Annotated in this window: 75 protein-coding genes, 3 tRNA genes, 3 rRNA genes and 1 pseudogene (2 of these 82 cut by a window edge); 15 read left to right on the top strand and 67 right to left on the bottom strand. The window is 34.8% G+C overall.

The genetic code is table 11. From position 1 onward, the window contains the following. The 7 genes from AC2DZ0_RS11945 to trhO form a co-directional block, all read right to left on the bottom strand. A protein-coding gene (locus AC2DZ0_RS11945) for an AMP-binding protein (RefSeq protein ID WP_484642001.1) crosses the window boundary here: on the bottom strand, positions 1–609 show its 5' portion. It extends 1,200 nt beyond the left edge of the window; 609 of the gene's 1,809 nt are visible here — the first part of the coding sequence; it begins with the start codon at positions 607–609; its stop codon lies off the left edge, out of view. An 84-nt stretch (positions 610–693) separates the two neighbouring features. Next, complete coding sequence (locus AC2DZ0_RS11940; RefSeq protein ID WP_484641999.1) at positions 694–3,015, bottom strand: penicillin-binding protein 1A; 2,322 nt, start codon at positions 3,013–3,015, stop codon at positions 694–696. Positions 3,016–3,054: 39 nt separating this feature from the next. Continuing rightward, entirely contained in the window at positions 3,055–3,561 is a 507-nt protein-coding gene (locus tag AC2DZ0_RS11935; RefSeq protein WP_484641998.1) for a gliding motility lipoprotein GldH, read from the bottom strand. Then, a complete protein-coding gene (gene ricT / locus AC2DZ0_RS11930) occupies positions 3,542–5,107 on the bottom strand; it encodes a regulatory iron-sulfur-containing complex subunit RicT (protein ID WP_484641997.1) in 1,566 nt (521 codons plus the stop codon). Before ricT ends, AC2DZ0_RS11935 begins: the two co-directional genes overlap by 20 nt. Before the next feature lie 224 nt (positions 5,108–5,331). Further along, positions 5,332–5,562 carry a ferredoxin gene (locus AC2DZ0_RS11925; RefSeq protein WP_484641996.1) on the bottom strand — a complete coding sequence of 77 codons (231 nt, stop codon included), beginning with the start codon at positions 5,560–5,562 and terminating at the stop codon, positions 5,332–5,334. Beyond that, positions 5,562–6,806, bottom strand: a complete 1,245-nt coding sequence (locus tag AC2DZ0_RS11920; RefSeq protein WP_484641994.1) for a peptidase U32 family protein — start codon at positions 6,804–6,806, stop codon at positions 5,562–5,564. Before AC2DZ0_RS11920 ends, AC2DZ0_RS11925 begins: the two co-directional genes overlap by 1 nt. A 4-nt stretch (positions 6,807–6,810) precedes the next feature. Continuing rightward, a complete protein-coding gene (gene trhO / locus AC2DZ0_RS11915) occupies positions 6,811–7,842 on the bottom strand; it encodes an oxygen-dependent tRNA uridine(34) hydroxylase TrhO (RefSeq protein WP_484490281.1) in 1,032 nt (343 codons plus the stop codon). Between the two features lie 158 nt (positions 7,843–8,000). Here trhO and AC2DZ0_RS11910 point away from each other — a divergent pair, with 158 nt between their 5' ends. Further along, positions 8,001–9,137, top strand: a complete 1,137-nt coding sequence (locus tag AC2DZ0_RS11910; RefSeq protein ID WP_484641992.1) for a hypothetical protein — start codon at positions 8,001–8,003, stop codon at positions 9,135–9,137. Here AC2DZ0_RS11910 and AC2DZ0_RS11905 read toward each other — a convergent pair whose 3' ends face one another. After that, positions 9,138–10,565, bottom strand: a complete 1,428-nt coding sequence (locus tag AC2DZ0_RS11905) for a c-type cytochrome (protein ID WP_484641991.1) — start codon at positions 10,563–10,565, stop codon at positions 9,138–9,140. It abuts the gene before it with no gap. A 2-nt stretch (positions 10,566–10,567) separates the two neighbouring features. After that, positions 10,568–11,959: a sulfatase-like hydrolase/transferase gene (locus tag AC2DZ0_RS11900; RefSeq protein WP_484641990.1), complete on the bottom strand. Its 1,392-nt coding sequence runs from the start codon at positions 11,957–11,959 to the stop codon at positions 10,568–10,570. Between the two features lie 188 nt (positions 11,960–12,147). Between AC2DZ0_RS11900 and AC2DZ0_RS11895 the strand changes: the two genes are divergently transcribed. Then, complete coding sequence (locus AC2DZ0_RS11895) at positions 12,148–13,137, top strand: aspartate-semialdehyde dehydrogenase (RefSeq protein ID WP_484641989.1); 990 nt, start codon at positions 12,148–12,150, stop codon at positions 13,135–13,137. Positions 13,138–13,207: 70 nt separating this feature from the next. Here the strand turns inward: AC2DZ0_RS11895 and AC2DZ0_RS11890 are convergent, their stop codons facing one another. From AC2DZ0_RS11890 to AC2DZ0_RS11865, 6 genes are all read right to left on the bottom strand, one after another. Beyond that, a complete protein-coding gene (locus AC2DZ0_RS11890; RefSeq protein ID WP_484641987.1) occupies positions 13,208–14,053 on the bottom strand; it encodes a transporter family protein in 846 nt (281 codons plus the stop codon). Positions 14,054–14,075: 22 nt separating this feature from the next. Beyond that, positions 14,076–15,185, bottom strand: a complete 1,110-nt coding sequence (locus AC2DZ0_RS11885) for a cytochrome-c peroxidase (RefSeq protein WP_484641985.1) — start codon at positions 15,183–15,185, stop codon at positions 14,076–14,078. A gap of 49 nt (positions 15,186–15,234) precedes the next feature. Then, positions 15,235–16,107, bottom strand: a complete 873-nt coding sequence (locus AC2DZ0_RS11880) for an MbnP family protein (protein ID WP_484641984.1) — start codon at positions 16,105–16,107, stop codon at positions 15,235–15,237. 101 nt (positions 16,108–16,208) lie between these two features. Beyond that, positions 16,209–16,601 (bottom strand): hypothetical protein, encoded by a 393-nt coding sequence (locus tag AC2DZ0_RS11875; RefSeq protein ID WP_484641983.1) that lies wholly within the window; start codon positions 16,599–16,601, stop codon positions 16,209–16,211. A gap of 141 nt (positions 16,602–16,742) precedes the next feature. Then, on the bottom strand, positions 16,743–17,138 hold the full coding sequence (locus AC2DZ0_RS11870) for a hypothetical protein (protein WP_484490274.1): 396 nt from the start codon (positions 17,136–17,138) through the stop codon (positions 16,743–16,745). A 249-nt stretch (positions 17,139–17,387) separates the two neighbouring features. Then, positions 17,388–17,469 (bottom strand) — tRNA-Leu (locus AC2DZ0_RS11865). Positions 17,470–17,609: 140 nt separating this feature from the next. Here AC2DZ0_RS11865 and AC2DZ0_RS11860 point away from each other — a divergent pair. The 6 genes from AC2DZ0_RS11860 (at position 17,610) to AC2DZ0_RS11835 (ending at position 23,942) form a co-directional block, all read left to right on the top strand. Further along, positions 17,610–18,551, top strand: coding sequence for a ribose-phosphate pyrophosphokinase (locus AC2DZ0_RS11860; RefSeq protein WP_484490273.1), 942 nt, complete (start codon positions 17,610–17,612; stop codon positions 18,549–18,551). 27 nt (positions 18,552–18,578) lie between these two features. Further along, the gene (locus AC2DZ0_RS11855; RefSeq protein WP_484641981.1) at positions 18,579–19,184 is read left to right on the top strand and encodes a 50S ribosomal protein L25/general stress protein Ctc; all 606 of its coding nucleotides are present in this window, start codon (positions 18,579–18,581) and stop codon (positions 19,182–19,184) included. A 116-nt stretch (positions 19,185–19,300) separates the two neighbouring features. Beyond that, entirely contained in the window at positions 19,301–19,876 is a 576-nt protein-coding gene (pth, locus tag AC2DZ0_RS11850; protein WP_484641979.1) for an aminoacyl-tRNA hydrolase, read from the top strand. 346 nt (positions 19,877–20,222) lie between these two features. Next, positions 20,223–22,835, top strand: a complete 2,613-nt coding sequence (gene mutS / locus AC2DZ0_RS11845) for a DNA mismatch repair protein MutS (protein WP_484490270.1) — start codon at positions 20,223–20,225, stop codon at positions 22,833–22,835. A gap of 37 nt (positions 22,836–22,872) precedes the next feature. Then, complete coding sequence (locus AC2DZ0_RS11840; protein ID WP_484641977.1) at positions 22,873–23,490, top strand: trimeric intracellular cation channel family protein; 618 nt, start codon at positions 22,873–22,875, stop codon at positions 23,488–23,490. Further along, positions 23,487–23,942 (top strand): RNA methyltransferase, encoded by a 456-nt coding sequence (locus AC2DZ0_RS11835; RefSeq protein WP_484490268.1) that lies wholly within the window; start codon positions 23,487–23,489, stop codon positions 23,940–23,942. The genes AC2DZ0_RS11840 and AC2DZ0_RS11835 overlap by 4 nt, the downstream gene beginning before the upstream one ends. A 2-nt stretch (positions 23,943–23,944) precedes the next feature. Here the strand turns inward: AC2DZ0_RS11835 and pbpC are convergent, their stop codons facing one another. From pbpC to AC2DZ0_RS11785, 10 genes are all read right to left on the bottom strand, one after another. After that, positions 23,945–26,284 (bottom strand): penicillin-binding protein 1C, encoded by a 2,340-nt coding sequence (gene pbpC / locus AC2DZ0_RS11830; RefSeq protein ID WP_484641975.1) that lies wholly within the window; start codon positions 26,282–26,284, stop codon positions 23,945–23,947. A 29-nt stretch (positions 26,285–26,313) separates the two neighbouring features. Beyond that, entirely contained in the window at positions 26,314–31,851 is a 5,538-nt protein-coding gene (locus tag AC2DZ0_RS11825) for an alpha-2-macroglobulin family protein (protein ID WP_484641973.1), read from the bottom strand. Between the two features lie 94 nt (positions 31,852–31,945). Further along, a complete protein-coding gene (locus tag AC2DZ0_RS11820) occupies positions 31,946–33,202 on the bottom strand; it encodes a mechanosensitive ion channel family protein (protein ID WP_484641971.1) in 1,257 nt (418 codons plus the stop codon). A 141-nt stretch (positions 33,203–33,343) separates the two neighbouring features. Next, positions 33,344–34,063: a 3-ketoacyl-ACP reductase gene (locus AC2DZ0_RS11815; protein WP_484641969.1), complete on the bottom strand. Its 720-nt coding sequence runs from the start codon at positions 34,061–34,063 to the stop codon at positions 33,344–33,346. Positions 34,064–34,115: 52 nt separating this feature from the next. Continuing rightward, positions 34,116–35,642, bottom strand: a complete 1,527-nt coding sequence (locus AC2DZ0_RS11810; RefSeq protein WP_484641967.1) for a Dabb family protein — start codon at positions 35,640–35,642, stop codon at positions 34,116–34,118. 19 nt (positions 35,643–35,661) lie between these two features. Continuing rightward, positions 35,662–36,153 carry a GlcG/HbpS family heme-binding protein gene (locus AC2DZ0_RS11805; RefSeq protein WP_484641965.1) on the bottom strand — a complete coding sequence of 164 codons (492 nt, stop codon included), beginning with the start codon at positions 36,151–36,153 and terminating at the stop codon, positions 35,662–35,664. Positions 36,154–36,285: 132 nt separating this feature from the next. After that, positions 36,286–36,504 (bottom strand): hypothetical protein, encoded by a 219-nt coding sequence (locus AC2DZ0_RS11800; RefSeq protein WP_484641964.1) that lies wholly within the window; start codon positions 36,502–36,504, stop codon positions 36,286–36,288. A gap of 17 nt (positions 36,505–36,521) precedes the next feature. After that, the gene (locus AC2DZ0_RS11795; protein WP_484641963.1) at positions 36,522–36,740 is read right to left on the bottom strand and encodes a hypothetical protein; all 219 of its coding nucleotides are present in this window, start codon (positions 36,738–36,740) and stop codon (positions 36,522–36,524) included. A 224-nt stretch (positions 36,741–36,964) separates the two neighbouring features. Beyond that, a complete protein-coding gene (locus tag AC2DZ0_RS11790) occupies positions 36,965–37,660 on the bottom strand; it encodes a LytR/AlgR family response regulator transcription factor (RefSeq protein ID WP_484641961.1) in 696 nt (231 codons plus the stop codon). Next, positions 37,653–38,693 (bottom strand): sensor histidine kinase, encoded by a 1,041-nt coding sequence (locus AC2DZ0_RS11785; RefSeq protein WP_484641960.1) that lies wholly within the window; start codon positions 38,691–38,693, stop codon positions 37,653–37,655. The genes AC2DZ0_RS11790 and AC2DZ0_RS11785 overlap by 8 nt, the downstream gene beginning before the upstream one ends. A 177-nt stretch (positions 38,694–38,870) precedes the next feature. Between AC2DZ0_RS11785 and tatA the strand changes: the two genes are divergently transcribed. Continuing rightward, positions 38,871–39,143: a twin-arginine translocase TatA/TatE family subunit gene (gene tatA, locus AC2DZ0_RS11780; RefSeq protein WP_300320711.1), complete on the top strand. Its 273-nt coding sequence runs from the start codon at positions 38,871–38,873 to the stop codon at positions 39,141–39,143. A gap of 63 nt (positions 39,144–39,206) precedes the next feature. On the opposite strand, the gene AC2DZ0_RS11775 is transcribed toward tatA, so the two are convergent. Genes AC2DZ0_RS11775 through AC2DZ0_RS11765 form a run of 3 tightly spaced genes read right to left on the bottom strand, consistent with a single transcriptional unit; the run spans position 39,207 to position 40,704 of the window. Continuing rightward, the gene (locus AC2DZ0_RS11775) at positions 39,207–39,848 is read right to left on the bottom strand and encodes an O-methyltransferase (protein ID WP_484641958.1); all 642 of its coding nucleotides are present in this window, start codon (positions 39,846–39,848) and stop codon (positions 39,207–39,209) included. 14 nt (positions 39,849–39,862) lie between these two features. Continuing rightward, the gene (locus AC2DZ0_RS11770; RefSeq protein ID WP_484490256.1) at positions 39,863–40,126 is read right to left on the bottom strand and encodes a hypothetical protein; all 264 of its coding nucleotides are present in this window, start codon (positions 40,124–40,126) and stop codon (positions 39,863–39,865) included. A gap of 8 nt (positions 40,127–40,134) precedes the next feature. Next, the gene (locus AC2DZ0_RS11765; RefSeq protein ID WP_484490255.1) at positions 40,135–40,704 is read right to left on the bottom strand and encodes a sigma-70 family RNA polymerase sigma factor; all 570 of its coding nucleotides are present in this window, start codon (positions 40,702–40,704) and stop codon (positions 40,135–40,137) included. A gap of 263 nt (positions 40,705–40,967) precedes the next feature. On the opposite strand from AC2DZ0_RS11765, the gene AC2DZ0_RS11760 reads away from it, so the two are divergent. From AC2DZ0_RS11760 to AC2DZ0_RS11750, 3 genes and pseudogenes are all read left to right on the top strand, one after another. After that, positions 40,968–43,208: a DUF7133 domain-containing protein gene (locus AC2DZ0_RS11760; protein ID WP_484641956.1), complete on the top strand. Its 2,241-nt coding sequence runs from the start codon at positions 40,968–40,970 to the stop codon at positions 43,206–43,208. A gap of 130 nt (positions 43,209–43,338) precedes the next feature. Further along, a complete protein-coding gene (gene panB / locus AC2DZ0_RS11755) occupies positions 43,339–44,157 on the top strand; it encodes a 3-methyl-2-oxobutanoate hydroxymethyltransferase (protein ID WP_484641955.1) in 819 nt (272 codons plus the stop codon). Positions 44,158–44,179: 22 nt separating this feature from the next. Beyond that, positions 44,180–45,112, top strand: a pseudogene (locus tag AC2DZ0_RS11750) (2-hydroxyacid dehydrogenase); the annotation flags it as partial. Positions 45,113–45,534: 422 nt separating this feature from the next. Here the strand turns inward: AC2DZ0_RS11750 and AC2DZ0_RS11745 are convergent. Both AC2DZ0_RS11745 and AC2DZ0_RS11740 read right to left on the bottom strand, forming a co-directional pair. Continuing rightward, the gene (locus tag AC2DZ0_RS11745; protein ID WP_484490252.1) at positions 45,535–46,020 is read right to left on the bottom strand and encodes a GNAT family N-acetyltransferase; all 486 of its coding nucleotides are present in this window, start codon (positions 46,018–46,020) and stop codon (positions 45,535–45,537) included. 3 nt (positions 46,021–46,023) lie between these two features. Beyond that, positions 46,024–48,897, bottom strand: coding sequence for a M16 family metallopeptidase (locus AC2DZ0_RS11740; protein WP_484641954.1), 2,874 nt, complete (start codon positions 48,895–48,897; stop codon positions 46,024–46,026). Between the two features lie 209 nt (positions 48,898–49,106). Here AC2DZ0_RS11740 and AC2DZ0_RS11735 point away from each other — a divergent pair, with 209 nt between their 5' ends. Continuing rightward, positions 49,107–50,111, top strand: a complete 1,005-nt coding sequence (locus tag AC2DZ0_RS11735) for a sugar kinase (protein WP_484490250.1) — start codon at positions 49,107–49,109, stop codon at positions 50,109–50,111. A gap of 475 nt (positions 50,112–50,586) precedes the next feature. Next, a complete protein-coding gene (locus AC2DZ0_RS11730; RefSeq protein ID WP_484641952.1) occupies positions 50,587–51,975 on the top strand; it encodes a helix-turn-helix transcriptional regulator in 1,389 nt (462 codons plus the stop codon). A 174-nt stretch (positions 51,976–52,149) separates the two neighbouring features. On the opposite strand, the gene AC2DZ0_RS11725 is transcribed toward AC2DZ0_RS11730, so the two are convergent. The 5 genes from AC2DZ0_RS11725 to AC2DZ0_RS11705 all read right to left on the bottom strand — a co-directional run bounded on the left by AC2DZ0_RS11725 (position 52,150) and on the right by AC2DZ0_RS11705 (position 60,267). Next, positions 52,150–53,433, bottom strand: coding sequence for a glycoside hydrolase family 117 protein (locus tag AC2DZ0_RS11725; RefSeq protein ID WP_484490248.1), 1,284 nt, complete (start codon positions 53,431–53,433; stop codon positions 52,150–52,152). Positions 53,434–53,644: 211 nt separating this feature from the next. Next, the gene (locus AC2DZ0_RS11720; protein WP_484641950.1) at positions 53,645–55,057 is read right to left on the bottom strand and encodes a sulfatase; all 1,413 of its coding nucleotides are present in this window, start codon (positions 55,055–55,057) and stop codon (positions 53,645–53,647) included. A 1-nt stretch (position 55,058) separates the two neighbouring features. Then, complete coding sequence (locus AC2DZ0_RS11715) at positions 55,059–57,455, bottom strand: glycoside hydrolase family 88 protein (protein WP_484641949.1); 2,397 nt, start codon at positions 57,453–57,455, stop codon at positions 55,059–55,061. A gap of 96 nt (positions 57,456–57,551) precedes the next feature. After that, positions 57,552–58,877 (bottom strand): Gfo/Idh/MocA family protein, encoded by a 1,326-nt coding sequence (locus AC2DZ0_RS11710; protein ID WP_484641948.1) that lies wholly within the window; start codon positions 58,875–58,877, stop codon positions 57,552–57,554. Between the two features lie 19 nt (positions 58,878–58,896). Beyond that, positions 58,897–60,267, bottom strand: a complete 1,371-nt coding sequence (locus AC2DZ0_RS11705; protein ID WP_484641946.1) for a 3-keto-disaccharide hydrolase — start codon at positions 60,265–60,267, stop codon at positions 58,897–58,899. Positions 60,268–60,474: 207 nt separating this feature from the next. Between AC2DZ0_RS11705 and AC2DZ0_RS11700 the strand changes: the two genes are divergently transcribed. Continuing rightward, entirely contained in the window at positions 60,475–61,629 is a 1,155-nt protein-coding gene (locus AC2DZ0_RS11700) for a hypothetical protein (RefSeq protein ID WP_484641945.1), read from the top strand. 73 nt (positions 61,630–61,702) lie between these two features. Here AC2DZ0_RS11700 and AC2DZ0_RS11695 read toward each other — a convergent pair whose 3' ends face one another. From AC2DZ0_RS11695 to AC2DZ0_RS11540, 32 genes are all read right to left on the bottom strand, one after another. Then, entirely contained in the window at positions 61,703–63,106 is a 1,404-nt protein-coding gene (locus AC2DZ0_RS11695; RefSeq protein ID WP_484641943.1) for a sulfatase family protein, read from the bottom strand. A 1-nt stretch (position 63,107) separates the two neighbouring features. Continuing rightward, positions 63,108–64,577 carry a sulfatase family protein gene (locus AC2DZ0_RS11690; protein WP_484641942.1) on the bottom strand — a complete coding sequence of 490 codons (1,470 nt, stop codon included), beginning with the start codon at positions 64,575–64,577 and terminating at the stop codon, positions 63,108–63,110. Positions 64,578–64,746: 169 nt separating this feature from the next. Beyond that, on the bottom strand, positions 64,747–66,420 hold the full coding sequence (locus AC2DZ0_RS11685) for a sulfatase-like hydrolase/transferase (protein WP_484641941.1): 1,674 nt from the start codon (positions 66,418–66,420) through the stop codon (positions 64,747–64,749). Beyond that, positions 66,413–67,780, bottom strand: a complete 1,368-nt coding sequence (locus AC2DZ0_RS11680) for a sulfatase family protein (RefSeq protein ID WP_484641939.1) — start codon at positions 67,778–67,780, stop codon at positions 66,413–66,415. Before AC2DZ0_RS11680 ends, AC2DZ0_RS11685 begins: the two co-directional genes overlap by 8 nt. A 63-nt stretch (positions 67,781–67,843) precedes the next feature. Then, entirely contained in the window at positions 67,844–69,400 is a 1,557-nt protein-coding gene (locus AC2DZ0_RS11675; protein ID WP_484641938.1) for a sulfatase family protein, read from the bottom strand. A 22-nt stretch (positions 69,401–69,422) separates the two neighbouring features. Continuing rightward, positions 69,423–71,531 (bottom strand): glycosyl hydrolase 115 family protein, encoded by a 2,109-nt coding sequence (locus AC2DZ0_RS11670; protein WP_484641937.1) that lies wholly within the window; start codon positions 71,529–71,531, stop codon positions 69,423–69,425. 46 nt (positions 71,532–71,577) lie between these two features. Then, positions 71,578–73,005, bottom strand: coding sequence for an alpha/beta fold hydrolase (locus AC2DZ0_RS11665; RefSeq protein WP_484641935.1), 1,428 nt, complete (start codon positions 73,003–73,005; stop codon positions 71,578–71,580). An 8-nt stretch (positions 73,006–73,013) separates the two neighbouring features. Then, positions 73,014–74,273 (bottom strand): SGNH/GDSL hydrolase family protein, encoded by a 1,260-nt coding sequence (locus tag AC2DZ0_RS11660; RefSeq protein ID WP_484641933.1) that lies wholly within the window; start codon positions 74,271–74,273, stop codon positions 73,014–73,016. A gap of 8 nt (positions 74,274–74,281) precedes the next feature. Further along, complete coding sequence (locus AC2DZ0_RS11655; RefSeq protein ID WP_484641932.1) at positions 74,282–75,892, bottom strand: T9SS type A sorting domain-containing protein; 1,611 nt, start codon at positions 75,890–75,892, stop codon at positions 74,282–74,284. Between the two features lie 94 nt (positions 75,893–75,986). Further along, positions 75,987–78,095: a glycoside hydrolase family 88 protein gene (locus AC2DZ0_RS11650; protein WP_484641930.1), complete on the bottom strand. Its 2,109-nt coding sequence runs from the start codon at positions 78,093–78,095 to the stop codon at positions 75,987–75,989. A 5-nt stretch (positions 78,096–78,100) separates the two neighbouring features. Beyond that, complete coding sequence (locus AC2DZ0_RS11645) at positions 78,101–79,684, bottom strand: arylsulfatase (protein ID WP_484641929.1); 1,584 nt, start codon at positions 79,682–79,684, stop codon at positions 78,101–78,103. A gap of 32 nt (positions 79,685–79,716) precedes the next feature. Further along, positions 79,717–81,141 (bottom strand): sulfatase family protein, encoded by a 1,425-nt coding sequence (locus tag AC2DZ0_RS11640; RefSeq protein ID WP_484641927.1) that lies wholly within the window; start codon positions 81,139–81,141, stop codon positions 79,717–79,719. Positions 81,142–81,147: 6 nt separating this feature from the next. Next, positions 81,148–82,665: an alpha-L-fucosidase gene (locus tag AC2DZ0_RS11635; protein WP_484641925.1), complete on the bottom strand. Its 1,518-nt coding sequence runs from the start codon at positions 82,663–82,665 to the stop codon at positions 81,148–81,150. A gap of 18 nt (positions 82,666–82,683) precedes the next feature. Continuing rightward, positions 82,684–84,204 (bottom strand): sulfatase family protein, encoded by a 1,521-nt coding sequence (locus AC2DZ0_RS11630; protein WP_484641924.1) that lies wholly within the window; start codon positions 84,202–84,204, stop codon positions 82,684–82,686. A 19-nt stretch (positions 84,205–84,223) separates the two neighbouring features. Next, the gene (locus AC2DZ0_RS11625) at positions 84,224–85,687 is read right to left on the bottom strand and encodes a sulfatase family protein (RefSeq protein WP_484641922.1); all 1,464 of its coding nucleotides are present in this window, start codon (positions 85,685–85,687) and stop codon (positions 84,224–84,226) included. 6 nt (positions 85,688–85,693) lie between these two features. Then, positions 85,694–87,004 (bottom strand): MGH1-like glycoside hydrolase domain-containing protein, encoded by a 1,311-nt coding sequence (locus tag AC2DZ0_RS11620; RefSeq protein WP_484641920.1) that lies wholly within the window; start codon positions 87,002–87,004, stop codon positions 85,694–85,696. Between the two features lie 135 nt (positions 87,005–87,139). Continuing rightward, on the bottom strand, positions 87,140–91,204 hold the full coding sequence (locus AC2DZ0_RS11615; RefSeq protein ID WP_484641918.1) for a hybrid sensor histidine kinase/response regulator transcription factor: 4,065 nt from the start codon (positions 91,202–91,204) through the stop codon (positions 87,140–87,142). A 194-nt stretch (positions 91,205–91,398) separates the two neighbouring features. Continuing rightward, positions 91,399–91,509, bottom strand: a 5S ribosomal RNA gene (gene rrf / locus AC2DZ0_RS11610). A 165-nt stretch (positions 91,510–91,674) separates the two neighbouring features. Continuing rightward, positions 91,675–94,504: ribosomal RNA gene (locus AC2DZ0_RS11605) — 23S ribosomal RNA — on the bottom strand. Positions 94,505–94,791: 287 nt separating this feature from the next. Next, positions 94,792–94,865 (bottom strand) — tRNA-Ala (locus AC2DZ0_RS11600). A 106-nt stretch (positions 94,866–94,971) separates the two neighbouring features. Further along, positions 94,972–95,045, bottom strand: a tRNA-Ile gene (locus AC2DZ0_RS11595). A gap of 95 nt (positions 95,046–95,140) precedes the next feature. Next, positions 95,141–96,664, bottom strand: a 16S ribosomal RNA gene (locus AC2DZ0_RS11590). The 16S, 23S and 5S rRNA genes sit together here with 2 tRNA genes alongside, the layout of an rRNA operon. 610 nt (positions 96,665–97,274) lie before the next feature. Next, positions 97,275–98,714, bottom strand: a complete 1,440-nt coding sequence (locus AC2DZ0_RS11585; protein ID WP_484641917.1) for a sulfatase family protein — start codon at positions 98,712–98,714, stop codon at positions 97,275–97,277. A gap of 295 nt (positions 98,715–99,009) precedes the next feature. Further along, positions 99,010–102,594 carry a T9SS type A sorting domain-containing protein gene (locus AC2DZ0_RS11580; RefSeq protein WP_484641915.1) on the bottom strand — a complete coding sequence of 1,195 codons (3,585 nt, stop codon included), beginning with the start codon at positions 102,592–102,594 and terminating at the stop codon, positions 99,010–99,012. 393 nt (positions 102,595–102,987) lie between these two features. Beyond that, positions 102,988–103,692 (bottom strand): hypothetical protein, encoded by a 705-nt coding sequence (locus AC2DZ0_RS11575; RefSeq protein ID WP_484641913.1) that lies wholly within the window; start codon positions 103,690–103,692, stop codon positions 102,988–102,990. Between the two features lie 59 nt (positions 103,693–103,751). After that, the gene (locus AC2DZ0_RS11570) at positions 103,752–105,134 is read right to left on the bottom strand and encodes a sulfatase (RefSeq protein ID WP_484641911.1); all 1,383 of its coding nucleotides are present in this window, start codon (positions 105,132–105,134) and stop codon (positions 103,752–103,754) included. 55 nt (positions 105,135–105,189) lie between these two features. Continuing rightward, positions 105,190–106,698, bottom strand: a complete 1,509-nt coding sequence (locus AC2DZ0_RS11565; RefSeq protein ID WP_484641909.1) for a sulfatase family protein — start codon at positions 106,696–106,698, stop codon at positions 105,190–105,192. A gap of 6 nt (positions 106,699–106,704) precedes the next feature. Then, positions 106,705–108,675, bottom strand: coding sequence for a beta-L-arabinofuranosidase domain-containing protein (locus tag AC2DZ0_RS11560; RefSeq protein WP_484641908.1), 1,971 nt, complete (start codon positions 108,673–108,675; stop codon positions 106,705–106,707). Positions 108,676–108,685: 10 nt separating this feature from the next. Further along, the gene (locus AC2DZ0_RS11555) at positions 108,686–110,227 is read right to left on the bottom strand and encodes a sulfatase family protein (RefSeq protein ID WP_484641907.1); all 1,542 of its coding nucleotides are present in this window, start codon (positions 110,225–110,227) and stop codon (positions 108,686–108,688) included. 6 nt (positions 110,228–110,233) lie between these two features. After that, positions 110,234–111,655 (bottom strand): glycoside hydrolase family 28 protein, encoded by a 1,422-nt coding sequence (locus AC2DZ0_RS11550; RefSeq protein ID WP_484641905.1) that lies wholly within the window; start codon positions 111,653–111,655, stop codon positions 110,234–110,236. 241 nt (positions 111,656–111,896) lie between these two features. Continuing rightward, positions 111,897–113,684, bottom strand: a complete 1,788-nt coding sequence (locus tag AC2DZ0_RS11545; RefSeq protein WP_484641904.1) for an arylsulfatase — start codon at positions 113,682–113,684, stop codon at positions 111,897–111,899. 274 nt (positions 113,685–113,958) lie between these two features. Beyond that, on the bottom strand, positions 113,959–115,343 hold the 3' portion of the coding sequence (locus tag AC2DZ0_RS11540) for an alpha-L-fucosidase (RefSeq protein WP_484641902.1). It continues 142 nt past the right edge of the window; only the last 1,385 of its 1,527 coding nucleotides appear in the window; its start codon lies beyond the right edge, outside the window; the stop codon is at positions 113,959–113,961.

Below are 115,343 nucleotides of genomic sequence, written 5' to 3'. Positions count from 1 at the left end.
ATTTTTGCATTTGTCATACAGCAAATGGGTTCGTCCACCTCTTTTAAAACCATCTTGTGTAAATAACAGTTTAGGTTTGGTTATTTTTAAACGTACAGAAATTTCCTCCACAGAAAAACTATCCGCTATCGTTGCCACTTTTAATCCTGCTTTGATTGCCCCTAAATAAAGTACCACCGCCTCAAAATTCATCACCATAAAAACAGCAACGGTATCTCCTTTTTTCAAACCAATTTCATAAAAGCCATTTGCTGCTGAATTCACCTTGTGAAGCAATTCTTGTTGAGAAATTTTTTGAACTCCTCCAAATGCATCATTTAGAATTAAAACTACCGCATCATCATCATTCTGAAAACAACTATCTACAATATTGAGTTTAGCTCCATATAGCCACTGTGCATTCTCAACTCCTTGAGAGGTATCCACAATAGCACTATAGTTTTGATCAAATACAATTCCTAAACGCGCTACAGTCTCTTTCCAAAAAGATTCTTTATAAGTCACAGACCAATTATAAAACGCTTCATAAGTTTTCATGGAAAGCTCTTCCATAGTCTTATAAATATTACTGTTCTTAAAAACTTTCTCTGAAGGCGTCCACTCTTTCATTTTTGATTTTTTGAAGTGATTTAAAAATACAAAAAAAGTGTAAAGATTCTTCTTTACACTTTTTTAATACTTCTTATATATATATTAAAACTCCGTTTCTTCCTCAACAGTTTCAACTGGAATCTCAACTCCTTCTTCATCAATAAGAGGGGGGGCCTCACAATCCAATTGAATCCCAATATGCTCTGGTTTTTCAAATTCTTCCTTGCTGATATTTAAAGTTAGATCTGCATAACATTTTCTCATATACAATGCCCAAGTAGGTAAAGACATCGTGGCTCCCTGACCTTGCACAATTCCCTCAAAATGGGTCGCCCTATCATCGGCTCCAGTCCACACTCCAGTGGCAAGATTCGGTACAACTCCCATAAACCAACCATCTGATTGATTTTGTGTTGTTCCCGTTTTACCCATAATAGGGTTTTCAAACTGATACGGGTATCCTGTAGAAATACTATCTGGATATTTCCCCCACTTACCTCTTAACCTTACTCCTGAACCTGCTTCTGTAACTCCTTTCAACAAATCTACTACTACATAAGCAGACTCCTCACTCAAAACCTGTTCTGTTTTCGGAGTAAACTCCTGCAAGACTGTACCATTTCTATCCTCTATTCTCAGTAACATCATTTGATTCACACGCAATCCTTTGTTTGCAAACATTGAATACGCTCCCACCATATCATACAAACTTGCATCAATAGTCCCCAAAGCGATAGAAGGATAAGCCGGAATATCAGAATGAATACCCGCTCGTTTAGCTAATCTTACCACCGTTTTTGGTCCAACCATATGAATCAATCTTGCTGTAATCACATTAATGGATTTCGCTAAAGCTTGTTTTAATGTCAACTCACCACCATAACTATCTCCTGAATTTTTTGGTGTCCAATCCTCATCCATACCATAAGCTTCCTTAGGGATTGTGTACATCGTATTTGGATATTTTTCACAAGGAGATAACTGTAATTGATCAATGGCTGATGCATATACAAAAGGCTTAAATGTAGACCCTACCTGTCGCTTTCCTTGCTCTACATGATCGTATTGAAAATATTTATTATTGATTCCACCTACCCAAGCTTTAATATGCCCTGTTTGAGGCTCAATAGACAACAGACCACTATGTAAAAAATGTTTGTAATATTTAATTGAATCGTACGGTGTAAAAACAGTATCAATAGTTCCTTTCCAAGAAAAAACTTTCATTTTTCTTTTCGTTGCAAACGCTTTCTTTATTTCTTTATCTGACTTACCAGCCTTTTTCAACAAACGATATCTATCGGTATTTTTCATTGCGCGAAGCATAGTCGCCTCAATCTCCTCTTTTTCTAGGTCATAAAAAGGGGCTGTTGGGTTGCGTTTTTGCTCTTTGAAAAATACTCTTTGCAAATTAGAAACATGTTCTTGAACTGCCTCCTCTGCATAGCGTTGCATTCTTGAATCTAGAGTCACATATATCTTTAATCCATCTCGGTAAATATTATGGTAAGTTCCATCGGCTTTTGGATTTTCTTTGATCCATTTTTTCATGTAATCACGTAAATACTCTCTAAAATAAGTTGCGTAACCATCACTATGACCTTCTGGCGAAAAATCGATATCCATTGGTAATTGCTGCAATGAATCTTTTTCTTTCTCCGAGATTTTATTATTTCTGTGCAATTGAAACAATACTTGATTTCTTCTTGCCAAAGATTTCTTTTTAGAAATTGCTCTATTCGGATTGTATTGTCTTGGATTTTTCAACATCGCAACCAAAACCGCAGACTCTTCAGGTTTTAAATCTATAGGTTCTTTTCCAAAATAAATTCTAGAAGCAGAACGAATACCAATTGCGTTGTACAAGAAATCAAACTTGTTTAAATACATGGTAATAATTTCTTCTTTGGTATACTGTTCTTCCAATCGAACGGCAATCACCCACTCATTTATTTTTTGAATAATTCTTTTAAACTTATTTCTAGTACCCGAACCTTCTGTAAACAAAAGTTTTGCTAACTGTTGGGTAATGGTACTTGCACCTCCACCTTTTCCAAGTTTCACTACAGCTCTTAAAGTTCCTTTAAAATCAATCCCAGAGTGCTCATAAAACCTTTCATCCTCTGTAGAAACTAATGCATCCACAAGATTTTTAGGTAAATCTTTATATTTTACCGGTGTTCTGTTTTCATTATAATATTTCCCAAGGGTTTTACCATCAATTGAAATAATTTCGGTTGCAAAATTATTTTCAGGATTTTCTAACTCTTCAAACGTTGGCAATTCACCAAAGACTTCCATCGAAGCCAATAAAAACAGAGAAGAGATACATATTAACCCTCCAAAAATCAACGCCCAAAACCAAATTGTATATTTTCTAAAGGAATTGGAAGTACTATCTTTTTTATTTTTCTTTTCAGCCATATAGCTAACTTTTTCAATTTTATTATAACAATTGCAGTTTTACTCTTTTAATTCAGCTTCCTTTTCAATACGAAAACCAACATTCGATATTCCTTTTACGCTTTGCAAACCCTCAATTTCATTACGTTTACGCATCGCTTGTTGAATATTAATATTGTATTCTCCTAATTCTGAGAACTTAAAATTCTCCCTAAAAAAAAGTTTGTTTTCTTTAATATCCGTAAAGCCGGTCCCTAACCAATTCCCAAAGGAATCCGTCATTTTATACTCTAAAGTATCCACAACATGAAATCCACTTGGATATTGAAGCTCTGTAATCAAGAATAAATTGGAATATTCATATTCACTTGTATTTCTCAATTGAATAAATAAATTATAATCTTGTAAAGAATCTGCTATCTCAAATTCAAAACTCACAAAATCTTGTTTTTCCCATCCATCAATTCCAACCGATGCATACTTGTCATACACGCGATACTCATCACAACTAATTAACAAGACAAACAGCAATAAAACAGCACCAAATTTATGCGTCTTTTGTAGCATTGGGATTAGGTTTATTATTTGGATTAGGTTTTTTTCTCCTATTATTACTTCTTTTCGGTCTTTTAGTTCCTCCTTCATTCTTCACACCAGCCTCAGTTGTTTTGGCTCCCGCAGGTTTTGGCGCTCCTTGCTTTGGTCCATTTGCATTTTGTTTTGCATTTGGATTTGGTTTTGCATTAGGGTTTTGCTTGTTTTTATTTTGTGGACGACGCTTTTTAGGCGGTCCTTGCTTTGAACCATTTGCATTTTGTTTTGCATTTGGATTACCATTCGCATCCTTTTGATTTGGATTTGAATTTTTATTACCCTGCTTTCTTTTTGGCCCACCTTCTTTATTTTGTTGCTGACCGCTATTTGGTTTTCTTGACCCTTGTTTTCTTGGTCCAGAATTTCCCTGTTGATTTTGTCCCTGTCCAGGTTTTTTCTTTTTATTTCTTCTTTTACTTTTGGTCTTAGGCTTATCAAAACGTGTTAGACTATCTTGTCCTACCACATTTTCAAAATCTATTTTTGTGGCAACCAAAGTTTCTGATTCAAGTTCCTCTAAACTTGGTGATTTTTCACCATTTTTATTCATAGCAATCACTTCCTGAACTTGTTCTAAAGTAAGCTTATACCACTTAAAACCTTCTTCTTTTGAAGCATACCACAACAACTCTTTAAAGATATCCATCTTCACAAAAGTTGCACGCCCTTTTTCAGTTTCTAAAACAACATCTTGCTTTGGAAAACCTTTCAACGCATCTAAATAAGAATCTAATTCAAAATTCAAACAACATTTCAATTTCCCACATTGACCCGCCAATTTTTGCGGATTTAAAGAAAGCTGTTGGTAACGCGCAGAAGCAGTATTTACTTTTCTAAAATCTGTTAACCAAGTAGAACAACACAACTCACGCCCACAAGAACCAACACCTCCTAATCGAGCAGCTTCTTGACGTAGACCAACTTGTTTCATTTCAACTCGAATGCTAAAAGCACTTGCCAGGTCTTTTATCAACTGTCTAAAATCTACTCTATCTTCTGCGGTATAATAAAAAGTAGCTTTATTTCCATCTCCTTGATACTCAACATCAGAAAGCTTCATCTTTAAACCTAATCGACCTAAAATTTCTCGTCCACGTCGTTGGGTTTCGATTTCTTTATCTCGAGCAGCTTGCCAGATTTCTATATCTCTGACACTCGCTTTTCGATATATTTTTTTCACTTCATCACTATCCTCAGCAACTTTTTTCTTTTTCATTTGAACTCTCACAAGCTCACCGGTTAAAGAAACAGTTCCAATATCATGACCTGGAGAACCCTCCACAGCAACAATCTCACCAATAGTTAACTGAAAATTATTAGTATTTCTATAAAAATGTTTTCTTCCGTTTTTGAAACGAACCTCAACAATATTTAAAGGTTTTTGTCCACTTGGTAATGCCATATTAGACAACCAATCAAAAACAGTTAATTTATCGCAGCTCCCAGTTGCACAAGCACCATTGCTTTTACACCCTCCAGGAACTCCGGATTTATTTGTAGAGCACGAAGTACAGCCCATATATAAGTTTCTCTTTTGGATACCGACTTTAGTACTGCCAGTATGTATATTTATAATCAATAAGTAAACGCTTAAAAAGCTGATTTATTTAGCCTTAGAAAATCGTTTACAAATTTCCTTGAATTCGTAAAGATACTATAAAAATAAAAACTACAGAACGCATGCAAACGTTCTGTAGTTTTTATTTTGTTAAATCTATTTTTTCAATACTAAAGTAGCGAAACTCAGACTTGTTTTACATCAATTATTTTTACAGGGCAAGCTTTTTTTGCCTCCATGGAAATCTCATAAATTGACTCATCTGGAGTTTTTATAGTAAAAAAACCTTTTTTCTCTGTACTATGTAACAATACAGATTTTCCATCTTTTTTAGACATCTGAAATTGTCCAGGTGCTAACTCAACACAATAATTACAACCGATGCATTTTTTCCTTTGAAGTGTAATAACAACCATTATGCTTCCACTACGTTTTCTACTATTTTATATAATTTATCTGAAGGTCTGATTTTAAAATCAACCTTTAAAGTAAATGTTTCTCCTTTACGGGCTTTTTCAGCTTGTTTCTCATCAACAAAAAGCTCTTTTACCTCCATTTCTTGAGCTCCAGTGGTTGGACCTGTTACTAAAATGGTATCACCCACTGCAACATCATAAGCTTCAATTTTAAATTCCCCCACCCTAACTTTTGGGTAATAGTGGATACCTTTTCCTAAATAGACTTTTTTCTGAGTAGCATGAGACCCAGAACCTTTACTCCATTCCCCTAGTTTTTGTCCTAAATAATAGCCAGACCAAAATCCTCTATTATAAACTTTTTCCAGCTCTAGCATCCAAGAAATCACTTTTTCCTTACTAAAAGTACCCGCTTCTAAACTATCAATAGCCTCACGATAACAACGAATTACCCTTGCTACATACTCAGGTGCTCTTCCTCTACCTTCTATTTTTAACACCTTGATACCAGCATCAGAAATTTCATCCAAAAAATCAATAGTACACAAGTCCTTTGGAGACATAATATATTCATTATCCAGCTCCATCTCAAAACCCGTTTCTTGATCTATAACAGTATATTTTTTTCTGCAATTCTGCTTACAAGCTCCTCTATTTGCAGAGGAATTAGCAGAATGCAAACTCATATAACATTTTCCAGAAACAGCCATACACAAGGCACCATGACCAAAAATCTCTATCTCAACCAATCGACCAGAAGGGCCTTTAATCTGTTCTTTCTCAATTAACGCTGTTATATTTTTAACTTGTCGCAAACTTAACTCCCTACTAAGAACAATGGTTTCAGCAAACATTGCGTAAAACTTAACCGTTTCAATGTTAGTTACATTTATTTGCGTGGAGATATGTACCTCCATCCCAACTTCTCTTGCCGAAGCAATAACCGCCTGATCCATGGCAATAACAGCCGTAATATTGGCTTCTTTCGCACGCTTGATCAGTGTTTTAACAATGGACAAATCATGATCATAAACAATGGTATTTAAAGTCAAATACGAGCGAACACCTTTTGCTTCACAACGTTGTTGAATTTCTTCCAAATCATCCAGAATAAAGTTTATGGAAGCGCGAGCTCGCATATTCAATTGCTCCACCCCAAAATAAATAGAATCTGCTCCATTATCTATAGCTGCTTGCAAAGACTCAAAATTCCCGGCCGGCGCCATCAATTCGATTTTTTGCATGATACTATTTTTTAAACTTCAAGGCTTCAGATCTTCCTTTTTTGAAAATTTTATTGCTATTTCCTTTTCCTTTTCTCAATTCTTTCTGCTCCTCAAAAGGAAGTGCTGCAATATCTTTACATTCTTCAGAACAGCAGGTATTCATTTTTTCTTGACACGAAGCACATTGGATAAAGAGTAAGTGACAAGCTTGGTTATCACAATTTACATGCACATCACAAGGCTCACCACACTGATGACAATTAGAAACTACATCTTCAGAAATACGTTCTGCCCTTCTGTGATCAAAAACAAAATTCTTTCCTTTAAATTTATTTTCTATCCCTGAATCTTCAACTTGACGTACATAATTGATAATCCCACCTTCTAACTGAAAAACATTTTTAAAACCTTTGTGTTTATAGTAGGCACTTGCTTTTTCACAACGTATTCCACCTGTACAATACATTAAAAGGTTTTTATCCTCTTTATGATCTTTCAAATCTTCTTCAATCAAATCTAAAGAATCTCTAAAAGTATCTACATCTGGAGTCACTGCACCTTCAAAATGCCCTATCTCGCTTTCATAATGATTACGCATATCAACACAAACTGTATTCGGATCCTCTAACATCTTATTAAATTCCTCAGCTTTTAAATGTACCCCTATATCGGTAACATCAAAACTTGAATCCTCTAATCCATCTGCAACAATTTTATTTCTAACCTTAACTTTTAGCTTTAAAAAAGATTTATTATCGTGCTCAACAGCAACATTCAAACGGATATCTTTCAAAAAAGAAATCGCGTCTAATTGATCTTTCAACTCTAAAAAATTCTCTGCAGGAACAGATATCTGCGCATTGATTCCTTCATACGAAACATAGGTTCTTCCAAGAACCTCAAGGGCATCCCATTCTAAAAATAATTTATCTCTAAAAAGCTGTGGGTTTTCTATCTTGAAATATTGATAGAAAGAAATTGTCAAACGGTCTTTCCCCGCTTCATCTATTAATTGTGCGCGTTCTTCCGCGCTTAACTTATTGTACAGTTGCATGCTATACTAATTTATGTTAAACTTATTTTATTTGCAAAAATACGCTTTTGTATCGATATAATAAGAAAAGACTATAAAGTATTTTATTAAAAAACTAAATACTACTTGGTTCAACATAATTAAGTATTTTTGCTTTGAACCTTCGAAAATACTCTGCTTTGAAAAAGTCAATTTCGTTCCTATTACTAATTGCGTTTTACTCCATAACAATCAATAGTTCTGCTCAGGAAAAAAAACACCTATTTAGACACGCTAGTGACGATCAATTTGATGCTAGTAATTTTCTAAATTCTACAGCAGGATTTCTTCCTGTACCAATTATCATTACAGAACCTGCAGTTGGTTATGGTGGAGGACTAGTTCTTTCCTATTTTCACAAGAAAAAAGAAGGTGACACACGTCCCTTAGGACTCTCTCCAACCATTACTTTCGGAGGGGGAGCTTATACAGAAAACGGAACTTGGGCTGGTTTTATTGGGCACAAAGGATCTTATTACAAAGACAATATTCGCTATTTAGGTTTTTTAGGGTTTGTATCTCCTAACTTAACTTTTTACGGCCCAGGACTTGGTGGTATCACTGATAAAAAATATGAATTTAACATGCAGGGTTTTTTAACGCTTCAAGAAATTCTATTTCGAGTTAAAAAAGACACCCCTCTCTTTGTTGGATTAAACTACACATACTTTAACAATCATATCTCTTTTAATACTGGAATCAATATTCCTGATCTAGATGTTATTGAAGGGCAAATAGAAAATGCAGGGCTGCACGGGGTATTTGAGTTTGACGGACGAGACAACACCTTAACACCTGCCAAAGGAATCAAATCTGTTTTAGAAGTAGGAAAATTCTCTGAGATTTTTGGTGGAGACCAAGATTATTGGGATACCAACTTTAGAACCTACGGATACCTACCGGTCGTTAAAAATAAATTATTCTCATCATACAGAATGCAAATTCAATCAACAACAGACGAAACTCCTTTTTACGCACTTCCTTTTATTTCTCTTCGAGGAATTCCAGTGTTGAGATATCAAGGAAACAATGTACTAACCCTAGAAACTGAGTGGAGATGGAACCTATATAAGCGTTGGAGTTTAGTAGGCTTTATTGGAGCCGGTGATGCTATGGAAACTTATTCTGATTTTGGACAGAACATAAAAGCCGCAGGAGGTGGTGGTTTTCGATATTTTTTAGCAAAAGACTATGGACTCCATGCTGGTATTGATATTGCCAAGGGCCCAGAGCAATGGACATGGCAATTTACCGTTGGTAGCAATTGGGGGAGATAATTACTTAAAAGACTCCAAATAAAAAATCAACGCATTCCTGTCTGATACACTTTCAACTCCTGAAAAAGGCATGATCGTGGAAGGAATAAACTTCTTAGGATTTTCTAAAAAACTATCTAAATTTTCCTTAGTCCAATCTATTTTTTTTGACACCATGGCTGGAGAATAATTATACCCCTCAACCGTTGCAGCGGGTCTATTTATAATTCTATACAAAGATGGCCCTATCAAATTCTCACCTTCTTTTAAAGAGTGACACATGGCGCACAAACCAAATATCTTTTCTCCTCTTACCAACGGGTTATTAGTTGTGTTTTTAGCATCGGTGAAAGGTAAAAAAGCGCTCCTCATTTCAAAAAAAGAAGCAATTTGTTCTTGAGATAAACTTTCCCTCAACTCAATATATAACAACGCTTGATCATAAGTCATTTCCCCTTCAATACTCCCCATACTTTTCGATATAGTAAGAATTTCTTGTTCATTGAGACTTCCTGACACCAACAAATTTCGCAAGGCAATTGTCAAATCTTTCCTCAATGAATAAAATTGTGTCAAATTAGATTTCTGCTTATTAACATGAGATTTTAATGCTTTTTTTTGTGAGTCATTTAAAACACTTAAAACTTGCTTACTAACTCCACCTCTAGTAACCCCATGTCCACTTCCAACTCTAACACTTACAAACCCAAAATGTTGACTTGTTTTACCAGTGGTAGAAAAAGTAACATCATCTTGTTCTCCAGTAATCCAAGCACCAAAACGGGTGCATAAATTCCACAATTCCAACTGATCTTCATGAGAGAAGTTTTTTTGTTTACTTTTTCCCTTTTTATTTGAATCTTCAAAACTCTTGGCTAAAATTTTAGCTCGCATAGTCTTTATTTGATTCAACTGTTCTTCTGATAAAGAATTGTATACTTTGTAAAAATATTTTGCTGAAATAACACCTATTTCCCCCTCTGCCACAGATTGATTTTCTGAAAGCTCTTTGCATTTTTTAAGATTAAATGATTCGCGCCTCAACAACTTTTCTAATTGCCTGTTAATTTCATTGTGATTTTTGTGATACTCTGCCAAAGGGACCTTAAGTTCTTCAAGCAACGATAACATTTTTTCTTTTTGAGAATCATTTAAAAGTTGAAAAACACTTTTGCCAAAACCTCCCCTACTCAGCGTATGTCCACTATCCAAACGCAAACTGATTACACCAAAATAATGAGCCACCTTCCCCACAGATACATAGTCGTTGTCTGTCGAAGTACCTGTAAGCCATGAAAAGGAACGTACTGCAAGATTATCTAATTCCTTTTTATCATCATTCATCACTTTTTTTCGTGCATTTTTAACGTTCTTATTTTGAGCTATTCCGTGTAAACTTAAAGACAAGCACATCAAACATAAAATCGAATTATTGACAAAAACTTTCATAATTATTTCTTTTTTGAACTTTTTTTAGTCTTTGATTTTTTAGGCTCACCACTTTCTTTCAAAAGATATTTCTTATACATGTCACCGTCTTTTGATGGAGCTTTTATATCCTTAAGAACATTATTTATTATGGCTAAATCTTCTTTGAGATTATAAGGTACATTTTTTAACTTTTTCAATCCTTCCTCAATTCCTACATCTTCAACAGCCCAAAAATCAGCATTACCATCTCTAAGTAAATTTTTTGTTCTCACCATTTGATGAATTGTAAGATTGCTATAAATCCAATCTCTATGCATCTTGGCTTCTCCCTTCAAATAAGCCAATAAACTTTTCCCATCACCATCAGTTGGTTGGTTGCAAATCTCTGCAATAGTAGCATACACATCTGTTAAATCCGTTAACCCCTCAACAAGCCCACTAGATTTTACAAAAGCACCAGAGATAATTAAAGGAACACGCACTCCCTTTTGAGCTGTAACATCGTTTTTACCATAGCCTGCACTACCATTATCTGTTGTAACTATAAATAAAGTATTTTCATAAACCCCGTTTAACTTTAGTTTATGTATCAATTGCGACAACATATAGTCTATATACTCCACATGTGCCCCCATTGAAGCTTCGCTTAAGACATTAAGCCTTTGATCTTCTTTATTGTAAAGTGGCGTTTTAGGGAATGCCTGTTCGCTGTTTTTATTCCCTAAGTGAACAGGTAAATACACCAAAAAGGGTTGTTTATTTTTAGTAGCTCTATCAATAAAAGACAACGAATAATTTAACTCCATCTCAGGGCCAAAATCATCAGATGATGTTTGCACCCACTCAACTTTATTTGAATCTTTTTTATGAATAGAAACAAAGGGATTCCAATAACAAGAAGCTTTCTTCTTTCCTTTTTTACCATCCAAAAATTTACCAGCATTCTCTGGAGCTTTTTTAGCATCACCAGTAATAAAATACTCATCAAAACCATGCTTATTACATTCACCATTTAACTGATACTTCCCTGCCATTAGAGACACATATCCAGCCTTATTGGTTATATCTGAAAAAAGAGTATGTGTGTACAACGACCAATTTTTTGATTCTTTACTAGGCCTCATAGAACCATGATACCATTCGGTTTGATAAGCATATTTTCCAGTCATCAACATCGCTCTTGTAGACTGACATTTAGGCGTAGCCCAAGCCGTTTTAAACTGCATACCTTCTCTTGCGAGCATATCAATTGTAGGTGTATTTATAGAATTGTTACCATAACAAGGAAACTCTCTCGGACTGATATCATCTGCCATGAGTATAATAATATTGGGGTTTTTCGAGGCAATTTGAGAAGAGAGCTGTCCCGTTATAAAAACAAAGCTGAGTATAATGATATAAAGTAATTTCATAAGACAAAAGTTCGGTTTCATTCTTAAGACCTTTATACAATTAAAAGGTTTAAACTTTGTTAAAATTACCTCCCAAAAACTTAAAATATGAAAAAAATTAAACATCTGGTGTGATTTTTATACAACTTGTTGATTCATAAGTTACAAAAGTACGATATTTGCATTCTCAAATATTAAAATTAAATACAATGAAAATAGCTGTAGTTGGTGCTACTGGAATGGTAGGAACTGTAATGTTAAAAGTTTTAGCTGAAAGAAATTTTCCGGTAACAGAATTAATTCCTGTTGCTTCTGCAAGATCTGCTGGTAAGAAATTACCCTTCAAAGGAAACGAATACACAGTAGTTACTTTAGAGGATGCTGTTAAAATGAACGCTGATATTGCTTTATTTTCTGCAGGTGGAGATACTTCTTTGGAGTGGGCTCCTAAATTTGCAGCAGCTGGAACAACTGTAGTAGACAACTCATCTGCTTGGAGAATGGACCCTACTAAAAAATTGGTAGTTCCTGAAATCAATGGTGACGTTCTAACTAAAGAAGATAAAATTATTGCAAACCCAAACTGTTCTACTATTCAATTAGTGATGGCTTTGGCTCCATTGCATGAAAAATACCAAATGAAACGTTTGATTGTTTCTACATACCAGTCTGTTTCTGGAACTGGAGTAGCTGCAGTAAGACAAATGGAAAACGAAACGAAAGGAATCAAAGGAGAAATGGCTTACCACTATCCTATCAACAGAAATGCAATTCCTCATTGTGATGTTTTCATGGACAATGGATACACAAAAGAAGAAATGAAATTGGTAAAAGAACCTAAGAAAATCTTAAGAGATGATTCTTTTGCTGTAACTGCAACTGCGGTGCGTATCCCAACTGCTGGTGGACATTCTGAATCAGTAAATGTTGAATTTGTAAATGATTTTGATGAAGCTGAAGTACGTCAGTTATTACATGATTTCCCAGGAGTTGTAGTACAAGACAATCTTGACACAAACACTTATCCAATGCCGGCTTTCGCCCATGATAAAGATGAAGTTTTTGTGGGACGTATTCGTAGAGATGAATCTTTACCAAACACTTTAAACATGTGGATTGTTGCTGACAACCTAAGAAAAGGAGCAGCTACAAATACAGTTCAAATTGCAGAGTATCTTATCGCAAACGAATTGGTATAACAAAACCCATACCTTAAGCATAAAAAAACCGTTAGATAACTTCTAACGGTTTTTTATTTTGAGTCTAACTTTAAAACCTCCAATAGGCAAAAAGTCCTAATCCATACTTAAAGAAAACTTCATGCTGTATCAAATTCTGATCTAGAGACAATTGAGAATTCACCCCCATAATTACTCTTTCTGTCTCCATTTGAATTCCAAAATTGGTATTTGTCATATACCCTGAGGTGCGATGATCAATAATTTCAAAACGTTCAGAAGCTTTGAATTGATCATAATTTACACCAACATATGGAGACATAATAAAACCTTTATTTATGAGAACTGCATAAGCTATACTTGTATTTACCTGAGTTTGGTTTCCATATTTAAAAGATTCGCTGTTGGTATTTTTAACAAAATACACTGCACTCAAATTGAAAGAAAAATCACCAAAACCAAAAGCATATTGTAAAGGAAGAGCAACATCTAAACTACCCGTACCTAATTGTGTTGAAGATGTTTTATTATCTTGAGAGCTTTGCAAATCAAACTTTCCAGTGGGCAACTTTAGCCCCACCCCTAACTTTAAAACATGTTTGCTTGCCTTATTCAACACACTAATCAAACCATAGATAGAAACATCTCCTAGACCACTTACACTTACATCTTGCTCACTGGTATAACGATAATTAAAACGGTATGGCAGCATTGTGTTTATCAAAATCCTATCATTGATTTGATATTGCCCAGTAACCATTACTGTGTTAATTCTGTCATCAGCAACAGGACTATCCTCAAATACACCTTCTTTATACTGAAAGAACATATGGTTATAGCTCATTCCTATAAAATTACCATGAATTGCATTTGTAAACACACTATTATTAGCAGAACCACAACTGCAAACATCACAAGCAAATGCTGTAATACTCATCAAGAAAAATATCAAAGAAAATTTAAGGTTTTGCAAAACGTGTATCATTTAAAAATTCGTCATCTGTCAAAGTCTCTAAAAACAAAACTATCAACTCTTTTTCTTCTTCTGTCATAGGGATCCCTAACTCTTCTTTTCCATCCACCACTTGAATTAACCTTGGATCCAAATTATCCATTTTCTGAACAAAAGGATAAGTATCTGTATCATAAAAATCCAAGACCTGTTTTAACAAAACAATCCGACCATCATGCATGTAAGGAAAAGTTTTTTCAACATTCCTCAAACTAGGCACTTTAAACTTATAATAATCTGAATGCAATCTTCCTTCCTCTAAGGTCAAATCTGGATTTGAACTTGAAACTCTTGACCTTCCCAACTCCTCCGGTAACTTGGCATTAACACCAATCCCGTTATTTATAAAATCTTGATTTGTAAACAACTCACCCGCATGGCAGCTTGCACATTTTTGACGGAACAACTGTAAACCCTCCTTCTCTGACTCGGAAAACTCTCCACCAGCCTCACCACGCACATATTTATCATACTTTGAATTGCTAGAAACCATTGCTCCCATAAACTGAGCCAAAGCCTTTAACATATTTACCGAATTTACAACGTTCGCGTCCTCTCCAAAAGCCTTTTCAAACTCCAGAGGATAACTCACATCCTGCTTCAGTTTATTTATTACATTCTCCAAAGTCTCGTTCATTTCAACTTGTTCTGTTATTGGAACCACAGGTTGTCTCCAAAGTAACTCTACCGAACCATCCCAAGTAAAAGCATCCATAAAAGCTAAGTTTTGGATAGGCTGAGAGTTCCTAACCCCAAACTGATCCACCAAAACTCCTTCACTTAAATCATGTCCGTGATGTGTAAAAGCGAAAGCTTGATTATGACATTCAGCACAAGAAATAGAATTTCCGTCCGACAATCTCACATCATAAAAAAGTCTTCTCCCCAACACAAAACCCTCAGAATCAATCGGATTATCAATTAAATCATAGGTGGGGGACGGGAAATTCACAGGCTGTTCAAGCTCAATCTCAAAAACAGAATTATCTTGCTCCATCTGTTTATCACAACTGATAAACAGCAACGCAACTACACTAAATATTTTTAGGTACCTCATAATAAAAGATAACAATCATCAATAAACAACCAATAACTGCAATTAGCATTTAGTGATTATGTTCAGAACCTTCTTCTGTATGATCTTCCATATCCATTTCAACATCTTCTAACACCACAGCTCCATTTAATGGATGCACATGATGGATTTCAAAAATACCTGGATAGTTATCTGCAAAATCAGCTTTACTAACAGCTCCCAAATAAACAGAAACACCATTATTAGGCACAAAAAGCTTTTCAATATTCACCTTCACATGCACACTTGGTGACACCTCCGATTTTATAGTTATGTTTTGAGGAAAGTCAATCGTCACCGTTCTATACCCATCGAAATCTCCTTTTTTACCAATATGAATTGACAAATTATCAGCCAAATCTTCTGATTTTGCCATATGATCCATCACATTCATTTTGTTTGTAGCCTCAATTTTAGAGAAGATATAAGAGTTCGGATTCCAGCTCCAATTCATATCAGCTTGAGCCAATTCAAAGAGCTTTGTTTGATCATCAGCACTCCCGCTGGCAACCTCATCACTTACTCCCACTGCAAACGAGATTGATTTATATTCCCCAAATGGAATTTCTGTAAGATACACTTGCACCTCTTTATCATCAGCTTTTGATAAATCAATCAAACTCCCTGCAATATTATTCGGAATCTCAATCAACTGATCGTCGGCAGTTTTCACAACTACATCGGAAATAAGAAATTTGAATTTATCTAAAATTAATGTCTGATCCTCACCATCCATCTGTTGTTGAACGGTAAATTCATCTCCAATAGCCAAAGAATGATCTAATTTTATTATTGCAGACACATGAGTTCCGCTATTATGCTCCATTTCTGAATCGTTACCAGAACATGCGCTAATCAACAAGAAGGCAACCCCTCCTAAAAATATATTTTTTAAGTTTTTCATTTTAAATGTATTTGTTTTTAAACAATAAGTATTCCTCTCAATGAAACAGAAGCTCCATGAGATACCATAAGACGTTAAAACATCTTACTCTTTTATAAAAACTATACAATTGGAGGTCGTAAAAGACTTAGCTCTTTGTGAAATGAGTAACTATCATCATAACGAAACATGTTATCCTTTGAAGTAACAAACAATGATTTTAACTTAAGAAAATCTGGTTTAATCTTTTGAAAAAACAAAGGAGTAAAGCATTTATAAGAACTAATCAAACTTACTTCTTTGCCAGAATCAGCTTCAACATCTACAGCTACAACACTCAACTCTTTCGCTAAATGACATTTACCGTTACATTGTAACTCAGGTTTTTCTTTATTTTCACAAAACTTCTCTGTGATATAATCTATATTCAATTCATAGTAAGCTATATGCCCTACAATAAATAGAGGGCGTATCACCAAGGAGAAAAGCAAAATATATGAAAATACCTGTTTCAAGAAAATAATTATTTTCGCAAAAATAATCTTATTCAACTCCCCTACAAAACTTTAACCATAAAAATCCCTTATGAACAAAAATCCATAAGGGTTTAAATATCTACAATTTATTTCTGACATATTGGGCATACACATAAAAGTCTATGCTACTAAACCCAACCGTGCCAAATTATCATTCATTCTAACTTCACAAGAATTGATGTCATTTATCAAGTCCATCAACAACTCCACTGCCACCTTGCATTCTACATCATCCCTTCCATTCAACCTTTTTGTCAATCGCATACACCAAAAGTTCAGTTCATCCATCCCACGTTTGAAATCAATATTCACAACAGGTTCTTCAGAAGAATACATATACTCATTAACACATCCTAACAACTCTTCAGCAATAGGTCTTGCATCTTCAAATTTTTTGGTATCAAACATTGAATACAGATGAGCTTCTAATTTATGAGTCTCCAGCTTTCTGTAACAGTTTTTAATAATGATCTCTACTATTTGTAGTTCTGCTGTATTTATCACCTTTCCTCTCATCTTGTATCTATTTAAATGTTTTTTGCCTTATGACATAACAAATATATAGTTCAAACAACCTCTTTTTTAGAGTTTTATTGTGAAGCGACCATAACTAAAGGTGAAAAGACCTTTTATTAAGCTAAAGGACCAAAACAACTTTTAACCCAAACCTAAACAATTTCAAAAAGCTGACTATAAAACACTTCCAATCTATCAAAATACTACAAAAAAAAAGCCTCATTCAACTTTAGTCAAATGAGGCTTTTGTACCTTGGGTGGGAATCGAACCCACACTCCCGAAAGAACTGGATTTTGAATCCAGCGCGTCTACCAATTCCGCCACCAAGGCTTTTCGCAATTGGATTGCAAATTTATAAAAAAAATTGAATTACAAACATTTTTATTAAAAAATATCGAGGTAGGCTCTTAAATTATTTCTATTTTTGCAACCGCAATAAATCACATTTAATTAAACAAACACATTATAGTATGTCTATCAATCAATTAGCACCAAAAGTATTTGCGTGTTCGCAAAGTTTTGAACTAGGAGAAAGCATTGCAAAACATTACGGAACGGAACTTGGAAACATTAATATTTCAAGATTTAGCGACGGTGAGTTTCAGCCAGCTTTCGAAGAATCTGTTCGTGGTCGTCGTGTTTTCATTATTGGATCTACGTTTCCAAATTCTGACAACTTAATGGAAATGCTATTGATTTTAGATGCTGCAAAAAGAGCCTCTGCTAGACACATTACTGCTGTAATGCCATATTTTGGATGGGCACGTCAAGATCGTAAAGACCGACCTCGTGTTGCTATTGGAGCCAAATTAGTTGCTAACTTATTACAAACAGCTGGAGCGACAAGAATTATGACTATGGATTTACACGCAGATCAAATCCAAGGATTTTTCGAAAAACCAGTAGACCATTTATTTGGTTCAACTATTTTCATGCCTTACATCCATAGCTTAGGACTTGATAATATCACAATGGCCTCTCCAGACATGGGAGGATCTAAAAGAGCTTATGCTTACTCTAAGCATTTGCAAAGCGAAGTAGTTATCTGTTACAAACAACGTTTAAAAGCGAATGTGATTGACACGATGGAACTTATTGGTGAAGTTGAAGGGAAAAATGTGATTCTTGTTGACGATATGATCGACACAGGAGGAACCCTTGTAAAAGCTGCTGATGTTATGATGGAAAGAGGAGCTAAAAGTGTAAGAGCTATTATCACTCACCCATTACTTTCTGGAAATGCCTATGAAAAAATAGAAAACTCTAAATTATTAGAATTGATTGTTTCTGATTCAATTCCATTAAGAAAAGAGAGTTCTAAAATAAAAGTTGTAACTTGCGCGCCTTTGTTCGCGGATATTATGCACAAAGTACAAGATAACAAGTCAATTAGCGACCAGTTTATCATCTAATTAAGAATATTAATAAATATATATATAATGAAATCTATTACAATCAAAGGATCGAAAAGAGAAAGCGTAGGAAAAGCTGCTACAAAAGCACTACGTAATGCTGACAAGGTACCTTGCGTATTATACGGAGGAGAAAATGCCATTCATTTTTCAGCTGAAGAAAAAGCTTTTAAAAACTTGGTATATACTCCAAATGTATATACTGCAACGATTGAATTGGAAGGTGAAAAACCTGCTACTTGTATCTTACAAGACATTCAATTTCACCCTGTAACTGACAAAATCTTACACATTGATTTTTATCAATTATTCGATGATAAAGAAGTTACTATGGAAATCCCTGTTACTTTAGTTGGGAACTCTCCAGGGGTTATGATTGGTGGAGCTTTACGTTTCCCTAACCGTAAATTAAAAGTGAAGGCTTTACCAGGAAACTTACCTGATACAATTGATGCTGATATCTCTAAATTGAATATCGGAGACAAATTATTTGTAAGAGAAGTTGAAATTCCTAACTGTACAATCTTACACCCAGAGAACACTGTTGTTGCTCAGGTAAGAATGTCTAGAGCTGCACAGGCTCCAACTGATGAAGCTGAAGAAGAAGCTACTGAAGAAGCTGCTGCTGAATAAATTTATTCAAGCATTATAACTTAAAGGTTCCTTTTGAAATTTCAAAAGGAACCTTTTTTTGATTCATATCTCACCATTATTGTTAATTTTGAAAATTGAAATACAGAACATCTATTATGAAAAAATTCTTAATTGTAGGACTAGGGAATATAGGAGCTGAATATGAAAACACTCGTCACAATATTGGATTCAAAATATTGGATGAATTAGCCTCTATGGAAAATATCAAATTCTCTACAGATAAGCTTGGTGATATTGGGAACTTTAAATTCAAAGGAAGAACTTTTATTCTACTAAAACCTTCTACTTACATGAACTTAAGTGGGAAATCCGTAAAATACTGGATGGAAAAAGAAAAAATTGCCCAAGAAAACATCCTTGTTATTTCAGATGACCTAAACCTAGATTTCGGTACCATCAGATTAAAAGCAAAAGGAAGTGCGGGTGGACATAATGGTTTGAAAGATATCAATGAAAAATTAGGAAATCAAAACTATCCACGTTTTCGATTTGGTGTAAGTGCAAATTTCTCAAAAGGCAAACAGTCTAACTATGTTTTAGGAGAATGGTCTAAAGAAGAAAATCGATATATGCCAGAACTCCTTTTCAAGGGAGCCAACCTTATTAAAGAATTTGGAACGGCCGGAATTGGAAATACCATGAACAAATATAATGGGCCATTAGAATTATAAAATACTAAGCCCCACTTTTTCCAAACAACACTTTAACTCACCAATAAAACAACCCTAAAAAGGACTTCACCCCTACAAAAGTTCATTTCAACCTCCAACTCGTGCCGTTCATCGAAATATACGAGGGACCAAAACCATTATAACGTAATTTTACAAATGTAATAGTTAGGCTATTACATCTTTTTCATAGCAATTTTCCCTCTTTAGTTTTTAATTAAAGAGGGTTTTTTATTTCTTCTATATAATCATAGATAAACAGAGTAATTCTAGTCACCCTATCTGAAAGTTTTGCACCACAGAATCAAAAAACGTAAATTCGCACTTCACAGAATTAAAAGCGAATATCTTGGCAAAAACGAAAGCAAAAAAGGAAACTCCTTTAATGAAACAATACAACACCATTAAGGCTAAATACCCTGATGCAATGTTGCTCTTTAGAGTCGGTGATTTTTACGAAACTTTTGGAGAAGATGCCATTAAATGTGCTCGCGTTTTAAACATTACCCTCACAAAAAGAGGAGCAGGTAGTGAGAGTGAAACAGCCTTAGCTGGTTTTCCACATCACTCACTCAATACGTATTTGCCAAAATTAGTAAAAGCGGGTATGCGTGTTGCTATTTGTGATCAATTAGAAGATCCTAAAATGACAAAAAAAATTGTCAAACGCGGGGTCACAGAATTGGTAACACCAGGGGTTTCTTTTAACGATGAAGTTTTACAATCCAACAGTAATAACTTTTTAGCAGCGGTTCATTTTGGAAAAAAAGTGGTTGGTATCTCTTTTTTAGATGTCTCTACAGGTGAATTTTTCACCGCTCAAGGATCTGCTGAATATATTGATAAATTATTGCAGAATTTTCAACCAAGTGAGGTACTGATTCAAAAACAAAATCGTCTAAAGTTCAATGAAGTTTTTGGAACGAACTTTCATACTTTTTATTTAGATGATTGGGTTTTTCAAGCTGATTTTGCCAATGAAAGTCTGAACAATCATTTTAAAGTAAACTCTTTAAAAGGCTTTGGTATTGATGATTTACAAGAGGGAATAGTTTCTTCTGGAGCAGTTCTGTACTATTTGTCAGAAACACAACACAACAAAGTAGAACATATTGCATCCATCCAAAGAATACAAGAGAACAATTATGTTTGGATGGATCGCTTTACGATTCGCAATTTAGAATTATATGCCTCAACGGAAGCCAATGCAGTAACCCTACTAAAGGTAATCGACAAAACCATTTCTCCCATGGGAGCAAGATTGTTAAGACGCTGGTTGGCATTGCCCTTGAAAGATATCGAACAAATAAAAAAACGTCAGGACATTGTTAAGTATCTTATTGATACTCCTGATTTCTATGATTTAGTTACCTATCAAATAAAGCAAATTAGCGATATTGAAAGACTGGTTTCTAAAGTGGCTACCGGTAAAATTCATCCTAGAGAAGTAATCTTTTTAAAAAACTCTCTAAAAGCAATTATCCCAATTAAAGAAGCCGCAGAAAAAAGCAGTAACGCTTCTTTAAAGAACATTGGAAAACAGTTAAATGACACCAAAGAACTTCGAGCGAAAATTGAAGCTACTTTGTTTGAAGAAGCGCCCGTAAACATCAACAAAGGGAATAGTATTGCAGCTGGAGTTTCTAAAGAATTGGATGATTTAAGAGCAATTTCTACTTCAGGAAAAGACTACCTAGACAACATGGTGCAACGTGAAGTTGAACGTACCGGAATTAGTTCTTTAAAAATAGCTTTCAACAACGTATTCGGCTATTATATTGAAGTTCGTAATTCGCATAAAGACAAAGTTCCTGAAGAATGGATTCGCAAGCAAACGCTTGTAAATGCCGAACGTTACATCACAGAAGAATTAAAAGAATATGAAACAAAAATTCTAGGAGCTGAAGAAAAGATCGCAAAACTAGAACAAGAAATTTATGCTAATTTAATTCAGTATCTGACTCGTTTCATCAAAGAAATGCAACTGAATGCACAATTGATTGGACAAATAGATTGCTTGAGTTCTTTTGCTACAATTGCTACAGAAAACAGTTATGTGAGGCCTTTACTGGATGAAACAACGGATCTAGAAATAAAAAATGGTCGTCACCCTGTAATTGAAAAGCAACTTCCTGCCGGAGAAGAGTATATCGCAAATGACGTGGTCTTAAACAGAACGTCTCAGCAAATTATTATGATCACGGGACCAAACATGTCGGGTAAATCAGCCATACTTCGTCAGACTGCTTTGATTGTATTATTAGCACAGATGGGAAGTTATGTTCCTGCTCAAAATGCAAAAATTGGAGTTGTTGATAAAATATTTACACGTGTTGGAGCCAGTGATAATATCTCAATGGGAGAATCTACGTTTATGGTAGAAATGAATGAAACCGCCAGTATCCTAAACAATGTTTCCGATAGAAGTTTGATCCTATTAGATGAAATAGGTCGTGGTACAAGTACCTATGATGGTATCTCTATTGCTTGGGCTATTGCAGAATATATACACGAACACCCAACCAAAGCGAAAACTTTGTTTGCCACCCATTACCACGAACTCAATGATATGACCAATACTTTTGAGAGAGTAAAAAACTTTAATGTATCGGTAAAAGAATTAAAGGACACTGTTATTTTCTTAAGAAAATTAGTTACAGGAGGAAGCGAGCATAGTTTTGGTATTCATGTAGCAAAATTAGCAGGAATGCCTACACAGGTTATCCATAGAGCTAATAAAATGCTGAAACAACTAGAAAAAAATCATACGGGAGATGATATTAAAAATAAGTTAAGTGCTGCGAAAGAAGAAGAAGATTTACAACTGAGCTTTTTCAAATTAGACGACCCGCTTTTAGAGGATATCAAAGAAGAAATTTTGGCAACTAATATTGATTCACTTACCCCAATTGAGGCTTTGATGAAACTTAATGAAATCAAAAGAATGTTGACTAAAAAATAGTCCACTACGTTATCCAACCATCATGAAAAAACGCTAAATGGAAATTATTATCGGACATATAAACGTGATGGGTTCTTTTGTTTTTGCCATTTCAGGTGCTTTAGTCGCTCTTAAAAACAAACTAGATCCTTTTGGTGTATTGATTGTAGCCTTTGTTACCGCTGTTGGAGGCGGAACGGTAAGAGACATGCTATTGGCGGATAGAGATGTTTTTTGGTTATTTGACACACATGTTATTTATGCTGTTGTTAGCGGTGCTTTTATTGCAATGATTTTTAGAAGCAAACTTCATTTTTTTCACAAACCTATATTTTTTTATGATGCTATTGGCCTAGGATTATTTACAATTACCGGAGTTCAAATTGGAATTGATTATCATTTAAACCCATTTATCTGTGTATTATTGGGGACTGTAACAGGTGTTTTTGGTGGAGTTATTAGAGATATTATTGTAAATGAAATTCCAGTTATTTTTCAAAAAGAAATTTATGCCACAGCAAGTTTATTTGGAGGTGCATTGTACATGTTATTGGTGTTTTTAAAACTACCTAACCCTTACCTACAAATCATCCCTATAAGTTCGATCATATTGATTAGAATTATTGCAGTTTCGTTTAACATCTCACTCCCTAACATTTACAAAAAAGAACAATGATTGATAATTTAGAACAAGGCTTTTTCGGAATAGGAATACAAAATGGTAAAACGCCAGAGAATTTAGGGGTTTTATGGAGATCTGCGCAAAACATGGGGGCCAGCTATATATTTACCATCGGGAATAGATACGCTAAACAAGCCTGCGACACCCACAAAGCAGTTGGAGCAATGCCTTATTTTCATTATGATACCTTTGAAGATTTTTACAAACAGCTACCAAAAGGAGCCATGTTGGTGGGTGTAGAATTAGACGAACGAGCAGTGCCCCTAGAAACCTTTGAACATCCAAGGCGTTGTGTATATCTTTTAGGCGCTGAAGACCACGGTATGTCTCGACTCGCTATTGAAAAATCTCATCATTTAGTAAAATTTGATACCCCCATGAGTTTGAATGTATCCGTCGCAGGAAGTATTGTGATGTATGATAGGAGAATGAAGAAATTTAAATAAATCTATTTCAAAATCTCCACAAACAACTTATTCTCATTCCCCAACACATCAACTACTGTGATTACATGCTTGCCTATAGTAACAGGAACTGATTTCTCGTGAATACTTTTAGTTTCCCCAACATATTGCTCATCTAAATACCAATAAACTTTAGTTTCAGGAATATTATGGGCTAACTTCATTACCAACTCTTCTTTTGCTCCATCAAATCCCTTTGGCAAATAGATCTTGGCTTTATTTTTAGGATATACAAAATCCATTATTCGTTTCTTATCTCCCAAACAATCCATTCTATAGCTAGGCAAAGGTTTGTAAAAAGGATTTTTCTTTTTAAAATAATACTCCATTAAGGGAGGCAATACAAACCAACTTTTATGAGTTATTTCAGAAATATTTTCACAAGAAGAATTTACCTGATACGCTTCATTTTTATCAAGATGTACCCAATAGTGGTAGGGACAAGGTTCAGTATCAACTCCCTTATATTGTACCATTAACGTATCCTTATTAGGACAAATTTCCTTAGCTAAACTTCCACTTTCTCTGCATACAATAACTTGCTCCAAGGCATTATAGGGTTCTGAAAACCAATTAGACTGAGGTAACAGATCGAACAAATCAAACATCACGGGTCCTGCACTTGACACACCCAACAAACCTGGCCGTCCTTCTCCATCTGCATTTCCTACCCAAACACCTACTACGTAATCTTTGGTACTACCTATAGCCCAAGCGTCTCTATATCCAAAACTTGTACCAGTTTTCCATGCTATTTCTTTAGAAGAATCAAAAAACTCCCAATTCTCTGCACCTGTAGGTCGATTCACTTGTTTCAAAGCCTCATAAGTTAGAAACAAAGAACCTGCGTCAAAAATCGTTTTCTGCGGAGAGGCTTTTCCAAAATTCACCCTTTCTTTTTCTTTAAATACCGGATCTACAAACTCATTTGCAAAATAATTACCTGAAGTACTCGAATAGTGATTTATCGTTCCTGAAAAACCTGCGTAAACTCTACAAAGATCCCATAAATTACTTTCAGCTCCTCCTAATATCAAAGTCAAGCCATAATATCCAGAATCATGCTTGACATCTTTTAAATCCAACTTTTTTAAATACTCATAAAACCTACTTAAACCAAAACTCTGTAACATTTTAACCGCTGGAATATTTAAGGACCTAGCCAAAGCTCTACTTGCTGGCACAGCCCCATCATACTCTAGACTAAAATTTTTAGGATTATAGGAAGCTATCTCAGTTGGAACATCTGCAATTAAGGTATTGGGTAACATTTCTCCAGAATCTAACATAGCTGCATACAAATAAGGTTTTAACACACTCCCTGTACTCCTAGGTTTATGTATTACATTTACATTTTTCTGATGCTCCTCATCTGTTGGTGTATTCCCAACATACGCCAAAACTTTACGCGTATGAACATCCAATATCAGAACAGACATATTATAAACCTCATTCTGTTTTAATTTTAAATAATGCCGTTTTACTATTTCATTGGCATTCACCTGTAATTGATTTGGGATACTTGTTTTGATAGAATTCCCCTTATGTTTAATTGCCATATACTCTAACAAATGGGGTGCTTTGGAAGGCAATGCATGTGGTTTTTTAGGCAACTCCTCTTGAATAGCAAGACTATAAGTAATCGAATCAATTATTTTTTTATCTAATATTTTCTTTAAAAGTCTATTTCTTTTAACCACTAACTTATCATGATTTTTACCAGGATAAATAAGACTCGGTGCATTTGGCAATACCGCTAAAGTAGCATTCTCTGCCCAAGATAATTGATAAGGCGAACGACCATAATAACGCCATGATGCAGCTTCTAAACCCACAACGTTCCCTCCGAAGGGAGCGTTTGAAGTATACATTTTTAAAATATGTTTTTTAGAGTAGCGAAACTCCAAACGGGTTGCCAAAATAAGCTCCAAGAATTTCTCTGAATAGGTTCTGTTTTTCCCCTTTCTAGACAAACGAATCACTTGTTGTGTAATGGTGCTACCACCTCTTTTTATACCTGATTTTGTAACATTCCCCCACAAAGCTTTTGCTATAGACACAGGATTAAAACCAACATGATTATAAAAATAAGCATCCTCAAATTGTAAAATACAATGTTCAAATTTATAGGGTATACTATCAATATCCGGAAACCTCCATTGACCGTCATCGGCAATTTTTGCTCCCAAGAGGACTCCTTCTCTACTTTGAATTACTGTAGATTTTGGATTCTTAAAAACCTCTGCTGGCAATGAAAAATAATACCCTATTAAGAGTATAAACCCAAAGATTACAACCAAATTCTTTTTCGAGACACGACCCATCAACACCCGATACAATTTCGTTTATTCAGTTATTTCACTACTTCTATCCATTGCCCTTTTGTTCTAGAGAAGTAATCATTATCATACATTGCCTCTGCCTGAACACCTGGTAAGTAATACTTTCCTAAATAAGCAGCATTCAAACGAACCGTGAACGTTTTAACCTCATTCTTTTTCATTGAAAAATAAAAATTAACACGATCATCTCTAATATCCGTATAATCGCATTGATTATCAGTTGCCTCACCAAAATCAGTAAATCTAGTATTTACAATCTCCCAACCAGAAGGGAAAATTTGACTCAATGCAATATCATTGACTCTTTCTGTATTTGGATTTGTGAGTGTTACCATGGCAACAAAATCAGTCCCTTGACGTAGTTTCTCAAATGAAACAGGATTCCCTTTAGAATCTACATATTTCACATAGAGTTTAAGGTTTCTTGAAGTCGCAATTTCAGTTCCCAATGACAATGTTCCTGAATTCACAATTCTCACGAAACATGTATTTCCTATATTATTTGTAATCGAAAATTTATTTGGCTGTGTTTCTAGAACTTCCAATCTACGTTGAGCCACGGTACTTTTTGTTACAATCGACTCTTGCTGACCATTAATAGTATAACTCAAATTCAAATCTTTCCCTCCATTTTTTATGACCATTTTGGCCATCGAAAGTAAACAATATGCCGTTGTTTGAGTGCTCATCCAATGATCGGAGGACAATCTTTTTGCAATAATTTTTGCCATATCATGCACCTCACTACCCTCCATGATCAACATAGTTTCCATAGCCATTGCTCTATTTCTATAAGAAGAACCATAGGTATAATAATCTCTTTGTTTAATTTCAAAATCAACCGAAGCTGAAGCTATTAATTTGGAAGCCGCCTCTTTTTGACCTGCCAAAGCATAAGCCGCTGCCAATCTCCATTTTGAAATATTGGAAATTTTAGGATACTCTCTTAGCCTATTCATTGCAGCCAAATCTGGCTCTCCGGCTAGTGCGAGCGTATATAACCTATATGCTTGTGTCATTCCAGAATTCCAGTACTTATAACTTGACCTCCATTCTCTAGCAGCTTGCTTTTGATATCTCAACCAATTACTCATAAATGTAAGCGGTAAAGAATACCCCTTTTTCTGAGCCTCAATCATAAAATGCCCTGCATAACTGGTTCCCCAATCACTCACATAGGTATTTCCAATCCAATAAGACAAGCCTCCATTTGGCAATTGAAAATCACCAAGCCTTTCAATACCTTCTTCTATATTTGACTTGATCTGTGTTTTTTTATCAGCGGTAATATCAAATATATCTTCTAAAAACAATTGAGGAAATACACTTGAGGTTGTTTGTTCTACACAACCATGTGGATATCTTATTAAATATTCCATTCGCGATGCAAAATTCATAGGTGGAATTGTAGATATTTCCACATCAACTTTGTTGGTTCCTTTCTCTCCAATACAAGAAAAATCGGCATTTAAAGTTTCATTAGCTCCAACTTCCAAATCCATATATTTACTTGTTTTTGGATTTGGATTGACTACATCAATTTCAATCTCTTGTGTTGAAACCTCACCATTGCTTTTTGCAATTACTTGAATATTTTCTATCCCTTGTCCTTTTAAAACCTCCAAATCAAAATAAACCATTTTTTCATCTGGTGCATCAAATCGAACTACCTTTTTATATTGCCCAATGATCTCAATTCCATCACTAATTTTTAAACTAACCTCTACATTTTCAACAGCACTTTTCATGGCAAATACTGTTACTGGTAAGGTAACTTTTTCGGTTGGACTTAATTTTCTCGGGAGCGAAGCTAAAACCATCAAAGATTTTCTAACTGGTACCGCTTTTTCTGCTTTTCCATAGGCCTCTTCAGCATTATCTGCTGCCACTACCATTGTCCTTACCGAACCAATATAATTTGGCATTTTTATTCTATGTTGCTTGGTCTCACCTGGCTCTAACACAAAGGGTCCAAGTACAGAAACTACAGGTTTAAACCTATTCGCTTTCGTTGCCTTTTTATTCTTCCCATCTTCGTCTCCACCAATAGCAAAAACTTGACTAATTGCTCCACCAAAAGCCCCCATTACATCATCAAAAATATCCCATGTCCTAACCCCTAAAGCTTCACGTGTATAAAATACATTCCACAAATTAGGTGTTTTATAACGAGTTAAGTCCAACAAACCTTCCTCTACCACAGATAAGGAATAAGTCATCCTTTTTCCATTAGCTTCACTTACTTTTACCGCATAAGTGGTCTCTGGTTTTAACTCATCTTCCATAGAGATTACAGGTTCCAGTTTTGTGTTTTTATCCACGACTATAATTGGAATTACTCCATACAATCGCAACGGCAAATCATTCTGTGTTGTTGCATGAGGCTGTAACAAAGAAATATTTACAAAAACATTAGGAGACATTTCTGGAGTTATGGTTATTCTTGCTTTTGTTTGTCCCTTCACTGTTTTTACCCATTGTGTTTCTAATACTTCTGATCCATTTTCAACACTCACCAAAGCATTCCCTTCTGAACCAGACGGAAAGGTAATTTCTGCAACATCACCAACATTGTATTTTTCTTTATCAGAATTAAACACTAACATCGTTGCCGATTCAGCATTTCCTTTTGTAGAATTCGACCACCAATTTCTAAAGAAATATGCTGTCCTACCCGTTGAATGTCCACTTACCGGATCTGTAATGCGAATCAAATAACGTCCACTTTTACGATTAGGAATATTGATATTGGCTATCGCCGTACCTCTATCATTTGTACTTACTTTAATCGTTTTGTACAAATATCTATGTTCAGAATTCACATAAGTAGCGAGGTTGTCAGAATTAGAGCTCCACCACCAAGACCATCTGATCTCATACACTTTTACTATTAAATTTTTTCTTGACACGGGTACTCCCTTATGGTTGACTGTAGCTATCGAAAAGGGAATATTTTTATCAGTTTCATAGGAATTCCCATATCGTTTAGATTCAGGAGATTTCATACCCACAAAAGTCGTAAAAGGAGCAATGTCTTTTGATACGACATCCGATGAAAAATCACCACCATTTTCAAACACACGCGTTAAAAAAGTTGCTTTTAACTTACCTGGTGCCGTATTTTTTAAATTTATCTTCTTATTTATTTTCGCTTTCCCTAGGGCATCAACCTTCCCTTCAAAAACGGTAAGTTCCTCTGTTTGAAATTCTTTTATTGGATCTTTAAAAATATATCCGGGAAAATTTTCGAATCCCTCTGAAGAAGAAGACAACTTCATTTTCACTTCAGTTTTCAAATTTTTTGCAATCGCTCCATGAAGCCATTTTACCTCAGCCTCTGCCTTTATTGGCAATTTAGTTGAAAGCACCTCATCTTCAAAGTTGATATTAATCTTCAATCGATTTGGCTTAACCGTTTCAACTTTTAAGGTTTTATAAAAAGTAGCACCTCCCACCTTTACTTTAGCGTTCCAGTTTCCTGTAGCATCACTATCCGTTGTAGGGATATCAAACCTAAAGAAACCATTGACACCATCATTTTTAATCGTTTGATATTTCAACTTCCCATGAGGATCTGTTACCTCAATTTTTACAGGATGTCCGGATGGCAAAGGGTTATCTGTATCATTCAAAACAAAAAAAGTATGAATGGTATCTCCCGGCCTCCACACACCGCGTTCTCCATACAAATACCCTTTTAAACCTTTTCTGATTTTTTTTCCGGCAACATTAAACTTACTTAATGACAATGAATTTCCATCATTCAGCTTTACATAGGTTTTACTAGCTCCTGAAGAGACTATGGCAAAAGCCGCCTTAGATTTAGATAGGATTGTTGCAATCCCCTCACCATTTGTATCGGCATTGGCGATTAATTGCTTTTGGTAATTGTACAATTCTATATGTGCATTTGCCAATACATTAGTTGTAAGGATATCTGTAACGGCAAAGAAATAAGAATTACGAACTCCTTTTTTAACGATAACCCCAACATTAGAGGCTAAAATATTGGCTCCAATTTTTTTCCCTCCATAAAAATAAGATTCGGTACATGGGTTATCTCTATCTCTCCAATTGTAATCATAATCTTCATCATGGTAATAATATGAGTCAAAGGAATCCCAGTAAGCATCCTCCCCTTCCTGCTCATTCGCTTTTTGAATTAAGTCTTGTTCCGGAATTTGATAGTTCTCTGTTAATGGATTCCCCTCGCATCCATACAAAGAATAAGATTTTCTAACCGATAATTCTACTCGATAAACCGATCCTTGATCTGCACGTATTAATGACTGAAGATCTACCGCATAATTTTTCCATTTCCCATCATTATCAATATCATTTTGAACCAAGGGAATGGTTTTCTTTAGAATACTTCTTCCTGAAGCTCTTAAATTATTTCTATTGGAAGTGCTTAAATCATCTCTTTGCAATAAACTTAAAATATTTGTTGAATAAAGTTGGATAACATTGACGTCAACAGCTTTTAAATTCACGGCCTTAAAATTGAATTTCAGATTTTTAGAATCTGGTAAAATCAAACCATTTGAAATCAAACGAATTTGAGGCTTCAACTGCTCAAAGGTAATAGCATCAGAAAAACGTTTATTTAACCTGTACCCATTTTCATTTTTAATTCCGCTAAACACGGTTACATTTACCTTCCCTGCAACACGCTTGCTAGGATATACTTTTAATAAATTCCCCTCTATTACATATTTCAATTTGGCTGCATTTTTTACAGTCACCAAACCTTTTAAGTTTTGACTTTTCAAGAGCGGATCAGAAAAATTTACACATAGATGCTGCTCGGGAGATTGACGAACATAAATACTTAGCACCGAGAAATTATTTTTCCCAGGAATTTTAACCTTGGAAGTCCCTTTATTGTCAACACCGATAGGTTTTCCATCCCATTGAATCTCTACTTTAGAATCTTCAATACCACGTTCAATACTATCAATTACAAACTCAAAATAAGTGTCTTTTTTATCCTTGGTGTCGTACCAATTTATTTTTAAATCTTTCCCTTCTTGATTAGCATGTATCAAAGATTTAGCTTGTTTTAAAGTAATCACATCTGCAGAGACGATATGCCCTTTTACATATTGAGAAGATTGCGTATAGGATTGCAAATCCTTCATTTTAATAGAAAAATTTGGCGATTTTGTTTTAAAGTAGAAGTGAAAATTTTCGTATTCCTTACCTACATTTTCGTACAATTTACTTAACTGCAATTTACAGCTATACTTTTGCTTGGATTTCAAATCCTGATCAGGGGTAAATAACAAAGATTTTTTACTAGACAGAATTAACTTTCCTTTTACGGATGGAGTCAATTCCAAAATATGAATCGGAATTTCTTGCCCGACCTCAAAAAGTGTTACATCTTTAGAAAGATACACTTTTACAGGAGCCTCCTTAGAAATAACCCCTCTAGTAGTACTATAAATAAAATTTTTAAAATTTGATATTGGTGTTTTTACAGTTGCTTGTTTTTCACAGGCAATTACCAATACCATCAATAGGCCAAGGCATAGCTTTTTAATCATCTAGCAATTTTTATTTTTTCGCTAGTAAAGATACCCAAAATTCCCATGTATCTGTATTCGATACATTTAATTCATGAAATTTGTAATTAACACGCTAAGCTCGTAACTTTTCAAAATCTGACCCTGTAGGATTCTGAAAAACTTCCAAATCAAACTCTGGAACTGCTGCTAATAAATGATCGAACATATCAGACATAATACCTTCATAGATTACCCATTCTTTTCGGCTACTAAAAGTATAAATTTCAATAGGCAAACCATTTTCTGTAGGTGCTAATTGACGTACCATACAAGTCATCTCTAAATTGATATCAGGAATATTTTTCACATAGGCCTCTGCATAAACTCTAAACACGCCAATATTGGTCAAATGCCTCCCGTTTATCAAATGGGTTTTATCTATCTGATTTTCTATATTGTAACTTTCAATATTCCTTCCTTGCTCTTGAATATAATTTTCTATCAACTGAAACTTAGCAAACCTCTCTAACATTTCTTTATTACAAAAAGCAACACTACTAATTTTTATATGCAAGGAACGTTTAATTCTTCTCCCACCAGATTCTGACATCCCTCTCCAATTTTTAAAAGATTCAGAGATAAACGCATAGGTTGGAATGGTGGTAACAGTTTTATCCCAGTTCTGAATTTTTATGGTTGTTAATTTCATCTCAATCACATCTCCATCTGCACCATAATTAGGCATGGAAACCCAATCTCCTAATCGCACCATGTCATTTGCTGCCAACTGAATACTAGCAACAAATCCTAGAATGGTATCTTTAAAAACCAATAACAAAACCACAGTCATAGCTCCCAAAGCACTAAAGAAATAAAGTGGAGATTTGTTTAGTAAAAAAGATAATACCACAATAACTCCAGTGATATAAACAGCTATTTTGACCAATTGAAAATAACTATCTAACGGATTTTCTCTGAAAATTTTCTTAGTCTCTAGAAAGGTTTTTAGTGTGTTTAGTAACCGGACAATTACAATGATGAAAATAACCGAAAAATAAGCATTTACAAATCGTAACACATAGGGTGTCAAACTAGGAAAATCATGAAAAACATAAGGTGTGGCTACATAAACTATTAGAGCAGGTGCTATGTGAGCCAGATTGGTAAATATTTTATTTTCCACCAATAGATCGTCCCAAGTAGTTTTTGTTTTTCGAGCAATAGACTCAATAAAACCAAGTAGAATTTTCTTAACAATAAAATCAGCTACAAAGGCAATGATTGCCACAACAAATACCATCAGCACAAATTCAATTAACTGAATAGATTTAGGATCTGCTCCTAATCCCAAAAGCCAATTTGTCAACCAATCCATTGTAATTTTACCCATTTGCTCCATTGCAATCTAAATTTAAATTTCCCCTTCAAATATAGCAAAACCTAAAAAAGGAGTTCCCTCAAAACAAAAAAACTACAATGGAAGATTTACCCTCCTATTGTAGTTCCAAAATATGCTTAAACCAATTATATTTTATGGATTTGTAGACCATAAGGATGCTCCTTTCAACATCGCTCTTCTAGGTAATTTTAGCCCAGCCACAATCAAATCAGCAAAATCCTCAGGTTGTAAAACAGATTCTTGAGAGTTTTTAGCAGCGATTCCCAATTCTACCGTCATGTCAGACTCGATAGTACTTGGAGTTAGCGTGCAAACTCTAATATTATTCTTTCGAACTTCTTTCATCAAAGATTCAGACATTCCGATAACCGCAAACTTTGAAGCAGAATAAGCAGAAATATTTGGATTCCCATTCAAACCAGCAGTTGAAGAAACATTGATAATATCACCTTGATTTTTTTCAATTAAATAGGGTAAAACTTCCTTTGTAACATGGTACATTCCCAAAACATTAGTCTGAATAATTTGAGTCCATTCTGCGACAGGCATATCATTAAAAGAACCGATAGAAGCAATTCCAGCATTATTCACTAAAATATCAACAGTCCCAAGTTTTGCTATTATTTCCTTTATTGCAACTTGCACCTCTTGATACACGCCAACATCAAATACGGAATACACAACATTCACGCCAAATTCTTGTAATTCTTTAACGGTATTTTTTAAAGCGGCTTCATTTCTTCCTGTTATCGCAACATCAATACCTGCTTTTGCAAAAGCCAAGGCAGTGGCCTTTCCCAAACCTCTTCCACCTCCTGTGATAATTGCTTTTTTATTTTTTAAATTTTCCATAATTTTTATTTTTTAGAAATTCTATGCAGTTCAAAATTCTACTTGAAAGCAATTATTCTTTGGTCCAATAATCAAACACAAATACATCTGCTAATAGCGGTCCTACTTTTTTAACTAAAGCTTGATGTTTTTCATGAAATAAATAAATCTCTCTTCCATGTACATCTTTAAAAGTTAACGTAAAAGTATATTGCAAACCTTTGGTATGACCTTCAGTACTGTCGTTAGCCCCCCATTCTAAATTAGAAATTTCTGGAATTTCATTTTTAAGATTTTCGAAGAGAGCCAACGCATTTTGCACCTCTTTTTCACTAACTGATTCTTTAAATTTTAAGCTCACCAAATGCCTTAAGACTTTGGCTTTATTTTCTGTTTTCTCAGGTGCTATTTTGTAACTCACCAATTTTTTCAATCCAAAACGAAAGGAACCTGCTACTAAAAAGTCTGTTCCACCAACGTTCAAAGAATTCAAACCATAGTAAATAGAATAGCCAGTTTCTAAATAATTCACGGGAGATAAAATTCCATCTTCAGATAATTTACATAACTGAATACTCGCATCATCTCTAGTTCCTACAGCCAATAAAGCCTCGTTATTATTGGTGGAAATTATTTCAATTCTAGTTTGACCTGATAATTTTGTTTGCTCATCATCCTTCAATACAAAATGAGGTTTTAAAGCACCGTTGCTACCCACTTTAAAAACACTGACACCATCACCATGGTACACAAAATCTTTCTTTTTGATAAAGTTTCCTCTTTTGTAATACTTATGATGTCTATGCCCAACAATCACATAATAATTTTTCCCTAACTGAACACCTGTTACCGGGTAAGCTCCTGTCAAATATCGATCTGTCTCGTTATCATCGATGTTATTTACATTTTTAAACTTTCCACTTTCATAAACTCTAAAGCTACTTACTCCGTTATCTTGAAAACCACTTGTGTATAAATAAGTACGACTTTTTATTTTATGAATATACATCCCGATAATTCCATCCGTATGAATTTTTTCATCATCTTTCATAGATTGAATATGTGTAAGCTCTCCATTTTTTTCAATTCTAAAAGAACTCAATCCAGGTGTTTCTTCTAAACCTCCAACAAATAAGTACGATGCTTTTTTCATATGAACCACCTGTAAGGTAATTGCAGTACCCAAGTGGGTTTGGTCCGTATCTTCTTTTAAGGCAACACGATTCAGAGAACCTTTGTCATCAATTGCAAATGTTTCAATAGCGTTTCCATGTTTATTTGCTACAAAAAGAAAATCATTACCCTGAATATTATCTGCAACCATACCTCTTGCAGGTCCTTTTTTCATGTACAATTCATGGTTACTTATTGATGTCAATACCCCTAAACTATCCATGCTAAAAACATCAATATTTCCAAAACCACCGGCATAAACAAACTGTTTTCCACCTTTTTTGTAACTAGTTACTGTTACTGTGTTTTGTGCAGAAAGATCTTTAAAATCTGTTCTATATAAAGTTGGTTTTTCTTGTCCGGTTACCATTCCTGCTTGAAAGAAAAGTATTGTAGTAAGAAACAAATATTTCATTAGTTGATTCATAATCTGATTGATTTAAATATTATTTTAAGATTGATTTTGCTCCTGCAGTTGCTATTTCTCTGTCTTGTTCGATAGTCCCGCCACTAACACCAATGGCTCCAATAATTTTACCATTTTTATCTTTTATTGGAATCCCACCAGGAAAGGTAATCAAACCTCCATTAGAGTGTTCGATATTATAAATAATTCCGCCAGGCTGCGTTAATTCTCCAAGTTTACCTGTATCAATATTGAAATAACGAGCGGTTTCTGCTTTTTTTATAGCTACATCAATACTCCCTAAATAAGACTCATCCATTCGTAAAAATGCTTTCAGGTTGGCACCTGCATCCACAACTGCTATATTAACTAAAACATTGGAAGCTTCTGCTTTTTTCTTAGCCACCAAAACAGCATTCAAAGCTTGCTCGTCGGAAATATCGTGAGTAATTTGTGCTTTTAATCCGAAGGACATCATCAGAAATACAGCTATCGCAAAATAGCTTTTTAGACTTTTAAATAAATTCATCATTCTATAAAAATTGTTCTGTTTTTAACTTTGGTTTCTTTGAACCACAAAGTTTATTTTTTTCATTGAACAATTTGTTGAACTAGTTCAACAATTAAAAAAAAGACAAAAAAGATAACCCAAAAACTAAAACAATCAATCTGGCAAATCTTCACAAACAAAACCATGATTGGTTACCATTTGCACAACCGTTTCACTTTGCAAATCATTAGAAGATTCTATGCGTAATACCTTATCCCTATCTTCAAAATCTATAGACCAAGAATAAATAAATGGATGCCTTCTAAAAATGGCTCCAAACATTCTTGCTTTTCTTCTCGATTTGATATTGGTTTTAAAAATCATCAAACTCATAGCGCTATTTATTTTAATTACAACCCTAATTTTGAAAACACTTCATATACCAAAACCGCTGGCCAAACAATAGATTTAAGCACCCCTATTACACCTGCTCCAAAACTAGTGGCATTGGATAGAAAATAAAAGGCAGCTCCAAACATCCCCATCCCATACAAACAACTCATGGATGAATTATAAGAGTTTTTTGTTTCACATTTTTCTTTGATTTCTTGAATTGTAGTTGTTTCCATACCTTTTAGATTTTTTATTGTTATTCAAATATCTAACAACTTAACAACTCTCTCAATTTAATTATGCAAAGTAGAAAATAGTGTCTGCAAAACGGCTTTTTTAATCAGCAACTCAAGAAACGATACTCTAACAGTAATAGAAAGACGAATCTTCTGTAAACATCAACAGATTGGTGAAGCTCAGTTCACGCAATAAAGAGAAAATGACAAAAACTAAAATAACACTAAGTGTTATGAATTTTATTAAAAAATTCAGTTTTGTAAGTATCCGAAATAGGAATTATTTCTTTACCGATATGAATTCTACTGCGTTCAATAGAATCAATTTTATGCAAAGAAACCATATAGGATTTGTGTACTCTACACACCAAGTCAGATGGAATAATTGCCTCCAACTCTTTAAAATTTTGCAAAGTCATAATACGCTTATTTATAGTATGAATTCTGCGATAATCACGCATTCCTTCAATAAAAATAATATCTTGTAGCATTATTTTTTCCAATCGATTTTCTGTCTTCACAAAAATATAATCTTGTGTTAGTGTCGTAGGTATTTTTTGCTGAATATTGCCCAAAGCTTTTGTTACTGCTTGTAAAAAACGATCAAAATTAAAAGGCTTCAATAAATAGTCTGTAATATTTAATTCGTACCCCTTTAAAGCATACTCTTGATAAGCGGTGGTAATAATTACTTGACAATTTAGTTGGGTACTCTCTAACAACTCTATTCCCGTTAATTCGTCCATATTAATATCTAAAAACAACAAATCAACCTGATGTAATTTTAGATACGCAAGCCCCATCAAAGCATTATCAAATGTAGCTTCTAAATTTAAAAACGGAATTTTCTCAACAAATAACTTGGTACGCTCTAAAGCAAGTGGCTCATCTTCAATAATGATACAGCTATATTTATTCATGGCAAATGCTAACGTTTACAGAATAGGTACTTTTATCTTTTAGAACCTCTAAGGTATGGTTATTTTCATACAACAGCTGCAATCTTTTTTCAATAAGTTCATTTCCTAAGCCGTTACTTCCTTTTTTAACTTTTCTATTCGGATCATATTTATTAACACAAGACATTTTTATACAATCTGTATCAATAGAAATTTTTATTTGTATCGCATTGCTCAACTTTTTGTTGGTGCAATGTTTAAAAGCATTTTCTATAAAAGGAATAAACACCATTGGGGCAATTTTTCTGTCCTTCGCATCCCCTTCCAAACTGTAGTGAATATAATCTGTGTTAGCAGTTCTTATTTTTTGCAACTCTATATACTTCTCGATATACTCAATTTCTTTTGACAGCAACACCTCTTCGGTTTTGGTTTCAAAAAGCATAAAACGCATGATATCAGATAATTTATTCAAATAATTTGATGCTTCATCTTGATCTTTTAAAATCAACACATCAATATTATTAATCGTATTAAACAAAAAATGCGGATCTAGCTGAGACTTTACCAACGCCAATTCTATTTTATGATTTTTTTCAATCAATGCTTCTTTCAACTTCATATCCTGAAACCAAGTAATAAATCCCTGGATCACCAAGGCAATAACTCCACTTATGGTTGCTATAAAGGAAATGAAAATTACAATTCCAAAAAAAGCATCTTCTTCTTCTTGTGAACAAGTAGCATCAACAAACAAAGACAACATTCCATAACCAATCAATCCAGCAATGGTAGAAATTACAAGTCCGTAAACCAAGGTTTCAAAATATTGCTTTTTCTTAAAGAAATTTGGAAACAGAAAAAAATAGTAGAGGTAAAAAGAAAAAACTGATGGAATCAAACCAAACATGGTAATAATTCCAAATGCCTTTTCCATTAAAGATTCTTCTGGATTTTCATTTCCCTGGAAAAAAGCAGCCATCAACCCCATTGCAACAATAAAGTAGCAAAGCCAAACACCGATATGTAATAAAATTATTGCCGATTTTTTCATAAGTACAAACTCAAAATTGATACAACAAATTTATTCTAAAATCTAAAAGCATACTAATGCAATCTGCAACTTGGCTTATTTCATCTGCAAATGAGTAAAGTTGTAGAGCATCAATTCAAAATATTATTCAAATTTTCTCATGCCTTATTACTATCTTTGTCACAAATTATACAAATTATGATGTTATTTATTGGAGCACCGGAAGTAATGGTAGTTCTACTTATTGTAGTAATGTTATTTGGTGCAGATAAAATTCCGGAGATTGCTAGAGGACTTGGAAAAGGAATGCGTCAAATTAAAGATGCTACAAACGACATCAAGAGAGAAATCAACACAAGTGCAGAAAAAAACGGAATTGATTTAGATGTTACCAAAGACATCAAAAAAGAGATTGATTCAGTAAAAGAAGATCTTGAGGACATGAGTGGTCCCATCAAAAGACAATTTTAATTATTTTATTAAACGCTCTACTCAAACAACTGCAACAAAAACTGCATTTGTCAATTCAATAAATTATTTCACTCTACTTAATGTCAATCCGTCTCGAATTGGTAATAATACCGTTTCTATTCGTTGATCTTCATTCATTAATTTATTATACTCTAATAAAGCTGCTGTATCAACATCTTTCGGATTCAACTTTTCAATTATCTTTCCACTCCATAAAACATTATCTGAAAGAATGACACCTCCAGAGTTCATTTTATAAATAATTTGATTGAAATAATTAGAATAATTTGCTTTATCTGCATCAATAAAAACAAGATCAAATTTCTCTTGAATTGTAGGAATAATTTCTAATGCATTTCCAATATGCTGCTTAATTTGCGTTCCATATTCTGATTTATCAAAATATTTTCTTTGTAAATCGTACAATTCTTCATTTTTATCAATGGTATGCAAAACACCATCTGATTGCATACCTTCAGCCATACACAAAGCGGAATAGCCCGTGTAGGTACCTATTTCTAAAATATTTTTAGGTTGTATTAATTTAGAAATCATAGAAAGTACTCTTCCTTGAAATCCACCACTCAGCATTCGTGGATTTAAAACCGTTTGCCAAGTTTCTCTATTTAACTCCTTTAAAATTTGCGGTTCTGCTTGAGAGTGATCAACTACATAATCATCCAATTTCTCTGGTAAAAAATCCATATAACGCTACAAACTTATTTTATTTTTGCACTTTCTTTTTCAAACAAAATACGCATCTGTTCTTTTTCCTCTTCAGACAGACTACAAATGGCACTTCCTCCTTTATTTTTATTCAAAATTTTAGACAACAGATTATTCTGCTTGGTATAAATTGAACAAAGTTTACATCCTAAAAAATGGATTCTTAACTTAATAATTTCCATTATCGTCGCCTTTCCATATTGCGATTTGTCGCATATAGTAGTGGCCTCATCACAAGTTATTTTAAATTTTGCCATGAATACTCTTATTTAATAAACCAATTATCTTCCATACATTTTCTCAACTGAGTCCTAGCCCTATGGATTATTACCCACAAATTAGACGATGTAATATCTAGCTCCTTACAAATTTCTTCCGTATCAAAATCTTGTAATGTTTTCATTCTGAAAACCATAGCATACTTCTCTGGTAGTTTATCGATACATTTTGACAAAGCATCACCTAATTCAGCATTTTCAATGTCTTTATCTGCATCGTTCCCCCAAGTCTGCGGAACCCTTTCTTCTAACCAATCTCCTTCATTTTCACCATCATTATAGAAATTCATTCTCACCTCCGCTTTTCCTTTGGTTGAATTTATCTTTCTATAGTAATCAATGATTTTTCTTTTCAAAATGGCTACCAACCAAGTCCTTTCACTTGCTTTCCCTTCAAAATTTTTCATTGCTTTCAAAGCAGCAAAAAAAGTTTCTTGAACCAAATCTTTCGCAATCTCAGTTTTATTAACCCTAGATATAGTGTAATTAAATAGATAATCTGAATGCAGCGTTATCCATTTATCTGGGTCTAAAGTGTGTATTTTTTCAGATGCCATAGTTTGTACTAGTTACGATCCTATTAGAGGCTAAATATAAGGAAACTTCAATTCCTAACAATTATTATTCAAATTACTTATCCACAGTAAAAACGAATAATTAATCCTAGTAAAAAACCATAGGGTCGCGTTTCCCCTCTTTTTGATAGCATTGTATCTATACAAAATATGTATAAGATTCTTCAATGACTTATTTTGTACATAAAAAACTTTGAAATTCTGTACTTTAGTAGACCGATTTACAATTTTAATAACAATACCCAATGAAGTTCTTAAACACTTACTTTTCAATTTCAATGCTTTCCTTGCTTGGAATGGCATCTTTGTCCACCAGCTGTGATAAAAAGGAAATAGTAGAAGGCAAAATATACCAGAAACCTGAAATCATAAAAGATCCTGTAGTTGACTTTCTTTCTCCAGAGGAAACCCTAAAAACCATGCACTTACCAGAAGGCTATCGAATAGAACTGGTAGCAAGTGAACCTATGGTAAATGAACCTGTAACAATGGCTTGGGATGCGGATGGAAAATTATATGTTGCCGAAATGCTAACTTATATGCAAGACATTGATGGAACGGATCAATACAAGCCTTGGAGTAGAGTAAAATTACTTGAAGATACTAATGGAGATGGAAAAATGGACAAAAGTTCAATTTTTATCGATAGTATTATCTTACCTAGAGTTATACTTCCTTTAGATGACCGTTTGATTGTTGGAGGTACTTTTCAGAGAGATCTTTGGGGCTACAGAGACACCAATGGTGACGGGGTAGCAGATGAAAAAAAATTAATGCACAAAATCCCCAAAAGAGATAATTCTAATCTTGAGCACCAACCTGCAAGCATGATTTATAGTATTGATAATTTCATGTATTTATCAAAAGGATCTATTAGATATAAACTTAAAGGAAATAAAATTGTAACAGATACTTTGGCTGATGCTCCAGCAGGACAATGGGGATTGACACAAGATGAACAAGGTCAAATTTTTTATTCAAGCGCAGGTAGTGAGGTTCCGGCTTTAGGATACCAGCAACACCCATCTTATGGTAATCTTGAAATGCCTGGTAAATGGGAACCTGATTTTGACAAGGTATGGCCTATCATCGGTACTCCAGATGTACAAGGAGGAATGAAACGATTAAGAGAAGATGGAACCTTAAATCACTTTACCGCAAGCTGTGGACAATCTATCTTTTTAGGAGACAACTTACCTGCTTATGGCGACTTGTTTATTCCTGAACCTGTAGGACGCTTAATTCGCCGTGCAAAAGTAAATATCGTTGAGGGTCAAAAAGTATTAAGCAACCCTTACCATGAAACTGAATTTTTAGCCTCAACCGATATGAACTTCAGACCGGTAGAAACTAAAACAGGTCCGGATGGTTGTTTGTATATCGTAGATATGTATCGTGGAATTATTCAAGAGGGGAATTGGGTTAGAAAAGGAAGTTTTTTAAGACCTGTTGTGGAAAGAAAAAAACTTGATAAAAACATAGGAAAAGGTAGAATTTATAGAATTGTTCATGACGATTATACACCAAGCAAAACCGTAAAACTTTTGGACAAGACTCCTGTTCAATTGACTGAGTTTTTAGGACACCCTAACGCTTGGTATAGAATGAATGCTCAAAAATTAATTGTAATCAAGGGAGACAATTCGGTTGTACCAGCACTACAAGAAATTGTAAAAAACAGCAACAACCCATTACAAAAAATGCATGCACTTTGGACTTTAGAAGGTCTAGATGCTATCGATCAAAACTTATTACTAGAAAAATTTAAAGATGATGATGCTAGAGTACGAAGAACGGCCGTGAGAATTAGCGAATCCTTTTTAAAAGAGAATAACGAAACTGTTCTTGCAGCAGTAGATGCTCTCAAAAAAGATGCTGATAAAGAGGTTCTTTTACAGGTACTTCTGTCACTTAGATCTAGCTCTCATGAAAATGCAAAAAAAACAATGCGAACCATAGCCTATAGGGAGTTTGGAAATGATGTGATCGCAACTACTGCAAGAGAAGGGCTTAAAGAGGTACCTCCAGTAATCGAAGAACTTAAGAAAAAATACATTTTACAAAACGTCAACGTACGTAAATCCGTGGTTCAAGGATATCTAAATTTTAAATCTATCTGTGCTTCTTGTCATGGAGGAGACGGAAAAGGAATTGAAGGTCTAGCTCCAAGTTTAGTAGGATCTCCTCGTGTTACTGGTAACTGGGAAATAACCTCAAAAATTGTAATCAACGGATTAACCGGACCTATTGATGGAAAAGAATATGCCGGAGTTATGGCTCCAATGGGACATCAAGACAACAATTGGCTTGCAGCAGTGCTTACCTATATAAGACTAGAGCTTAATGATGCATCTCCTGTGACAGGTTGGAAACTGAATAGAATCAGAAATCAAACAAAATTGAGAGATACTTATTGGACTATAGATGAATTATATCCCAAAAAGGAAAAACAAAATAAAAAGAAGAAAAAATTAGCGACTCACTAAATTTTTCTATCGGGATAATCATTATGGTTATCCCGATTTTCTTTTAAAAACTTTGGCTATTTGAAATGCCTTGTGCAATTTTCATAAATCTTTCCGTATTTTTGCGATCTGACTTTTAATTAAACATACCATGTCTACCGCACAAAAACAGTACAAAAGAGTTACTACCAATTCACTGATTGAAATGAAACACAACGGTGAAAAAATCTCTATGCTAACCGCATACGATTACACTATGGCAAAAATAGTGGATGCTGCTGGAATCGATGCCATTTTAGTTGGAGACTCTGCTTCAAATGTAATGGCAGGACATGAAACGACATTACCTATTACTTTAGATCAAATGATTTACCATGCGAGCTCTGTAGTACGCGGATGCGCAAGAAGCTTGGTGGTGGTAGATTTACCTTTTGGTAGCTATCAGTCAGATCCTAAAACAGCTTTGAGATCTGCCATCAGAATCATGAAGGAATCTGGCGCACATGCTATTAAATTAGAGGGTGGTACAGAAATCAAACAATCTGTAAAAAAAATATTAAAAGCTGGGATTCCTGTAATGGGACACCTTGGATTAACACCACAATCTATCTACAAATTCGGAACCTATACCGTTAGAGCTAAAGAAGAAGAAGAGGCAGACAAACTTTTAAAAGATGCAAAAGCACTTGAACAACTAGGATGTTTTTCTATTGTTTTAGAAAAAGTACCCGCTGCCTTGGCAGAAAAGGTTGCCAAAGAGATTTCAATTCCAGTAATTGGTATTGGTGCAGGTGCAGGTGTAGACGGTCAAGTTTTAGTTACTCATGATATGGTTGGAATGACACATGAATTCAATCCTAGATTTTTACGTAGATATTTGAGCTTATATGATGATATGTCAAATGCTTTTAAACAATATAGCGAAGATGTAAAATCACAAGATTTCCCTAACAAAACAGAACAGTACTAACATATTCGTTCCTACATTTCACATGAAAGTTTTACATATAGATAGCAATCATCCTGTTTTAAAATTAGGTTTAGAGAAATTAGGATGTTCTAATGAAGAAGATTTTACCTCAAACAAGGAAGAGGTAGAATCCAAAATACATAACTATGAAGGAGTTGTTATCAGAAGTCGTTTTAAAATTGACAAACAATTTATAGACAAGGGTCATAACTTAAAATTCATTGCTAGAGTTGGTGCAGGACTAGAAAGTATAGATATTGAATATGCTGCCAAAAAAGGCATCCAATTAATTTCTGCTCCAGAAGGAAACAGAAATGCTGTAGGTGAACATGCGCTAGGAATGCTATTAGCTCTCTTTAATAAAATCAAACAAGCAGACAACCAAATTAGAGAAGGGAAATGGCTGCGTGAAGAAAATAGAGGACTTGAATTAGATGGTAAAGTTGTTGGACTGATTGGCTACGGAAATATGGGAAAATCCTTTGCCAAAAAACTAAGAGGTTTTGATGTTGAAGTACTTTGTTATGACATTAAAGAAAATGTAGGGGATGAAAATTGCAGACAAACAACGCTTACAGAAATCCAAGAACGAGCAGATGTATTAAGTATTCACACTCCATTTAACGAACTATCAGACAAGATGATAAACTGGGATATTATTTCTCATTTTAAAAAATCTTTTTTCTTGATTAATACAGCCAGAGGGAGTGCTGTTGTTACAGACCATCTTGTACAAGCCATGCAAATGGGAAAAATTCTTGGAGCATGTCTAGATGTTTTAGAATACGAAAAAGGTTCTTTTGAAAACTTATTTGAAAACAAAACATTACCACCTGCTTTCGAGTATTTAATTCAATCCGAAAATGTTTTATTATCTCCTCATGTCGCAGGCTGGACAGTTGAATCTAAAATAAAACTGGCACAAACTTGCGTAGATAAAGTTGCAGCTCATTTTTTTAACATTCACACAAAACCAAAACCTGAACCAACCAGCAACAAAAAAGTTACAGGGATCGGCGGAGTATTCTACAAAACGAAAAACCCACAAGCCACTAGAGAATGGTATCGTAGGCATTTGGGCTTAGAAACAGATAATTACGGAAGTACTTTCTGGTGGAAAGATGAAACTTTTAAACCGGCAAGCACGCAATGGTCTCCCTTCCCAAAGGAGACAAACTATTTCAATCCTTCCTCTAAAGAATTCATGATCAACTTTCGTGTAAAAGATTTAGATCAATTACTAATAGACCTAGCCAATTCGGGAGTTGAAATAATTGACAAACCTGAGATATTCTCTTATGGAAAATTCGCTTGGGTTCTCGATCTAGATGGTAACAAAATTGAACTTTGGGAACCGATTGACATCGAAGAATAAAACTAACGTCCAATAACTTCTATATAGGCAGCCAATTCTTTTTCATACATTTTTACAGCATTCCAATCTTTATACATAATGGCACCAGATTTTTCATAAAAATCTATCGCATTTGTATTCCAGTCTAAAACATCCCATTCCACTCTACGCACCTTTTTTTCAAAGGCATAGCGCATTACTTCATTATACAAAGCTTTCCCAATTCCCAAACCTCGTTTTTCCTCTTTCACAATCAAATCTTCTAAATGAACTGTTGGTCCTTTCCATGTGGAGTACCTATAATAGAACAAGGCAATACCAACAATTTCTCCTGAAAGCTCTGCAACAAAAACTTGAAATTTTGGCTGTTCAGAAAAGCCATCTTTTTCTAAATCAGCCACGGTTACCTCCACAGCATCGGGTTCTTTTTCAAATACAGCCAATTCTTTTATCAAAGACCAAACTGCACCCATATCCTCCTTTACACCAAATCTAATATTGTACTCCATATACTATTTTTTAACTACTGTTTCTGGGTTTAGCGTAGCAACAAACTTGTTTTTCATCCCATATTTTTTAGCCACATCCTGAATGTTTTTAGCCTTCAAATCATTGATTCTATCAACTTTTAAATTCGGATCCTTTAATTCTTTTTTATTGAAATCCGCATTTTTAATTCTATTCAACCAAAATCTGTTCTTTTTCATTTGTTCCTTATGCTCTAACAATTGCGTTTCTTTAACTTTAGCCAAGTCCTTAGCTTGTGGCCCGTTATCAATAATTTTTTGCAACTCTTCTAAAGCACTTTTTTGTAACATCTCTAATTTTTCTGGTCCACAAGGAAAACTAATGGTTAATTGATAAGATCCATAAGGATTTTTGGACATGCCGCCTCTAGCTCCTACACCATAAACACCACCTTCTTCCTCTCGTAACTTCTCAATTAGCTTAATCGACAAAACCTCTCCTAAACTTTTTAAGTAATAATCCTCTTCGGCATCATATGTTGTTTCTCCTCTAAATTGAATTTTCACTAAACTTTTTGGTTCGGTTCCTTTTTGGACATGCTTTTCTAGCTCTCCATATAAAGGTCTATAACCATTATCTTTAAAAGATTCATTTGTTTTAGTACTAGGCAAACTTCCAATATACAATTCAACATAATCCTTGAGCACCTGCGGATCTAAATTCCCAACAAAATAAAAATTAAAATCACTTGCATCTGCAAAGCGCTCTCTATATTTCTCAACAGCTAAATTATAATCTGTATTAGCCCAATTCTCTTCCGTTGGAAAACCAACATAGCGAGGATTTTCACTATTCAAAAAGGCATCCACCTCAACACCAAAAAAAGTTCTAGGCTCAGATAAAGCGTTTTTTAAATAAGCCTTCATCTTAGCAACATGAGAATTATATGCCTTTGGATCATTGTTTAATTTGGTGAAATACAAATGTACTAACTGAAACAAGTACTCAAAATCTTTCGGAGTTGCACTTCCATGCATACCCTCACTTAAGGTATGAATCGTTGGGGTTACACTTGCCCCTTTTCCTGTAAGAATTTTCTTTAATTCTGTTTTAGAAAAACCGTTTACACCTGCTTCAGTTAACGCTGAATTAGCAATATCGGTCTTTAAAAACTCTTCATCTGAATACAAAGAGGTTCCTCCATAACTAAATGCTGTAAATACAATTTGATTGTCCTTAAAATCAGTTTGTTTGTATACAATTTTAGCTCCATTATTAAGCTCTAACCTGGTGATTTCATTGATACTATCCGTTGTTTCGCTTAAAACCACACCTTTCTTAAGCTGTATTCCACGCATCAAATCAACATCAACAGTTGCATCCTCATACGGAGTTAATTCCATGTTTTTCACATTATCCAATACACCCAACACCTCAGCTTCAGTAATCTCAGGAACTCCTTCTTTATCCGGACCCGTAAATACAACTACCCTATTATCTTCATGAATGTACTTCGTTAACAACCCATTACAATCCTCTAAAGTTATGGTTGGCACATATTTTTTTACCATTTCAAACTCCCAAGCAATACCAGGAATAATTTCTTCTTTTAGATAGTTACGGATGTACTCATTTGCATAGCTCTTAGATTCATTTTTATTACGTTCTTTATAAGCACGTTCATATCTGTTGGTAATACTAATTTTTGCACGATCCAACTCCCCTTGTTGAAAACCAAATCGCAATGCTCTTTCGTTTTCAACTACTAAAGCTTTCAAAGCATTTAATTGCCCTTCTTCACTTGTTAAAGCATAACTTTGATACACCTTATTATTTCTTGCCCAAGTACTTCCATATCTTGCACCTCCAAAAACATAAGGTGGATTTTCTTTATTTCTTAACTCATCAAATCGATTGTTGATCATATTTGAAAACAAACTATTGATCAACTGTTCTTTATAATCCTGCTCCGTAGCAACCTTTTTTGCTAAATCCGGATCTTTATAATACACTTGTACTACAGATCTTGAAGCTTCTGCATCTTTTTCAATAGCCACAAAAGTCTGCTTATGATTCGGGGTATTATAAACTTCTCTCTTTTTTACATTTTTTGGAGCTTTATATTTACCGAAATGCGATTTTATTTTTTCTTCCAAAACCGACACCTCTACATCTCCTACTGCCACAACAGCCATTAAATCTGGACGATACCAGTCTCTATAAAATCTTCTCAAATCTTCATAAGTAAAATTCTCTAGTACCTCCTTTGTCCCTATAGGCAACCTTTCTGCATACCTAGAATCATACATTAATTTTGGCAAATAATTTCCAAGCATTCTTTTCTCAGCACCTAAACCCAATCGATATTCTTCCAATACCACACCACGTTCTTTGTCAATCTCCTCTTCTGTAAGGGATGCATTAAAAGCCCAATCTTCTAAAATCAAAAATCCTTTTTCCAATTTTTCTTCATCATCCGAAGGAATCGGAAGAATATAAACCGTCTCATCAAAACTAGTATATGCATTTAGATGAGCTCCAAATTTAACTCCAATACTTTGCAGGTAATCTACTAGTTCATTTTTATTAAAATGTGTAGAACCATTGAAATTCATATGCTCCATAAAATGAGCCAATCCTAATTGTTTTTCATCTTCCAAAATAGAACCTGCATTTACTACCAAACGCAATTCTACCTTTTGAGCTGGTTTTGCATTTTTTTGAATATAATAGGTCATTCCATTGGACAAAACCCCTTTTACAACATTAGAATCAATAGGAATACTAGAAATTTTTTCATTCGTTTTTACTCCTTTTTTCATGTTGGAAGTTGTATTACAACCAACTACGAAAAATGCAATAGTTACAAATAAAAACAGAGTACTTCTTAAAAATGATTTTGAAAATAAATTTTTCATTTATAGCTTTTTTAATGAATGGAAGGTAAATATAAGATTCTAAAAAATAACAACTGTAATAAGCACATTAACTTTATCATAAAAAAACACAATAGAAATTATAGGATAATCGGTTGAGTATTTCGTATAATGTATAAATCGAATAAATGAACTTAGATATATTAATTCCACGAACAAATGCGTAAATTGAAACCTTAAATGCACAAACTATGGGTAAAGTAATTACATTTGGAGAGGTACTAATGCGTCTTTCTCCAAGAGGAAACAAAAAATTCATTCAAAATAATGTTGTAGAATTTTACTTTGGAGGGACTGAAATTAATGTCGGTATTTCTATAGCAAATTTTGGAGGAAAAGTAAAACACATTAGCTGTATTTCAGATGATTTTATTGGGGATACGGCAATATCATATTTAAGAAAATTTGGTGTAAGCACAAGATGTATTGTTAGATCAAAAAGACCACTTGGTGTTTACTTTTTAGAAGTTGGAGCGGTTATGAGACCTAGTTCTATTTCCTACAACCGTTCGCATTCTTCTTTTTCTGAAATTCAACCAGAAATGGTAGATTGGGAAAATTCTTTAAGCAAGGGAAATTGGTTTCATTGGACTGGAATTACACCTGCTTTGTCAGAAGGCGCCTATAAAACACTGAAAGAAGGATTAATGTTAGCACATGAAAAAGGACTTGAAATTTCTGCGGATCCAACATATAGAAGTGGATTATGGAAATATGGAGCAGATCCTAAAATAGTCTTAAAAGATCTATTACAATATGCTACCATTTTTATTGGTGGTGTGAATGAAATAAATGAAGTATTAGGGACTAATTACAGCTATTCTGAAGAGGACTTTATTGCTGCAAGTAAAGACTTGATGAAAACATTTCCAACTATCAAAAAAGTATTTGACAAAATAAGAACTTCGTTAAATTCTTCATGGCACAAAATAAGATCTCGCATGTGGAACGGCGTAGAGTTCAGAGAAACTGAAGACCTTGACATCACGCACATTGTAGACAGAATTGGAACCGGTGATGCCTATGCAGCTGGACTCATTTATGCGTTACAAAATTATGATGATTATAAAGCGATGGAATTTGCAACAGCGGCAAGTGCTTTAAAACACACTTATGAAGGAGATGTAAATTTTGCAACTGTTGAAGAAGTGAATAGTATACTTGCAGGAAATACAACCGGTAGATTGCAGCGCTAAAAAACAAGTTTCAAAATTAAAATGACACAATCTCTCATGTTTTGTACAACAAAATTTGAGAGATTTGTTTTTTAACGCTATCGAATAACAAACTGAGAAAAAAAACGGAACCGAAAACACTGAATTTATGGATTAAAAAAATATATAAAAAGTATACAATATTTTTTTTGAAGTATATTGATGGTTTTTACTTAGTATATTTGTCAACAGAAACTCAAACTAACCAAAAAACCACAAGTAATTGAAATTCAACAAGATTAACCTCATTATCTTTATTAGTCTATGTACCACACTAAGTATTAGAGGCCAAAAAAATAAAGAAAATGATTCCTTAACATACTATACTAAGAAGCTTTCAACCGCCACAACTCAATACTCATATTTCCCTGACAATTCTTATTATATTTATAGCAAATGTTATGAATATTTTAAAAACAACAACAACTATGAAAAGGCAGCTCAGACACTATATCAAATGTCTGACTATAAAAAAGCAAAAGGAAAAACAAGCAAAGCTTTTGAACTACTTTGGGAAAGTTTATACTATGTAGAACAAACTAACAACTACTCCTTAAAAGCTGTAATCCATAGAAAAATATCTTTTTTGTATGATTTTTTCAATAAACCTAAAGAATCTACTTATCATTTCCAACAGGCATTAAACTTCTCAAAGAAAGTAACTATTAACAAGGCAAGTGACAAAAACCAGCTGAATGCAAACTACTTAAACTTAGCAACGAGAAAAAGAAATGAAGGTGACTACTTAAAAGCACTAACCTATTTAGATTCTTTGGAATTTTCAAAGAATATGATAGCGAACAACAATTATGTTTATCTATCATCAAACATAGAACGAGCCAATTTATTTCTTGCACTTAAAGATCCCAAAGAAGCAGCTAAAATTCTTTACAAGCTAAAAGCTAATCAAGATGAAAAAGATATCAGACACAAATCTAAAGTATATTTTACTCTAGGAGAGTTAAACAAAGCTAAAAAAAACACGGATAGTGCTATTTATTATTACGAACAAAGTCTAAAGGCAATTCGCAAACTTCACTTTAATGCCATACTAGAACCCAAGGTAATGTCAGAATTAGCGGGTCAATACATGAAAAAGAAAAAGGCAAAAAAAGCCTATTACCTGTTAAGAGAACGGAGCTATATCAAAGACAGTATCAATGGAGCTAGAACCGATGCCTATTCTGATCTGTTCGAAATTAAAAATAGCTACCTAGAATCCATTCGTAAAAAAGATCATCTTCTTGATGAAAAAAACATAATTATTGAAAAAAAGGAAGAAACTCAATTTCTTTTAAAAATCGTATTAGCATTGGTAATCCTCATTACCCTAGTAATTATTATCATAGGAAAAATGAGATTAAAACTTAAAAAAACTATTCTTGAAAAAAAACAAACAGAATTGCAATCAACGCTTATCAGGCAAAAAAGCGAAGCTAAAATGGAACTAAAAAGCAAAGAACTTACCTCTTATGCTTTGCAATTAATTGATAAGGACAGCGCCATTGATGATCTTTTAAACGTACTCAAAGAAAAATCTCCTAGTTCGTACAAATCGTTAAATAACAAATACAAAAAGGGGGCCGAAAACCTCTGGGATGAATTCAACCTAAGATTTACGGAAGTAAATTCTGAATTCTACACAAGGCTCAAAGAAAAACACCCGAACTTCACCCCAACCGAACAAAAGCATTGCGCCTTGATCAAACTTAAATTCACAACCAAAGAAATGGCTCGAATTTTAAACATAGAAGCCCATAGTGTAAATATATCTAGGTCTAGAATCAGAAAAAAAATAGGTTTGAAACGTTCAGACAGCTTGGAGGCCTATGTTACCAACTTATAAAAACTGGGGAATTGTATGCTAATTATATTTTCATCAATTTCCCTTTATAATCCGCTACGCTAACTAAATAAACACCTATACCTAAGGATTTAATTTGGGTCTCAGATTCTGTAGATTCACCTTTCAAAACTAGCTCCGAACGTAGATTATCAACCTATTCAATCCAACAAAAATTTAGTTCCCAATAAGAGCTTCATTTTGTTTCTGAATACGTTTTTTCTGTTTTGTGCTTAGACTTCGTTTAAAGTAATCTTCAGGAGTATATTTTACTCTTGGCTCTTTCATCTCATGATCATTCATATCCTGACTTAAATCACAGTCAAAACGTGCTAGCATGGAATGGAATTTTCCTCTGCCCCCCATTCCTATAAAATGTGCCATTCCCCATGTAATCCCTCTACCGTTTTTCGTATCTGTAAAAGCATCAGGCACAAATGGAGCTGCTGCGTAAGGCATCATCTCTGTAATAGCTGCAATTTCAAAATTCACTCCATCTTCAGCAAACTGAACTGTATTATGCTCATTACCATCTTTATAAACCATTGCAGCAATTCCTCCTTTAAAAGGAAATAAAGAAGTTTCATGCCCCGAAGAAATGACTGGATTCAAGGGATGTTTCGTAAAAGGACCTAAGGGATTGTCTGCTGTAGCAAGACCTTGCATTCTTATCCAATCTCCTTTTACCCCAAAATCCGATTTGTAGTATAGATATATTTTTCCTTTATAAACTAATGGATACGGATCATGAATTGAAAATTCATCCCACTCTCCTTTCGCTCCATTTGGAATTACAATTTTATTGTAGGGTGTCCAAGGTCCCTCTGGAGAATCTGCATAAGAAACTGCAACCGGACAATCATCTCCTCGTTTACCACTTGCCTCCATAAACCCTTGGTAGTACAAATAATACTTCCCTTTCCATTTCAATATATCCGTTGTTGTGACAGATCTCCAACCTACAATAGGTTTCTCTGGCCTACTAATGGCAACTCCTTGCTCCTCCCAATGAAATCCATCAGTACTAGTGGCATACCAAATCTCTGCTAAGTCCCAATCAGAAGAAGGAATTCTGTCTGTGCTCTTTGCAGCCCCTTGAGGCGGAGTAGGTGTGTTTCTATAGGTATACCAAACGTAATATTTCCCCTCATGAAAAATGACTTTTGACGGATCTCTTCTGCTAATGGTTCCATCATGATTATGATAATCAAATCCCTCAAGTTTTGTGTATTTAAACTGAGAAAACAATTCATTTGCTTGGGGTTTTGGTGCAGGATACGCATCGTATAATCTGTTCAATGCCGCACTCATCTCCCTGTTTGGTTTTGTCATTGGCAATCGATTCGGAAAACCTTTTTGCGATGGTTCAATCGATTCGGAATCCCTTGAACCGCAAGAAAAGGTTACAATTAAACTAACTAACAACAACCCTTTGTACGGGAATTTAAAGCTTTTGAACATATTAAGTTGAATTTATTTATTATCTGTAAAATCAAAAAGAAATCTCTTGATTCCAAAAATAATTAAACCAACAATTGGCAGCTTTGAATCCGATTATACAATACCTACACTATTTACCAATTTGTATAGACAAAAACTTAGCCTAGATAAAGAAAAAATTAAAAATCAAAACCCTTCACAACTGATCCTTATATAGACTGCAACTTTATTATTACTTTTTTCTATTTAATTTAGCCTCCAAAAGAACCGTTAACTCTTCCACCAGTTCTTCATTATTTGAAGCAATATTCTTCATCTCATAAGGATCCTTTTCATGATCATATAGTTCTACCGCACCTGTTTTATGTTTCGTAAAGCGATATCTATCCGTTCGAAGTGAAGTTGCTCTTGGATTATACGAAATGGCATTATGACCTTTCTTTTTTGGATTCTTTAAAATAGAAAGCAACGATTTACCCTCCGTAAATTCCGGAACATTGTTTCCTGTTAACTCACATAAAGTAGGAAATAGATCAATCGTTTCCACAACTGAATTTGATTTCTTTCCTTTCTTTTTAAGAGCTGGGTAGGAAATCATAAGCGGAGAATGCACCCCTTCTTCAAATAAATTATGTTTTCCCCAAATGCCATGATCGCCAAGATTCCATCCATGATCTCCCCATAAAACTACAATAGTATTTTTATCTGCACCTGTTCTTTTTAACTCCTTTAACAGCTTACCAACCTGGGCATCTGCATAGCTCACACAAGCGGCATAATGCAACCTAACTTGCTCTGCAAATATTTTATCTTCATTAGGATTCTTCCCCCAACGGTTGTATTTCATAAATTCATTTGATTTATGCCAGGTAGATGTTCCTATTGGTTTCTGTGGACTTGGAATTTCCGGTAACGTAGTGTTTTTGTATAAATTCAAATATTTTTCTGGAGCTCCAAATGGCAAGTGAGGTCTAATAAACCCTACTGCTAAAAAGAAAGGTTTCTCTTGTTTTTGAGTCAAAGTACCTAATGTTTTTATCGCTTGTTCTGCGATGCTTCCATCAGGATATAAGAAATCGTCTCCGGCAACACTTTGATACACGTCCATTTCTCCACTTTTCACCCTTATTTCTCCCTTAGCCAAACCATGCATAGCTCCTCTTGGATGTTTCCATTCTGCCACAGGCATCAGGTGTTTGTCCCACGCATTGGGCATTTCAACAACATTAGGATCATCCCAATTTTTTCCACCCAGACCACCAGGGTGATGTGAAACTTTTCCAATCGAAACAGTAGTATACCCAGCATCCTTAAACCATTCAGGCATACTAGGTGAACTCAAACCTTGTTTTGCTTTTTTTGATCTCAAAAACAAAGCATCATTCTTTGGTGGTCCATAAACCCCTGTAAGCAAGGTATACCTAGAGGGACCACAACTAGGAGCATTTACATAATGATTCAAAAACACTCTGCTTTTTTTGGCCAATGCATCAATATGTGGTGATTTTATATATTCCGCTCCAAAACAAGCCAATTCAGGACGTAAGTCATCCACACAAATCAATAAAATATTTTGTTTTTGTTGACTAACTATTCCACTTGTAGTTAGCATAAAACAACCTAATATAAATAGTATTTTTCTCATATTATTCTATAATCAAACCTTTTACATCAGCATGATAATTCACAAAAGAATCCCAAGGTCCATTTAACCAAATTAACACTTTATGCCCTTCATCCGAAAGTAAAATAGGTCTGATATTTCTGAATTCAGAATCCTTTGTAAGTGCTTTCCACTGAATACTTGAAATATCATCATTGGCATTTATTTTTGCAGTATATATTTCATGAATATTATTCATCTGGGCTCCCGTACTAGGGTTTACATCGGTAGAAATATAAACACGTGTTGGATCTTCAGGATCAAAAGTCATTAACCCCGTATAACTACTTTCCATAGTGTATAAACATTTTCCGGCATAGGCAATCTCTTTATCTATCCATTTTGATCCATCCCATAAAACAATTCTAAATCGATGGTCATCATTACTCAAATACAAAGTATACCCAATATGCGGATTGTTATTTTCATCTTTCCCCATAGCACAGGTCCACGCACTATTTGGCACACTTTCAAATCCTTTTGGCTTTTTCTTTGTCTCACTACCTAGAAACAATTTCTCAGCTTCTGGGGTTCTCAATGGCTCACCATTCGCTACTTTTATCTTTGAACCATCTACATTATAGAAGGTCCCATTTTTAAACTCTGCATAGTACAAACTATTCCCATAGGCTCTTGGGTGACCATCTGTAAAAGAAACGCCAACCGTATTCGCATCTTTTTGTATATACCTAGCATACGGACGCTGTCTACCCTCAACATCATCAGCAATAAAGTGAGTTCTATTTCCCCAGGTCAAACCATGATCTTTAGAGGTCATATAAGTAGGATTAAATGAAGGGCCGTCCCTAAAGAAATTGTACAAAGTTTTTTCATTTTCCAAATAATGTAAATTCATATAAGTGACACCACCTCTCCCTGAATATTCATGCAGAAAGGTTTTTGTATCTGACCATTTTAAATAATTTTTGGAGGAAGAAATACTATAATAATGTTTATTCTCATTCGCATGTCTTGCCCAAACGGAAAGTATACTCCCATCCGGTCTTGCATAAAACGCAGGCGTATCATGGTCATCTCTTTGAAATTTTTTATCCAAAACTACCGTACCTTCATCCGTCTTTTTATCAAGATCAAAAACACTCACTTTTACATCACCATTTTGACCACTTACACCTCCGATAACTAATTTTCCATTATTTATAATAGCTCTTGGGTCTTGGTACCAACACCAACCACCATCTTTCATAAAGGTAATTTCCTTTGTATTTTCGGATTTATGAGAAGACAGTTCTTTCTGTTTAATAAATTTATACACCTCTGAACTTGCCGCTAAAAATGCCCCTGTTCCATACACTTCTGAATACTCTTTAAAACTATTTCCAGGAGCAGCTCCTACAGGCTGAATATATCCAACCATACCTTCCTTTGAAACACATTTCTCAAGAGCATTCCAACCTTTTAACATTACCGGTGTATATACCTCTGCATCTAAAATTCCATTATTGATTCCCCATGCCAAACCAAACACAAAAAAAGCAGAACCACTCACTTCTTTAATAGGGTAAGCCCTTTCTCCACCCAATAAACCTGAAGACCAGGTTCCATCTTTTCTTTGGGTATTTTTCAAACTACTCGCCATTTCCTGAAACAGGTTTATATAGAAAGGGGTTTTGTTCCAATTCTCTGGAAAATCTGGAATCATCAATGCCAAGCCACCAAACACCCATCCATTTCCACGGGACCAAAAAAGTTTTTTACCATTTTTTTCGGTTTGTTTCAAATAAGATTTATCTCTAAAGAAAAGCTTCTCCTCAGTATCCCACAACAAATCATAGGTCATATGATATTGTTGATCCATGTACTCTAAATACTTCTCATCTTTGGTCACTTTTGATAATCTTGCCCAAACCGGCGGAGCCATAAATAATGCGTCACACCATGTCCAATGTAAATCATCTTTTTTTTCACTTTTCATGATGGCATCAAATTGTTTCCTCGTTGGATTGATAAGCCCTTTTTTACCGAAAAGAGTATGTAAACTCAAATACATTTGTCCAACAGCATGGTCATCAGCATGAAACATTCTTTTATGTAATTTCCATTGATTCTTTTTTCCTATCCCATATAACCATTTCGTATAGGTTGGATCTCCAGTAATTTTAGAAAACTCAAACATCCCGGCATACAAGGCTGCACAGGTCCAATCCAAATCGTTGTATCGATTTCTATTCTGCCATTTTTTAAGCTCTCCTTTTGGCAGTGCACGGTAAGTACCCATATCTTCAAAAGTCTCAATTTGCCAATCTGCAACCTTTGTCGCAATGGTTTTTATTTCTTTTGAACTTGGTTCCTTTATAGGTTCATCACAACCCATCAAAATACAGACGAGCGCAACTAGGTTTATAAATTTAATAGTCATGGTTTTAAATTTAGTTGGTTATTATGGAAATACAAAAAAAGCGTATTCAATTGCATTTTAAAACAAACAAATACGCTTTATAATTTAATGGAATTATTACAGTTTAGGCTCCCAACCTTTTTCGTAATCTCTTTTCCACATTTTTTTTGCTTTTTTATTTTTAATTACTCTTCCTGTTTTGGGATCTACATCCAAACTTTCACCTAAGGCTTGAGATATATTTCCTAAGTGACACAATTGAGTTGAAATGGCTCCGTCTGCAATAGGAGACTTTAACGCTTCTCCTTTTAAAATTGCATTCGCAAAGTTTCTCATATGATTCACCGTTAAACCGTCAAACCCGCGAGTATCAGCAGTATCATTTGAAGTACCTTGTTGATTTTCTCTAAGTGTTTTTATTTTCTTTCCTTTTAAATCGAACAGTTCATATTTTCCTCTATCCAAAACAATTGTTCCTTCAGTTCCAAAAATTGTTGCACCACGACCCCCAGTTGGTTTGTATGCGTTGCAGCTTCTACCATCCCAAGTAATCATTTTCCCACCTTCAAATTCATAACTTGCCATTTGTGTATCATAATACTCCCAATCATCTCCTTGATAATGCAAACGTCCACCAGCAGAAACTACTCTTGTTGGATAATCTACACCTAATGCCCAACGACATATATCTATTTCATGAGTTCCATTATTATGTATTTCACCCGTTCCCCAAGTTTTAAACCAATGCCAATTATAAGGATGTACATTATTTCTATATGACTCTCTTGGAGCAGGTCCTTGCCATAAATCCCAATCTAAAAAAGAAGGAACCTCAACTTGTTTTCCTACACCAATAGATTTACGAGCATTTCTATAATGCGCCTTTCCGGCATAAGCTTTTCCAATAATACCATCCTTGATATCTACCATAGCGATAGCTGATGTTTTGGAAGAACGCTGTTGGTTCCCCATCTGGCATTGTTTGTTATATTTCTTTTGAGCAGCGATTAATAATTCATTTTCATGAGGATTATGACTACACGGTTTTTCTACATATACATGTTTTCCTGCTTGCATTGCCATAATTGCCATCGGTGCATGCCAATGCTCTGGCGTTGCAATTACAACAGCGTCTATATCTTTATTTTCTAATAAAACTCTAAAGTCTTTTTCCTTAACAGGTGTATTTCCATTTGTATTAGAAACATATCCTTGAAATTTATCAAGTCTATTTTTATCTACATCACAAATATGCGTTACTTTACTATTCCCACTTTGCCCAATGGCTTTAGCCAAACTATGTGCACGACCACCACAACCTAAAATAGCAATATTTACTCTTTCGTTAGCTCCTAATATATTTGAAAAACCCGTTGCACTAACCAATCCTATTCCGGCAGTTGTTAACGCAGTATTTCTTACAAATTCTCTTCTTGTTATCATTTCAAATGCTTTTTTGGAATTATTTCAATTCTTTAATTTTAATATTTTTAAAATGTACTTCATCTCCATGATCTTGTAATAAGATCAAACCTTCAGATGCTTCACCAAAATTTGGCCATTTGCTATATTTACTATAAGCCACTAGTGCTTTCCATTGCTGTGTTCCTCTTTCGTACTCAACAACTTTACAACCATTTAAGTAATGTGCTACTTTTGATCCATTTACAACAATACGAGCTCTATTATAATTAGCACCTCCATTTACATATTTCAAAGGTCTTAAACCTTTCACATGAATTCTGGAATCTGCTTTTATCAAATCATATAAAGACCCTATCGTTCTTTTACTATTCACTCCTTTTTTAGCATCGGGATGATGCTTGTCGTCAAGGATTTGAAATTCACAACCAATTGCGGAACCTTTTCCTTTATTTAAATTCGTGTCAACAAAATATTTTATTCCGCTATTTGCGCCTTTCGTAAAGTTAAAGTCTAACTCTAGTTCAAAATTCTTATAAGCTTTAGTTGTAACAATATCACCACCATGCTCAGATTCGCCACCTCCAGAGGCATGTACTGTTAAAATACCATTCTCCATAGACCATCCTTTTTCTGGAAAATCATTTCGTTTAGCACCTCTCCAACCTTCAGATGTTTTTCCATCCCATAGTAACTTCCAACCTGCTTGCTTTTCAGCTTCTGTTAATTCATTGTGTAAATAACTAACCTGAGGAGCCGTTAACACCCCAAAATCTGGGGCAGATTTAAGTTCCGTCACTTTGATATTTCTCCATTTGTTAAGCTTTCCTTCTTTCTCTTTATTTTTACCAATAGAATGTATTTGTAAAGCAAAAATTCCCTTTTCAACCGTTTCCTCTAAAAGATTTGAAACATTGACACCATTAATCCAAGTAGCCACATGGTTTCCATAGGCAATCACCTTTACTTTATTCCATTCTCCACTTTTCTTAGTTGCACTTTTTGCGGCAGGATTATATTCTAAAGGATAGCGCCATCCTTTTCTACCTTGCTCATACAATCCTCCAGACCATGCTCTTTCGCTATCATCTGCCTCTACTTGTAATCCATAAAAATGATTCTCTTTCGTATTATGACTTCGTATCTGAACTCCAGAATTCAATCCTTCTCCGATAATATATTCATACTCCAAAATAAAATTTGTGTATTCTTTTTTGGTCGCTAAAAATGTAGTAGGCGTGTTCATTGTAGAAACTCCTACAATTACATTATCTTCTACTCTAAATTCTGCTGTTCCGTTTAAAACCTCCCAACCTCTAAGATTTTTACCATTAAAAAGGTTTTTTGATTTTTGCGCATTTAAATTTAATCCGATCGCGATTAAAATTAAAAAGATGATCTTTTTTCTCATTGATTTATTTATGTTGAAGTTATGTTTTGTGTATAATATAAGTAATAAAAAATTTGACAGGAAAATTTGTGTTCGCACACGTATTTGTATCAAACCTAGGCTCTAAAATACTTCATTTTGATTAAAAACAGTATATTTAACCAATTTTTAACTGTATTTGTAACGGTTAAATTCAAAAACAAAAAAACCGTACAAACCTAATTAGCAATGCTTTCAAACGAAAAAAAACTTGAACTTACTGAAAACATCTTAGAGAGCAAAGTTTTTCAGAAGTCCCCAAAAAGTTCAGCTCTTTTAAGATATTTAGTAAAAGCTACCATTGAGGGTACTTATCTTAAAGAAGATGTTATCGATTTTGAATTTTTTGGAGAGAAATCAAATTTTGATAGAAACAACCCTAGAGTAAGGGTAAACATGTACCACCTGAGAAAAAAATTAGATAAATATTATCAAACAGATGGTCAAAACAGTTTATGGAAATTAACTATCGAAAAAGGCCAATACCATGTTGATTTTGAAAACCAAACAAAGAACAAACCCTCTTTTACAAAAAAACACTTTATTCAAGCATTTCCCTATATCACATTGGGGATTGTAACTAGCATATTTTTAGTAACAACCTACTTTAAAACGTATCCTGAAATTTGGAAAGATTTTTTCACAAATAAAAAAGAAACAACGTTAATTGTAGGAGATGTTTTTGGAATTGCAGGGAAAACAATTACAGGATCTAGTGGATGGACAAGGTCCTATAACATCAATAACATTCATCAATACTTAAATCTGATTTCAGAAAAACCAGAACTGGAACATACTACTAGCCCATCAGATTATTCTTATTCTTCTAGTATGGGTGTAATTTCATCTCATTGTTTAACTCAATTATTCACCAAATTTGAGAATTCTTTTGACATTCGTTTTTCTTCATCAATTTCTGTAGAAGATATCAAACGTACCAACATCATTTATACTGGTCCCTTGAAAAATGAGAATAAATTTATTTCTTTATTCAACGGTTCCAATCCGAACTTTAATATCAAAAAAAATAAAATATCTTATATCGACCCAATAACTCATAAATCAAAATTTTTTAGAATTGATGTTGGTAGTGAAGGGGATAAAGATCTTGCAATCGTTTCAAAATTTAAAGGTCCTTTGAACAATCAAGTTTTTTTATTCTTCTCTAATCATGATTTAGGTGTCAAAGCAACCGTTGAAAAATTCACCAATATTGACTCTTTAAAAGCTTTCAACAAAAGGTATTCGATCGGAAATAAAAATTTTACGGCAGTTTTTGAAGCGGAAGGAAAAGAAAGAACAAATTTAAATTTAGAAACTTTAAAAGTTATTCCTTTTGAATAAAACCAAAAAGCAATCGAATCCCTGAAGAAATTATGAAAAAAACTCACTTCAAGGATTCAAAAAACTATTCTAATTATTCAATGGCTTGCAGCTGTTTAAAATAAGAAACATTCCAAGCAACAGGGCTTTCCATATCTTTAAACCATTGCTTAAATTCTCTAGAAAACTCTTTCACTTTCTTAGGATATAATGCTGCTAAATCGTTTGATTCCCTTGGATCATTAGACAAATCATATAGCATGGGAGCATTGTATTCTAACATTTGAACCAATTTCCATTTCCCTTTTCTAACGGCCCATGCAGGCGGTGGATCATCTTGTCTATAAGGTAATTTCATTCCTCGTTTATACTCCTTCCCTGATCTAGCAACATGAGACCCTGCCCAAAATAGTGTTTTGTGAATTTCTTTCTTTTTTTCACTTTTAAAAACAGGGAGAATATTTTCACCATCTAGAATATCTTTCTTGGATGGTTTGATATTTGCTGCGGCTAAACTTGTTTTCAAAACATCTAAAGAACTAACCATTTCATTTCTAACAACACCAGAAGGAATTTTCCCCGGCCATTTCATCAAAAACTGAACATGATAACCTCCTTCCCACTGCTCTCGTTTAAAACCTCTCCAAGGTTCATTACTTCCTTTCCACCAATTGGGCAAACCTCCGTTATCACTTAAAAAAAACACCAATGTATTTTCTTCCAAATTCATCTCTTTCAGTGACTTCATCAAACGTCCGATACTATCATCCAAAGCATGTACCATGGCCATTTGTTTGGCAATTCCTTTAGGCTGGTTTTTATATTTATCAATATACTCTTTAGGCGCTTGATTCGGACCATGAACTGCATTGTACGCTAAATACATAAAAAAAGGTTTCTCTTCCTCCGAGACCTTATTCTTTTCAATAAAATCAATGGCAACATCTGTAAACTGAAAAGTTAAATAGTTATGCTTTTTAACCTTCTTTCTGCCCTCAAATAAAATTGGAGAATTAAAATAATCCGTTTGAGCACTGTTGAAACCATAATAAGTATCAAACCCTCTATCTAATGGATGTTGTCCTTTTAATTTTACACCTACATGCCATTTCCCAATGGCAGCAGTAGCATACCCTGCTTCTTTGAAATAAGTTCCCATCACTTTTTCAGAAGCAGGTACTCCGGGTCCTTTTTGACTATCATAATTAGCATAAACACCAAAACGCTGTTGGTATTTACCCGTTAACAAACCAGATCTAGAAGGCCCACAAACCGATGCCGTTACATATGCATCTGTAAAGCGAGCTCCTTCCTTTGAAATTTGATCAATATTTGGTGTTTTACACCTCGATGCTTTCCCCGCATATACTCCTGTGGTGGCATAGCCTAAATCATCTGCCACGATAACCAAAATATTTGGCTTCTTATTTTGAGCATTTGAATAAATACATAAGAGAAACGCAATAAAAAGTACTGTGTTTTTAAAACCTATTTTCATATTATTCAATTTCAAGTAACTCTTTCTCAGCCGCTTTCTTTTCTAATTTATCATATAAATCCTTGTACATTTTCAATCTAAGTTTTTGATAATTACCCGACTGCAAAAATATATTCGATTTATTTCCCTTGTTCCATTCATTCCAAAGTTCAGCTAGTTCCTTTTTCTTTTTCTTTTCTTTCAAAACTAAATCCACCGATTCATACGGGTCTTTTTTCATATCAAAAAACTCAGGTTTTGCATTTTTCTTATTTCTCAAGAGGTATTTACTTTTTTCCGTTCTTACTGCCCAAGCCATTCCATCCTGCATTCTCCAATACAAAGCATCATGAGGTGACCCTTTTTGTTTCCCTTGTAAATATGGAATTAAATTTGTTCCTTCTAAAGCTTCTCCAGAGGTATCTCCATCTCCTAAAGCTACTGATGTTGCTGCAATATCCAAAGCAGATACTAAACCATCAAATTCTTTAACCTTGAAATTTCCTTTTGGCCAATGCACTATAAAAGGAACATGACACCCTCCTTCATACATACTACCTTTACCCTCTTTGAAATTACCATTGTTCGCCCAATCATCACCTTTTTTAGTAGGTCCTCCATTATCTGATAAAAAGAATATCAATGTATTCTCGTATTTACCCGACTTTTTAAGTGCCTCCACAACAATTCCAATTCCCTTATCCAATTCATCTACCATAGCAGAATAGACTCTTTTTCTTTTATTTTTTATATGACCATATTTCTCTATCGTTTCTTTTGGAGCTTCTAAAGGCATGTGAGGTGCATTATAGGCCAAATACAAGCAAAAAGGGTCCTTACTACTGGTCACAAATTTTGCTGCATCTTTACTTAATGCGGTTGTCAAATACTCTTCAAACTCCCCAGGTTTATTGTTTCTAGTCAAAGGCCAATAGCTACCTTCATTAGCACTATAATGAGGTTTATTATTTTTCGGATTGATCAAAGGCATGTGCGTCTTTACATTTTCTGGAAAATAGGAATGTCCTCCAGATAAGAAACCATAAAAATAATCAAAGCCTCTATTGTTAGGGTGAAATGTATCTGAACCTCCCAAATGCCATTTTCCAATAGCCCCAGTTTTATAACCAGATTTATGTAACCTCCTAGCAAATGTTTTTTCTTCTAGGGGTAAACCATTATACATATCAAAAGGAGAATTAGTTAAATTAATCTCCATTCCAAAACGTGCTTGATACCTCCCTGTTACTAACCCAGCTCTCGATGGTCCGCAATAAGGATGTGTAACATAACCGTTTTTAATAATAACCCCTCCTTTTGCTAGTTTGTCTAAATTAGGTGTTTTAATGTCTTTTGCACCTGTAAAACCTAAATCTGCATACCCTAAATCATCGGCTAAAATGACCAATATATTAGGTTTTTGATTTTGTCCGATAGCTACTTGAATTGTAAGAAACAATGTAAGTACCCAAGCTGTTGTTGTGTTTTTCATCTTTGTTATTTTAGTAATTCCAAAGATGCAACAAACATGCTCTAGGTATGGTATCAAATGTTTTGGTTGTTACTACAAATGTGCAAACCGAATAATTTTAACTCTCATTTTAACCTTAATAACAGAACTTCGTCTCAAAAAAAATAATAAAAATCCACTTCCCTCTTCTCTACACTTTTGACCTGATATTAGAATAACTATATACTTTTGGATTTCCTTTACCTCTGGCTTTTTTAATTTCAACCTTCCAAGCATCTCTCAATTCTTCCAAAATTTTATTATTTCCAGGAGCTTCAATCACGTTGTGAAGTTCATGAGGATCATTTTTTAAATCGTATAATTCCTCGTAAACGGGTTCCTCGCCGTTGATTGGGCCTTCAATAAAATTTCTATAAATAGCGACTTGACTTGCGTGTACTTCATAGAGCATCACCCTTTGAGAAATACCATATTCCTTTGCTAGTTCAACTTTTTTTCTCGAAGAAATATTATTGTTTTTATAGTATCGTATGTATTTCCAGTTTTTCGTTTGAACCGCCTCACATCTAGGGTTTCCAAAGGTGGTAGACCAAAGGTTTTCTGTATATAAATACCCTCTTACTTTAGGATCCTTACCTTTTATAAAACCCGAAATATCTTTTCCCTGCATGGTTTCAGGAATCTGTACACCAGCCAATGCAAGCATTGTTGGTGCAATATCAATCGTCTGCACTAAAGCATTACTTTTAATTCCTTTCTTCTGTTTGGGATTATACATAAACATGGGTACATGTGTTGTTTTTTCATAACACAATGACTTTCCTCCTAAACCTTGTTCCCCCATAAACAAACCATGGTCAGAGGTAAAAATGATGATGGTATTTTTATCAAGTTTTAATTTTTTTAGCTTTTTAAGAAGTTTCCCTACCAATCTATCAACCCCAGTAAGGCACTGTAATTGTCGTATATACCTTTCTCTAAAACCTTCAGGAGTATCTACATAATTATAACCCGCTTGTCGATCATTTGCATGATGAATCTCTGGAGGTAATTTAGGTGTTTTTATGTCGGCTCTTGCAATATAATTTTCAGGTAATGGAATTTCTAAATCTCTATAAAGTGTCCTGTAAATGGCATCATCTGTTGCCTTTTGACGCATGGTACCCGTTGTTGCCCCATGGGGAATATTGAAATTCAAATTCAACAAAAAAGGTTTGTTTTTTGGTCGGCTATCTAAAAAACTAATCGCTCCGTCCAATCGACGTGCATTCGGATCTAAAAATTGATTAACCCCCTCTTCTAAAATTTCTACTTGTGTGTCTGCGATGGCATCCTGAAAAATTTCTCTTTTTTCCTTCGGATAAAAATAAACACCTCCATGACTTGCATACCAAAAATCAAAACTACTTTCTATCAAACCATTTTCATAACCACCTTTGCCTATTGGAGAATGATTTTTCCCAATATAGCCAGTATAATAACCTGATTTACGCATTAAAACTGGATAAGAAAATTCCCATGCTTCATTTGAAACGGTTGTGGCTGAATTAAAATTTACGCCATGTTTACGTTCATATTGACCTAACAGAATAGAAACTCGGCTTGGAGTACAAATAGCACTGCTAACATGCGCATTGGTAAACAGCACACTTTTATTTACCAGTTTATCTATATGTGGTGTTTTTATTATTGTATTTCCTGTACAGCCCATCATTCCATAAGATTGATCATCTGTTAGGATAAAAATAATATTGGGTCTTTTCTCCTGCGATATTCCAAAGTGCATGTAGCTCATCAGGAGTACCCAGACAATTCTTTTGAAAACAATATTCTTCATGGTCATTACTTTTTGTTCTTTAGTCATTTGGATTTACGATATTTTTCCATTCTGGATATAATTTTCTTGTTTTGGCTTTCCTTCCTCCCTTTACAATAGGAGCTGGAGGTGCTTTATCAAGAATTTTTTGCAATTCTTTCTGAGTTCCTTTTAACGATGGATTATTTGTTATTACTTCTAAATTATTTTTTTCATGAATGTCATTTTCGATATCAAAAAAAGCTCCTGTACTGTATAACTTATAGGTTTGATTTCTTACAAATTTTACTCCTTTAAATTTTTCAGGACTTCCCCAATACGGCTGATAATACCAAAAAACCCAATCTCTTGGATTTCCTTGGCTTCCTTTTAATTGCGGTAAAAAACTTCGACCATCAATAGGTTCATTATTTGTTGGTTTATGATGCGCTGCTTCTGATAAAGTACTGTAGAAATCTGTAAAATCAATCAAATCATTACTAACATATCCCTTAGGTGTTTTCCCTTTCCAATAGGCTATCAAAGGGACATGAGTTCCCATATCTACCGTTTTCCCCTTAGCTCCTCTAATATTTTCACCTTTCCATTTAGAAGTAATAGAAGCCGTTCCATTATCTGATGTAAACAAAATTAACGTATGCTCCAGTTGCTCCACCTCCTCAAGTTTTTGTACAATCTTTCCTACCAGCTTGTCTAAATAATTTACCATCGCAACATAATTGACTTTCTTTTGCCCTTCATTCTTAGGGGTTTTATTTGCCTCTTGACCTCTTGTTTGATTTCCAATAGTAGCTGGTGTAGGAACAAAGGGACTATGTACCAAAACCGTAGGGTAATAAACAAAAAAAGGAGTATCCTTATTTTCTTCAATAAAATCGCAGACAAAATCAGACATAATATCTGGACCATATTTCCCTTTATTATCCTCAATTGTCAAAAATTTTCCGTTTTGAAGTAAAGGTGGACTCCAAAAACGTTCACCTCCATTTTCACCTGTTTTTCCTGTTGTCACTTGCCAAAGACAAGACGCATCAAAACCGGCTTTCTGTGGGCGATTTTTATCAGAACAGCCTTCTGCCTTATGATACAAACCATTCAACTGCCATTTTCCTGCAATAGCAGTTTTATATCCTGCTTCTTTCATTAAATGTCCAAACGTTTTTTCATTAGGATCCAAATATCCAAAATGAGTGTAATTTCTAAAATTGTACTTCCCAGTCATTATTTTTACTCGAGAGGGAGTACAGATAGGCATAGAATAACAGTGGTTAAATTTCATTCCTTTTGCTGCCAACGCATCTATATTAGGAGTTTTATAGTCTTCGGCTCCGTATGCTCCAAAACAATTCCAACTAACATCATCCGCCATTATCAAAACAATATTTGGCTTTTTTTGCGCGAAATTCATCAAAGATAAAAAGCTTAGAAAAAAAAATAAAACAGATTTCATTACATGTTTCATACAGCAATATTAAAGTTTATGATTCCCTGTAAAATGGCCCTCGCTGATATTTTTTTTGTATTTATTAAAAAGCTCGTTCACCTTATTTTTATATTTAGGATTGTTGATGTAATTTTTTGCTTCGTCTTCAGTAATATTATCATTCAAATTAAATAATGCAATGGGTTCACTATCATCAAAAGCCATTGTTTTTTTATTTACTTGAATGATCAATTTCCAACCTCTATCATTTATAACAAATTCCTTTTTTGCTCCCCCTTGAATTAATAATACATCACGTGTTTTTGCCTTTTTACTTTCTTTAAAAAGCGGAAGTAAGTTATGAGAATCTTGAGCTACTTTTTTGTTTAGCTTTTGTTTTGTAATACCCGCCAGTGTTGCTAAAACGTCTAGTCCTATGATCGGTCTATCTGATATTATCTCCTTATTAATTTTGTTTGGCCAAACTGCTATAAACGGTACACGATGTCCACCTTCATAAGGCGTGTTTTTTGATCCTCTGTAAATATCACTAACCTTATGCCCTGATTTAGCGGTATTTTTATCTACTTGCAAACCTCCATTATCAGAAGTAAAAATAATGACTGTGTTTTGATAAACACCTTGTTTTTTTAACTCTGAAACTAACATTCCTACCTGCTGATCCAGCTCCTTAATCATATCCATATGCTTGGAAGGTGTGGTTCCTTTTATTTTTACTCCATTAATCTCAACCGGAGGAGCATGAGGCGTATGCACTGCCTGAGAACAATAGTACATAAAAAACGGATCTTTTTTATGAGAATTCTCAGCGATATAAGCTACCGCTTTACTTGCTAAGAGTGGGCCTATTTCACTAGGATTCCAATTGGAGTCACCCCATCCTGGTTTGTTAAAATGATCCGTTCCTAAACCATCCATATATTCTTTATCAATCACTTTGATATGGGAATCTTTTTTCAGTTTAAACCAATGATCGTTTTCGTAAATAGCATAAGGAACATTTTGAATTCCTGCTGGAAGCACAAAATTATAATCAAATCCTAATTGTTTTGGTCCGTAAAGAATTTTTGTAATATCTATGGGCAGTCTAGGATTACTTTTTTCTCTTTTTTTAGTGTCAAAAATTTCATTCGGATTTTTTGTTCCACCAAAAGCAGTTCCAATATGCCATTTCCCCAAAAAGGCTGTATTATAATTTGCTTGTTTCATTAACCTTCCCAAAGTCATTTGATCCTCTTTAATTACTGATTTTGTAACTCCAGACCATACCCCCCAAGGAAGTTGACTTCTATAGCAATAATTCCCTGTCATTATAGAATACCTAGAAGTAGCACAAAGTGCTGCAGGAGAATGCGCATTTGTGAAATACATTCCTTCTTTTGCTAGATTATCAATATTTGGAGTCTCCAGAATAATATTGTCGCTATGCAATTTCCTATAATGAGAAATATCTCCAGTCCCAATGTCATCCGCTAAAATCACTATTACATTTGGCTTGTTGCTTTTCTGCGCACAAACCTCCGTACTAAAAAAAGCTAAGAAAGTGATTGCTGCAATAATCGATTTCATTTTATTTGTATTCATATATTTATTTTTTCTAAATTGTTTACTTTGCATTTTTCATGTAAATAAGTTCCTTTTGATATTCACTTTCAAAGAAGGGTTGATATTTATGCTGAATACCAGGTGTTTTACTATTTCTGTTTTTATATTCCAAATTGAAATATTTGAGATCTTTTATATGGACTAAGTAGTTTTCTAGCACCAGTTCGATTCGAAAAGTTAAAGCCGTTTCATCCCAACGATACCAATTTTTAAATTTTCCAGAACCATTTTGTTCTATTTTTGCTTCAATTTCATTGGCTTTTTTGGCATGTTCTAGAGCGGCATAAGCTCTCAATTGACTTTTATGATAATCTTTTTTTAAGTAGTAATCTAAAGACTCCGTAAAATCAGAAACCATACCTGTTAAATGAAACATTTTTTCAGTAGGCAAAGCCATATCAATAGTATAAAAATTTAAGGCACTACCTGATAATTCGCTTTTAGCTTCTAGAGCGTGTTGTACTGAAATTTCCCATTTTGATTCAGCAGAACGGTATATTTTAGTATAGGCATTTAGAAGAAAATTCATTTTAGATTGAAAATCTTTTTGTTTTAAAAACTGCTCTTTACCATTTCCAGGAAATTCTTTTTTGACAAATTTATTATTGAATTCTTTCTGGTAAGCCATGTTCAATAATTGTTCTACATAATAAAAAAACCATTCATCTCCTGGCTTACGATTCGGGTTCCCCAAATGAAACTGATTTGTAAAAAAATCTTTATAACTCTGAATTACAGCAGGTGAATCTGTATGATACTTGTTATTAACATACCAATCGAAATAATAGGTACCTGTGGTGTATTTTTTATAACTATCAAAATCATTCATATAATTTACCATTTGTTGAATGCCAAATATTTTTTCTTTAAAGTTCCCCACATTAAGCACAATCATATCTGTAAGCCCATGACTTATGGCTTTGTCCATTTCTCGATGTAACATATCAGGGTGAATGGTATTGATGCGCAAATGTGTTTTACGGTTATGGTAAGAAACATGTTGATAAACCCCTTTACCTAGTTCCGTTTTTTTTGTAGATTCCCAAGTTCCTTTAGGAAACTCACCATAGCCTTGATCCGAATATAGAATCATTGTCTGGGAAGGAAATTTCAACAAACCTTCTCGGTACATTCCTCCCAGTTCACTCCATAAATATCCACATACCAACGGTTCTTTGTTACCGATAATTTCCTTAATTAAATTGTATTGGGTTTGAATCACCTCATTTACAATTTTGGCCTTATCGGTGAGTGGGCTATCATGAGAAACATTCGGATCGTCATTCCAAAATGGACCATCTAAGTGTCCTCTAAAATTTAAAGTCCAAATTACGTTTTTTCCTTTTTGTCTTTCTATCGCATCTCTCCAGAATTTCACAAAATGTTCCTTGTGCGTAGTCCAAGAATAGGGAATGTTTTTGGGCCAATACAAAGGCACACTTCCTACCGGTTCTGCATGATGTTGGGCGATGTATAAACCCATATCCGATGCCAGTTTTAGGTGAGGTTCATCCGACAGTACCAAAGTTGAAGGGATTACACCTGTCATTTTAAGACGCAACATGGTTTCAAAAAGGTGCTCCATAAACTCAAGGTTAAAACCATATTCTAGTTTTTCCATTTGAAACCCTACAATCAAATCTTCATCATTAACAAAAAACACACGGTGCTTGAAAGTATAAGGTTTTGAAGTTATCGTACCTGTATTCACTTTAATAAAATGAACAGGTTGTGGAACAATATCAGTGAAATAAACAAACGGATCTATTCCAAGATAGTCTTCTGAAAAAGTATAAATTCCATGTAGCAAACCTAATTCATCAGAACCTGTAAAAATTATTTCACCACTTTTTATTTCAATTTTGTATTTATCAAATACATCCCAATTCTCATCAATCTTAAAAAAAATATCAATCGTTTTTTCTTGTGATTTCGTAGTTCCAAATTTTCGTTGAAAATCTTTCTTTAATGCTTTCTGTGCATATGAAACAGCAATCGATTTTGTAGTGTCATGAATACAAATATTGTTATATAATTTAATGTTTTTTGCACCTAAAGTAGTTGCAAAAAATAATATAATTAAGAATTGAAATTTTATTTTATTCTTCATAATATTTTGTTTTCATCTATTACTTTTTCTCATTAAAAATTTAACTTTAGTCTTTTCCAAGAAAGTCTTCAACTCCAGGCACCCAAGTACGATTGTATTTTTTTACAGTTCTATAATTAAAATATTCAGCCTTGCTATCTGGGGCGAGTGATTTTGCCAATTTATTCATGGCTTTAGGTTGGGTACTTGGCCACTCACCAGTTTCAATACGTTTTACCATTGTATCAATAGCAGCCAACCATTCACCAACGGAAAAAGCACAATGCCCCCATCTATTAACATAAGCAGTTCTAAGCAATTCTGAATAGCCTTTTTTTGCCACCAAGTCTTCATAACCTTTTACCATTGATGGGTAAACCAAACCGTCACCGCAAGTACTCATACGTAAAAATGGAATTTTCGGTTCACCCACGTGCGTTCTACCAGGTTTGCTCCACCATTTTTTTGCCGAAGCATCGGCTTTTATTCGTGGAAATGCATTTATTTTATCTATATCTGATTTTAAATTTGCACCTGCCTGATTATAAAGATTTTCAACCGCTTTTTTGTACAAATCATTTCCATTATTATAAAATAAATGATAATCAACGCTTGTATTGAATTTTATCTGCCCGGGAGCCGCCAATTCTATCATTGTAGTCCCAAAAGTTCCACGGCTAGGTAGTAAACCTAATAAACTTTTGTACATACTAAATTGTAAATCTTCTGTGTTTTTTAAGTCAGGATTGGGTACGGGTGCTTTTCCCTTTCCTCCCCAAGCAGGCCATTGACCTATTGTTATAGCCAAAGCAATTCTTGCTCTCCCTTCAGGCGTCTTTTGAGCTTCTTCAACTACTTTTTTCCATGCTAAAGTTATCCGTTCCGTTTCTTTTCCTCTAAGGGGTAAATTAACAAGAGGCAACTCTGGAGCTAACAAAGCTTTTAAAACAAATAAAGCATCTAAATGAGTATTTGCCATCCATGGACTTGTTGCTCCGCATAATGCAATAGCTCCATCAATTCTATCTGCATGTATTTCAGCCATTGCAATTGTTACAGTTCCTCCTCCTGAACAACCAATTTGAATGGTCTTCGCTGGTTTTCCAAAACGAGCTTCAAATATGTCCAAGACTGAAATTAAATCGTGAATTTCATGAGCTGGATCATAAGCTTTCATTCGGCCAGGACGTCTTTTAGTACCTGACAATGCATAACCCATTTCTAACAATTTAACATTACGTGGGGAATTGGCAGATTTATAATAATCCAAATCGTTTAATAGGGTTCCATTCCAATTTTCCGGGACACGGATTCTATATAATGTTCCTCGAATCGGGATAGAATCTTTTAATTCTACATATACACCTTCTTTATATTCTTTAAAATCCACTTCTAAATCAGGCATATGCCAAGTCTCTTCCTTTTCTTGTGAAAAGGATTGAAAACTCATTGTTAAGAGTAATATTAAGACAGCTAGGTGAATCTTTTTTTTCATATTAATTATTATTCTTTAACCACTAAAAATTGCCCTACTTGAAATACTTTACCTTTCTCAAGTTTCACAAGCTTTATGGTTGTTGTATGCGAACCAGATGCAACTTCATCTAAAAAAATATATTTTTTTTGAGTTTTACCATTGCGTGATTTTAAATCGAAAAGTTTTGGTTTTGCACCATCTGTTGAAATTTCCAATTGAATAGCACCTTTGGCTTCTAGAATTGCAGTAAGTCCAAGTATAAAACCCTCCCACTTTAGGGTGAAACTTTCACCAATTACTTCGGTTTTTTTAGCTTTTTCAAACAACGTTTTATAGCCTCCGTTTTTATCTGTCAAATTATCATTGATATGAATATCAGTCCCTAAATCCACTTTTTCCCATTTGGATGAAAATTTAGCTTTGGAAACTGGAACTAAAGAAGCATTCGAAAAAATGTTTTTTTGAAAAGGCTTAGGAATGGCGTTTAGTCCAGGAGTTCCGTGGTTTTCAATTTTTTTCATAGAACGAACCAAGACATCTCTATAAATATCATGACCTGCTTCTAATGGATGGGTTCCATCTTTACTAAAGAGTATTTTCCCATTTATCGGACTGTCTCCTTTTTGAAAAACAAGTTTATCTTCGCTTAGCAACTTTACAACTTCCAAACCAAATTCAATGGAAGTTATTCCGTAATGATTGGCAACAGGCTCCATATTTTTTCCTGCATTCGTTTGGTTCCCCTTCTGAATATCTGCAATCATACCTTTAGAAATGGTATAAACAATGCAGATTTCAGTGTTTGGATTGCTTTTCCATATTTGCGGTATTAATCCTTCCAAAGCTCTTCCGTTAAAAGCCCCACCATTGTTTACACGGTATTCAATAAATACCATATCTGGATTGTGAACTAACAAATGCTTGTTAATTCTACAAGCCCCATAATCCGGTCCTGTACCTCCAATTGCGGCATTTACCTGCGTAATATTGGCTTTTGGATATTCGCTCTTAAACCATTCTAATGATTTTGTTCTCCATAAACCACCGTTGGTGATACTTCCTCCTATATAACCAATTTTAACATCTTCACCTGCTTTTAATTTTTGAAAGAAATTGGGTAAACCATCTCGTACCCTCAACTCTTCAGTTTTGGTTGGATCAAAATTATAGTGTTTAGATTCTTTTAATTCCTGAGCCATCACTAAACCTAAATTGCTTAGCATTAAAATTAGCAATGAGGTTATTATTTTTATTTGAGTTTTTCTAAAATATTCTCTTTTCTCCATAGTATAATCTAATTCTCAATGATTAACTTTTTTGTTGTTTGCACACCATTTTCAAGTTGAATATTGATTACATACAAACCAGCGTTCAAATAATCTATGTTCAAAATATTTTCGCTTACTTCCTTTTTTTGGTAAGTTTTTAAAATACTCCCAGACAAATTTGAAATGTTAACTTTTTCAATATCCACAGGTGTTATAAAAGTTAAAATTCCCTTAGTTGGATTAGGGTAAATAGATAATTTCTGCTCCTTGATTTCATTTTCAGGAGTATCAAGCTTTACTTCAATCTCAATAGGTTTTTCCTCCCTAATTGGAGGTAAATCAAAATACACATCCTTTATCTCAATATTGGAAGCAACAATATTTTGACCTGCTTTAATTAAAACATCTCCCGTTCCTTGATCATTCCCTCCAAAATGAATTTTAATAGTATTCTCATCTCCTCCAATAAAATTATTTAAAGCTACAGTACCATCTTTTTTGGTACCAATTTGTATATTCTCTCCTTCATGAACACTTACATAATGACTCACTTTAGTGGAAGAGTTAAATGTATTTCCCGCAACATAAATATTTCTTGGTCCATAGGCGTGCACATCTCGTTTACAATCTTTATTAATATTTCCTTGTTTTGCACAGCTAGTATTTGCTCTACGTTCATTACTTCCGTAAACATTGTAAGTCCAAGTGGCATAAGTATTACTTGGTTGTTGCTGTGTTACTCGTTTGTGACCTTCAGTACCGTTCACATGAATATACATATATTTTTGCTCTACGGTATCGTCCATATAAAAGCTATTGTCGTAGATTTCTATATTATGAGTAAATTGCTCCATATGGATAGGTTGGCACCCTCCACCAGCATCGTCAGTCATACCATAAAAAATGTTATTTTGTATGACAACATCTTTACTTTGCACCATGGCGATATGAAACTGTTTGCTTTTTTCAAAAATACAGTTGGTTATTTCTGTCCCACTCAAACTGGTACTTTCGGTATATCTTCTTCCGATTCCATCACCTGGATCTTCTCTGTCATTTCCGTTGTCTGAAGAGATAGCTGTTTCATAGCCTTCGTGAAAAATACATTCGTCTACAATCACTTTATCTACGGTTACAATTACTTCCCCATTTCGTTTGTTTGTATTGCGATTAAAAATTTGGAGACACATTAAGTTGATACTACTAAATTCACATTTGATAAGCTTTAATCCATCCGTTGGATAGGCATTGATTCCTCCAATTCCCATCCATTTTGAGTTGGTAAACAAAACCTCTTCAAAATGATGCCCTTTACTTTTGTTAAATCTAAAAATTGGATTTCCCCATGTTTTTTGATTCATCCCTCCGTCCAAGGTAAGTTTGCTAATTTTTGAATTATTCCCTTTAGCATCAATAAGTGCGTTTTTTACTGCCGCTAAACGAAGAATAGTTTGCTCATTACCACTGCCTTCTAAAATTAAATTGTCATTTTCTAAACTAATAGTTGATGTGAAATTATAAATCCCAGATGGAAAGAAAATTTTTGTGGTGACACCATCTTTCATCCAATTAATAATCTGACTGATATTGTTTGCATCAGCGGTTCTAGTCTCAGCATTGATATTGGAAATTATCATAAACAGCACTATTATCTGAACTATGTTTTTTATTTTAGAAGTAGTCATTATTATAATTTGGTTCATATTTGGGTTTGTGCACTAACTCGTTATTCTAGTTCCACTTTAATATTTCATTCATTTCTAGAAAAAAGAACAATGCCCAGTCTTGATCATTGGCAAATTCATCGTAAAACTCAGCTTTTACACCGTTCACTTTTTCTGGATAGATATAAGCAGCAGCTCCTGTTCCATTATTTCTAATATTACATAGGTTGTTTTCTAAACATATTTTTCCTCTTCGTAGATATTCTTCGTTTCCTGTAGCCACGTAATACTGAATGTAGGCTCTTCCTGTTAATGCCGACCAATAGTGAGGCATGGTATCTCCCCATGATTGTCTTTTCCCAAACCAATATCCATCCCAATGACGAATACCTATTTCGTTCAAATGATAGTCAGGTTGTTGTCCGTTAAACGCTTCTAATATTTTAAGATGTTTTTCGCCTTCATCTAAATAATGTTTGTCTTTTGTAATATGATAAAGTTCTAAGTAGAAATTAACTGCGGGTGATACTATTGATTGCTCAAAAACCACTTCATGACTTGGATAATTAATTCCATTTTTATCATACTCCTTAGCTACCATTTTATAATCATTCAAAAGAATTTCAGCTTCGTCATTAAACCCTGCTTCTCTTAAATAATCGATACTTTTTTTAATAGGCACACATATAGCATAAAAATCATAGCCAAATTCTTGATACCATTTTCTCATGGTATGATAACAATCTTCGATATAAATTGGATTTTTAGTTTGCTTATATAACTCCGCATAAAAAGCCGCTACCCATGGATAATTATACCCTCTATGACGTTTTGTATGATCAACTGTGGAATATACTTTGTATTCTGGTGTTTGTAATTTAAAGCGTACAAATTGATAATATTCTTCTAAAGACTCCTTATATTTCTTTTTTGAATTAGGAAATTGTTGTAACCAATTTGCAATAGCCACCCCCATTCCTAAACGTTCTGCTCCTTCATCGTGGTCAACCTTAAAAGGTATATTTTGATATATCTCATTTTCTTCATTATCATATACCATGTAAGCACCATAACGTGAATCAGATTTATCTTTCATTTGTTGCTTATCGATGATAAAATCGACTCTTTTTTTCAATAACTTTTTTGTGGGAAGTGAGAAATATAGATTGATTACGGTTTTTTTGCCATTATAATTTAGGGTTACAACTTTGTCTCCTATTTTTTTTGCTTTGAATTCGGCAGTAATTAGATTGTCCGTCTGCTTAAATTTAATGGGTGTTCCTTCAACAGTGCAACTCACATTTTCTAACTTTTTGTGCGACTTAAATCTTAGTTTTACAATTTCACCCAATGGAATAAAATATTTATCTGCCTCTGCAATAACAGTTCCATTAGCCATAGCTTTCTGATAAAAATCTTCATATCCATTATGCCAAAACACTTTCCATGTTACCCCATAGGAATCATGAGGCTTCACTGTAGCTGGTGCAACTTTTAATGCAATTCCGCCACGCAGATTAGAGCCTGCAACTTTTCTTGGCATGGTACTCGTATTAACTAGTTCGTAATGACGGATACTTCCATCAGTAACCACCAGTCCTAAATGAGGGGCTTCTGTTCCCATCCTAATGGCATTTAGATAAGAGGAATTATATCCTCCAGCCCAAATATGGACGTTACAACGGCTTGTCATACAAACTTCCGCGCCCCCAGCATACCAATCTTTTAACGGTGTGTAAATCCCCATATCAACAACTTTTAAATCGCTTGAACCGGTATTTTCAATTTTAAAATTCTCTATAAGTTCTCCTTGATTATTGAATGATCTTGTGATAATCATATTAAAATATGGAAAATTATAGGTATAGACAGTCTTCCCATCTTTTTCTGAAATATCAGATACTGAGTTCCATTTAAAAGTCTCCTTTTTGCCTTCCAGGTCAACAGTAACAAACCCCAATCCCCAACCAAATTCAGAAGTAAACCATTCTAGTTCACTTCCATCAGTGGTAAAAATCCAATTCATATTATACTTATCATTCTTATTCATAATTTTCTGAATCCCTCCAGTTTGCATGTCTGTATGAATAATAAAATCTGTTTTTTGAGCAATTACAGTAGCTGTAAGTATCAAAAATGTAAAAACGATATATAAAAATTTTAGGTTATTTTTCATTAGATTTATTTTTTCCTGGTTACGTTCACTCGGCTAGCCCATTCCTTCCAAACACTTATCATTTTGTTCATTTTTTCTGGGTATTTCATTGACAAGTTATGTTTTTCAGTAGGGTCTTTTTCTAAATTAAAAAGCTCCCATTTTTTATCCCCCTTATCTTTTGACCATGCAATTTTCCATGCTCCTTTTCTATATGCTTTGTTAGAACCATGTTCCACAAACCACTCATCACGATTCAATTTTTTATTTTGTAGTAAAGGCATTAGACTGAGCCCCTCTAAAGGAATTATTTTATTATTCTTATAAAACAACGGATAATCTGTTTCTGACAGCTCTAAAATTGTAGGCATAATGTCAATAACACTAGCCAATTGGTTTTGTATGATATTTCCTTTTTTTATTTCTTTAGGCCAATGAAATATAAAAGGAGTTGAAACCCCACCCTCATGACCAGACTTTTTAAATTTTCGATATGGGGTATTGCTTAAATTTGCCCATGCAGGACCGTAACTCATATAGCTAGTTGCGGGTCCTGGTGTAATGTTTGCAACGTTGCCAGCTTCAACCTTAAAACCTTCTTTTGTACGAGTCACTTCCTTTTCACTCACCCAATTTTCAACTCCTTGCAATGTTTCTGCGCAACCACCATTGTCAGATAAAAACATAACCACCGTATTATCCAATACATTAGCAGATTTTAATTGATCCATAATTCTCCCTATTCCTTGATCCATATTATCTATTTGCGCAGCATAGGTCTGCATTCGTTGCAATTCCCAAGTTTTATTTTCTATTGACTCCCAAGGTTTTGACCGAAAATCCCGAGCACTTAATTGAGTATTTTTAGGAACAATCCCCATTTTCTTCATTCTCCTTAAACGTTCTTCTCTCAATACATCCCACCCTTTGTCAAATACACCTTTATATTTTGCAATATCTTTTTGTTTTGCATGTAAGGGCCAATGGGGAGCTGTATAGGCTACATAGCAAAAAAAAGGAGCATCCGAGTTCTTTTTCATGTGGGTATCAATAAAGGCTACCGTTCTATCTGATATTGCATCTGTGTAATAAAATTCTTCTTCTTTTTCTACATGAATTGGCGTATTATTTCTTGTTAAAGTATAGGGGTCAAAGTAACTACCAGCCCCGTTAATCGTACCATAAAATTTATCAAACCCTCTTTGTATTGGCCAATTATGGGTATCATTTATCGTATGAGAATCTGCTACATGCCATTTACCCGTCATATAAGTTGCGTAACCATTCGTTTTCAAAGCTTCAGCAAGTGTAACTGCTGCCTTGCTTAGATCTCCGTAACCATTGCCTACCATTCCTCCAACACCCGCTTGATGAGGGTACAAACCTGTTAACAAGGCTGCTCGAGTGGGGCAACATCTAGTATTATTTTTAAATTGTGTAAAACGAATACCTTTTTGGGCCAACTGATCTAAATTTGGTGTTTTTATTTCTCCCCCATAACAACCGATATCAGAATACCCCATATCATCGGCCATTATTAAAATAATATTTGGCCTGTTTTGCCCATAAGTACAGGCACCTATAGCAAACACAATTAGCAAAAAAATCATCTTATATTTCATAGATAGCAAGGAGTAAAGTTTTATTTGTTTAAATCCTTTTCTATTTGAATATCAAATTCATTCATTTTTGCAATCAACTCTTGAGCTTTAGCTGGATATACATCAATAAGATTCTCTTTTTCTGAAATCTGTTTCTTTAGGTTATAAAGCTTTGGTATTTTATCATCCTCACTTAATTTCCGCCATGAAGATTTTCTATAACCATTAATCACATATTTCCAATCTCCAACTCTTACGCCATCAATTTTTGTTGAATTTGATCCATAAAAAAACATTTCGTTACGAGGGGAAACTTTTGACTTTCCTTTTAAAAAATTAGAAATATCATATCCATCAAAAACTCTATCCTTTGGAACCGAAACTCCTGCATAACTTGCAATCGTAGGAAAAACATCTAAAGAAGAAGTTATTTGGTCACTAACCCATCCTGATTTGACATTCTTTGGCCCCCAAAATATAGCTGGAACTCTTTGTCCACCTTCATAGGTATCAAACTTTCTTCCTTTCAAAGGTTTTGCAGAACCATGACTATTCGGACCGTTATCTGAAGTAAACACTACAATAGTATTTTCATCCAAACCATTGTCTCGTATTGCCTTCATTACTTCTCCAACACTCCAATCTATTTCTTGAAGAGCATCATAGTACGGAGTGGTACCACTAGATCCTTTAAACCTATCCCCCACAAAAATTGGCACATGAGGAAAAGAATGGGCTAAATATAAAAAGAAGGGTTTTTCTTTATTTTTTCCAATAAATGAAACAGCCTCTTTTGTATATCTCTCAGTCAAGGTACTTTGATTTGTTGGGTATTCTATTATTTGATTTCCACGCATAAGAGGTGGTTTGTCTTTTAAAATCTTTTTAGCTTCTTTTCCTGAAGCAGCATCCACCAACTTCATATCTGAGTGCATTTTTTCTAATGTATAATCATCATTTAACACAATGTTCGGAGAAACATCAATGCCAGCCGCGATAGACATATTATTGCTATAAGGTATACCAAAGTAGGAGTCAAATCCCTGATTTAATGGAAGGTATTTTTTATCATGTCCCAAATGCCATTTTCCAACTAAGGCTGTATTGTAGTTCTTCTGTTTCAGTAATTCTGCAATGGTAATTTCTTTCGGATCCAATCCTTTTTGGTTTTTCCTTGGAAACAAAACACCCGGAACTCCAACTCGTTTTGGCATTCTTCCTGTTAGTAATGCCGCTCTCGACGGTGAACACACGGATGAGGCCACATAAAAACTAGTTAATTTTACCCCTTCTCTCGCCAATTGATCAATATTAGGGGTTTTAAGTTTTTTGGATCCAAAACAACCTAAATCTTCATACCCCTGATCGTCAGTAAAAATGACGATGAAATTTGGTTGTTTTTGCGCATTCATGGACTTTAATCCAATAACAAAGCAAAAAATGAAAATTCCGATTCTATATTTCATAATAAATTATTTCAATTTTATTTTGTAAACAATTGCAGCATCTCCTTCAGAAGGCTTCTTTTTTGGAGAAGTAACCACCAATCCTTTTGAAGTTTTTTTCCACTTAATTCTTTCTTTTGAGCCTAATACAACTATCGATTTTATTTTTAAATCCTTAGCTTTTCCGCCAAACGTTTTTAATGTGATTTCCTTTTTAGAACCTGGCCACCCTAATTGAATTGCATAAACATTTTTACCATTTTTAGTATATCGAACATCTTCACTATTTAAATTATTCAAACCTGCTTTTATAGAACCATAAGCGTTCCAATTGTCATTTGGATTTCTTTTTAACTCCGTTGGTCCTTGTCCAAATTCAACAAAAGGTCTTGTGTTGTATATAGATTCTCCATATAATTTTAACCAAGCACCAATTCCTTCCATTGCTTTTGCTTGTTCCGCAGGAATTACACCTTCTGCCATAGGAGCAGCAGCAAGTATCATTACTCCATTTTTACTAACAACTTCAGCAAGTATTCGAATGGCTTTATTCGGATTTATTGCTGTACGTTTATCTTTATTATATCCCCAAGAACTTCCTAATTGAAAATCTGTTACCCAAACAAAAGGTGTGATATCTTCCATAGTTGCTCTCTCAACATTAACAACTGCGACATCGGTAGGAAAAAAATCACCTTTTGTATTAACAACAACCTCTTTATTCAACTCTTGAGCTTTGTTAAAATAATTGGCTAAAAATTGTTGACGATGCGCTTCTTGAATGTACCCTTGGGCAAAATCCATCCATATATAATCTGGACAATATTCATTTATTACTTCATCTAATTTCCCTAACCAAATATCACACTCCTCTTGATAAGACATGGTACCATAAAGTGCACGATATTTAGGGTCTTGTGGAACTTCTGGATTTTTATAAACCGCATTGTGCTCACTTAAGGGTCTGAGTGCACTGTTTTCTTTTTTAGGGAAAAACATCATATGAAAACCGTGATGAAAGGTTGTCATAAATTTTAAATCACGCTTTTTTACCTCCTGTGAAATTTGTTTTACAACATCTATTCTAGGACCTTTGTCAAATGAATTCCAAGGGTTCACCTCACTTTCCCATAAAGAAAACCCATCATGGTGTTCTGCTATAGTTCCAATAAATTTAGCTCCCATATTTTCAAACATATCCACCCAACGTTTTGCTGAAAAATTTTCTGCTTTCCATTGGGGTATAAAATCATGATAATGAATATCTCTTCCATAAATTTTTGTATGGTAATCGTAAATATCTTTTCCCCAGGTTTTTCTGCGGTCTTTTTCATACATAAATCTACCATACCATTCATTTCCATTTGCTGGAACATTATAAACTCCCCAATGAAAATATACTCCTAGTTTTGCATCAGCAAACCATTCTGGAGTTACTTTATGCTTTTTTAAGCTCTCCCATTCTGGCTTAAATTCTTTTTGTCCTCTTGCAATTGTTACCATAGTTAATGCGGCTACCAAAAGCATGTTTGTTTTAAATTTCATATTCTTTATTTAATATTTTTAATTGCTGTTTCTTTTACCGATCGGTTTCAAGTGTTTTTTTTCTAAACCTTTGAAGAAATACGGATAATCATCCCAAGGTGATTTGCCTATCATTCTCGGGTCATTTGTATTAGTTAAATATTCAAAAAGCTCAGATTTTAAGTCATTACATAAATTTTTATAATCCTCATCATAAGCAAGATTCTTTAAATTAAAAGGATCCTTTTTAATATCATATAATTCATATTTAGGACGTTTTTTTACCGCCAAATCAAAATAATAACGTACTTCCGAATCTTCTTGGTGATCTATCAAATATTTTCTCGTTGGGCCCGAATCAATATCGCCATAATAGCCTTGATGTACCGAATTAAATGTTGCATCTCCAGCAGGAAACCTATCCGACTCAAAATTTATAATATACAACCAATCGCCTTTTCTTATGGTACGAATAGGGTAGCCTAACCCTTCTGGTCTACAGTAAGCATGTCGTTCTAAACCTGTAAATACTTTATTTCGATTAGGATCTACTTGTCCGCTTTTTCCGGATAGCAAAACATCCAAAAAACTTTTTCCTGTTGTTCCTTTAGGAATATCCAACCCTACCGCTTCTAATAAAGTTGGAGCAAAATCAATAAAACTTATAAAATCATCAACTTTTGTAGCTCCTTTAATTTTGTTTCCCCAACAAATCGCCAAAGGCATATGAGTACCGTATTCATAACAACTAGCTTTTGCTCTTGGAAATGGCATTCCATTATCCGCTGTTACTATAATTATTGTATTTTCTAATTCTCCAGAATTTTCAAGCGCCTTAATCATTCTTCCCAAATGAGTATCAAACCATTGTACTTCATAAAAATAATCTGCCATATCACTCCTTACGATCTCTGTATCTGGTAAAAATCCGGGAACTTTTATTTTAGAGATATCTATTCCGGATTTAAGGCCAATGCCAGGGGAATACTTTCTGTGAGCTTCATGAGAACCATACCAAAAAAAGAAAGGCGTATCCTTTTCTCTTTGTGACAAAAACTGTTCAAAATTACCTGCATAATCTTTACTAGACACATATTTAGGCGCTTTGTATTTTACCGTATTAAATTCTTTTGCTAAAGGCTCTGTCTGATAAGGTGCCTTTTTGTTTGCAGGCATATATCCTTTCCCGCTGTATCCTGCCGTGTACCCATTATTCTTTAATAAAGTTGTAAAGGTTTGATATTCTTTTTTTAGCCCTCCAAAAAGCAAACCTCCTTCTTCTAATTCCCAAATATTCTTTCCTGTTAAAATAGAAGCTCTTGATGGAGCACAAGATGAGGCATTGCAATAGGCGTTGTTAAATAAAACACCACTCTTTGCAACTCTATCAAAATTAGGTGTTTGAATTTCTGAGGTTCCATTTATCGAAGTATGTATAAAACTTACATCATCAGCAATACAAAATAGAATATTGGGTTTTTTAGCAACCTTTTTAGATTGGCAACTAGTGCTTAGTACCATAAGGCTTAATAAAAATAAAATGATGTTACTATTATTCATTTGTTTTAAGTATTAATTATTATTTCGGATCTATCGGATGCAAATTTCTAACGGCATCCGAAGGAAGGTCTAAGGGTCTAACAAATGGGTTTCTTAAGGGTGGCATTTCATTTCTGTGCGCTATAAAAGCACCAAATAAATCTTGCATTACTTCCGGATTTTCTCGACTTACATTTGTTGTTTCAGATACATCATTTTCTAAATCGAACAAATAATGTTTATTATCTTCAATGTATAATTTCCATTTTCCACTTCTTACAGCCCCCATTCGGTTTGCATACCAAAATAAATAGTCATGCGGTTCTTCTTTTGCATAGCCTCCTTGTAGATATGGTAAAATATTTACACCATCTAATTGTGTATTTTCAGGCAACTTTACATTTGCTGCAGCACATAGGGTAGGATATAAATCTAAAGTACTGACTGTTTTTTCATAAGTCTCGTTTTGTTTTAAATGACCCGGCCAACTAACAATATATGGAATACGGATACCAGCTTCTCTAAAAATCCCCTTGTAGCCTGATAGTCCACCTCGTTGTCCCATAATATGATATGGGGAATTATCTGGCCACCACGAAGGCTCTTCAAAATGAACGGGGTTCATAGGACCATTATCACTTAAAAATACGACAATGGTATTTTCACGTAATCCTTCTTTATCTAAATAATCTAAAATATATCCAACATTATCATCAACTGCCAACACCATCGCAGCATACAATTTCATTGATTCTGACTTAATATGTTTTACACGTTTTCTATCCACTTTTTTAGCTTGTAAAGGTGTATGTGGCGCATTAAAAGCTAAATAGAAAAAGAAAGGATTTTCTTTATTTTTATTGGCCTCTATAAATTCAATAGTTTGTCTTCCACATCGATCAGTTATATATTCCTCTCCTTTTTTATCTGGCCCCCATTTTGTCATAGTCCAGCCTTTTTTTGGTTTTGGATAACCGTCTACTCCTCCGTAACCTCCTTTTTTATCCGGAAAATAACTGCAGCCTGCAGAAGTTAATGAAAATTCGTAATCAAAAGTTGTTTTTGGATACGTAGGAATCCCAATTTTTCCTGCCATTGCTGTAATGTAACCCGCTTCGGAAAATGCTTGATTGATATACCGGTGTCCACTTGGAATTAATGAATTTCGCTTTTTATCTTTTTGACCAGGTAGCTTATAAGTATCATGATTCCATTGCACACCAAAACGTGTTTGATAGGCTCCAGTTAATAAACCATGACGACTTGGTGAACATACTGCGGATGAAACATAACCATTCGTACATTTAATACCTTCTTCTGCTAGTCGATCAATATTTTTAGTTTCAAATAATTTTCCGCCATAACAACTAGGGTCTCCATAACCTAAATCATCAACATTAATAATTATTATGTTCGGCCGTTTTGCAACTCGATTCTGAGCGGAAATAAATTCAATTGAAACTGCAACAACTAAAACGATTGATTTAAAAACTTTCAAACTCATAACTTTTTATTTAATATTAACGCCAATATGTTCTGACAACTTCAAAATCTCTAACTGATTAAGATCCGTAGGATTATAGTTCAGTTCCAATTCTAGCGGCAGTATATAAGCCAAAGATGACCAACCAAAAAAGGGGTTCATTCCTAAACCTTCACCCGTTTCTGCATTATAAAACTCACGGGTGTTCTTATTATTCAACACCATATTATAGGTCTTATGAGCTATCTCTTTTGCCAATTTTTGATATCCAAAATTCATAAGTCCATGACAAACCATATAATTGGTAGGAATCCAAGTAGACCCTTTCCAATTACAACCTTTTTGCCCTTGATAATTCTGTCGGTAATCTGGTTCTGTTAACGCATAGCTCGGAATTGGAAATTTTGTCCAGAATTCTTTGGGATTTTTTAAATGTTCTTCTACCATTCGAGCTACCTGTTTCTTAGAGGCCACTCCCGCCCAAATTGGCGTAAAACCCGAAACGGATTTCACAAAGGTTGTGTTTCCATTTTCCTCATTTCTATCGTAATAGAAGCCTGATTTGTCATCCCATAAATATTTGTTGATTAATTTTTTTAATCTTTCAGAATGCTTTCTATATGCTTTAGCTTCTTTTTCCCTTCCTATATTTTCTGCAATGATCGCCATTGCTTGTAATTCCCTTACCAGATAACAATTCAAATCCACCCCCTCACTCAATCCAATAGTTCTGGTATTTTGATTGTCCATACCACTATGGTCCGCCGCTCCAGACCATTTTCCTTTTTGTTGTCCAGACCAATAAGCTAATCCGTTTTTATCAGTATCGTATTCAAACCAATGTTTTAAATATAACTGGGTTTGACTATAATATTTTTTAGCCCAAGTCCAGTCTTTTGTTTGACGAGAACCTAGGACTATAATCTGGGCTATAAACGGCTTGAAATGATGATCCGCTCCAAAATTTTTGGGACCAAAAGAACGCTTTATAAATCCATCAGGATGTTGAATTGTAAAAAAGCCTTCTAAATTATCGAAATTGTATTTTGAAATCCCATAATAAGACATATAAATATTTTCGAAATACAAATCCCAATCATAAAATTGCTCATACCTATAACCTGTTAACAATTTTTTATGGGTTATTTCAGTATCTAATAAAATTCCAAAATTATTAATATCTCTATTTAGCTCTCTTAATCTAGTTTTTAATAGAATTGAATTGCTATTAAATTCTTTATTGATATTTATTAAAACCGAACTTTCTTGTGCCGTCAAAACAGCGAAAAAAAATAAAAACCAAATAGTTAATTGATTAGCCCAAACATTACCCTTCATAATTTATTCTTAGTTAATTATAGTAGCCAAATTAATAGTTCTAAAAATATTTTATGGGGGAGAAAACCAATTCAAAACAGGGGGTATATTCAAATACGTATTGATTTTTAGGTATTTAAACAAAACCCAATGTTATCATTCCTCAGAAATTTTCATTTTTTTATATTCAGATGGTGACACCGAAAATTCATCTTTAAAACTATTTCTAAAATATTTCAGATCCGAAAAACCGACTTCATAGGTAACATCTGAAACTGAATACCTTCCAGTTTGTAACAAACTAGCCGCCTTTTTCAAACGAATAGATCTAACAAAAGCGTTGGTGGTTTTTCCTGTAAGTGCTTTGAGTTTTTTATTTAAATTTGATTGAGACATACCGCATTCTCCAGCTAACACCTGAACTGTAAAGTTTTTATCTTGTAATCCATTTTCCACTTTCTGCAATAATTTTGATAAAAACATATCATCCACCTTTGTAGTAACAAATTCAGAAATATTGATTTCAATATCTTTTTGAAATTTTTCTCGTAGTTGTCTCTTATGATCCAACAAGTTATCTATTTGGGCAACCAAAACATCAAGTTCAAAAGGTTTTTCTACATAGCTATTTGCACCAAGATTATATCCTGTAATTTTATCTTCACTAGCAATTTTTGCTGTCAATAAGACCAAAGGAATATGACTAAAATTTACATCTTGTTTCACCGTCTCACAAAGTTCAAAACCATCCATAACGGGCATCATAACGTCACTAACAATTATATCAGGGCTGACTTGTTTTAATTTTAGTAAAGCCTCTTTTCCATTTTCAGAAGCTGCAACATTATAATGGATCGATAAATTTTCAACTATAAACTTTCTTAGCTCAGCATTATCTTCTACAACTAAAACTGAAAACTCTTTTGTTTCTTTTGCAACATCCAAACGAGATGGCAATGCTCCATTATGTATTCTAGTAGCTGTTTTAGTTTTCAATTGTCTTTCTTGAAGTTCCACTAACTCATTATTCTGAAAATGCTGATTCCCCTTTTTCAAACAAACTATAAAAGTAGATCCAATGTTTTCTTTGCTTTTTAATAAAATCTCTCCGTGATGCATTTCTACCAACCCTTTGGTAAAAGACAGTCCAATCCCAGAACCCTCGGCTTCTAACTCAGCTATTGTTTCTGTTTGATAAAATCTATTGAATACGTTTTTTTGTTGATCCAAGGCTATTCCAATACCGTTATCTTTAATAGAAATCTCAACTGTAGCGATTTTCTCTCTAATCATAATGGAAATGACTCCCTTTGTTGGAGTATATTTAAATGCGTTGGATAAAATGTTCATTAAAATTTTCTCAAATTTGTCCTGATCACACCAAATTATCAATTCTTTTAATTGGCAATCTATACTAAAATCAATTTCCTTTTCATTAGCTAAAAACAAAAAAGACTTAGCAACTTCTTGAATACAGGCAATAATATCGACCGGTGCAACTTGTAATCTCATTTTTCCCTGTTCAAACTTTCTAATATCTAACAACTGATTTATCAATCGCAACAAACGATTCGCATTTCTATAAATCACCTGATAACTTTCCACTTTAGTTGGGTCTGTCGACTCGGAAGTTTCTTTAATCAATTTTGTGATAGGAGCAATGATTAAAGTCAAAGGGGTTCTAAATTCATGAGAAATATTGGTGAAAAATTTCAATTTAAGCTTGGCCAATTTCTGAATTTTATCTTTTTCAAAACTTTCCATTTCTAATTGTGCTTTTCTTTGAATACCGATAATGGTAAATCTCCTTACAAACCAAAAACCAATGACAAACATGATACAATACATTCCTATTGCCATAGTAGAAAACCACCAAGGTGTAGCTATTGTAATTTTAATCATTTTGGGCGTAGTACTCCAATAACCATCGTTATTGGTAGCCTGTACCATTAAAGTATAATTTCCAGGGCTTATATTGGTGTATTTGGCAAAACGAGACAATGAAGTAGTAGATACCCAATCTTTATCAAAGCATTCCAATTTATATTTGAATTGATTCTTTTCTGGGGATGCAAAATGCAATCCAGAAAAGTAAATTGTAAAACTGTTCTCAGCATAGCCAAGTTTCAAATTTTGAACAAAATCAATAGACTTGTCTATGATAATCCTACCATTAAATTTATCCCCAACCGTAATTGGCTTATTTAAAATTTCTAAATCTGTAAATACCACTGGATTCGAGGTCGTATCGATGGTCACTTTATTTGGGAAAAAAGTATTTATCCCATTTACACCTCCAAATACCATTTCACCAGAGCCTCTTTTATAACAAGATAAATCCCTAAACTCAAAGTCCTGAAGACCGTCACTCATATCAAAATTCCGAATTGTTTTTTTGATAGGATTAAAACAACTCAAACCTTTGTTGGTTGAAAGCCAAAGATTCCCTAACTCGTCTTCCAAAATTCCTTTGACTGCATCATTTGGCAAACCTTCGGCAGTACTATATGTTTCAAAATAAATTTCACCTTCCTTTGTATAACATAATTTATTTAATCCTCCCCCTAAAGTTCCAATCCATAATTCCTTTGAAGTTGATTCAAACAAGGGTAATACATAATTAAAACTTAAACTTGAGATATCGTTTTTAATATTTTTAAAAACATCAAACCGGGGAGTATCTGTAACTTTTAAATCCATGGGAATTCTACACAAACCATCAGCGGTACCCACCCAAATATTTCCTTTATGGTCTTCTATCAAACTTCTAACAATATTAGAAGGGAAATTACCCTCCTCATCCCTAGAACTAAACTGTGAGGTAATAAATTGCCCATCTCCACTAGACTTCACTCTAAATAAACCTTTACCATAGGTACCAATCCAAATGATACCATCAACATCTACTAAAATTGAAAAAATGGAATTGATCTGCGGTAACGCCTTTTTTAATCTTTTATCTTCCTTGGATGTGGAAACATCAAATATTTTCACCCCAGACGGCGTACCAACCCAAACACGAGCATTGACTTTATCTAAATGAAGTACCGTAACAAAGTCATCCACTTTTGCTTTCTGCACAAAGCCACTTTCATAATTGGACCCTTTTTCAGCTGACAAATAATTCAAACCACCATTTTCAGTACCGATCCATAGATTCTCTTCAGAATCTTCTAGTACCGAGCGTATCGTTTTATGCGATAGACTTCCTTCTTTTTCTTCCGAAGTAAAATGATTAAAGAAAGAACCTTTTGGATTATATAGATACACCCCATCTCCACTAGTTCCAATCCAAATCAAACCAGTTTGATCCACTAATACTGACGATACAATAGAAAAATCAAACTCATTCCATATGGAATTTAATTTATTATCGGACTTATAATTAACACCTCCTAATCGTTCCGAAAGAATGTAACTTTTTAATCCTTTAGACACAGAACTTACAAATAGCTTATTATTCTTAATCAACAGCTCTTTGCAACCAGAAATACCCCCAAGTCGAACCATTTTTTCTTTATCAGGATCATAGCGAAACACACCATGTTTGTTGGCAGCAAATAGATGTTCTTTCCATAAAGTAATATCAATTATAGGAAACTGAAATTCAATATATTTGGATAATTCAAAACTAAATTCATTGATTAAAAATAAACCGATAGAGCTTCCAATTACTATAGTTCCATCTTCCAATTGATTTATGGAAAGATAAGTACAAGCTACATTTCCAATCGATGAAACACTTTGAATCAAACCAGTATCAATGTCAATTATTCGAATAAGATTCCCTTTGACTACCCAAAGCTGTTGATTTCTATCAATAAAAAGTTTTAAGGAACCATCAGCGGTATTAGAATCTAATAAATCTGAATCACTTATAATACTTGTAAATTTTTCAGATTTAACATCATATTTACTGACTCCATTAGAAGTAGAGCCAAACCATAAATTACCAGAAGAATCTTCTACAATTGAGTTTATAATGTTACTACATAACCCGTTATTTCCCCTAAGTATTTTGCGATATATTTTAAAATTATAACCATCATAACGGTTCAAACCATCATTGGTTCCTATCCATACAAAACCACGACTATCCTGGTATATAACATTTACATCATTTTGGGACAGTCCTTCTACACTACTTAACTTTTTTAAACTACCACCTGCTGTGACACAATTCACAATAAATAAAAAAAGAAAAATTATAGCATTACGCATTTGTAGTGTTTTGGATACTACAAATTAAAGAATTCCATAAGAAATCAAATTGAACAAATGATTTAAATAGTAAAACAAAAGATAGAAATAAGGACAAAAGAATCCAGTAGCCTTTACAAAGAATATCAGAAACCGGCATTATTTAAGTTTATCACAAAAAAAACCTCAATCATTTTACTGATTGAGGTTTCAAAAAAAGGCGGTGACATACTCTCCCACCGGTTAGGCAGTACCATCTGCGCTGATAGGTTTAACTTCTCTGTTCGGAATGGGAAGAGGTGAGCCCTATCGCAATAACCACCTTAAGGTCTTTGTTAGTCTAATTTCTTAAACCAGTATTTAATAATTAACATATTGAAATGCATCAGAGATGCCATAAATATAATATTCAAATTAGAAGTGCTATAATAATTGAGTAATAGAATGTATAAAGAGTTTCCCTCCCGCTAGTTGCCTAGCGGAAGTTCTTTGTACAAAAGCCTATGGGTTATTAGTACTACTTGGCTATGACATTACTGCCTTTACACCTATAGCCTATCAACGTGGTAATCTTCCACGACCCTTTAAAGAAATCTCATCTTGTGGTGGGTTTCGCGCTTATATGCTTTCAGCGCTTATCCCTTCCCAACGTAGCTACTCTGCAATGCCCTTAGCAGAACAACAGATACACCAGAGGTTAGTCCAACTCGGTCCTCTCGTACTAGAGTCAGATCCACGCAAATTTCTAACGCCCGCTACAGATAGAGACCGAACTGTCTCACGACGTTCTGAACCCAGCTCGCGTGCCACTTTAATGGGCGAACAGCCCAACCCTTGGGACCTTCTCCAGCCCCAGGATGTGACGAGCCGACATCGAGGTGCCAAACCCCCCCGTCGATGTGAGCTCTTGGGGGAGATCAGCCTGTTATCCCCGGAGTACCTTTTATCCTTTGAGCGATGGCCCTTCCATGCGGAACCACCGGATCACTATGCTCTTGTTTCCAACCTGATCGACTTGTTAGTCTCGCAGTCAAGCACCCTTATGCCATTGCACTCTACGCACGGTTACCAAGCGTGCTGAGGGTACCTTTAGAAGCCTCCGTTACTCTTTTGGAGGCGACCACCCCAGTCAAACTACCCACCAAGCACTGTCCCCTTCGCAGGGTTAGGCTCTAGACAAGCAAAGGGTGGTATTTCAAGGACGACTAACATACGCCTGGCGACGCATGATCGATGTCTCCCACCTATCCTACACATTACTTATCCAAAGTCAATACTAAGCTATAGTAAAGGTTCACGGGGTCTTTTCGTCCCGTAGCGGGTAATCGGCATCTTCACCGATACTACAATTTCACCGAGCTCATGGCTGAGACAGTGTCCAGATCGTTGCACCATTCGTGCAGGTCGGAACTTACCCGACAAGGAATTTCGCTACCTTAGGACCGTTATAGTTACGGCCGCCGTTTACTGGGGCTTCATTTGAGAGCGTCGCCGAAGCTAACTCCTCCACTTAACCTTCCAGCACCGGGCAGGTGTCAGGCCCTATACATCAACTTTCGTTTTAGCAGAGCCCTGTGTTTTTGATAAACAGTCGCCTGGACCTATTCACTGCGGCCCATCATAGATGGGCGCCCCTTCTCCCGAAGTTACGGGGCGATTTTGCCTAGTTCCTTAGCCATGAATCACTCGAGCACCTTAGAATTCTCTTCCCAACCACCTGTGTCGGTTTAGGGTACGGGCTGCTTCACTCGCTTTTCTTGGAACTCGCTTCGCTGTATTATCACCTTGACCGAAGTCTCAGTGTACTATCGGGGTGTTACCACTCCCTTCAACGTACTATTCTGTCAGTACGCAACAACTATACGAATCCGTCACTTTTAACGTGAGCAGGTACTGGAATATTAACCAGTTGTCCATCGACTACCCCTTTCGGGTTCGCCTTAGGTCCCGACTAACCCTCAGCTGATTAGCATCGCTGAGGAAACCTTGGTCTTTCGGTGGGCGGGTTTCTCACCCGCCTTATCGTTACTTATGCCTACATTTTCTTTTCTAGACGCTCCAGCATTCCTTACAGAACACCTTCAACGCAACTAGAATGCTCCCCTACCACTTATGATAAATCATAAATCCATAGCTTCGGTAATATACTTATGCCCGATTATTATCCATGCTCGATCGCTCGACTAGTGAGCTGTTACGCACTCTTTAAATGAATGGCTGCTTCCAAGCCAACATCCTAGCTGTCTATGCAATCGAACCTCGTTAGTTCAACTTAGTATATATTTGGGGACCTTAGCTGATGGTCTGGGTTCTTTCCCTCTCGGACATGGACCTTAGCACCCATGCCCTCACTGCTGTGTATATTTATTAGCATTCGGAGTTTGTCAGGAATTGGTAGGCGGTGAAGCCCCCGCATCCAATCAGTAGCTCTACCTCTAATAAACTAAACCACAACGCTGCACCTAAATGCATTTCGGGGAGTACGAGCTATTTCCTGGTTTGATTGGCCTTTCACCCCTACCCACAGGTCATCCCAAGACTTTTCAACGTCAACGGGTTCGGTCCTCCACTGTATGTTACTACAGCTTCAACCTGCCCATGGGTAGATCACCAGGTTTCGCGTCTACTACTACTAACTATACGCCCTATTCAGACTCGCTTTCGCTACGGCTGCGTGACTGAATCACTTAACCTTGCTAGAAACAGTAACTCGTAGGCTCATTATGCAAAAGGCACGCCGTCACACAGTAAATGTGCTTCGACCGCTTGTAGGCGTACGGTTTCAGGATCTCTTTCACTCCCTTACTTAGGGTTCTTTTCACCTTTCCCTCACGGTACTAGTTCACTATCGGTCTCTCAGGAGTATTTAGCCTTACCGGATGGTCCCGGTGGATTCATACAGGATTACTCGTGTCCCGCACTACTCAGGATACCACTATCAATAATTAATTTTACCCGTACGGGGCTATCACCCTCTATGGCCAAACTTTCCAGTTTGTTCTGATTCAATTAACATCAAATATCGTGGTCCTACAACCCCAAACTTGCCGAAACAAGCTTGGTTTGGGCTAATCCGCGTTCGCTCGCCACTACTAACGGAATCACTATTGTTTTCTCTTCCTCCGGTTACTTAGATGTTTCAGTTCACCGGGTTCGCCCTCCTTGCGGAGTAACATGTCTTCAACATGCTGGGTTGTCCCATTCGGAAATCTTCGGATCAATTCTTATGTGCAAATCCCCGAAGCTTATCGCAGCTTATCGCGTCCTTCATCGCCTCTGAGAGCCTAGGCATCCGCCATACGCCCTTACTTAGCTTTTTGTACTTTTTGCTCTTTTATTCTATTATTTGTATAATGTAAATAGTATCAGAAACAAAGTATTACTACCTGTCCTAAACTAAATACCTTCTACGGTTTGCATGCTATGCATGCCTCTATTTGTATTATAGCTCGTTATTAATTTTAGTTTTTCTAAAATATAACTTCTAATATCATACGATATCAGTATTTCAATATGTCAATGAACTCTTTGCAATAAACAATTCTCAAATAACAAATAACAATTATAAAATTGCTAATTGTCAACTGGTAATTGTCAATTGACTTTTGTGGAGAATATCGGAGTCGAACCGATGACCTCCTGCGTGCAAGGCAGGCGCTCTAGCCAGCTGAGCTAATCCCCCAAAATTACTAGTAGCTAGTATTGGGTAGTTAGTCGTTAGACTTCTAACGAATACTCAACTTCTAAAATTTCCTATATGTTATATACCTAACTCTTTTTAAAAAAAGTAGTCTCGGGCAGACTCGAACTGCCGACCTCTACATTATCAGTGTAGCGCTCTAACCAGCTGAGCTACGAGACTCTGTTTCTTTTAGTCTTGTATATAATATAAAATTGAACAGCAATTAAAGAATTAAACAATTCTTAATTTTCATAACCTAACATCTCTTTCTCTAGAAAGGAGGTGTTCCAGCCGCACCTTCCGGTACGGCTACCTTGTTACGACTTAGCCCTAGTTACCAGTTTTACCCTAGGCGGCTCCTTGCGGTGACCGACTTCAGGCACTCCCAGCTTCCATGGCTTGACGGGCGGTGTGTACAAGGCCCGGGAACGTATTCACCGCATCATGGCTGATATGCGATTACTAGCGATTCCAGCTTCACGGAGTCGAGTTGCAGACTCCGATCCGAACTGTGATATGGTTTGTAGATTCGCTCCCTGTCGCCAGGTGGCTGCTCTCTGTCCATACCATTGTAGCACGTGTGTAGCCCAGGACGTAAGGGCCGTGATGATTTGACGTCATCCCCACCTTCCTCACGGTTTGCACCGGCAGTCTCTTTAGAGTCCTCAGCTTAACCTGTTAGCAACTAAAAATAGGGGTTGCGCTCGTTATAGGACTTAACCTGACACCTCACGGCACGAGCTGACGACAACCATGCAGCACCTTGTAAGAAGTCCGAAGAAATAGCTATCTCTAGCTAATGCATCCTACATTTAAGCCCTGGTAAGGTTCCTCGCGTATCATCGAATTAAACCACATGCTCCACCGCTTGTGCGGGCCCCCGTCAATTCCTTTGAGTTTCAATCTTGCGACCGTACTCCCCAGGTGGGACACTTATCACTTTCGCTTAGTCACTGAGATAAATCCCAACAACTAGTGTCCATCGTTTACGGCGTGGACTACCGGGGTATCTAATCCCGTTCGCTCCCCACGCTTTCGTCCATCAGTGTCAGTATACTCGTAGTAGACTGCCTTCGCAATCGGTATTCTGTGTAATATCTATGCATTTCACCGCTACACTACACATTCTATCTACTTCCAAGTAACTCAAGACTAACAGTATCAAAGGCAGTTCCATAGTTGAGCTATGGGATTTCACCTCTGACTTATTAGTCCACCTACGGACCCTTTAAACCCAATGATTCCGGATAACGCTCGGACCCTCCGTATTACCGCGGCTGCTGGCACGGAGTTAGCCGGTCCTTATTCATATAGTACCGTCAAGCTCTTACACGTAAGAGTGTTTCTTCCTATATAAAAGAAGTTTACAACCCATAGGGCAGTCTTCCTTCACGCGGCATGGCTGGATCAGAGTTGCCTCCATTGTCCAATATTCCTCACTGCTGCCTCCCGTAGGAGTCTGGTCCGTGTCTCAGTACCAGTGTGGGGGATCTCCCTCTCAGGACCCCTACCTATCGATGTCTTGGTAAGCCGTTACCTTACCAACTAACTAATAGGACGCATAGTCATCTTGTACCCATAAATGTTTAATAACTAAATGATGCCATTCAGTTATACTATGAGGTATTAATCCAAATTTCTCTGGGCTATCCCTCTGTACAAGGTAGATTCTATACGCGTTACGCACCCGTGCGCCGGTCGTCAGCAGAAAAGCAAGCTTCTCCCTGTTACCCCTCGACTTGCATGTGTTAAGCCTGCCGCTAGCGTTCATCCTGAGCCAGGATCAAACTCTTCATCGTTATTTTTTTTAGTCACCAAAGTGACTTATTTTTATACGATACTAGCTTACTCTAATCAGAATTCGTGTTACTAAAAACACGTAATTTAATCTTTAATTTTACGCTGTCAATTTCAATATTTTCAATGAACGTCAGATCACAGATCTGGTTTGTTTCTTTTTCTCTAACAACGCTTGGCGTGTTAGCGGCTGCAAATCTAAAACCTTTTTTCGTTATAAAAAAATAAAATTTAATTTATTTTTTAAAACTCTTAATCTTAAATTTCACCAGCATTTTAAAGAACTCTTCGCATCCCAAAACAACAATAGCTGTTTTCCTTAGCGGATGCAAAACTAGATCTTTTTATCCTTACAACAATGAAAAAAATCGCTTTTTTTAAAATTATTTTATTCCCAAAACCTACATCACTTAAAACATGCAGTTTAAAACAAAATCTTTTTTACATAAATAGAAACAGTACTTGAAACTATAACCGATTTACTTAATAGTATCTGCTATTAAACACCGAAAAACGCAAACATGAAACTTTACAAAAAAATCCACCCTTTATTACAAAAGGTGGATTCCATCTATTTTTTTTAATCTTATCAACACTAAAGACAGTAAAAAATCACTCTATATAGTCTTTCCCTCCTGCACTATCTTCCACAGAAGACAACCAATCTTCTAATTCCGTCATCATTTCTACAGCAATACCAGACTCTATTGCCAAAATATTATAACGTTCTTCTTTATCTTTAATCAAATCATACAGTTGATAGGTAGCTCCTTTGTTCTTCGAGATTAACTTATATCGATGGTTGACCCATGAAATTTGATCTTTATATTTAAAACCTATTGGTTTTTCTCTTTTCAAAGTATCATTTTCTATAAACGGCATAAGATTCACACCATCCAAAGGTCGAGTTTTCGGGTATTCAATATCAAGTAAAGCGGTTATCGTTGGTAGATAGTCACTTGTAACCCCAGGAAAACTAACACGCCTTCCTCCATTCACTCCATTACACCAAACCACAAAAGAAGGAGTTCTCAACCCTCCTTCATATAAACTCCTTTTTCCTTCACGAAATGGTTTTGATCTACCTGGAGTATTCTTTTCAGGTCCATTATCACTACAAAACCAAAGTAAGGTATTATCAGCAACACCTTGCTCCACAAGTTCCTCCCACAAACAACCTATTTGATCATCCAAAGCAGTGATGGATCCATAATACAATTGTTCTTCATTTGATAATAATGAATACTTACTCTTATAGTATTCACTTGTTACAACTGGTAAATGTGGCGTATGGGTCCAAATTGTAGTAAAAAAAGGTTTGTTATCCATTACAGCATTTTGAATAAACGGAATCACCTTATCCATGATTATCATGGTATCATCACCAGCAAAATCACCTTTAGATTGTTGCTCCTCTCCCTCCCAATATGCAGTATTATAGTTTTTAGTTTTCTCACCTTCAGCCACAGCTGTCCATCCATATTTTAAAGATTCTCCTTCAGAAAACTCCTTTGGATATACCATTGGATCAAACGTAGGCACTTTTGATTCAGTACAAAAATAAGTATCATAACCGTGCATACTAGGGATACTATAATGAGCAAAATTTTCTTCTTTTCCTCCCCTATTAGCATCCATAACCTTTTTCGTTTGAATCCCTAAATGCCATTTACCAAAATGTCCAGTAACATATCCTTTCTCTTTAACCAATTCAGCAATAGTTAACTCTTCATTTTTCAAATGACCAGAATTAGCATCCGGAATTTCTGTTCTATATGGATTACGACCTGTCATTACACTAGCCCTCGTTGGCGAACAAACTGCAGATGCAGAATAAAAACGATCGAAAATAATACCTTGTGCTGCCAAAGCATCCAAATTTGGCGTCATTATAGTTCCATTACCGTTAAACCCAGTGTCGAAATATCCTTGATCATCGGTCATTATCAAAATTATATTTGGTGATTTTTGGCTCGTTGCGACAAAACTTACTACAAGAAAAAATAAAACTAATAATACTTCAATGGGACTTCTTTTATCTAAAAATTTCATACTATATCTATAATTTAACAAGGACCAAAAACCTCCTTTATATCATTACACAAAAAACACAAGCTTCACTTTGAATAAACTCTCTTTCAAACTTCTAACTTAGATTTTTTGTGTGATTTTTTTTCACAATAATAGCACAAATATATTCATATTTTTTTAACTCTTTTTCAATGTCAACACCTATGGACTCACAAAAATTCAAAGCACTCTACCTATATCAAAAAAACATTTTTAGCAAACCTATCTCCCAATAATTTTAAACCCCTTCTTGAATTTGCAAGAAGGGGTTGTTTTTTTATTCTATTATTAATTTTTGATTAACCATTTTATCCTTATTTACAATCCGCACTATATAAAAACCTTTAGACAATGACTCGAGCGATATCTTAGATTTTTCATCGCTTAACACGCGATAAAGAACTAACTGACCTTTATCATTAAACAAACTTAATTCTGCTCCTTTTTGAAAATTCGAGACCTCTACCCCAAGTGTCCCATTAGAGACCGGGTTTGGATACACTCTAAACTCAAAATCATGTACACCTTCTACTTCAGCGTTACCCTTTTTCTCAACACCTTTTGCAGATACCGTACCCTGTTGTATTATTTTAAATTGCTGCCAAGATCCTGAATTCGTTTTATTAAACCGCATACCAGCTCCTAGATTCAAATTATTATTTCCTTGAAAAACATATACATCACTACTTTTTTCAATAAGAGTAAAGGTTTCCCAAGCTTCCACATCAGTTCTATTACATGTTATTGTTTTAGTTCCGTTCTCTGAACTCACATATTTACCATTACTTGCTTTTAAAGCAATTTGTCCACTGCCCAAATCAATCCACTCATATGTTTCATTGGTTCCAATTGTAGTTGCGGAACAGGATAATTTTAAAGTGGCTGGATCATAGGTTATAAACTTATCGCTTCCGATATTCTGGATAGCTACCAAATCGTTTAAAGTCTCTACCTCAACATCTATGTTTATTTGACTCAATTTTGCAGACCATGACTTTCCAAAAGGAACTATCCCTACTTGCCAAACATGCTTTCCATTTTTAGCATCATCTGGAACCTCAAGATTTATACCTTTTGAACCGACTCCAATAGCCACTCCACTTTTAACACCTTCCGTAAGGACCAACCATGGATTTTTTTGAACCAATCTAAAATGTAAATCTACTTTCTCCTTAGCATCATAACTTACAGAAACTCTTGCTTCATCTCCTGCTGAAACACTATCAGGCCCTCTCAAGTTTGAAATTTCTGAAGTGCTAGTTGCTAACTCAGAATCAATGCCTTTATAAAAACCTGCTCCATATGTAGTAACCCAATAGATTCCTTTCTTCTTCAAATCAATCTCCAAATCAACTATTCGATCAGACTGTGAATTACCTACATTCAGTTTTACCCAATTTTCGCCAGAATCTAAAGACCTGTAAATTCCTGGATTTATCATGTTTGGAGATGGGATTGACATCATAAGAACTTTTTCATCATAACTTGCAACCCTTATATGATTTGCATTTCTACTTTTAAATAGTTGCTTCCAAGAACCTCCTCTATTCTCGCTTACAAAAACCCCTCCTACAGCAGCATTTGTATTTGATGGAGACCCACAAGTAATATACAGTTTATCATTTGTGAAAAATAAATCATTCACATCAGTAACTCCCGTAGGCGTGTTTACTTTTACCCAAGTATTTGTTCCTTTGCTTAACTTATAAAGACCACCACTCGCTCCACTTACTGTTGCATAAAGAGTTCCAGATTCCGTAGGATCCATTCTCATCTTAAGCACATTCAACTTGTTATTTGGTACGTTTTCAAACCCATTATTAATTTGAGTAAATGTAACACCGCCATCTTCTGACTTATACACTCCAAAAGGATCAACAATATCTCCAACATCTACTTTTACAACATCATCTACAGGTTTTGACGGGATACACAGGTAAAAAATATTGGTATCCTCTTTGTCTATAATCAAACTTGACTGATGAATCTTTGCATTTGTATTATTTTCTGGAAAATCAAGTACTTTTCCGTGTTCAACCCAATTTAGTCCACCATCGGTCGTTTTCATCAATTGACCTTGATATTTTTGTCTAAAATGTACAGAATACATAGTATTAACATCATTTGGATCAATTACCATTGTAGAAACAGAACATTCCTGAGGTGCTACTTTATTAGGAATGTTAATTTTATACACCGCCTGTGCATTTGCTCTCACATTCTCACCATCATCAGTAGTTCTAAAAATAGAATTTTCTCCTGAGCATAAATAAAGATGCTCTAATCTTGGATCTTGTACGATATCTGAACCAGGCATATTACTATTTCCTGCTCCCACCCAATGTTCACTTCCATCTGTAGAAGCATCAACCTCATCATTTTCTAACCAAGTATTCCCATTATCATCTGAAATACAAACGACCTTTGCTACCTGAAACATTATTTTGGAACCATCACTATTAAATTCTACAGTTGCTCCTGCCTTTCGATCGTAATTATCTCTTAATTCCCACTCATGCTGTGCTCTAAAAGAAACATTGTGTGAGACCGGATTCCCTCTTCCTTCCCAAATCGCTCTGTGCTTATCTTGCCAATTTTTACCATTTCTGAATGTAACAAACCAATCTGCTCCTCCATTATCAGATCTCCACATCATTCCTCCGCTAAACGTATATTGTGACTTATAATTGTTAAGAACAATAATCTTATTAGGGTCTTTGGGGTTTACCCTTACCATACTTACCGAATGTAAAAGTGAATCCGGTAAATCAGGATATGCAATAGCAGCTTGAGATTCTGAAAGTCCAAACCACTTCCCTAAAGCCAGTTTGTAATATAATTTCTTAACAGTATAATCTTTCAAAATAGATTGTGGTAATGGCATATTATTATTGATCTTTTGCCAAGTGCCACCTTTATTGGAGCTTTTATAAACTCCACCGTTATAAGTAACGGTATTTCCATCTGGAATATATTTTACCAAATCAATAGCATATAAGGTTACTTTTCCAGTAACTTCATTATAATGCATATCCATAGATCGGATGATATTATTATCCAAACCAGAATTTAAATCTACCGTCCAACTTTGGCCTCCATTTGTACTTTTGTAAAACCCAAAAGTAGTTGCCGCAAAAACAGTATTGTGATTTCCAGGGTGTACAAATATTCTTGTAATCTGGGCACTCGGATCCATACCTTCGGGTGTTATTTCATTCCATGTAGCACCTTTGTTGGTTGTTTTCCATATTTTCCCAATATGATTGGCAGCATGTGGACTTGAACTAAAACCATGTGGTTTTTCATTTGAATGAAAGTAGTGGTTGCAATCTCTTATACTACCAGATCCTACATACCAAATATTGTCGTCTGTAGGATCTACCTCAATAGTATTTAACAGCTGGCCTTCGAAATTTGCAGACATAACATCTTCACGCGTCCAAGTAGCTCCTTTATTTGTTGTTTTAAATATATAACTTCTCCCTTCACGAGAACAAAACCCGAAATCTGGATTCTGATATGAAAAATCCGGAGTTGTCATCTCTGCTGGTCCTCTTTCATCTGTTTTATAGCCTGGTCCATCATAGTCCAGCAAGCCCTCATAAGTTTTTCCTTGATCCAAAGACCTATAGGCGTTGATCATATTTGGACCTTGAAAAACAACATTGGGATCTGTGGGATGCCAATACAGATAATAATTATTTCCAGAACCACCTGGACCGAATTGACGCCAAACAACGGCATCATTTGAAGTGATTTTAGATTGATCAATTTTTGTAAAATCAATAGGAGCTTGGGCATGTATATTATGACTTAAAAACAAGACACACCAAACTAACGTTTGTAATAAAGATTTGTTCATTTTGTTTTGGATTAATTTGTGGTTAGATCACCCAAAATGGATGAAAAACTAATCTAAATGACCTTGCAAGGTTTAGAAATTTAGTTTGGTAAACATCTAAAATTTAAGGTTTCATATATAAAACAAATGATTATTTTATTATCATATATGAATCAACTCAAATAACAGTATACATATATTCATAAAACAAGCAACTGATGAAGGGCATTCATCATCAAAATGAATATATACTGTGAACTCCAAAATTAAAAATTTCACAATTCACAAAACTCATAAAAAGACAGGGAGAAGTCAGAATTTGCTTGACTTAGCACAAAAGAACAAAACTTTTAGTCTAACATAACTATTGAGTTTGTTATAAGCACACAGTATACTAAAGCCTATATAAACAAACTATTCTTTTTTAATCCCCCATATATTTAAATTATCAAAAAGAATATTTGCCCCTGTAATGGTTGGGCCAAACCTATCCAATATCGGATGATTTATACCCTCTGATTTGAGACGGGCAATTTTATCTTTCACGATACACTCCAAAACATCCTTGTTTTTAATGATTTTAACATGATACCATTCTCCTTGGTTAAAATTCATTTTGACAAAAGATTTTTTAGAATCTAAAAAATCTTTTAATTCTTTCTTTTTATTTGGGTCATTTTTAATCTGATTTCGGAGGGTTAAATTCATGATTCCAGTTTTATCATCTTGAACCATAAAGCCTGTTTTAGAAAATGATACTCTGCAAACATGTCCTACCCAAACTGTTTTACAAGTAGTATCATCCATAACGATATTAAATCGTTTACCTCCATCAAATTGAAAGTCAAATTCAACAACAATATCCTTATACTCTCTAAATATCCTAGCAGTAGAACCATGCCCAGCACCTTCAATTTCTTTGGTAACCCATACCCCATCTTCTGCAGAAAATGCACCATTAAATTTTTCATGAACCACCCAATCAGATAAATCTGTACTAAAATCATCAGAAAAAAGCAGGCTTGCCTTTTCCACTTTTGTTGACATTTCTGTTTTTGATTGTGCCTGTACACACCTGACACCTAATATCAGAACCAATAAGATTAGTATTTTTTTCATATTAGACTCTTTTCTTTTCTAAGTAACAAACAAATTAAAATTTTATCTTCTATATCTTATTACTTTAAATTTGGAAGATAACCTTTATTTAACTGTTTCAATTTTGGCCACATTTTTTTAATTATTTCCGGATTTTCATCTGCAATGTTAATCGTTTCATTCGGATCGTTCATATGGTCAAACAACATTATTTCTTGTTTCTTTCCATCATTAAAAACAGCCAATCGATACCTTTCCGTTCTCATGCTAACGATGTCTTTCCAATAACTCAACACTGCTTTTCTCGTAATTTTCTCCGGATTCTTTATAACAGAAATAAAACTTTTCCCATCCACTCCATCAGGTTTTGGAATATTTGTCAAATCGCAAATAGTGGGATAAATATCTACAGCTGCAACTAGACCTGCTGTTGACACACCAGGCTTTTTCATTTTAGGTGTTTTAACAATAAATGTACTTTTTAAAGCATTTTCAAAAGAACTGTGTTTGCCCCATATTGATTGATCTCCTAAATGCCAACCATGATCTCCCCAAACGATAACAATGGTGCTTTTGTCAAGTTGCAACTCTTTCAATTTACCCAATACTTTTCCTACTTGTGTATCTACATAAGAAACAGAAGCAAAATTTGCATGAATAACTTTCTGAGCATAGGCATCAGAAATACGTTTTCTAGCTCCTCCTCTTTCTGGAGAATAATATTGCCCAAAAAACTCACTACTTTCATGCAAAAATTCATCTGATACTCCAATAGGTGCATCTGGATTTGGAGACAACGGAATTTCTTTACGATCATAAAGATCCCAATATTTTTTAGGAGCAGAAAAAGGTAGGTGTGGCCTTAAAAAACCAACAGCCATAAAAAATGGTGTATCTGCTGCTTTTCTATTCTCCAATTCTTTCATGGCTAGCAGCGCTACTCTTCCATCAGGATAAGTTTCATCACTAACATCTAACTTTTCAAATGGAGGCGTTTTTGTTTTATCTCTTTTATCTCCATTAGCATACATTTGATATCCATTCTTATTACTAATAAAAGCACTCCAACTGTAGGGCAATTCATATTTATTTTTTCTTTTCCCACTGATGCTATGACTTATTTTCCCCATTCCAACAGTATAATAACCGTGCTTTTTTAAAAGATGAATATAGGTTTCTGGGGTGTTAGGTTCCGTTTCTCTTGCCAAAGTTTTTCCTAAATGATGATGTTGGATTTCATCCTTTGACTTTAAATTTTTCCCGGTTAACATGACGGCTCTAGAGGGCCCACAGGTGGGTACTTGAACATAATGATTTTTAAACAACCTTCCTTCAGAAGCCAAAGCATCCAAATTAGGAGTAATCATTTGATTGTGCCCATACACATTCAATTGTGGCCTCAAATCATCAATTGCTATAAATAAAATGTTTGGTTTTTTAGACTGCGATTTTACTTGAAACATTATCAAAATAAAACAAGCTAAACAAAAAGCAAACTTGATATTTAGATTTCTAATCCTATTCATATTTATTCTGATTTTTTTTCTTCTTATTTTGCTCATTCTTCAAATCTTCAACTTGCTTTGGATACAATGCCATTCTAGAAGGACGGGCCTGGTCGAATATGAAGCCATCACCTATCACTCTGGGATCTCCTTGGGCCTTCAGCTTAGTAAACAGTGCTTTTTTCATATTCGCTTTAAGAGTTTTATATTTTTCAACATCCGCCAAATTAACCATACAAAAAGGATCTTTTAAAATATCGTACAACTCTTCTTTTGGTCTTTTCCCAAAACAAAGCTCATAATAAACCGAAGTTCTATCTGACTCCATTACAACTCTTTTAGTAGGGCTATAATCAGTATCCTTGTATCCCGATTCTTCTGTACCACATGGCCAACGATTGGGCTCAAAATTGTGCATATATACATAATTACCTTTGTGATAGCTCCGCACTGGATACCCCCATCCATTTGGGCGAGCCATATCATTTCGTTCTCTTCCTGTAAGCACGTCATTTCTTCCTATTACCTTATTCTCAAAAAAGTCAGTTAAACTTTTTCCTTGAATCGGTTGCATATTTGCCTGTTCTTCTGAGACACCTGCTACCTCTAAAAATGTGGGTGCCAAATCAATAAAACTTGCAAATTGATCACAGCTTCTACCTGGGTTTTCTATTTTACCTGGCCATTTTACTACAAAGGGAATCCTAGTAGAAAACTCATGAGGATGCCCCTTAAACCTTGGAAAAGGCATTGAATTATCAGAAGTCGCAATAATTAATGTATTCTCCAATTCACCAAGCTCTTCAAGGTGATTCAATATTTCTCCCAAATGCCTATCAAAGTATTCTACCTCAACTGCATAATCTAAAATATCGTTTTTAACTACTTCATTATTAGGCCAAAATGGTGGTATAAACTTTACACTATCTGTATTCTTACCTAGTCGAACACCACTTTTATATTCATAACCTCTATGCGGTTCCTTGCTACCATACCAAAAGAAAAAAGGTTTATGTTCCGGCTTGTCATTCATAAAATCCTTAAAATTCTCTGAATAATTATAAACCGATACTTTTTTTAGTGGTGGATTAATAATTTTTTTGGTATTAAATGCTTTCCCAGTTAAATCCCTTCCTTTTGGATGAATTCCAGGACTCCAACCTTTTCCCGTATATCCAGTAAAATAATCGTTATCCGTTAATACCTCAACAACACTTTTAAATTTATCGGGCCAAATAGGTTGATGATTTGCTGCAGCTTCCAATTGCCATGGATTTCTGCCTGTCAACATTACAGCCCTTGAAGGTGCACATTTACTACTAGGAGTATACATATGATTAAAAATCAACCCCTCTTTCCCTAATGAATCAAAATATGGTGTCTTTACAAAATCATATCCATAAATACCGGTATGAGACATGTCATCAGCAACTACAAACAAAATATTTGGTCTTTCATTTTGAGCTGAAAGAAATTGACTAAAGAACACAAGAAAACCTACAAATAAAACTCTTTTAATCATAGTGTTTTAATTAGTTTTTGGAAAAAGAGTCATTCTTAAATATGTAGCTCCTAAAGGTACAAGTTCTATGGTTTCAATTTGATTATCTAGCCCTAATTCATTAGGAAATGAAGGAGCGTGTTTTGTTCCATCAATTTTCCAATTATGAACTTTTTTTGCTGAAACTTTAATCCTTACTGGTGTATTTTTTACATCCCAAGGGTAATCCGTTTTTTCTTTTTTTGATGAGACAAATCGAAAACCACTTGACTTATCAACCTCCAAAGCATAACTCCAATCAGACGCTGGATACATTAATTTATTTGGAAAGTTCACCAATTTTGGATCTCCAATATAAGGGAACATAATTTCTTTTTTTTCAACAGGAAGCGAATACACCAAAGGTCCTCTTTCAACAGCAAAACCTTCCTTATTTTGCCCCCACTGAGTAATCTTTAACTTCATAGGAAGTTTTAATGAAATCCGATCCTTGTTAGAAAATTTTCTATTTATGCGCACCATACCTTTTCTAACCTTGAACTTTTTTAACGGTTTTCCGTTTATTAATATTGAGGGATTTTCACACCATTCAGGAATTCTTAACTGAAAAACGAATTTATTTTTCGCATCCAATTCAAATCTAAAATTCACCTCTTCATCAAAAGGATACTTCGTCTCTTCTATAACTTTCACCCAGTTATCATTGACCTGACCATGAAACTCAGAAGCACCGTACATCGCAGCCGTGATTCCATTTTCTTGACTATTTTCTAACCACATTCTACCGACATAAGCAGGCATCATTCTTTGAATATTACCCGTGCAACATTCCGTATCATGTCCCGTTCGATAACACATTCTCCCTGTAGCCATTCCTCCCCAGCTCTTATCAATATTAAACTGACTCGACTCCTCTGCTGCAACCGGCTGATTGGGAGCAGAATAATATTGATGCGCCCTAAATTGTTTATCCAAAGCTCCAAGACCAGCATTAAAAATAGCGCGTTCAATAATATCCCCCCAGTGACCATCATTAGTAGCCATTAGCATATATCCAGCACTCCAAGAAAGATCCACAATATCACAAGTTTCATGAGCCATATCTACCGCCAAACCACTAAGGTGCTCAACAGAACTCTGGCAACCATCCACCAAAAAATGATTTTTCTCTAACTTGTGCAATGCATGAATAGAAGCTTCCAGGTATTTTTGATTTCCTGTATATAAATATAAAATAGCAGGAATTTTAACCTGCTCTACAAAACCAACCCCATGACCTGATGGTATTTTTTCAGACAACATCCTTTCAATAAGTTTTGACGAATGTGCATGATCGATTTTATTCTTTTTATATTCTCCACCTAAACTTGTATTACTGATATTATGCAAACTTTTTTCTGCCACTTCCAATAAACGTTCATTACCCGTTTTACCATACAGCCAAAGAATCGGCTCCAAACTCATCAATCCACGTCCACTAGAAAACAATCTAGGCTTTTTAAGAAAATGAGTTGTCATTTTATCTAAAATTTTTCTATTCTTAGAAACTTCATATTCTGCCATCATTCCTCTAAAATAAACCACTCTTGCCCAGTCGTCTGCTTTAGGTTGCCCTAATACTCCCGTTGCTTCAATATGACTTAAAGTGAACTCAAAATTTTGCCTTGCATAGTTTATCAATTCTTTATTATCAAGAAGGTACCCACAACGCAAAGTACCATCGATAAAATAACCTGTTTGCTCGTAAGGCCATAAATCTTTTCCGGCGTGTCCTACAGGAATATGGATATCTTCCTTCCACATATTGGTATTAAACGGATACCCAGAAACAGTGGGGTTCCCTCCTAAACCATCTGCTTGTCGGATCAAAAACTCTTTCAACCAGCCTTTTGGCTTAATTGAAGTTAACGCCACTTCTTTACTTTTACCATAATATTGCTGTGCGTTTATAGTAACCACAGTTGCCAACACTAAAATAAGGCTTTGTATGATTTTCATTTTGTATGGTTTATTCATAATAATCCCAAAAATCCACAGGATAATCATTATGTTCTTTATAATCGTTTAATTGAACTGCCTTAGTCTGCATTTCTTTTCGCATACTTTCTACAATCTCTTTGTATTCTGGTAAAAACGCCAAATTAGTAGTTTCCCAAGGATCTTTTTTGAAGTTAAAAAGCAAAGTTGTTTTAGTACCAGATACAAATGTTTTTTTCGACTTTTTATCACTGTCGGGTGCTCTTACAAATTCTATTAATTTATATTCACCTTTTCTGAAAGCTCTTTGGTGTTGTCTATAGGCATGGTAGGTATAATCTCTCACCTGTTTTTTTTCACCATTTATTACTGGTAATAAACTTTTACCTGTCACTGAATTAGGGATTTTCACATTAGCAATATCACAAATTGTAGGATAGATGTCGTGTATATAACTAAAGGCATCATATCTTTTTCCTTTTCCTTTCATTTTCCCCGAAATGATTAACGGGACGTGAATTCCATCTTCATCATAAATATTTTGTTTCCCTAATAAGCCATGATTTCCAACACCCAATCCACTATCTCCAGATAAAACAATAATTGTATTTTCATATTGTCCTGTTTTTTTCAAACTTTTGATTACTCTTCCTATTTGAGCATCTAAATGTGTAATAATGGCATAATAATCTGATAAATGTTTACGTGCAATTTCAGGAGTTCGTGGCCATGTATCTAGAGCTTCGTCTCTAGTGGTCATGTGTCCATTATCAAAAGGATGTTGCGGTAAATATGAAGGCATTAACTTCATCTTCCTCTCAGGATACATGTTTTTATATTTTTTCGGCGCTTGTCTAGGATCATGCGGAGCATGAAAAGCCAAGTACATAAAAAATGGTTTTTCTTTATTATTATTTCTAATAAAATCTACAGCTTGGTCTGCATATATCTCAGAAGTATGAGGCCCATTCTTTTCGGTATTCATAGGTCCTTTTTTCTCTCCTTTTTTAACCTTTCTTTTGGTTACATTTTCTTTTTCATCGTACACAAAAATATAAGCATCCTCTTTTTTGTATTTTCCATCAGCTCTCCAATCCCACAAGGGCATTCTATAATGATCTGTTAAATAAATACCCCTACTCATGACTGTATTACCGCTATTGAACATTCTACCCAACGAATAATTATCTTGATGCCATTTTCCAACCATATGAGAATTATAACCGGCTTTTAAAAACGTTTCACCAATTGTAGTATGCTCCTTAGGAAGTACCCTTCCAATTCCTTTTAAATCAAATAATTTCCTCCCGGATAATAATTGTGCCCTACTTGGCATACAAGTTCCACCGTTATAAGAACCCATTAAATACGTATTTGTAAAAATAATCCCTTCTTTAGCTAAAGCATCAATATTTGGAGTTTTTACTGCTTGGCCGGCCAATTCATGAATACCAGAATACCTATGATCATCGGTATAAATTAAAAGCACATTTGGATTCTCAGACTTTTTTTGAGCAACTAAATTTGATGAAACTAGAATTGCTAACAAACAAATTTTAAACAACTTTACCATAACAAACTAGTTTACATTAATCTTAACTACTTCTTTTCTTTCATCTTTCTCTCTTAAACTAAAAGAAACATTGTTCGTTGTTAAGTTTTCAATATGTCTTGCAAAAAGTCCATATGCCGGTGTAGCCCCTAATTTGGTAAATTCTGGATATTGAATTTCATTTTCTGGTACTACAACAGCAGCATCACTTTTAGTAGCTCCTCCTGGCAAACTAATCTTTACATTTTCAACAGTTATTTTGCCTAATTTATGATTTGGAGTTCCTGAAAAATAAAATCCTGTTGCCGGAGTCATCCTCAACTTATTGTTTTCAGACACATACGCATCTATATTTCTAATAACAACATTATTTATGGATCCAACAGGTTTTCTCTCTGCATTTCGGTACACCAATCTACGTTCACATAAACGTATAAAAATTGGCATCTCTACATTTTCCATTTTAATATTCTCAATCAAAATATTTTCTACATGAGCACCATCAGCACTTAACACCTTGATACCTCCCCCACGGGTATCATGCACCAAACAATCTCTAACTGTAATATCTCTAAAATCACCCATCGATTCTGTTCCAAACTTTATAGCACCCCAATAACTTTTTATTTTACAATCATAGACTTCTACATTGGTTGTTGGTTTGGGTGAGGTTGATTTAAAACAGATAGCATCATCTCCCGAATCGATGGTGCAATTTTTTATCTCACCATTTGTGCTTGAATCAATATCGATAGCATCATTATTTCTGTTAGCATGGCTATGAATATCAATTCCATCAACTAGAAAATTAGAACATTCTAAAAAGTGTAAAGTCCAAGCTGCAGGCTGACGTAAATGAATATCTTTCAATGTTACATTTTTAGACCTCACCATTCTAACCAAAAATGGACGATTGGACATTCTAATTTTATCACTTACGTATTTATTCGTTTTTGATACTAATCCATCAAGGTTAGGCTCTACCAACGTAATACCCAATTTTTGAACCGTCTTTTTTATATTTTTAGGAGTAAACATTTCTCCTTGACCATTGATCGTTCCTTTCCCAGTAATAGAAGTATTAGAAACATCTATCGCACCAATAAAACACTGACCTCTAAACTGACCTGTTGCATCTATAAAAGGCTCTACCACCGGATAATCATTTGGATTGATACTCCCCAAAAGAGTAGTCCCTTCTTCAATTTTAAAATTGATGTTATTTTTTAAGAGAATCGTACCAGAAACATAGGTCCCACCCGAGACTAAAACCGTTCCACCACCTGCATTTGCACAGGCATCAATTGCTTTTTGAATAGCTTCGGTATTCACAGTGGTTCCGTCTGCAAGTGCACCATAATCTCTAACGTCCCAAATTTCTTGTTTATCACAAGAAATTAGCGTTATTATCAAAAAAAAGCTTAATAAATTAATCCATGTATTTTTCATTATAATCCTAGTTTTAGTTGAAAATTTTCTGATTCTCAAACTTAACTTATTATAAAAAAACAAGACTATACATATGATTTTCTTATTAGAGGAAATGTACTATTTACCTTAATATTACCCCTAATAAACCCTTTTGAATCCGAAGTTTATATAATTATTACAACTTTTATGCATGAGTAAAACACAGATCAAAAACATGACTTACCCCGTAATTCTAAAAAAACAACCTCTTAAAAATGCATCAATCATTCATCTTTTTTACATAGGTATAATAAACCCCATAAGATTTCTTTCCCTCTACAAAATCTGTAATCAAAAAGGTTTTTCCAGTATCTAATGCTACATAAAAAACAACCTCTTCATCCTCATCATGAATGTTTTTTTCTAAAATCTGGTTCGCTATCTGTATCCGAACTTTTTCAGGAGAAATCTCTTTATATGAAAACCAATCCTTTGGATTTCTTTCAGGAACTCCTAAAATTTTTCCTGAACACTCTTTTGGCCATCTCCTACAAGAAATTTTATACAACCCTTTTGAGGCTACTCTAAGGGCATGCGTATTGTTCTGATTTAAAACACCCGCTGCTACCTGCTCACTTTTCCAAATGGGTTTATCGTTTCCAATGGCATGCTGTATGGTAAGTTTTGTTTCCACTTGGCCTGCCCCACCTACAACAAAAGATGGAAACTGATAATATTCTGGGTATTGTTTAGTTACTTTCAGAAAAGCCGCATTATCCTTTAACAATTGTTCCACAACTTCCGGATAAACCTCGGAAAGATCATTTTTTTGTTTTCTATCTTTTTGGATGTCATATAATTCTTTACCATCTACCAAACGCCAATTTTCTTTTACAATGCACGTTTTAGCTACATCTGTTGGGGGTCGCCAATCTTGTCTATTATGAACAAAAATGGTTCGTTCTTCCAGGTTTTTCTTTTCTCCTCTCAATACTGGAGAGAAATCAACCCCATCTGAATGCACATTTAATGGCACTTGAATACCACACAATCCCGCTAAGGTTGGAATCAAATCTACATGTGCCGTTGTTGTTCCAATATCTTTACCTCCTATAATTTTTCCATCTTTCCAACGAATAAAAAAAGGTACACGATGCCCTCCTTCTACTTTATCTCCTTTTCTACCACGAAATCCATAATTATAACCTCGCTTCCCATCTCGACTCAAGCCACCTGTTGCTCCGTTATCTGTCATAAAAATAAGAATGGTATTATCTGCAAGTCCTTTCTTTTTTAAAAACCGATCTAATTTTCCAAAATTCTCATCAATATTGGCAATCATCCCGTAAAAATCTGCATTTACTATTTCTTTCCCCTCTTTTTCTTTATACGGCTTTGCGTATTTTGGGTCTACATAATGAGGACTATGAGGAGCATTCGTAGCCAAATAGATAAAAAATGGATTTTCTTTATGCTTTGCAACAAACTTCATTGTTTCATCAAACCATACATCAGTGCAATACCCTTTAAATTGCTTGGGTTTGTTATTTACAAAATACACATCGTTAAAATAATTATTCCCCCAATAGTCAGACAACTCTCCTACGCCACCAGCCTTATGCTGAACAACATAATCAAAACCACAATCACTCGGTCTAACCGGATAATTATCACCTAAGTGCCATTTTCCAAACATCCCTGTTATGTAACCATTTTGCTTGAAAACATCAGCCATCGTAGGTGTTCCCTCTGATAAAGCATCTCGCCCTTTATACGTTGCCCAAGCTCCATTATTAATAGGATATCTTCCAGAAATAATTGCTCCCCTTGTAGGGGTACATACAGAACTCACATGAAAGTCGGTCATTCGAATAGCCCGTTTATAAAACTTATCAATATTTGGTGTTTTTAACCAAGGATTTCCATGGCAACCTAAATCTCCAATTCCTTGATCATCCGTCAAGACCAATATAACATTGGGTTTTTTCATCTCTTTCTGCAACTTTTGCGCAAAACCACAAAAAGAAATTGAACTCAACAAAACGCATACAAAAACCAGTTTTCTCATATCATTAGATTCTATCAATTATAGAACATCTTTACGGTATTGAGCAAAAACTCTTCAAAAAAAGAATCAAGCCAACAAATACCTGTTAAAAAACAAACTTATGAATTGACTGCTGAATATACCATTTTTTATGCTAGACAGAAACTCAATGCTTTTTATACAATGGTTATACTTTTCAATTCTACAGAGGATATCTCTCTATTTTTCCTTAAAAAAAATACCCATCCAATATGGACGGGTATAAAAATCAACTAACATAATTTACCTGTCTAAACTACTCTAACTCTAATTTAAACACATTCGCGATTTTATTCATTTCTACATATGGAATCGTCAAATAAAACGAAGCCGTTGTTACATCAAATTCAGTATTCCTATTGGAACCCAAATGAGTAATTTTTTTTATTTTTCCTGGAGGAATATTTCTATGATACCCTCCAATTGATTTCATGGCAATTTTTTTGCCTTGTTTTGGTTCTCCTAAAAAGAAAATATACATGGCTTTTTTATCCTTTGCTACCGTAAAACGAATGTCACTTGCTGTATACTCAACGGATGAAGATTGTCCTGCATTATGACCATGCCCTGTTGAAGCATTTCCAAAACCATATAAATTATGTGGTCTTGTGCCGTAAACAGCCTCCCCATGCACTTGCATCCAATCTCCAATTTCTTTTAATACGTCCCTTTGTTCTTGATTGATTACACCCTCTGCAGTAGGAGAAACATTAAGCAACACTACTCCGTTTTTACTCCAAATATCAATCATATTTCTCACCACCAAATCTGCAGTTTTATAAGGATGCCCTTCCACATACATCCATCTGCTTTGACCTAATGTCATATCCGTCATCCAGGGAGTCGGCCATGAATCTTTTCTACCACCTTGCTCATAGTCTAACACACTATACTCCAAAGGTAAATCTTGCTGTTTATGTGCTAACATCACTTCTTTGTTTTGCTTCAATCCATTGTTAAAATGATGCGCAGCCATTTCATTTCTTTTCTCTTCTGGGATAAGGTTTAGCCAAGAGTCATACCATAAAATATCCGGACTGTACTTGTCTACCACTTCGTTTACCTGATCCAACCAATAGTCATTAAACTCTTCTATCGTTTCAAAGTTTCCAAATAACTTGCGCAATTTTGGATCTTTAGTTGCGGTTGGCAAATCTGGATGATAAACATAATGGCTATTATAGGCTATTTTCCACAACTCAGGATTATTTGCATTTCGCTGTCCATTTCTTGCATGATGAAATGTGGCTATGGTTTTCAACCCCTGCTTTTGAAGAGCTTCAAACATATCCCCTAAAATATCTCTTTTTGGCCCCATATCAGATGCATTCCAAGGATTCACCTCACTATCCCACATGGCAAAACCATCATGATGCTGCGCAACGGGCCCTGCAAACTTTGCTCCCGTTTGTTTAAATAAAGATGCCCAATCATCGGGATCAAATTGAGAAGCCTTAAACATTGGAATAAAATCTTCGTACCCAAATTCAAAAATACTTCCGTAAGTTTCTTCATGGTGTTTCCTAACCTTATTATTATCCTTATACATATTATGAGGATACCAAGCGCTTCCGTAAGCCGGAACACTATAGGGGCCCCAATGAAAATACATCCCTAATTTAGCATCTGCAAACCACTCTG

It is taken from the genome of Flavicella sp. IMCC45668 (assembly GCF_057219105.1).
The sequence above is the reverse complement of the archived record's forward strand: the minus strand, read 5'-3'. Positions and strand labels throughout refer to the sequence as shown.

What these genes read in the sequence shown, in the direction of transcription:
- AC2DZ0_RS11560 (WP_484641908.1), bottom strand. Translation starts at nt 108,675, where the DNA reads ATGAAAATCATACAAAGCCTTATTTTAGTGTTGGCAACTGTGGTTACT.
- AC2DZ0_RS11565 (WP_484641909.1), bottom strand. Translation starts at nt 106,698, where the DNA reads ATGATTAAAAGAGTTTTATTTGTAGGTTTTCTTGTGTTCTTTAGTCAA.
- AC2DZ0_RS11840 (WP_484641977.1), top strand. Translation starts at nt 22,873, where the DNA reads ATGGAAATTATTATCGGACATATAAACGTGATGGGTTCTTTTGTTTTT.
- pbpC (WP_484641975.1), bottom strand. Translation starts at nt 26,284, where the DNA reads ATGGGTCGTGTCTCGAAAAAGAATTTGGTTGTAATCTTTGGGTTTATA.
- AC2DZ0_RS11585 (WP_484641917.1), bottom strand. Translation starts at nt 98,714, where the DNA reads ATGAAATTTTTAGATAAAAGAAGTCCCATTGAAGTATTATTAGTTTTA.
- AC2DZ0_RS11760 (WP_484641956.1), top strand. Translation starts at nt 40,968, where the DNA reads ATGAAGTTCTTAAACACTTACTTTTCAATTTCAATGCTTTCCTTGCTT.
- AC2DZ0_RS11650 (WP_484641930.1), bottom strand. Translation starts at nt 78,095, where the DNA reads ATGAAAAATAACCTAAAATTTTTATATATCGTTTTTACATTTTTGATA.
- AC2DZ0_RS11710 (WP_484641948.1), bottom strand. Translation starts at nt 58,877, where the DNA reads ATGATAACAAGAAGAGAATTTGTAAGAAATACTGCGTTAACAACTGCC.
- AC2DZ0_RS11680 (WP_484641939.1), bottom strand. Translation starts at nt 67,780, where the DNA reads ATGAATTTCGCGCAAAAAAAGCCAAATATTGTTTTGATAATGGCGGAT.
- AC2DZ0_RS11820 (WP_484641971.1), bottom strand. Translation starts at nt 33,202, where the DNA reads ATGGGTAAAATTACAATGGATTGGTTGACAAATTGGCTTTTGGGATTA.
- AC2DZ0_RS11545 (WP_484641904.1), bottom strand. Translation starts at nt 113,684, where the DNA reads ATGAGAAAACTGGTTTTTGTATGCGTTTTGTTGAGTTCAATTTCTTTT.
- AC2DZ0_RS11635 (WP_484641925.1), bottom strand. Translation starts at nt 82,665, where the DNA reads ATGAAATTTAAAACAAACATGCTTTTGGTAGCCGCATTAACTATGGTA.
- AC2DZ0_RS11620 (WP_484641920.1), bottom strand. Translation starts at nt 87,004, where the DNA reads ATGAAGGGTAATGTTTGGGCTAATCAATTAACTATTTGGTTTTTATTT.
- AC2DZ0_RS11580 (WP_484641915.1), bottom strand. Translation starts at nt 102,594, where the DNA reads ATGAACAAATCTTTATTACAAACGTTAGTTTGGTGTGTCTTGTTTTTA.
- AC2DZ0_RS11715 (WP_484641949.1), bottom strand. Translation starts at nt 57,455, where the DNA reads ATGACTATTAAATTTATAAACCTAGTTGCGCTCGTCTGTATTTTGATG.
- AC2DZ0_RS11880 (WP_484641984.1), bottom strand. Translation starts at nt 16,107, where the DNA reads ATGAAAAACTTAAAAAATATATTTTTAGGAGGGGTTGCCTTCTTGTTG.
- AC2DZ0_RS11695 (WP_484641943.1), bottom strand. Translation starts at nt 63,106, where the DNA reads ATGAAAATAGGTTTTAAAAACACAGTACTTTTTATTGCGTTTCTCTTA.
- AC2DZ0_RS11685 (WP_484641941.1), bottom strand. Translation starts at nt 66,420, where the DNA reads ATGACTAAAGAACAAAAAGTAATGACCATGAAGAATATTGTTTTCAAA.
- AC2DZ0_RS11700 (WP_484641945.1), top strand. Translation starts at nt 60,475, where the DNA reads ATGCTTTCAAACGAAAAAAAACTTGAACTTACTGAAAACATCTTAGAG.
- AC2DZ0_RS11720 (WP_484641950.1), bottom strand. Translation starts at nt 55,057, where the DNA reads ATGAGAAAAATACTATTTATATTAGGTTGTTTTATGCTAACTACAAGT.
- AC2DZ0_RS11785 (WP_484641960.1), bottom strand. Translation starts at nt 38,693, where the DNA reads ATGAAAAAATCGGCAATAATTTTATTACATATCGGTGTTTGGCTTTGC.
- AC2DZ0_RS11860 (WP_484490273.1), top strand. Translation starts at nt 17,610, where the DNA reads ATGTCTATCAATCAATTAGCACCAAAAGTATTTGCGTGTTCGCAAAGT.
- AC2DZ0_RS11655 (WP_484641932.1), bottom strand. Translation starts at nt 75,892, where the DNA reads ATGATAATTTCCAATATCAATGCTGAGACTAGAACCGCTGATGCAAAC.
- AC2DZ0_RS11800 (WP_484641964.1), bottom strand. Translation starts at nt 36,504, where the DNA reads ATGAGTTTGATGATTTTTAAAACCAATATCAAATCGAGAAGAAAAGCA.
- AC2DZ0_RS11705 (WP_484641946.1), bottom strand. Translation starts at nt 60,267, where the DNA reads ATGAGAAAAAAGATCATCTTTTTAATTTTAATCGCGATCGGATTAAAT.
- tatA (WP_300320711.1), top strand. Translation starts at nt 38,871, where the DNA reads ATGATGTTATTTATTGGAGCACCGGAAGTAATGGTAGTTCTACTTATT.
- AC2DZ0_RS11615 (WP_484641918.1), bottom strand. Translation starts at nt 91,204, where the DNA reads ATGCGTAATGCTATAATTTTTCTTTTTTTATTTATTGTGAATTGTGTC.
- AC2DZ0_RS11740 (WP_484641954.1), bottom strand. Translation starts at nt 48,897, where the DNA reads ATGAAAAATTTATTTTCAAAATCATTTTTAAGAAGTACTCTGTTTTTA.
- AC2DZ0_RS11835 (WP_484490268.1), top strand. Translation starts at nt 23,487, where the DNA reads ATGATTGATAATTTAGAACAAGGCTTTTTCGGAATAGGAATACAAAAT.
- AC2DZ0_RS11555 (WP_484641907.1), bottom strand. Translation starts at nt 110,227, where the DNA reads ATGGTAAAGTTGTTTAAAATTTGTTTGTTAGCAATTCTAGTTTCATCA.
- AC2DZ0_RS11795 (WP_484641963.1), bottom strand. Translation starts at nt 36,740, where the DNA reads ATGGAAACAACTACAATTCAAGAAATCAAAGAAAAATGTGAAACAAAA.
- AC2DZ0_RS11905 (WP_484641991.1), bottom strand. Translation starts at nt 10,565, where the DNA reads ATGAAAGTTTTTGTCAATAATTCGATTTTATGTTTGATGTGCTTGTCT.
- AC2DZ0_RS11890 (WP_484641987.1), bottom strand. Translation starts at nt 14,053, where the DNA reads ATGAGTATTACAGCATTTGCTTGTGATGTTTGCAGTTGTGGTTCTGCT.
- AC2DZ0_RS11630 (WP_484641924.1), bottom strand. Translation starts at nt 84,204, where the DNA reads ATGAATAATAGTAACATCATTTTATTTTTATTAAGCCTTATGGTACTA.
- AC2DZ0_RS11665 (WP_484641935.1), bottom strand. Translation starts at nt 73,005, where the DNA reads ATGAAAAAAAAGATTCACCTAGCTGTCTTAATATTACTCTTAACAATG.
- pth (WP_484641979.1), top strand. Translation starts at nt 19,301, where the DNA reads ATGAAAAAATTCTTAATTGTAGGACTAGGGAATATAGGAGCTGAATAT.
- AC2DZ0_RS11690 (WP_484641942.1), bottom strand. Translation starts at nt 64,577, where the DNA reads ATGAAAAACACAACAACAGCTTGGGTACTTACATTGTTTCTTACAATT.
- AC2DZ0_RS11810 (WP_484641967.1), bottom strand. Translation starts at nt 35,642, where the DNA reads ATGAATCAACTAATGAAATATTTGTTTCTTACTACAATACTTTTCTTT.
- AC2DZ0_RS11730 (WP_484641952.1), top strand. Translation starts at nt 50,587, where the DNA reads ATGTCTGACTATAAAAAAGCAAAAGGAAAAACAAGCAAAGCTTTTGAA.
- AC2DZ0_RS11940 (WP_484641999.1), bottom strand. Translation starts at nt 3,015, where the DNA reads ATGGCTGAAAAGAAAAATAAAAAAGATAGTACTTCCAATTCCTTTAGA.
- AC2DZ0_RS11570 (WP_484641911.1), bottom strand. Translation starts at nt 105,134, where the DNA reads ATGTTTCAAGTAAAATCGCAGTCTAAAAAACCAAACATTTTATTTATA.
- AC2DZ0_RS11870 (WP_484490274.1), bottom strand. Translation starts at nt 17,138, where the DNA reads ATGAGAGGAAAGGTGATAAATACAGCAGAACTACAAATAGTAGAGATC.
- AC2DZ0_RS11815 (WP_484641969.1), bottom strand. Translation starts at nt 34,063, where the DNA reads ATGGAAAATTTAAAAAATAAAAAAGCAATTATCACAGGAGGTGGAAGA.
- AC2DZ0_RS11660 (WP_484641933.1), bottom strand. Translation starts at nt 74,273, where the DNA reads ATGGAGAAAAGAGAATATTTTAGAAAAACTCAAATAAAAATAATAACC.
- AC2DZ0_RS11895 (WP_484641989.1), top strand. Translation starts at nt 12,148, where the DNA reads ATGAAAATAGCTGTAGTTGGTGCTACTGGAATGGTAGGAACTGTAATG.
- AC2DZ0_RS11900 (WP_484641990.1), bottom strand. Translation starts at nt 11,959, where the DNA reads ATGAAATTACTTTATATCATTATACTCAGCTTTGTTTTTATAACGGGA.
- AC2DZ0_RS11765 (WP_484490255.1), bottom strand. Translation starts at nt 40,704, where the DNA reads ATGGCATCTGAAAAAATACACACTTTAGACCCAGATAAATGGATAACG.
- AC2DZ0_RS11920 (WP_484641994.1), bottom strand. Translation starts at nt 6,806, where the DNA reads ATGCAAAAAATCGAATTGATGGCGCCGGCCGGGAATTTTGAGTCTTTG.
- AC2DZ0_RS11675 (WP_484641938.1), bottom strand. Translation starts at nt 69,400, where the DNA reads ATGAATACAAATAAAATGAAATCGATTATTGCAGCAATCACTTTCTTA.
- AC2DZ0_RS11825 (WP_484641973.1), bottom strand. Translation starts at nt 31,851, where the DNA reads ATGATTAAAAAGCTATGCCTTGGCCTATTGATGGTATTGGTAATTGCC.
- AC2DZ0_RS11725 (WP_484490248.1), bottom strand. Translation starts at nt 53,433, where the DNA reads ATGTTCAAAAGCTTTAAATTCCCGTACAAAGGGTTGTTGTTAGTTAGT.
- AC2DZ0_RS11935 (WP_484641998.1), bottom strand. Translation starts at nt 3,561, where the DNA reads ATGCTACAAAAGACGCATAAATTTGGTGCTGTTTTATTGCTGTTTGTC.
- AC2DZ0_RS11575 (WP_484641913.1), bottom strand. Translation starts at nt 103,692, where the DNA reads ATGAAAAAAATACTAATCTTATTGGTTCTGATATTAGGTGTCAGGTGT.
- AC2DZ0_RS11670 (WP_484641937.1), bottom strand. Translation starts at nt 71,531, where the DNA reads ATGAAGAATAAAATAAAATTTCAATTCTTAATTATATTATTTTTTGCA.
- AC2DZ0_RS11885 (WP_484641985.1), bottom strand. Translation starts at nt 15,185, where the DNA reads ATGAGGTACCTAAAAATATTTAGTGTAGTTGCGTTGCTGTTTATCAGT.
- AC2DZ0_RS11770 (WP_484490256.1), bottom strand. Translation starts at nt 40,126, where the DNA reads ATGGCAAAATTTAAAATAACTTGTGATGAGGCCACTACTATATGCGAC.
- AC2DZ0_RS11775 (WP_484641958.1), bottom strand. Translation starts at nt 39,848, where the DNA reads ATGGATTTTTTACCAGAGAAATTGGATGATTATGTAGTTGATCACTCT.
- AC2DZ0_RS11745 (WP_484490252.1), bottom strand. Translation starts at nt 46,020, where the DNA reads ATGGAGTACAATATTAGATTTGGTGTAAAGGAGGATATGGGTGCAGTT.
- AC2DZ0_RS11735 (WP_484490250.1), top strand. Translation starts at nt 49,107, where the DNA reads ATGGGTAAAGTAATTACATTTGGAGAGGTACTAATGCGTCTTTCTCCA.
- AC2DZ0_RS11925 (WP_484641996.1), bottom strand. Translation starts at nt 5,562, where the DNA reads ATGGTTGTTATTACACTTCAAAGGAAAAAATGCATCGGTTGTAATTAT.
- AC2DZ0_RS11855 (WP_484641981.1), top strand. Translation starts at nt 18,579, where the DNA reads ATGAAATCTATTACAATCAAAGGATCGAAAAGAGAAAGCGTAGGAAAA.
- AC2DZ0_RS11790 (WP_484641961.1), bottom strand. Translation starts at nt 37,660, where the DNA reads ATGAATAAATATAGCTGTATCATTATTGAAGATGAGCCACTTGCTTTA.
- AC2DZ0_RS11625 (WP_484641922.1), bottom strand. Translation starts at nt 85,687, where the DNA reads ATGAGTTTGAAAGTTTTTAAATCAATCGTTTTAGTTGTTGCAGTTTCA.
- AC2DZ0_RS11550 (WP_484641905.1), bottom strand. Translation starts at nt 111,655, where the DNA reads ATGAAAAATACATGGATTAATTTATTAAGCTTTTTTTTGATAATAACG.
- AC2DZ0_RS11640 (WP_484641927.1), bottom strand. Translation starts at nt 81,141, where the DNA reads ATGAAATATAGAATCGGAATTTTCATTTTTTGCTTTGTTATTGGATTA.
- panB (WP_484641955.1), top strand. Translation starts at nt 43,339, where the DNA reads ATGTCTACCGCACAAAAACAGTACAAAAGAGTTACTACCAATTCACTG.
- ricT (WP_484641997.1), bottom strand. Translation starts at nt 5,107, where the DNA reads ATGGGCTGTACTTCGTGCTCTACAAATAAATCCGGAGTTCCTGGAGGG.
- AC2DZ0_RS11645 (WP_484641929.1), bottom strand. Translation starts at nt 79,684, where the DNA reads ATGATTTTTTTGCTAATTGTGTTTGCTATAGGTGCCTGTACTTATGGG.
- AC2DZ0_RS11805 (WP_484641965.1), bottom strand. Translation starts at nt 36,153, where the DNA reads ATGATGAATTTATTTAAAAGTCTAAAAAGCTATTTTGCGATAGCTGTA.
- trhO (WP_484490281.1), bottom strand. Translation starts at nt 7,842, where the DNA reads ATGCAACTGTACAATAAGTTAAGCGCGGAAGAACGCGCACAATTAATA.